Source organism: Tardiphaga sp. 709, assembly GCF_032401055.1.
GTDB lineage: Bacteria > Pseudomonadota > Alphaproteobacteria > Rhizobiales > Xanthobacteraceae > Tardiphaga.
Genome location: NZ_CP135529.1, coordinates 4507540 through 4622882, shown reverse-complemented (window position 1 = coordinate 4622882; position 115343 = coordinate 4507540). Strand labels below are relative to the sequence as shown.

Genomic DNA, 115343 nt, shown 5'->3' with positions numbered 1-115343 from the left:
GCTGCTTGCCACCGAACGGGTACGGAATCGCCGCACCGGGCACGGTGACCAGCGGTGTACGGAGCTGATTGATGCCGATATCGGCGAGGTTCTGTTCTGTGAGACCATCGCCTGACAGAGCAACGTTGATGATCGGAACCGTCGAGGCCGAGTAATTCAGGATCAGCGGCGGCGTGGCGCCAGGCGGCAACTGCTTGATCAGCGTCTGCGAGATCGCGGTGACCTGCGCATTGGCGGTGCGGATGTCGACATTGGGCTGGAAGAAGATCTTGATGATGCCGAAGCCGGCATAGGAATTCGCCGTGATGTGCTCGATGTCATTGACCGTGGTGGTGAGTGCACGCTGGAACGGCGTTGTGATACGGCCGGACATCTGGTCCGGCGGGAGGCCGGTATACTGCCAGACCACGCCGATGACAGGGATGCGAATATCAGGGAAAATATCGGTTGGCGTGCGAAGCGCGGCCAGCGGCCCGACAATCAGCAACAGCAGGGCCAGCACCACAAAGGTGTAAGGCCGGGTGAGGGCGATGCGCACCAACGAGATCATGAACGGGTAGTCCTCGATACATTGACGAGAGGGGCACAGCGGAAGACCCGCCTGCCCACGATCGAATTCACCTGTTTAGAGAGATCGTCCGCATCCGATTAGTGAGCCGGGCCGGCATAAGCCTATCGGCTCGGTTCATGAATGAACGGGCAATCCTCTTGCATGAAGGGCTGCGAACGAGTGGTTTCCGCGCCTGTCCACACCAGCAGATTTACCCGACCTGCGACAAAATAGCTAACGCGCCAAGCCTCACGGCAATTCACTTCAGCGGTATTGTTAATTGTTTCCGGTCCGCCGTGGCGTCCGCACAACAGTTTAGGCTTTAAAAGATGTGGTTGCGGCTCGCGACACCCAAGGTGTCACAGGCCGGTCAAGATGAACTATCTGTAATGCGCGCGGCGCAAGCAACGCCCTGCCTATTCGGGCAGCCTGCCGCCCCGGGATTGGGCGACATCCATCAGGTCATCAGGCCAAGCGCATCTTCAAAAAAAGCCGGCCCACCGAAATTGCCGGACTTCAGCGCCAGCAGCATCTGGCGCTCCGCCGCACCGACCGCGCGCAACACCGGCACACCGGCGGCGATTTCCGCACCGACCAGAAAACCCGGAATGCCCAAACGATCCACGACAGCGCCGGATGTCTCGCCGCCAGCCACGACGAGCCGTTGTACGCCGGCGCGGACGAGACCTTCAGCGAGATCAGCCATCGCCTGCTCGATGGCATGCCCCGCGGCATCGCGGCCATGGCGCTTTTGCAGCGCCGTCACCTGATCCGGCGTCGAACTGCTGGCGATCAGGACCGGGCCCTTACCCAACCGTTCCTTCGCCCAACCGAGCGCGCGCTGCACTTCCGCGCCACCGGCAATCACCTGTTCGGGATCGAGACGCAGCACCGGCATCACCTGTTCGGCGCGCGCGATCTGCTGTAGCGTCGCCTGCGAACAACTGCCGGCCAGACAGGCTGCAGCGCCACCCACGGGCGTATCCTTGATCGAGGTCGCCGCATTCGCCTTGACGCGCCCTGACGCGACCAGTGCACGCGCGAGACCAAGCCCCATGCCGGATGCACCGACAGAGACGCGATGACCGAGGGCGACCGCACCGATGGTTTCCAGATCGCTGGCAAATACGGCGTCGATGATCGCCGCGCCAAAGCCATTCTCCGACAGTCCATCGAGATGCGTCCGCACCACGTCGGCGCCACAGGCGACAACTCCGAGATCGACCAGCCCGATATTTGTCGCGCTCTGCCGCGCCAGCACACGGACGAGATTGGAGTCGTGCATCGGATTGAGCGGGTGATCCTTCAGCGGGCTCTCGTTCAACGGCACGGAGCCAACGAACAGATTGCCCTGATAGACCGTACGGCCGGTCTCGGGGAATGCCGGCGTCACCAGCACGATATTGTCACCGGAATCGATCCGCAACGCGTCCATCACCGGGCCGATATTGCCGGCATCGGTGGAGTCGAATGTCGAGCAGATCTTGAACAGCACATGATCCGCGCCGCGGCTGCGCATCCATTTTTCGGCGGCGCGCGATTTCTCGACCGCCCTGCTGGCCGCGATCGAGCGACTCTTCAACGACACGACAACGGCATCGACGTCCGGCAGGTGCAGATCATCAGCGGGAATGCCGATGGTCTGCACCGTGCGCAGACCGCAGCGGGTCAGCGTGTTGGCCAGGTCGGACGCACCAGTGTAGTCGTCAGCGATGCAGCCCAGCGCCAGCGTCATGCTTTCACTCCGGCATAGGGCTTGAACCAGCCAAGTCCTGCGACCGTGTCGCCAGCCGGGCGATATTCGCAGCCGACATAATTGTCGTAGCCGATCCGATCGAGTTCATCGAACAGGAACGGATAGTTCAGTTCCTCGCCGGACGGCTCGTTGCGCGACGGCACGCTGGCGATCTGGATATGCCCGATCCACGGCAACATCTCGCGCAGCCGCATGGTGACGTCACCGTGCATGATCTGGCAGTGATAGATATCGAACTGCAGCCCAAGATTCGGAATCTTCATGTCAGCGATGATGTCGCGCGCAAACATGAAGTCGTTGAGAAAATAACCGGGCACGTCGCGCGGGTTGATCGGCTCAATGACCACGTCGACGCCATGTTCGCCGAGAAAGTTCGCAGCCCATTCAACGGATTTGCGGAAGGCCGCCACGGCCTTCGGATCCTTGCGATCGGCGAGACCCGCCATCATGTGCAGGCGGCGAACATTGGTGGCCAGAGCATAGGGAAGCGCCGTGTGAATGCTCTGCCGAAGCTCATCGAACTTGTCGGGGCGAGCGGCAAATCCCTTTTCGCCGGCATTCCAGTCGCCCGGCGGCAGATTGAACAGCACCTGCTTGAGTCCGTTGCGCTCCAGCCCCTCGGCAATCGCCTCCGGCGGATGCTCATAGGGAAACAGGAATTCCACCGCCGTGAAGCCGGCCTTCGCCGCCGCATCGAAGCGATCGAGGAATGCGTGTTCGTTGAACATCATGCTGAGATTGGCGGCGAAGCGGGGCATCGATCGTCCTCGTGTTTTTAATTCGACTCGCCCGGCAGCTTGGTACCGGTGACCTTGGCATACATCCGCGCCACCGACGCATCGTCGTCCCGGCCCATGCCTGACGCCGAGGTCATCAGAAACATCTGCAAAGCCGCAGCGGAGACCGGCACCGGGAATTTCGCTGTACGCGCCATGTCCTGGATGATGCCAAGATCCTTGACGAAGATATCGACCGCGCTGCGCGGCGTGTAATCGCCATCGAGCACATGCGGCATGCGGTTCTCGAACATCCAGGAGTTGCCGGCGGAGGCGGTGATGACCTCGTAGACCTTGCGGATATCCAGACCCTGCTTGGCGGCAAACGCGATGGCTTCCGAGGCGGCAGCGATATGTACGCCTGCGAGGAGCTGGTTGATCATCTTGAAAGCGGCGCCCTGCCCGGCGGCATCGCCGAGTTCATAGAGCTTGGCCGCCATCGCATCGAGCGCCGGCCGGGCCTTGGCAAAGGCAGGCTCGCTGCCGGAGGCAAGAATGGTGAGTTCGCCCTGCGCCGCGCGCTGTGCACCGCCGGAGATCGGGGCATCGAGGTAATGCCGGCCGGTGGCTTCGAGATCCCCAGCGAGGCGGCGGGCGACATCTGGATCCATTGTCGCGGACGATACGAATACCGCGCCTTTCGGCAGCGTTTCGGCAACGCCATCCGTCCCGAACAGGATGGTCGCCGTCTGCGCGGCATTGACGACGACGCTGATGACGATATCCGCGCCCTGTGCAGCGCCGGCCGGGGTATCAGCGCCCTGCCCTCCGTCAGCCACGAAGCGCTTCACCGCATCCGCCGAGACGTCGCAGCCGGTCACCGTGAAGCCGGCCTTCTTGAGCGACAGGGCCATGCCATAGCCCATCGACCCCAGACCAATAACGGCGACGCTAGGTTTCTCAGAGCTTGGTTTTTCAGATGCAAGTGACATGCGGCAATTCCCTAGGGGTCCTCGATGGCCAGCTTCAGGCGGCCTTGCCTCTCGGTAACACGGCTTGGCCATCATGCCAAAGCGTGGGAAAAAGCATCACGAGGAAATGCCAAGAAAAGACCGAGGACATCCGGTGACTGACACAAAGCTGCGTGAAGATATCTGCCGACTCGGCCTCTCGCTGTTCGACCGTGGGCTGACGCCGGGCTCATCAGGCAATATCAGTGTGCGCTGCGATGATGGTGGCTGGCTCGTGAGCCCGACCAATGCGTCACTGGGCTCACTCGATCCGGCCCGGCTGTCGCGGCTCGACAGCAACGGCCGCCTCATATCTGGCGATGCGCCGACCAAAGAGGTTCCGCTGCATACGGCACTGTATGAGACCCGCAGCGCCGCCCGCGCCGTGGTGCATCTGCATTCGACCCATTCGGTGGCGGTGTCGATGCTGCCAGAGATCGATCCGCGCGCCGTGCTGCCGCCGATAACGCCCTATTACCTAATGAAATGCGGCGCGACGGCCCTGGTGCCCTATTATCGGCCCGGCGATCCGGCGGTCGCCGATGCCATCAAGGGCCTCGCCGGTAAATATTCATCCGTGCTGCTGGCCAATCACGGCCCGGTCGTGTCCGGCGACACGCTGGAGGCGGCGGTCTACGCCATCGAGGAACTCGAGGAAACCGCGAAACTCTATCTGCTGCTGCGCGGGCTCAACCCGCGTCATCTGTCACCAGAGCAGGTGAAGGATCTGGTGGCAACGTTCGGGCTGGTTCTGCCAGAACATGATGGGCATGGGCACTAGTCGCCCACGTCCTTCAACTTACAGCCCCAGATACGCCTTGCGCACATCCGGATTGGTCGCGATCTCCGACGCCTTGCCCTGCATCTGGACGCGACCGGTCTGCAGGATGTAGGCGCGGTCGGCGATCTCCAGCACTTCGGCCATGCGCTGCTCGACGATCAGCACGGTCATGCCGGTACTGCGGATCTTGACGACAGCCTGGAAGATTTCGTCGACCAGTTTCGGCATGATGCCCTGCGAGGGCTCATCAAGCATCAGCAGCCGCGGCCGGGTCATCAGCGCACGGCCGATGGCCAGCATCTGCTGCTCTCCGCCGGACAACGTTTCGGCGCGTTGCTCGAGCCGCTCCGACAAACGCGGGAACAGTTCGAACACCAGCTTCAACGGCTCGTCGCGGTCGGCCTTGCCACGATACATGTAGCTGCCGAGCCGGAGATTGTCGTGCACCGAAAGCCGTGGAAACAGCCGGCGGTTTTCCGGCACATAAGCAATGCCCCGCGCCGTGATGAGATGCTGCGCGATGCCGTTGATTTGCTCGCCGTCGAAGGTGACGGTGCCCGAACGCGGACGCTCGGCACCGGCGATGGTCTTGATCAGCGTCGACTTGCCGGCACCATTGGAGCCACAGACCGCGACGATCTCGCCCTTGGCGACGTCGATGGTGACATCCGAAATGGCGACCAGCCCCTGATAGGCGGTGGTGGCTTCACGCACCGACAGCATGACGATCCCCGAGATAAGCGCTGATGACTTCCGGATGCCGCACGACATCGGTGGGTTTGCCCTCGACAAGCTTCTTGCCGAGATTGAGCACGATGGCGCGGTCGACCAGCGGCATCACGATTTCCATGACGTGTTCGACCATCAGCACGGTGACGCCGGTCTCGCGGACCTTGCGCACCAATGCCACGCCGGACTGCGCCTCAAGCGGCGTGAGCCCGGTAAGACACTCGTCGAGCATCAGGAGCTTGGGCTCGGTGGCCAGCGCACGGGCGACTTCGAGGCGGCGCTTCTCCGACGGAATGAGATCGCGAGCGAGCTTGTCAGCGCGCGGGGCGAGGCCGCAGAACTCAAGCACCTCATGTGCCTTGCGCCGCGCATCGCGCATCTTGTCGTTGCGGATCAACGCACCGACGATGACGTTGTCAATGACGGTCATCGTCTCGAAACTCTTCACCACCTGGAACGTGCGCGCGATACCGAGCGCGCAGCGTTCTGCGGCGGGCAGCCTCGTGACATCCTTGCCATCGAACCAGATCGTTCCCTGCGTGGGCGGCAGCACGCCGGCGATCAGATTGAACAGCGTCGACTTGCCGGCGCCGTTCGGGCCAATGAGGCCGACGATCTCGCCGGCACCGACGGAAATCGACACGTCGCTATTGGCGATCAGGCCGCCGAAGCGCTGCCAGACGCCGCGGGTTTCAAGTAGAGGCGCGGTCATTGCGGCACTCCCTTCGACGCCGGACGGCGCGAGAACAGGCCAAGCAGGCCATCGGGCCGCGCCAGCGAGATCACGACGATCACTGTGCCATAGAGGATGAGATCGACGCCGCGGCCGGAGCCGCCGATGAAGGAGCGCGTCAGTTCGGTCATCGGGATCAGGATGACCGCGCCGAGCACGGGTCCCCATAGCGTACCGATACCACCCAGCACTGCCGGCAGTGCCATCAGCAGCGAGAACTGGAAGGTCATGACGCTTTCGGGGTCGATATAGGAAACGAACTGCGCGTAGAACGCGCCGCCGATCGCGGTGAGGAAGGCCGAGACCGCCGCTGCGCCCATCTTGGAATTGAACACCACGACGCCGAGGCTTTCGGCCGCATCGGGATTGTCCTTCACCGCGCGCCACCAGAAGCCCCATTTGGAGTCTTCCAGCCACCAGGTGATGAACCAGGCGACGCAGCAGAACACGAGGGCGAAGTAATAGAAGGGCAGCTTGCTGCGCGTGAACTGGAACTTGGCCCAGCTATCGCCGCGCACGGGAATGTCGATGCCGAGCGCCGCACCGGCATAGTCCCAATTGTGGAACAGCAAGAAGCCAATTTCGGCGATGACGATGGTGGCGATGACGAAATAATGGCCGCGCAGGCGGAAGGTCGGATAGCCCAAGGCGAGCGCGATCAGCGCGGAGATGATGCCACCGCCGAGCATGCCGAACCACGGCAGCACGCCGAATTTGGTGAACAGCAGTGCCGTCGTATAGGCGCCGAGGCCGAAATACAGCGCGTGGCCGAGCGAGATCTGGCCGCAATAGCCGCCAAGGATGTTCCAGGCCTGCGACAGCGCCGCATACATCAGGGTCAGCACCATGATGTTCTGGACATAGACGTCCTTGACGAAGAACGGCACGCAGGCGGCGATGGCCGCAAGCACGGCGGCGAGAATGAGGTCGCGGCGGCGACGCTGGGTAAAACTGTCCATCAGATCGATCCGAACAGGCCGCGGGGCCGGACAAAGACTACGAGGAGATAGACGGCGTAGATGCCGACCGATTTGAGCGACGGCGGCAGGATCATCGCCGTGGTCGCCTCGACCAGACCGACGATGATGCCGCCCGCGAACGCGCCGAACACGCTGCCAAAGCCGCCAAGCGCCACGGTGACATAAGCGATCAGCGCGAAGGACGCGCCAACGTCGGGATAGATGTAGAAGAAGATCGCCATCACGCCGCCGGCGAGACCGATCAGCGCGGAACCGAGGCCCCAGCCGAGGGCGAACACCTTGTTCTTGTCGATGCCGACCAGCGCCACGGCACCGGCATCCTCACGGGTCGCTTCAAGCGCGCGACCGAAGTCGGTCTTCTTCATGAAGAAGTAGAGCGCGCCGAAGGCAGCGATCGAGATCAATGCGCCAACGAGCTGCGGCACCGGCAGGAACACGCCGAAGATCGAGATGGTCTTGCCGCCAAGCAGCGACGCGGGGATGCTGCGATAATCCGGGGTGAAGAAGAACTGCGCGAGACCGCGCATCAGAATGGCGAGGCCGAAGGTTGCGAAGATCTGCACCATGCCGATATTGGCCTTGGCCCGCATCGCGAAGCGTATGATCACGAGATAGATCACCGCGCCGAACACGAACATGCCGGCGGCCACCAGCGGGATCGACAGCAGTGGGTCGACCGCCCAGAACATGAACAGGAAGAAGGTGAGATACATCGCCAACATCAGGAATTCGCCATGGGCGAAGTTGGTGACGTCCATCAACCCGAAGATCAGCGCGAGGCCGACCGCGAGCAGGCCGTAGAGCAGCCCCATCAGCAATCCGCTGGCAAGGCTCTGGATGATGGTCGCGGCGGTCACGAAGTAATCCTCTCTGTCCGTCGTCCCCGCCTAGCACGCCGTAGGCGTGCGCGGAGCGGGGACCCATAACCACCGACATCACAACTGGGCGATGCCGGTCAGACCAGGTGCAAACCAATCCTTCGGAGGATATGGATCCCCGCCTTCGCGGGGATGACACCGGAGTGTGGTGACGTCGTCGAGTCCGACGACGCCGCTACATGCGTTTAGAGAACACGCCTTACGGCATCGGCCAGATCGCATCCGCCACGGCGGCCTGCGGCGGGAAGATGGTGACGAACTTGCCACCGTTATACTGCAGCAGCACCGGGTCGGCGTTGTTGTTCTGGCCCATCTCGTCGAACTTGACCTTCGCCCACGGCATGATCGTGCTCTCACCCGGCATGTCGGTGGCGACCAGCGCTTCGCGGATTTTCTCGCCATCGGTGGACTTGGCACGATTGATGGCGTCGGCCATCACGATAAGGCCCATAAACTGGCGCGAGGAGTAGTCGTTGAAGTCCTTACCGGACTTCTCCTTGAACATGTCGTTGATCTTGCCAACCATCGGACGCTTGGCGGCGAGATCGAGCGAGAACGAACCGCGCGAGATGACGCCCGGAATCTTGTCGCCGACAGCGTCATACAGCGCCTTCTCGGAGAAGCCGGCGTCCTGTGCGACGATGTTCTTGGCCTTGTAGCCGAGTTCGCCCATGGTCTTGATGAGCAGGATGCCATCGGTCGTGTAGCTCGACGGCATCAGCACGTCGGCATTGGCAGCCTTGAGCTGCTGCACTTCGGCAGTGAGTGACGGCGAATTGGCGCGATACTTGATGTCCGCGACGATCTTGTAACCACGGTCGGCAGCGAGCTTGAGCTGCGCATTCGCCGAGTCGGTGCCGAAGATAGTGTCTTCATGGAACAGCGCCAGCGTCTCGATCTTCTGGCCTTTTTTCTTCAGCGCATCGAAGAAATCGAACATCGCCGTCGAAAACATTTCGTCATGCGGAGCGGCGCGGAAGTAATATTTCAAACCGCGGCGATGCAGGCTTGGCGACGAGTTGTCGGCCGACAGGAACGGGATCTGGTAGCGTTCACAGATCTGGCTGACGGTGACGGCGACGGCGCTCTGATAGGTGCCGACGATGGCCGAAACCTTCTCCTGGGTAATGAGACGCTCGGCTTCAGCGCGGCCCTTCTGCGGATCAGCCTGATGGTCGGCGAATACGAGACGCACCTTGGCGCCGCCGAGACCGGTGAAGCCTTCACCCTTCGCCATCGGCAATGCGAAATCGTAATCCTTGTTGATGATGTCGGCAGCCGTTTCGAAAGCCTTCTGCGCGTCGACGCCGATCTGCGCGCTGGCGCCGGACAGCGGATAAATCACGCCGATCACAACTTCCTTGACCTGCGCGCGCGCGGGCTTGGCGAGAGGCAGCAGCGCGGCGGAAGCGGCGCCTCCAAGCAATACGTTTCGGCGAGAAATCGTCATGTCTTTGTCCTTTGTGACCGGCGGCTATCGATGAAACTAATCAAGGTTACGGTAAAGCCCGAAAGATCGGCAAGCTGCTTCTTATAAAACAGCCAAATGCTTATTCTTCAGGTCCGTGACGAGCATGACACCCGGCGCATGCGTAATCGCGAACGGCACGCGCGCTGCAGCAATGACGGCTTGCGGCGTCACGCCACAGGCCCAGAACACCGGGATCTCATCATCATTGATGCGTACCGCATCGCCGTAATCGGGCTTGTTGATGTCCTTGATGCCGATCGACTGCGGCAGGCCCAGATGGACCGGCGCGCCGTGCACCGACGGAAAGCGCGAGGTGATCTGCACGGCGCGGATCGCATCGGCGGGCTTCAGCGGCCGCATCGAGACCACCATCGGGCCGGCGAATGGACCCGCGGACTTGCATGGGATGTTGGTGCGATACATCGGCACCAGAACATCCTGCTCGATATGACGGATCGGCAGGTCATCGGCCATCATCGCTTCTTCGAACGAATACGAACATCCGATGACGAAAGACACGAGATCGTCACGCCAGTACTTGGTCACGTCGTAGGGTCGATCGATCGCCTCGCCGTCCTTCCAGACGACATATTGCGGAATGTCAGTCCGGATATCGAGGTCGAGACCGAGAGCGGGAATGCTGGGACTGCCCACATCCGACATGCCGATGATCGGGCACGGCTTCGGATTGAGCTGGCAGAAGCGATGAAAGGCCGCGGCCTGGGCTTCCGGCAAGATGACCAGATTTCCCTGGACGTATCCGGGAGCGACGCCAGCGGTGCTGCCATATTTGCCGGCGCGATATTCGCGGCGGGCGACCGCGCTGGGCAAATTCGAGGATCGATCGTCGCTTTGCTGCGCTGCCGAAGAAATAGCCATCTTGGTGTCCTGCCTAATTCTGCCTCGACACGCACTGAAACTCAGGGCTAGTATAATGTCTAATCGTTGTTTTTAATCAACATACATAAATTCTACTTATCGAAAGCCGGGTCGTATCCATGGCGGACTTCAAGGCGCTGGAGACCTTTCTCTGGGTAGTCAATCTCGGCAGCTTCCGCGGCGCCGCCCAGAAGCTCAACACCACGCAGCCGGCGATCTCCCAACGCATCGCGCAACTTGAGCACGAGATGGGTGTCCGGCTTCTGCAGCGTGACCGCCGTATCGCCTCGCCGACGCCGGCCGGACGGCAGATGCTGGTCTATGCCGAAAAGCTGATCGGTCTGCGCTCGGAGATGATGGCGGCGGTTGGCGATCGCTCGGCAATGCGCGGCGTGCTGCGGCTCGGCGTCGCCGAAACCATCGTCCACACTTTGCTGACGCGGCTGATCAAGCACGTCAACATCTCGTATCCGAACCTGTCGCTCGAAATCGAGGTCGATATCACGCCGAACCTGAACGCGCGGTTGCAGGCACAGGAGATCGATCTCGCTTTCGTGCTCGGACCGCTTTCGACATCCAACGTTCGCAATCGTGTGCTGTGCGACTACCCCGTCGGCTTTCTCGCCAGCCCCTCACTCGGGCTCGGCAACGATCCGCTCTCGATCCATGACCTTGCGAAATTTCCCATCATCACCTTCTCGCGCAAGACCCGGCCCTACGAGATCGCGCGTTCGCTGTTCAACCGGCCCGACCTGCCACCGATCCGGCTGCACGCCAGCGCGTCGCTGTCCACCGTGATGCACATGGCGATTGAGGGGTTGGGCATCGCACTGATCCCGACGGCCATCATCGAGAACGAACTCGCGGACGGACGCCTGCAATTGCTCAATACCAATCTGCAGCTCCAGCCGCTGACGTTTTCGGCAAGCTGGCTCGCGTCACCCGACACGGCCGCGATCGAACTCGTCGCAGGCATTGCTGCGCAACTGGCGCAGAACAGCCCATTGGTTGACGTGCCGGCATCATCGGGTCATTGAAAAGCAGGCCTCTTCAACACAAATTTTCGGGACAGACCGCATGACCAAGCTTGGCGACAACCTCAAAATCGATTCCGCGCGGCTCTGGGACACGATCAACGAGACAGCGAAATTCGGCGGCACACCGAAGGGCGGCGTGCGGCGTCTGACGCTCGGGCCTGAGGACAAGCTCGTCCGCAACTGGTTTCGCAAAGCCTGTGAGGATGCCGGCCTGGAGGTGCATGTCGACGCGCTCGGCTCGATGTTCGCCCTGCGCAAGGGCCGCGACATGTCGAAAGCGCCGATCGGCATCGGCTCGCATCTCGACACCCAGCCGACCGGCGGCAAGTTCGACGGCATTCTCGGCGTGCTCGGCGCACTCGAAGTCGTGCGCACGCTGAACGATGCCGGCATCGAAACCGAGATGCCGATCTGCATCGCCAACTGGACCAACGAGGAAGGCTCGCGCTTTGCGCCGGCGATGATGGCCTCCGCCGCCTATGTCGGCGACTTCACCACCGACGACATTCTATCGCGCAAGGACATCGCGGGCGTCACCGTCGGCGAAGCGCTCGACGAGATTGGCTATCGCGGCGACGTTGCGGTCGGCACGCAGAAATTCTCGGGCTTCGTCGAACTGCATATCGAGCAGGGCCCGATCCTGGAGGCCGAAAGCAAGACCATCGGCGTAGTCGATTCCGGCCAGGGCGTGCTGTGGTTCGACGGCAAGATCACCGGCTTCGAGAGCCATGCCGGCTCGACCCCGATGCCGCTGCGCAAGGATGCGTTGGGCACGCTATCGGAGATCGTGCTGGCCACCGAGCGTGTCGTCAGCAATATCGGCGCGCTCGGCACCATCGGCGAAGCCGTGATCGCAAATCCGTCGCGCAATGTGATCCCCGGCGAGATCGCCTTCACCATGGATCTGCGCAGCGCCGACGCCGGCAAGCTGGACGCCATCGAGAAAGGCGTGCGCGATGCCATCAAGGAGATCGCCGCGCATCGCAAGGTCGACGTCGCTTTCGACAAGGTCTGGCACAAGCCGCCGACGCACTTCAACAAGGACTTCGTCAATGCGGTCGAGACCGCTGCGACGTCGCTTGGCTACTCGCACCGTCGCATCACCTCGGGTGCCGGCCACGACGCCTGCAACCTCAACAACATCATGCCGACCGCGATGGTGTTCATTCCGAGCAAGGATGGCATCAGCCACAACGAGCTCGAAAGTTCGACGCAGGAAGATTGCGCCGCCGGTGCAAATGTATTGATGCATACGGTGCTGGCGCTCGCCGGCGTGGCATCGAAGTAACGAAAACAGACAGGGGATAGTGATGCGGGGTGTATTCGTCGATGCCAGCGAAGAACTGGCAAAGATTCTGGAACGGCTGACGCAGCCGGGCGACATCGCGGTAAAGATCAATCGCGATGAGGACGTCAAGTCGGCCGATTTGCCCAAGGTGCTGGACGGCGCCGAGATCGCGATCGTCGATCACACTTATCTTCCAACCGATGTGGCCAAGCAGTGCGCAGGCCTGAAGCATGTCGTGTTTCTCGGCACCGGCGCGCGCAGCTATATGCATATCGAGGAGCTTGCCGCGCTGGGGATCGAGGTGCATCTGATCCGCGGTTACGGCGACACCGCCGTCGCCGAATGTGCCATCGCGCATATGTGGGCTGCCGCGCGCGGCCTTGCCCAGCAAGACCGTGAAATGCGGGCCGGCAACTGGTTGCGCGATGAAGGCATGGAACTGACCGGCAAGACAATCGGCCTGATCGGCTTCGGCGGCATCGCCGCGGAAGTCGCGCGCATCACGCTCGGCTCGGGTATGAAGGTGATTGCATGGAATCGCTCGCCGAAGTCCCATCCCGGTGTGGAATTCACCGACATGGAGACAGTGCTGGCCAAGAGCGACGTCATCTCGATCCATCTGCTGTTGAACGACGAGACCCGCGGCATGATCACCCGCGAGCGCATCGGCCAGATGAAGAAGGGCGCGATCCTCGTCAACACCGCGCGCGGCGCGGTGGTCGATGAAGCCGCGATGATCGACGCGCTGCGCTCCGGCCATCTGCGCCATGCCGGTCTCGACGTTTTCGACATCGAGCCGTTGCCGGCAGGCCATGTGCTGACGACGATCCCGAATGTGACGCTGTCGGCACATTCGGCGTTCCGCACGCCCGAGGCGAGCGTGAATTTGATCACAGCGGCGTGGAAGCATTGCCGAAGGATTGCAGCTTAAGCGCTGCGAACTCCCAAAATAAAAATGCCCGGCTCAAAGCCGGGCATTTTTGTAGATGCGCAAGAAGCAGAATTACTCCACCATCTCCGCGACAGCCTTGCCGCAAGCGCCTGTATCGGCCTGACCGCCAAGATCGCGCGTCCGCAGAGTACGCTCACCGAGCGTCCGCTCGATCGCCTTGACGATCGAATCCGCCGCAGCCTTCTCGCCGAGATGTTCCAGCATCATCGCGCCGGACCAGATCATGCCGATCGGATTCGCAATGCCCTGCCCGGCAATATCCGGCGCCGAGCCGTGCACCGGCTCGAACACCGACGGGAAATCGCCGGTCGGATTGATGTTGCCGGAAGGTGCGATGCCGATGGTGCCTGTGCAGGCCGGGCCCAGATCCGAAAGGATGTCGCCGAACAGATTGGACGCAACCACGACGTCGAACCAGTCCGGATGCATCACGAAATTCGCGGTGAGAATGTCGATGTGATACTGGTCCCACTTCACGTCGGGATAGTTGGCGCCCATCGCTTTCACGCGCTCGTCCCAATAGGGCATCGTGATCGCGATGCCGTTGGACTTGGTCGCCGAGGTCAGATGCTTCTTCGGCCGCGACTGCGCGAGGTCGAACGCGAACTTCAGGATGCGGTCGACACCAGTGCGGGTCATCACCGTCTGCTGGGTAACGAATTCACGGTCGGTGTCCGGGAACATGCGGCCGCCCACGGATGAATATTCACCCTCGGTATTCTCGCGCACCACCCAGAAGTCGATATCGCCTGGCTTGCGGCCGACCAGCGGACAGGGCACGCCGGGCATCAGGCGCACCGGGCGCAGATTGACGTATTGATCGAATTCGCGGCGGAACTTGATCAGCGAGCCCCACAACGAAATGTGATCCGGAATCTTTGCCGGCAGGCCGACGGCGCCGAAATAGATCGCATCATGCTTGCCGATCTGCGCCTTCCAGTCGTCCGGCATCATCTGGCCGTGCTTCTCGTAATAGTCGTAAGACGAGAAGTCGTAATGATCAAAATGCACCTTCACGCGATGCTTTTTCGCTGCCGCTTCAAGGACGCGCAGGCCTTCCGGCATGACTTCCTTGCCGATGCCGTCGCCGGGGATGACCGCGATCCGATATTCTTTTTGTGCGCTCACGTGGGTTTCCTTCGCCAGTAATTCTGCCTGCAGATGTGGACCAAAGCCGGCCTGCGATCAACGCTGCACTGCAATGTTGACCGGTTTTGCCGCAGGGGCCTAACTCTGTCGCAGACACTCCCTTCTGCAATCCAGAGGCATTCCATGGATCTTCATTTGCGCGGCAAGCGCGTCCTGATCACGGGCGCATCCAAGGGTATCGGCGCGGCGGCCGCGGAAGCGTTTGCCGAAGAAGGCTGCGATCTCCGCCTCGCGGCCCGCAATGTGGAGCAGATGCAAACCTTGGCAGACCGGCTGCGGTCCAGCCATCAGATCGATGTCGCCGTGCATGGCGTCGATCTGCGCAAGCCGGACGATCTGGCCGCGCTGGCGGCCGCAACTGGCGATATCGACATCCTCGTCAACAATGCTGGCGATATCCCCGGCGGATCGCTCGACAAGATCGACGAGCCGACCTGGCGCCATGCCTGGGACCTCAAAGTGTTCGGCTTCATCAATCTCACGCGGCTCGTCTATGCACAGATGAAGGCGCGCGGTCATGGCGTGATCGTCAACGATATCGGCGCGGCCGGCGAGAAATTCGATGCCAATTACATCTGTGGCAGCGCCGGCAACGCCGCACTTATGGCGTTTACGCGGGCGCTGGGCGGCAAGAGCCTGAAGGACAATATCCGCGTCGTTGGCATCAATCCCGGCCCGGTTGAGACCGAGCGCCACATCACGCTGATGAAGACCCGCGCCAAAGCGCAATTCGGGGACGAGAACCGTTTCCGGGAATTGCAACAGGGCCTGCCGCTCGGCCGCGCCGCGAAACCACGCGAGATCGCCGACATGATGACGTTTCTGGCGTCAGATCGCGCGGGCTATACGACCGGCGTGATCTACACGGTGGATGGTGGCTACAGCGCAGGCTGGGGCAGCTAGTCGCTTTTCCTAACCTCTCCCCGCTCGCGGGGAGAGGTCGGAGCACGAGCGGCAGCGAGTGATCCGGGTGAGGGGGAGCCAGTGTTTCACTCGCTGGCTCCCCCTCACCCGTCGCGGACTTCGTCCGCGCCCCCTCTCCCCGCAGGCGGGGAGAGGGAAAAGCGCGCTAGCTCAGCGCGCCGGCATGCACCCACCACAGCGGGTGGGCGAGTTGAATGGCACCGGCCGCGCGCTGCGCGTCGGTGTCGTTGCCAAACAGCGCAAAACAGGTCGCGCCCGAACCCGACATGCGGGCCAACCGAACACCTTCAGCGTCGCGCAAGGCCGACAGCACCGTGTTGATGACAGGCTCGACCTTCAATGCGGGCGCTTCGAGATCGTTGGTTCCGGCATTGAGCGCATCGATCCAGGCATCGAGCGAACCGTCTTCATTCGGCCAGGTGGCCCGTTTCAACACGTCCTTGACGCCGACACGGAGTTCGCCGTTCTTCAGGCCGAGCTCCTTGAACACATCCTTGGTGGCCACCGGCACGCGCGGATTGACCATCACGCAGGGCAAACGCGGAATGCTGAGCGGCAGCAGGTTTTCGCCCACACCCGTCATCACGCAGGCGTGCGACGGCACGCAAACCGGCACATCGGCGCCGGTCAGGCGCGCCACTTCGAGCACGCGGGGATCGTCCATTTCGAGATTGTTGGCGCGCACCAAGAGGCGGAGCGCTGCGGCAGCATCCGCCGACCCGCCGCCAATGCCGGCGGCAACCGGCAAGTGCTTGTCGAGTGCAAAGCGCCCGAATGTAAGACCCTCGACGCGCTCGCCGAGCAGCCGGGCGGCCTTGATCACGAGATTATCGGCGGTGTCGCCGCATTCCTGCGCGCGCGGACCGGTAGCGGTCAGCGACAGATCGCCGCCCGCATCGAGCGTCAATCTATCGGCGCAATCGGCAAAGGCCACGACGCTTTCGAGATCATGATAGCCGTCAACTCGACGGCCGATGACGCGCAGGGTCAGATTGACCTTGGCGCGCGCATCTTCTTCGAGAACCGGGCTCGTTGAACCGGTCGTGCCCCCAACCATGGAATTAGCCGCCTTTGCCGTCTTCTTTTTTCTTGTCGTTGGACGCGGCCGAAGACGAAGGTTCGTCCGACAGACCGTTTTCCATCTTGGCTTCGATCTTCGGAATCTCTTCGGCTTCCGGCTTCAGATCCTTGGCGTGCTGCCACTGGAACTTGGCTTCCAGCTTGCGACCGACGCGCCAATAGGCGTCGCCGAGATGGTCGTTGATGGTCGGATCTTCCGGCTTCAGATCGATGGCGCGTTCGAGCTGCTTCACGGCGTCGTCAAAATTGCCAATGCGATAATAGGCCCAGCCGAGGGAGTCGACGATGTAGCCATCATCCGGACGCTGATCGACGGCACGCTTGATCATTTTCATGGCGTCGTCGAGGTTGATGCCCTGATCAATCCAGGAATAGCCGAGATAGTTCAGCACATGCGGCTGCTCGGGCTGCAATTCCAGCGCCTTGCGCATATCGACTTCAGCCTTGGCCCACTGCTTGGAACGCTCCAGGCAGATGCCGCGGAAGTAGAAATACACCCAGTTCGGCTTGTCCTGGTTGGCGGCGATGACATCGATGCCCTTGGTATAGGTTTCGGAGCAATCGGCGAATTTCTTGCGACCGCGCTCGATATTACCGAGCGCCATAATGGCTTCGAGATCCCGGGGATCGTCGGCGACAACGCCCTTGAGAATCTTGATGCCTTCATCGCTGCGATCAGCCGCATCGAGATCGGTGGCCTGCTGGATCTGCGCATTGCGCTTCAGCGCGGAATTGGCGGGCACGCGCTCATAGACCTTGATGGCCATCTGCGGCTTCTTCACCGACTCATAGAGGTCGGCGAGCGACAGCAGCGCCAGCGAGTGATCCGGCTTGAGGTAAAGCGAGAGCTGCAGATAGACCAGCGCGAGGTCTTCACCGCCGCGACGGGTCAGCGATGCGCCGATGCCATAGAGCGCTTCAGCAGCGCCAGCCTGCGGGCTGTCGACCAGCGGTGCCAGTTTCTTGCCGGCCTTGGTGTCGCGGATACCTTCCAGCACCAGCGGGTGACGGGCGAGCTTCTTGTTGAAGGTCTCGTAGATGCCGAGCGCCGCGGCATCGTCCTTGTTACGCGACGTCCAGCGGCCATAGGCGTCGACCACGCGCAGCGCGGAGTCGTCGAGCTTGTAGGCACGCTCAAACCGGGCACCCGCATCCTTCTGCTTGTTGGCAAGATCGAGGATCAGGCCGGCATGCAGATCCTTGAAGATCGGATACCATTCCGGACCGGCCAGCTTGTCGATATTGGCAATCGCCGTCTTGCTCTCACCGGCGCCGTAGCCGGCCCAGGCCGACAGCAGCGTCGCCACGAGGTCGGTGATCGGGCCGCGCACCGACTGGTTGATATTGGTCTGCGCGGCAGCGTATTTCTTCAGCTTGAGATCCCGCACACCCACAACGAGACGGGCGACGCGGTTCGACTTGTCGATGGTCAGGATGCGATCGGCGAGCTTCACGGCCTCTTCGATATCGCCATCGGCGAGCGAGGAGATGAAAGCGCGATCGAGCAGTTCATTGTTCTTCGGATCGGTGCGTAGCGCAGAGCGGTAAAACGCCGCAGCCGAGGTGGCATCGCGCTCGACGCTGGCGTGGCGGGCGGCGAGATAGCTGCCGGCGGTGGTGAGCGACTTCAGATCGCGGGACGTGGGAAACTGGGCGGCCGAGCTATCGCCGGTATGATCCGGGGTTTGCGCCAGCAGCTGACCGGGCATCGCGAGGACGGCGACCGTGGCGGCAGCGAGCGTCAAACGATTGAAACGGATGGACAACATAGGGTTCGCCTAGCTCCAGGATTTACGGGCAGGATATCGAGCAAAATGCGAGCAGGACTGCAAGACAGGCTCGGATGCGCGGCCGACCCGGCAACGTAGCGCATGCCGACAATGCCGCGTTTGGCGGTCAATCGCAAGGATCGGGGGCGCGATCGCACCAATGGCACCTTGAAGCCTATCAGCAATTGGGCCGCCGAATTGCGCCACTGCCCCTGAAAACGCTCGCACTGTGGCGTTATCGTGACCTCCGGCCGGTGTGGCGGCCCGCCGACAGGCGCCGCCGCTCACACAATCGTAATCAGCGAACCGGTTACATCGCCTCGTAGTTCGGGCCGCCGCCACCTTCCGGCGGAACCCAAGTGATGTTGCCGTTCGGATCCTTGATGTCGCAGGTTTTACAGTGGACGCAATTCTGCGCATTGATCTGGAAACGCGGGCCGGTCGTTTCCTCGACCCATTCATAGACGCCTGCCGGGCAATAGCGATTTGACGGGCCGGCAAAGACGTCATGCTCGGACTTCTTCTGCAGCTCTATATCCGCAACCTTGAGGTGGATCGGCTGGTCTTCCTCGTGATTGGTATTCGACATGAACACCGAGGACAGGCGATCGAAGGTTAGCTTACCGTCCGGCTTCGGATAAGGGATCGGCTTGTATTCTTTCGCCGGCTTCAGCGTCTTGCGATCCGGCTTGGCGTGACTGAGCGTACCGAACAGCGAGAAGCCCAGCGTATTGCACCACATATCGAAACCGGCCAGCAGCATACCGATCCGGTTGCCAAATTTGGAAAGCAACGGCTTGACGTTGCGGACCTTGTGCAGGTCCTGACCAATCGCCGAACCGCGCCAACCAGTCTCGTATTCCGTTAGCTCGTCATTGGCGCGACCGGCGGCCAGCGCGGCTGACACCTGCTCCGCGGCCTGCATGCCGCTGGCCATCGCATTGTGCACGCCCTTGATGCGCGGCACATTGACGAAGCCTGCTGCGCAACCGATCAGCGCGCCGCCCGGGAAGACCAGCTTCGGCACCGACTGATAGCCACCTTCGGTGATCGCGCGCGAGCCATAGGCCAGGCGCTTGGCGCCGGCGAAGGTGTCGCGGATCATCGGATGGGTCTTCATCCGCTGAAATTCCTCGAACGGATACAGATACGGATTGTCGTAGTTCAAATGCACCACGAAGCCGACCGCAACAAGGTTGTCGTCGTAGTGGTACAGGAACGAACCACCGCCGGTGTTGTCGTCGAGCGGCCAGCCAAGCGTATGCTGGACCAGGCCCTTCTTGTGCTTGGCCGGATCGATCTGCCAGATTTCCTTAAGGCCGATGCCGAACTTGCCGGGCTCGCAATCCTTGTCGAGCGCGAACTTGGCGATGACCTGCTTGGTCAGCGAGCCACGCGCGCCTTCGGCGAACAGCGTGTACTTGCCCAGCAGTTCCATGCCGCGGGTGAATGAATCCTTCGGCTTGCCGTCGCGGCCGATGCCCATGTCGCCAGTGGCGATACCGCGCACCGCGCCATTGTCGTCGTACAGCGTCTCGGCGGCCGCAAAGCCCGGATAGATTTCGACCCCGAGCGCCTCAGCCTTGGCGCCGAGCCAGCGGCACACCATGCCGAGTGAGGTGATGTAGCAGTGATGATTGTTCATCAGCGGCGGATTGATGAAATTCGGCAAGCGGATGCCACCGGTCTCGCTGGTCAAGATGAACTGGTCGTCCTTGACCTGGGTCTTCAGCGGGCAGTCGGCGTCCTCGCGCCAGTCGGGAATCAGCTTGTCGAGGGAGACCGGATCGATCACCGCGCCGGATAGGATGTGCGCACCGACTTCGGAACCCTTTTCCACCACAACGATGGACAGGTCCGCATTGAGCTGTTTCAGCCGGATCGCGGCCGACAGACCGGAGGGCCCGGCACCGACGATGACGACGTCGAATTCCATGGACTCGCGCGGCGGAAGTTCTTCAGTGCTCATAATCTCGTCTCGGACCCGTTTCCAACCCGTTCAGAACGCTTCTAAGGGCTGTTGTTTCCGATTTTTGACGGAAGAACAACCACCTAAATGCACAGGGGACGTTTCACTGGGCGGCGATCCGGCCTAGATTGCTGGCATGCCTGTGACCTTCAGCCATGACGCCTGAACCCCACCCCAGCGTTGCGCAACTGCTCGCCTTTTATCTGGAGGCCGGGGTCGATTGCGCATTGATGGATGAGCCGGTGAACCGGCTGTCCGACGACCTCCCGCCGCCTGCCCGGGAGCTGTCCGACAGCGCGCCGAAGCGACCACCTCTGAATGGCATACCACCTCCGCCGCCGCGACCACCCGCCCGTGTCGAGGTCGCCCCGGACGTGGCGATTGCCGCCGCCCGGGACGCCGCGCGCACCGCGCCCTCGCTCGAGGTGCTGCGTGGCATGCTGGATACATTCGACGGCTGCGCCCTGAAATCGACCGCGACCCAACTGGTGTTTGCCGACGGCAATCCGCAGGCACGGATCATGTTCGTCGGCGAGGCGCCGGGCCGCGACGAGGACATCGAAGGCCTGCCCTTCGTTGGCCGCTCCGGCAAATTGCTCGATCTGATGATGGGGGCGATCGGGCTGAAGCGCACCGACGTCTATATCGCCAATGTGATTCCATGGCGCCCGCCGGGCAACCGCACGCCGACGCCGCAGGAGACGCAGATCTGCCTGCCGTTCATCCAGCGCCAGATCGAGCTGGTGAATCCGGACATCCTCGTGACGCTGGGCAATCCCTCGACGCAGACGCTGCTGCAGACCCGCGACGGCATCATGAAGTCCAGGGGACGCTGGGTCGACTACGACACCGGCACCCGCAAGATCAAAGCGCTGGCGACGTTCCACCCCGCCTATTTGCTGCGCTCGCCGTCTTATAAGCGGATGACCTGGATGGATTTGCGATCGATCGCCAAGGCGCTGGAAGCGCCATCGGGCAGGACCAGCTAGCAAAGGCGTTGGTCTAGGGCGCCTTCGGCCGGACGATCGCCCAGCCAATTCGCAGCAAGGGCTGCCGGCCATTCACCAGACGCTCAAATGCGCGCGGCACTTCCGGCACGAGGTTGGGAAAGCGCTGCGCGATCTCCGCGGGCGGCGTGCCGATCGTATCTGCTGCGCGCCACACGACGACGCCGCCGGTCTCGGCGAACTTCGCGGGCGTGACCCATGGCGTGCGCGAAGGCACTGCATCGTTCAGCAGATGCGGCCGTGACGCGCTCATGCCGATCAATGCGGCGAGTTGCGCATCGCCGGCCACCGCCGGCAATAGCTTATTGGTCCGGCGCTCGAAGCTCTCACCGAAGAAGCGTCCGATCTCGCGCGCGGGAAGCGCTGTGACATCCTCGGGACCATCGACCCAAGGCAAAATCACGAGGCTGGCGAAAGCTGCCAGTGCCGGTGCAATGATCGCAAAGGCCCAGACCTTGCGCAGCACGCGCTGGCGCCGCAGCGCGATCAGATCGCCCGACGCCACGACGACGGCCAGACCCGACGTGACCAGCGCAATACCGGCGCCGCCGACCACGCGATCGAGGCCGTAGAGCGCAGCGAACAGGCTGCCGAGAAGCCCCGGTACGAGCGCGAAGAAAAACACATAGCCACGCGCCAGCGGATCGACCGGCGGGCGGAAGATGATAGGAGCTTCCTCGGTCTTCGGAACGATGCGGCCCCAGTTCATCACCGTGAGTACGATCACGCCCGTGATGGCCGCAACCAACCAGGCGATCAGGACACCCCACTGCCGCGCCTTTCCGCCGAGATCATCCAGGTGCGGCAGCGCCGGCAGCACGGGCGCGCCGGCCCGGATCACCCACATCGCCCATGGCAATGTCAGCACAGCGATTACCAGCAGCGCATAGAGCGGATCGAACGAAGCAAGGTTACGCCTGCCGCGCGATGTCGCGAGACCGAAGATGAGTGGCAGCGGCAGCAGCCACATCGCATGGGGCGTGGTCAGCAGCAGCAGGCCGGCCTCGATGGACAGCGCGAACCAGGCATTGCGACGGCCCTGCCCGATTGCCAGCCAGGCATGCAGCAGGAACATCGCCCAGAGCGGACGCGCCAGGATCAGCGGACCGAATTCGATGCCGGGCGTGCTGAAGGCCGTAACCGTCATGGTGAGCAGCACGGCGATGACCGCCTGCGGCCCGCCGACGATGGCGCTGCCCAGCTGATAGACCGCACGGAACGTCAGGACGGCGCAGATCTGCGCTAGCAGATAGACGCCGAAGACGTGATTGCCGGCGGCCCGGAAGGCGATGTCGGCCAGCCAGAACGCCAGCGGCGGTCCCATATGGGTGCCGACCTGATATTCCCGGCCATAGGCCAGCACGGTGGCGAGATCGCCGGGCGGGCCGCGATAGAGCAGCAGGGGGACGACGAGCCAGATTGCGGCCTGACACAGCACGACGATCCAGAACACCAGCCGCGGCCGGGCACGGATCAGTTCGACGATCAGGGAGGTGAAACGCATTGAACGTCTGAACCGGCCAGCAGGGAATGAAGCGTGCTCAGGTGATACGGCGCGGAGCCGGGAGAGGCAACCGCCCGAGGGCTCAGGCGGAAATCTCGATGTCGAGGATAGCCTGGGTCTCGATCGGGGCTGCCGCACGGGCGCTCGCCTGATGGCGCGCACGCGCCGCAGCCACCGGCGCGAACAGGCTGCGATGATGAATGCTAGGCCCCAATTCATTCAGCGCGGCCATATGCTGCGGCACGCCATAACCCTTGTGCACCTCGAAGCCGTAACCCGGGCAATCCTCGGCCAGCCGGCACATCAACCGGTCGCGCGACACCTTGGCGATGATCGAGGCTGCTGCGATGGACAACACCAGCGCGTCGCCGCCAATGACGGCCTCGCAATCGGCCGTCGTGTCGATCCGGTCGCGGCCGTCGACAAACACGTGCTTCGGCGCATCCGGCAGCGCCGCGACCGCGCGCGCCAGCGCCCAGAGCGACGCCCGCAGGATATTGTCGCGGTCGATCCGGCCGGGTGATGCATAGGCGACGCCGAATGACGCCGTAGCGCAGATTTCCTCGAACAGCGCCTCGCGCTTGCTCTCCGTCAGTTTCTTGGAATCGTCGAGCCCCTTGGGAATGTTGTTCGGGTCCAGAACGACCGCCGCAGCCACGACGGGACCGGCCAGCGGACCTCTGCCGGCCTCATCGCAGCCCGCTACCGGCCAAATGCCCTTCTTGAGCAGTGCGCGCTCACGCGTGAAGCTCGGCGCGACCACGATCTTGCGCAGCTTGGCCGGCGCTTTCTTCTTCTCATCCCGAATCATCGGGGGATCGTGCTGAAGCAGCCCCTACAGCGCAACCGGGAACTCGGGATCGTGCCCGCTATTCAGGTCGGGGCTTCAATCGTCAATCGTCCAGATGCACCCGCCGGTCGTCACCAACTTCAATGCCCGGTGCCGTCACCACGTCCCAAGCGTGCCCGTCCGGGTCCGCAAAGTAGCCCGAATAGCCACCGTAATCGGTCTTTCGCGCCGGCTTCAATAGCGATCCACCACAATCGACGGCGAAAGCGAGGACCGCATCGACCTCGCCTTCGGAGCGGCAATTCCACGCCAGCGTGCTGCCGCGAAACGCCTGCGGCCTTGGATGGTCAGGCAATGTCGCGTCCTGCGCCAGTTGATCCCACGGAAACAGCGCGAGGACGCTGGCCCGGTGTCGAAAAAGGCGATGGCATCGCCTGACGCCCTGGCCTTGCGGGCAAAGCCGAGCTCCTCATAGAACGCGATGCTCTTGCGCATATCCTGAACGCCGAGCGTGATGACGGTCATGCGTGGCACCAACGGGGTCTGTTGTTTGGCTGTCATGTCTTCACCTTCATTCACTCAACGCAAAAAGCGGAGAAAGGATCACCGGCTGGCTCTGGTTTCCGGCCGATGACCCTTCCTCCGAGGCGACTCCCCAGTTTGCGAGACCGTAAGGAGTTAGAACAGATTCAATTGCTTACCAGCACCGGCAGGCTTCTCGAAATGATCGAGGGTGAGCTTCGAACGACGTTTGTTGAGACCGAGCTTGCCGCAGGCGATTTCGAAGCGCCGCCCGATCATCCAGGCCATCGGCCCGGTCCCCTTCATGCGCGTGCCCCATTGCGAGTCGTAATCGCGGCCACCGCGCATTTCGCGGATCAGCGTGAAGACGTGGCGATAGCGGTCCGGATAATTCGCGATCAGCCATTCGCGAAACAGATCGCGCACTTCCATCGGCAGCCGCAGCAAAACGTAACTGGCTTCCTTGACGCCGGCATGCGCGGCGGCATCGAGAATGCGCTCGATCTCGCTGTCGTTCAGCGCGGGGATCACCGGCGCCACCATCACCGTGGTCGGAATGCCAGCCTCGGATAGCTGCCGCAAAGCTTCCAGCCGCTTCGACGGCGTCGAAGCGCGCGGCTCCATGGTGCGCGCGAGCTTAGGATCGAGCGACGTCACCGACAGCGCCACTTTGACCAGATTGCGCTTCGCCATCCGCGCCAGGATATCGATGTCGCGCGTCACCAAGGCAGACTTCGTCACGATGCCGACGGGATGACCAGTCTTCTCCAGCACTTCGAGAATGCCACGCATCACCTGACGCTCGCGCTCGATCGGCTGATACGGATCGGTATTGGTACCGATCGCGATCATCTTCGGCTCGTATTCGGCGGCGGCCAGCTCCTTCTCGAGCAGCGCCGGCGCATCGGGCTTCACGAACAGTTTGGATTCGAAATCGAGCCCGGGCGAGAGACCGAGATAGGCGTGGGTCGGCCGCGCGAAACAATAGACGCAGCCATGCTCGCAGCCACGATAGGGATTGATCGAACGGTCGAAGCCGATATCCGGCGACTCGTTGCGCGTGATGACCTTGCGCGCGGTGTCCGTCGCAACGGTCGTCTTGAACGGCGGCAATTCATCGAGGCTCTGCCAGCCGTCATCAAATGCGACCCGGGCCTCGGCCTCGTAGCGCCCGCTGTCGTTGGACTGGGCACCGCGGCCGCGCCGCCGCTGCTTGTCGATCGCCACCGCGATCTCGGGAAAAGGGGAAAGCGCACCCGCCGGCTTATCGGAGGGCGCCGGGACCGGCGGGTGCTTGAGGGCAGCGATCTGGCGACTCATGAAGCCACGATAGCGCACAAATGGAACAAAGCAAGAACATAAATAGGGTGGCACACGGCCGGGGCACTGTGCATTCTCCCGCCGCCTTGCAGGGGCGGCCGAAAGTCGAACCGCCCCGAAATTGCAGCAGCCGCCGGTGCCGCATAGACTATGACGAAACGATAACGCGGCCACCCCGTTGTTGAGAGGTATTATCCGACACCCATGCTGAGCGTGATCATCCCCACCGAAGGCGTCGAACAGCCCGCTGTTGCCACACTGGCAGCGCTGGTGCCGGGCGCTGCTGCCGGAGTGATCCGCGAAGTGCTGCTGGTCGATCGCGCCGGCACAGACGTCATCGAACGCGTCGCGGATGTCGCCGGCTGCGGCTTCCTGACCTCGCAAGGATCGCGCGCCGCGGCGATGGCCGCCGGCGCCAAGCAGGCGCGTTCGCCCTGGCTGATGTTTCTGCATGCCGGTGCCGTGCTCGATGCCGGCTGGATCGAGGAGACCCAGCAATTCATCCAGCGCGTCTCGACCAGCGAGCGCCCCCGCGCGGGCATTTTCCGCTATGCGCGCTCGCCCTATGACGAGACCAATTTTCGCGATGGTCTGAAGCACCTGGTCCGGATGATCACAGGCCCCAAGGCCGATCAGGGCCTGCTGATCGCCCGCGAACACTATGATCGTCTCGGCGGCTACGCACCCGATGCCCGGCGTTCCGAAGCGCGGCTGCTGCGCCAGCTCGGCCGCTCCTCACGCACATTGCTACGCAGCCGGATCATCGTCGCCTGATCATGGCCGTCCAAGCCCCCGATGCCGTTCAGCCTGCAGTGCTACGCGATCTCCAGCCTGGCGATATCGACTGGGTCATCCGCAGTCACGGCGAACTCTATGCGAGTGAATACGGGTTCGATGCATCCTTCAAGGCGCTGGTAGCCGACATCGCCGCAGAATTCGTCGCAACATGCGATGCCACGCGCGAACGCTGCTGGATCGCCGAGATGGATGGCGCGCCCGTCGGCTCGCTGTTTCTCGTGAAGGCATCCGACGACGTCGCCAAGTTTCGGCTCTTGCTGATCGATCCCAAGGCGCGCGGACAAAAGCTCGGCCAGCGCATGGTGACGGAATCCATCGCCTTCGCGCGGCAATGCGGTTATCGCAGGATCACGCTGTGGACCCAGAGCAATCTCGGCGCTGCGCGAAAAATCTATCAGGATGCCGGCTTCGCGCTGGTCGCCACCGAGCCGCATCGCAGTTTCGGGCAGGATTTGATCGGCGAGACCTGGGAGCTCGCGCTCTAGACCGACGCGCCCTTCGCCTTCGGGCGTCGCAGATGCTCATCGAGCCGCGGCATGATCTCCACGAAATTGCAGGGCCGCGTGCGGTAATCCAGTTGCGCGGCAAGGATGCCGTCCCAGCCATCGCGGCAGGCACCGGGCGAACCCGGCAGGCAGAAGATAAACGTCGCGCCGGCCGTGCCTGCCGTGGCGCGGCTCTGGATCGTCGAGGTGCCGATCTTGGCGTGACTCAGCATGTGAAACGCAATCGAGAAACCATCCATCCGCTTCTCGAACAGAGGCTCGATGGCTTCCGGCGTGACGTCGCGGCCGGTGAACCCCGTGCCGCCGGTCGTGATGATCGCGTCGACAGCGGGATCGGCGATCCATCCACGCACGATCGTCCGGATCGCCTCGACATCGTCAGTGACAATATCTCGCTTCGCCAGCGTGTGACCGGCCGATGTCAGCCGATCCGCCAGCGTCGCGCCGGACTTGTCGTCGTCAAGCGAGCGCGTATCGGAGATGGTCAGTACCGCAATGTTGAGCGGCACGAAGGCCTTGGTCGTGTCCGGCTCCATCGCTAAAGCCGATCCGTCGCAAATGTGTTGCAGGCCTGCACGGTGCCTTGCTGATAGCCAGTCATGAACCAGCGCTTGCGCTGTTCGGCAGAACCATGCGTGAAGGAATCCGGCACAACGCGGCCCTGTGCCTGACGTTGCAGCGTATCGTCGCCGATGGCGGACGCGGTCTGCAACGCGGCATCGATGTCACCGGCTTCGAGGAAACCGGGCCGCTTCTTCGATTCGCGATTGACCCAGACGCCCGACAGACAATCGGCCTGCAGTTCGACGCGAACCTGCAGCAGATTGGCCTCCGCCTTGCTGCCCGCCTGCTGCTGCAGCCGTGTCACGCGCGGAATGATCCCGAGCAGGTTCTGAATGTGATGGCCGGCTTCATGCGCAATGATATATGCCGCGGTAAATTTGCAGGCATTGCCGGAGCAGCCGCGAAATTTGGTTTCGACCTGACGGAAGAAGCCAGTGTCGAGATAGATCTTCTTGTCGGGCGGACAGTAGAACGGCCCCATCGCCGACTGCGCATTGCCGCAACGCCCGCCATTGGTGGCATTACGAAACAGCACGATCTGCGGCCCCGTATATTTCTGTCCGCTCTCCTTGAAGATTTCATCCCAGCGATCGTCGATCTCGCCGAGCACGCCCGAAATCATGCTGCCCATTTCATCGGTAGGCGCGCCTGATTTCGTCGGCGTCGAGCGCCGATCGGTCTGATAGGTCGGCGCCTGCTGGCCGCCGGTGAGAATTTCTGCACCGCCGATAAGAATGCGCGGATCGATGCCGAACGCCCAGCCAACGAGGCCAAGCACAATCACCGTGCCGATGCCGAGACCACCGCCACCGCCCGGAATTCCGAAACCACCGCCACCTCCGCCGCCATATCCGCCGCCGCTATCGTCACGACGGTCGTCGATATTGTCGCTGCGACGGAAGTCATCGTAACGCATGAGGTAATTCCTTCATTTCAAGTCGCAGCATTTTAGACCGGTTTGACGCGATCCGAACACCATAACGCAATTGCAGCGCAAAATTTCCATTCCATTAAGCATTAACCTGCCCGGCAAAACTTGCCTAGTTCGAACTCGTTACCAATTAAGTCGATTTTTACTTTGCCCGGTCAATGTCTGCCTGTCGGTTGTTTAGTCCCGCGTCGCCGACAGCGTCGCCTGAGTCAGAGTAATTGAGTCATGGTTGTTTCGCGTCGCGGGGCGTCTGCAAGGGCGCCCCGCTCTCACTTCGAAACCTCTCCGAGCAGCAGCATCGTCATTGGTGATTGCGTCGCAGAGATGTCAAAACTCCCGGCAGGGTCGGTCGATCTGGTGTTCGCAGATCCGCCGTACAATCTGCAGCTGAAGGGCGATCTCAAGCGCCCCGATGAATCCCATGTCGATGCGGTGAATAATGACTGGGACAAGTTCTCGTCATTCGCCGCATATGACGACTTCACGCGCGCGTGGCTCCTGGCCGCACGCCGTATCATGAAGCCGTCGGCGACCCTGTGGGTGATCGGCTCCTATCACAATATTTTCCGCGTCGGCGCGATCATGCAGGACCTCGGCTTCTGGGTCCTCAACGATATCGTGTGGCGCAAGTCCAACCCGATGCCGAATTTCCGCGGCCGTCGTTTCACCAATGCGCATGAGACCATGATCTGGGCCGCGCGCGATGAGAACGCCAAGGGCTATACGTTCAATTACGAAGCTCTCAAGGCCGCCAATGAAGACGTGCAGGCACGTTCCGACTGGCTGATCCCACTCTGCACCGGTGACGAACGCCTGAAGGGCAGCGACGGCAAGAAGGTTCACCCGACCCAGAAGCCGGAAGGCCTGCTGGCCCGCGTGCTGCTGTCATCGTCGAAACCCGGCGATCTCGTCATCGATCCGTTCAACGGCACCGGCACCACCGGCGCTGTCGCCAAGCGCCTCGGCCGCAACTACATCGGTTTCGAGCGTGACCGCGATTATGCCGCCGCTGCCGAAGCTCGCATCGCCGCGATCGAGCCGCTGCCCGAGGCAACACTGGCACCGTTCATGACCGCCCGCAGCGCACCGCGCGTGGCGTTCTCCGAACTGGTCGAGCGCGGCATGATCTCGCCCGGCACCAAGCTGGTCGATCTGAAGAAGCGCCATGGTGCATTGGTGCGCGCCGACGGCGCCATCATGTTCGGCGACAAGGTCGGTTCGATCCATCGCATGGGCGCGATGGCCCAGGGCTCCGCATCCTGCAATGGCTGGACGTTCTGGCACGTCGAGACCAAGAAGGGCCTGCGCCTGATCGACGAACTCCGCGCCGAAATCCGCAGCGAGATGGGCGCGGTCTAAAGTCCCCGCCCATGCCACCCGCCGGACGCATGCGCCCGGCCTTCGTCAAAACATCGCTTGCACTCCCCTTGAATTCCAAGCACGAGACGACGGTCCGCGCCCGCGGTCCTCGCCTCGTGCTTTGACGTACAAAATCCAGGGAGATTTGAAATGCTGAAGTTTTACTTCAATGGGTCGCCAAACCCGACCAAGGTCGCGCTGTTTCTGGAAGAAGCCGGCCTGGCCTATGAGCCGATCGCCATCGACACCCGCACGGGCGCGCAGTTCAATCAGGACTTCCTGAAGGTCAATCCGAACGGCAAGGTGCCGGCGATCGACGACGACGGCGTCAAGGTGTTCGACAGCAACGCCATCCTGCTCTACCTCGCCGAGAAGACCGGCAAATTCCTGCCCGCCAACACCCCGGCCAATCGCGGCGAGATGCTGTCCTGGCTGATGTTCGTCGCCACCGGCGTCGGTCCGTTTTTCGGCCAGGCCGTGCACTTCAAGCATTTCGCGCCCGAGAAGGTCGACTACGCGCATAACCGCTATCAGTTCGAGGCCAAACGCCATCTCGGCGTGCTCAATGACCGCATGGCGGGACGGCAATATATGGTCGGCGACGGCTACACGATCGTGGACATGGATGTTTGGGGCTGGGTGCGGATGACCAACTTCATCCTCGGTGACGAAGGCTTCGCCCAATTCCCCAATGTGAAGCGCCTGCATGATGAGATCTCGGCGCGCCCCGCCGCGGCGAAGGCTGTCGCGTTGAAGGACCAATTCAAGTTCAAGGCCGGGATGGACGACGAAGCCCGCGCCGCCATGTTCAAGCATCTCGCCACCAGCGCAGCCTGATCACGAACCATTCGACGAATGCCGAGCGCAACACTGCGCCCGGCATTTTTGTGTCAGGCAGGCACGCGTACCATCTCTTCGGGGAAAGGACCCAGCACCCGTTCCACCAGTGCCGTATCGCAATATTCCTTGATCATGGTGATCTTGCCGTTCTCGACACGCCACACCATGCAGTAGTCGTTGTCGTAACGATCACCCGTTTTGGTAACGTTGTCGCCCTTGGCCTCGACCACCACCAGATTGCCTTCCGCAATGAAATTGGACGCGACCGTGCGCGGTCGAATATCGAACAGCGACCTGAAATGTCCCATCAGGCCATTGAGGATCGCGTCCTTCCCCTTGAAGGTCCGTCCCCAGGAATACTGACCGACCACGATCCAGCATGCATCATCGGCGAGATGATCGGCGAAGGTGGAGCCGCTGCGGTTGGCTGAATCGCTATAGACCTGCTGAATAAGCTTCTTGTTGTCTGCCGTGCTCATTGTTCTGCTCCATCGCTTGAACCATGACGCAGTATGGGTTGGACAGTCCCCATTCTTCCAATCGATAGTCTGTATGATATATATTCGGCCCATGAATTTAGCCGCGCTCGATCTCAATCTGCTTGTCGCGCTCGATGCATTGCTGCTGGAAGGCAATGTCGGCCGAGCCGCGATGCGGATCGGCCTGTCGCAACCGGCGGCGAGCCACGCGCTGCGCAGGCTGCGTGACGTTCTCGGCGATCCCCTGCTCGTCCGCGTCGGCGCCCGCATGGAGCTGACGCCGCGCGCGCAGGCCCTGCGCGGTCCACTTGCCCAGACACTGGAGCAGGTGCGCGGACTGTTCATTCCGGATGTCTTCGATGCCCGCCAGAGCGACCGGCACTTTCGGCTGATGATGCCGGATCTGGCCGTCGAACTGCTGATGCCACCATTGATGAAGAAGCTCGACAGCATCGCGCCGGGCGTCCGGATCAACGTCGTGCCATGGCGCGGCCCGTCGATCATGACGGCGGAATTCGCCCGCAGCCTCGACATGGTGATCAGCATCGGTAACGCTTTCAACGGCTTCCATCGTCAGTTGCTCTATGTCGATTCCGACGCCCTCGCCGTCCGCAAGGGCCATCCGGCGGCGGCGCGCCTGAAGACCACCGAGGGATTTCTCAAAGCTCGCCATGTTGCCGTGGTGCTCCGAGGCCAGAGCGAAGATCTGATCGACGACTGGCTGCACAGCAAGAAGCTCGAGCGACGGATTGCCCTCGTCGTGCCGAGCTATATCGAGGCGCTGCATGTCGCCGCACGGACCGATCTCGTGGCCTTTGTGCCGCGACGCCTGATTGCCGCATTGGCTCAGCCGCTATCGCTCACGACAATTGCGCCGCCATTCGATCCCGGCAACGACGAGCAGTTCGTGTTCACGCCGACACGCGCGCAATTCGATTCCGGCTCGATCTGGCTCCGCAAGATCATGCTGGAAACCGGCCGCGAGCTCGATCCGCCAAAGCGCCGTACGGGCTGATACTGCGCTTCTCGGTCAAATTTGCCGGCAAAGCTTGCCGACAGGCAACGCCGTGCAGCAACACCAAATACCTAACCGCTTATGATTTCTGAATATTTCTGATGGCCTGATTTTTGCGTAGTGGGTCGCAAATATCTCGCAGCAAGAGAAATTCAGATGTCGAACTCCATCATCTCCACCATGCAGTCCTTCAAGCTCCCGAACAGGCTGCAGCCGTCCGACAAGGCCGAGAGCGGCCTCGGCAATGCAACAACGGCAGCAAAATCGCCGGAAGAGAAATTTCTCGACTACGCGAAAAAGACGCCGGCGGAAAAAATGCGCGACGCGCTGCTGTCGAGCATCGGCGTGACGGAAGAAGAACTGAAGAACATGTCGCCCGAACAACAGCGGGAGATCGAGCAGAAGATTGCCGACAAGATCAAGGAAGCCGTGAACAAGAAGACCGAGAATGGTGGAAGCGCCAGCGGTTTCTTCACCGATATCAGCGCCTGACAGGCACACCTTCACCGCCAAAGAAATTGGCGCCGCAGTGGCGCCAATTCCAGACCAATCGAAATAAGCGGACGCGATCAGCGCGCGGCGGCCTGGCGTACCAGATTCTGCCGGGCCTCGCCGAGATAGCCGCGGATTTCCTTGGTCAGCAATCCCGACTGCGACGACAGATCGCCGGATGCCACCATGGTCGATGTGGCGAGTTGTTCGGTGTCCTTGGCGGTCGTTGCCAGCGACTGAATGTTGGTTGAAATCTCGCGCACCACGGCGAAGGCCTCATCGATGTTGCGCGCGATATCGGCTGTTGCCGCGGACTGCGCTTCCGAGGCACTCGCGACCTTACCGGTGATCTCGTTCACTTCCGCGATCACGGTGCCGATCTCCGTGATCGATGAGGAGACCTTGTCGGTGGCCGACTGAACCTGGCCGATTTCTTTTTCGATCTCGGCGGTGAAGTTGGCGGTCTGTGTCGCCAGCGCCTTTACTTCATGCGCCACCACGGCAAAGCCGCGACCGGCATCGCCTGCACGGGCCGCTTCGATCGTTGCGTTCAGCGCCAGCAGGTTGGTCTGGCTGGCAATCACATTGATCGAAGTCACGACCTCGCTGATGCGCACCGCAACGGCGCGAAGCACGTCCACATTGCTGGCTGCATCGGCGACGCGTTCGACGGCGCGGCCGGCAATTGCGGCCGAGCGATTGACGTCGGCGCCGACTTCGCTGGCACTGGATGACAGCCGCGCGGTGGCCGAAGCCACCGACTGCATGTTGGCGGACGCCTGTTCGGATGCCGCCGCCACCGATGTGACGCGGGTCAATGTCGAGGATGCACCGGTCCGCAGATTCCCTGCGGTGCTGCTCATCTCGACCGCGCCGCTGTCGAGTGCGGATACGATGCCACTCACGGTGGATTCGAGCTGGCTGGTCTGGCGCTCGAAATTCTTGATGCGGTCGGCGATACTGTCGGTCGCCGCGTTCATCGCCTTCGCGCCGTGCAACAGGCCGCCATGCAATCCGCCCGGCAGGATGCGCCGGTAGTATTTGTTGTCGTTGAGCGCCGCCATCGCCGCGGTGGATTCACGCACGAAGGCATCGCAACCATCGATCATGTCATTGACGCTGTGCAGCAACTCGCCGGTGACGCCGCGCACCGGGATTCCAAGGATACGGGCCTCGAAATCTCCCTGCGCGATGCGCTGACAAGCGATACGCGCCTTTTCGATCAGGCGCGCCGTCTTGCCCATCAGGACAAGCGCGACAATTGCCGCCGCGATCGCAACGGCCTGGCAGACCATGGCTGCGACTAGAAGACCGAAGAACTGAAGTACCAGAGCAAGCACAGAGCCGGCAATGACGACGAGCGTGCTAAGCTGCGCTCTTGAGAGAAAACATAAGTTCGTCATAGCTAACCTTCTTGGATGCAACGAAATCGGTAAGGGCCTTGTAGCCGGCGGCGAGGGATTCCTTGCCGTTCACGTGCCGTTTCTCGATGGCCAAGACTTCGGCATAGAGTGGTGCGATGGTCTTCTTGATAAGATCCGGCGCGGGCACGCGGCGATTGGAATGATAGCCGGCGACCTTGCCGTCGAGGCCGTAGGACGGCGTGACATGGGCGAAGACCCAGTAATGATCGCCATTGCTCGCCATGTTCTTCACGAAGGCGAAAATCTCGCGGCGCTCCTCGACCGTGTCCCAGAGCAGCTTGAAGACACTGCGCGGCATGTCGGGATGACGGATGAGACTGTGGGGCTGGCCGAGCAACTCGGCTTCGGTATAGCCGGCCATCTTGCAGAACAGACGATTTACATAGGTCATGCGACCCTTGAGATCCGTCTTGGATACGATGAGCTCCGAAGCCGGAAAGAAAGTCTCGCGGCCGCTCGGCTTAATCTGGTTGGACATCATTGACCTGTCGGTGACCGATTCACCCAAAAAGAAGTGCTACCGGTATTAGGGAACGCGGCTGAATTTTGCGTTAAGGTTCCGTCCACCATGAATTCGCTGCCGGCGGACGATCCGGACGCATTTTTCCGTCGCGATCGTCCCAGTTGCCGCGATTGCCTTTCCCGTGCCATGACCTCGATCAAATCGAGGGGGAGGCAACAAAATGACCGTTCTCATTGCAGGCGGCGGAATTGGCGGACTGACGCTTGCGCTCAGCCTGCACCAGATCGGCGTGCCATGCCGCGTGTTTGAAAGCGTGCCGGCGCTCAGGCCGCTCGGCGTCGGCATCAATGTGCTGCCGCATGCGGTGCGCGAGCTGATCGAACTCGGCCTGCACGACCAGCTCGACGCGTCCGGCGTGCGCACCCGCGAACTCGCCTTCTTCTCCAAACACGGCAAGCCGATCTGGAGCGAACCGCGCGGCATCGAGGCCGGCTACAAATGGCCGCAGTTCTCGATCCACCGCGGCAGGCTGCAGCAGATCCTGCTCGACACCGCCATCGAACGCCTCGGCGCGGAGAACATCCTCACCAGCCGTCATTTGACCGGCTGGACGGAAACGCCGGACGGCATTCGCGCCGACTTCATCGACAAGGCCACCGGCAAATCCGCCGGCAGCCATGACGGCACGCTGTTGATCGCCGCCGATGGCATCCATTCGGCGATCCGGCAGAAGCTATATCCGCAGGAAGGCGCGCCGCTCTGGAATGGCCGCATTCTGTGGCGCGGCATCACCAAGAGCGATGCGTTCCTGACCGGCCGCACCATGATCATGGCCGGCCATGAGATCCTGAAATTCGTCTGCTACCCGATCTCGCAGGCACCCGATGCCGATGGCAAATACGACATCAACTGGGTGGCCGAACGGCACATGCCGCCAACCTATGAGTGGCGCCGCGAAGACTACAACCGCGCCGCGCGGCTCGATGAATTCCTGCCCTGGTTCAAGGACTGGCGCTTCGACTGGCTCGACGTGCCCGGCCTGATCAGCAACTGTCCGCACGCCTATGAATATCCGCTGGTCGATCGCGATCCGGTCGATCGCTGGACCTTCGGCCGCGTGACGCTGATGGGCGACGCTGCGCATCCGATGTATCCGATCGGCTCCAACGGCGCGTCGCAGGCCATTCTCGACGCCCGCGTACTGACGCGTGAAATTCTCGCCAAAGGTGAAGTACCAGCCGCGCTCGAAGCCTATGAGGCTGAACGACGTCCCGCGACCACCGACCTCGTGATGCTGAACCGCCGCAACGGACCGGAACAGGTCATGCAGATCGTCGAGGAGCGCGCGCCTGGGGGCTTCAATGTCGTGACCGACGTGCTGTCGCAGCAGGAACTCGAAGACATCGCCGCCAACTACAAGCGCGTCGCCGGATTTCAGGTTGAAGGCCTCAATGCGAAACCGCCGATTGTGTCGATACCGGAGCCATCGCAACTCTCAAGCGCAGGCTGATGGAACCCGCGCGTTAACGGGCATTCAACCCTGTGGATTCACCCGTGATTCAACATGAACCTAACGGAGATTGCTACCGTTAGGGATTGGCAAGCGCAGCGTGGCAAGAAGGCCGGAGAAATTCAGAGCCTTTTGATGCGCAACCTGTTCCAGAAGCTGGCCGACCGACTGCAGGCGTTCAAGGACCGTCTTTCGGTTCGCGCGCAGATTACCGCTGCTGTTGCGGCGATGGTCATCGCGCTTGTCGGCGCGCTTGCAACCGGTGCAGCCTTCGTCAGCTATCGCAACACCGCTGAGCTGGTAAACACGCGCCTCGCGAGTGTCGCGTCGACCACGGCCGAACGTCTCGATCGTTACATGGCGCTGCGCCAGCAGGAAGTTCATCTGTTCTCGAAGCTCGAACCGATGCGCCCACTCTGGCAGGGCGATCACGCCTCGCTGCGCAAGGCGCTCGAACAGTTGCAGAGCTCGTTCACCGATTTCGCCTGGATCGGCTTCGCGAAGCCTGACGGCACCGTCGTCGCATCGACAGGCGGTATGCTGGAAGGAGCATCCGTCGCACAGCGTCCATGGTTCAGAACCGGCCTTCACGACCCCATCGTCGGCGACGTGCATGAGGCTGCGCTACTATCGTCGCTATTGGCCAAGCGTGCCGATGGCGAGCCGCATCGTTTCGTCGATATCGCTCTTCCCGTACGCGACACCGACGGTAACCTGCTCGGCGTGCTTGGCGCGCATCTCGATTGGCAATGGGCGCGCAACCTGATCGCCAGCGCGGAGGCCAATGATGGCGGCACCGATACGACGTTATCGGTCTTGTCGCGCGCCGGAGCGGTTCTTGTTGGCCCCGGCACGACCACCACGAAATACTCGGGCGATCGCCTCGGCGACATTCTGCGCACGCGCACCGGCGCCTTCACCGAAAAGCCGGCCGACCAGAACCTTCTCACGGCCTATTATGTCAGCCGCGGCCATCGTGACTATCAAGGCCTGAACTGGATCGTCACCGCGAGCCAGCCGAGCGACGTTGCGCTTGCCGCCGCCGTGCACTCGGCCAAGACCATTCTCGTCATCGGCGCGATTGCCGGCCTCGTCGGCGTCATCCTGGCGTTCTTCATCGCGCGGCAGATTGCACGCCCGATCCACGCCATCACGCTGGAAGCTGACCGCATTGGCCGCGCATCGGGCCCGACGATGCTGCCGCGACAGAACGGCTCGCTCGAAGTCGTCCAGCTTACGCGCGCGTTGCGCTCGCTGCTGCGCCGTATCGGGTTTGCCGAGGAGCGCACCAAGGAAGCCGAGCTGCGCGCCACCGAAAACGCCATGCAGTTCAAGGATGACCTCACCAAGCTGCGCCGGCTTGCCGACACCGACTACCTGACCGACCTGATGAACCGCCGCGCGTTCCTCGCAGCGGCCGACGACGCGATGGAATTCGCGCATCGCTACAAGCGCAACATCGCGACGCTGATGATCGACATCGACCACTTCAAGAAAATCAACGACAATCACGGCCATCACGTGGGCGACGTCGCCATCAAGCGCATTGCCGAAATCATCTCCAGCAATATCAAGAGTACCGACCGCGCCGCGCGTTTCGGCGGTGAGGAATTCGTGGTGCTGCTGCGTGAGGCTGACGAACTGACCGCACAGGCGCTCGCCAATCGCATCCGCAATGCCATCGAACTTGCGATCATCGGCGAAGGCGAGACGCGCATTTCAGCAACAGTCTCGATCGGCATTGCACTGATCGCCGACAGCGACCGCGATGTGCAGGACATGATCGAACGCGCCGACCAGGGCCTTTATGTCGCGAAGAATACGGGCCGCAATCGCTGCTTCTTCATGCCGGCGAGCGAAGATCGCAGCATTCGCGCAGCATGATCAATCCAGCCCATGCGCGATGACCTTGCGCATGACGTTCGGCAGCGCTTCGTCGTCCAATATTGCGATCGGGACCCAGCGCATCCCCTCGGGGGGCGGGTGCGGGGCGGCACATGCGCCGTATAGACGGTGAGCTCCAGCGGGAAGTGCGTGAAGATATGGGTGACCGCGCCCGTTTTGCGATGCCACGCCGTCAGATTTTTTAAGCTGGGCGCTTGCTTCAACGCGTCCTTGTCGTCGTGACCGGCCAGCCACTCCGATGACGGCACTTCGGTCATATTGCCGAGCAAGCCCTTTTCCGGCCGCGTGCGCACCAGCAGTTCGTTGCCGCGCGTGACCACGAACGCCGCGCCGCGGCGCAGCGTGCCGGCCTTCTTCGGCAGTTTGCGCGGAAACGTCTCCTGATCACCGCGGGTCTTTGCTGCGCAATCGTCATTGATCGGGCACAGCGCACAGGCGGGTTTTTTGGGCGTGCAGATGGTGGAGCCGAGATCCATCAGCGCCTGGGCGCTATCGCCGGCACGCGAGGGACCGAGCAGCGTGGCGGCGAGCCCCACGATCACCGGCTTGGATTTCGGCAGCGGCTCTTCCACCGCATAGAGACGCGAGGTCACGCGCTCGATATTGCCGTCCACCGGCATGCATTGGCGGCCGAAGGCGATCGCGGCGATGGCCGATGCCGTATAGGGCCCGATGCCGGGCAGCGCGCGCAGACCGTCCTCGGTATCCGGGAAGACGCCGCCGTGATCGCGCAGCACGGTGACGGCGCAGGCGTGGAGATTGCGCGCGCGGGAGTAATAGCCAAGTCCGGCCCACATCCGCAGCACATCGTCCTGCGAGGCGCTGCCGAGATCGCTGACAGTGGGCCAGCGCGCCAGGAACTTGGCGAAATACGGCCCGACAGCTTGCACGGTGGTCTGCTGCAGCATGATTTCGGACAGCCAGACCCGATAGGGATCGATGCCCTCGCCCGGCAACGGCCGCCACGGCAATCTCCGGCGATGCTTGTCATACCAGGCAAGCAATTGGGCCGGGCGCTTGGCGGCGGCGCTTTCCCCGCTATCCCGTGCGGAAGGTTTCTTTCGTCGGGTGGCGGCGGCTGATAGACTCATGCTGACCATGTATCCAAAACGCCCGACCATGAACAAGCCCGGCTATATCTCGGCGAAACCGCTCTCCGTCCTGCTCGGCGGGGTGTTTGCCGATGCCTATGCCAAACAGGGCTTTGCCTCGCGCGAGCTGGTGACACGCTGGGCCGAGATCGCGGGCCAGCAGGTGGCGAACTTCTCGGAGCCGCTGAGGATCCAGTGGCCGCGGCCTGTGGAAGGCCAGCCGCAGGAGCCGGCGACACTCATCCTGCGCGTCGAGGGCCCGATGGCGCTGGAGATCCAGCATTCGTCGGATGCGATCCTGCAGCGGGTGAATCGCTTTTTCGGCTGGAATGCGGTCGGCAAGATCGCGCTGCGCCAGGCGCCGCTGTCGCGGCCGCAGCCTCGCCGCACCGTGAAGCCGCCGGATGCCAAGGCCATCGCCCAGGTTGCGGAAACGCTGCCCGAGGTCGAGGACGACGCCTTGCGCGAGGCACTGGCGCGGCTCGGCGCCTCGATCAAGCGAAGTTGAGGCTTTCCAGCTCGCCCGGAACCGGCGCGTGCTTGCCACATTTGTGGTTTCAAGTTAGCGAAGCGAACCTTTTCCCGGCGTCCGCCGCCGCTTTGGAGCATTCCTTTGATCATCACGCGCCGTGACTTCACCGCCGCCCTTGCCCTCACCGGCGCCGCAGCAGCCATCGGCCTGTCGCCGCTGCAGCTGATCTCCGAGGCTTTCGCGCAGAACGCCGTCGACGTCGCCAAGCCGGTGTCGCTGCCCGACATGGCGCTCGGCCCGAAGGATGCCGCCGTCACCGTCACCGAATATGCCTCGATGACCTGCCCGCATTGCGCGGCCTTCACCGAGCAGGTGTTCCCGAAGATCAAGGAAGCCTTCATCGACACCAACAAGATCCGCTTCGTGTTTCGCGAATTCCCGCTCGACATCAAGGCCGCCGCCGGCTCGATGCTGGCGCGCTGCATCGCCAAGGAGGACTCGGGCAAGTACTTCGCCGTCATCGACATGCTGTTCAAGCAGCAGAACGACTGGGTGATGAAGGACACCGCCGCGACCCTGACCCGCATCGGCAAGCAGGCCGGCCTCAGCCAGCAGGCCGTGGAAGAATGTCTGAAGGACCAGGCGCTGCTCGACAAGATCGCCGCCGACCAGAAATACGCCAATGAAGTGCTGAAGGTGAACTCGACCCCGACCTTCTTCATCAATGGCGAGATGCTGAAGGGCGAGCAATCGTTCGAGGAATTCTCCAAGAAGATCACCCCGCTGCTGAAGAGCTGAGGTCTTCTTGTCCCTCCTCGCCTTTACGCGGGGAGGGATTCCTGAACGCCCGAGCCCTTTCATGACCCCGACCTTCCTCAACTACGCCGCCCTCGGCTGCGCCATCGTGCTGGAGACCGTCGGCACGGCGCTGCTGGCGCAGTCGCAGCAGTTCACGAAGCTCTGGCCGACGTTCGGCATGGCCGTCTGCTACATCCTGTCGCTCTATTTCCTGTCGCACGCGCTGAAGGTGATGCCAGTCGGGATCGCCTATGCGATCTGGAGCGGGCTCGGCATCGTGCTGATTTCGGCGGTGAGCTATTTCGCGTTCCGGCAGGCGCTCGATCTCGCCGCCATTATCGGCATCGGCTTCATCCTGACCGGCGTGGTCATCGTCAATGCGTTCTCGGCCAGCGCATCGCATTAGCGCGCTGCCGCGCCATCGTGTTCCCTGATTCTTCGCTTCAAACAGCCACGCGCTCGCAATCTCGCGGCGCTTGCGCGTCCGAGGTGTGAGCAGTGCCCCTCGAAAATATGAGGGGTGGCGACGCGCCGTGAGGCGCAAAGGGTGGTTTTTATCGCGATCCGCTCCACCGGAACGCCGGCAAGCTGCAACCGCGCAACGCCTCACGGCGCGCCACCGCGGCGATTTCTGTCCCCGGGACCGTTCTTCCGGGCAAAGGCGCAGAGCTCCGCACTCCGCTGATCCCGACGGTTTCCCGCCGTTCACCAATGCCACGTCCAGCCAGCATGAGTGGCAGACCCCCGTAGTGGGGCCGGACGGTGACCCAAGGCCTCCCGAGTGCGCGGGGTACGTCACCCCACGCCCGCAGGCGCCGCATCCCTGTTCCACCTCAAGACGCCTCATGAAGCGCCCCTCGCGAACCGGACAGGATTTGATTATAATCTTATAGGAAAACTGTCAAGTGCCCGCCGGGCATTTTTTCGATGCCGGATGCAACTGAAGCCGCGCTCATGCGTTCACGTAGTTCACCCAAAAGGATAGTTCAGTTCCCCTCGTCCAACTCGATGAGCCTTGCCCCATGTCGACACGCGCCAGCCACCTGCCGCATTATGTCGAGCGCACCGCGCTTCAGAAATTGCGCGATACGCCGGGCCTGCTTGCGCCGCATTTGATGCCTGCCGGGCCGAAGACCCTGTCCAAGATGGTCGAAAAGACTTGGATCGCGCTCCAGGCCGGCTCGCTGGTGCGTTATTGCATCACGCCCGAAGGCGAAGCCGCGCTGAAGGCCAAAATCCCGATGCCGCGCAGCGCACAGACTCACGCCCGCTGACACCCTGCGATAGCAGACCTGCGACAGCAGTCCGACGATAGCCGCCAGCGACAGCCGCGCCACGCGCCCGCCGGATCTTAACGGATGACGCGCCCCCGGATTAACCCTGATTCCAGGTGTAAACGCGCGTTAAGGAACGTTTAAGCGCCATCTCCGCATTCTCGTCCCATTAGCGTGAGGGGCGTATCATGTTTGAAAATTTCATCTGCGAGATCATCGGCCTGGCATTTCTCGGCCTCTGCATCGCCGTACTCGGCGCACCGCAGCAGCGCCGCCCGAATGGGTATGCGCGGGACGTGTGAGTTAAAGCAAAGCCACTTTAGAAGAATAGACAGTCCGAGGGCAGGATCGGTATCCCAACCGAGACCCCTGTGTCCGACATGGTCATATACGACCGACTTGAACGCACCTTAGCAAATAACGACCTACGCCAAGAGCATGAGCATTTTCGTCACTCATGCTTCCGCGACCATTATTGCAAGAGATGCATCAGAATAGCTAAAGGCGGACTTGCCAGGGCAATCAAGAATACAAGCGAGATGGTGAGCAGGTGCCTCCTGAGAAACGCCTCACCATCTTTTAGGTTGGACTTAAAGAACGGGCGCACAATTCGAAAAACCAGTTTAGATACCAAGAGATAGTAAATCATTATCGTTGCCGTAAGAGACGATAATGCGAGTGGCGAAATCGGAATTGCGCTTGGCGCATCCTCGTAAAGACTCAAGCTTCTAATGTTAACGAACGTTACAGGATCGATGGCCACGGCTTCATCGCATCGATCGAGAGCCCTGTCTGGATCGAAAGCAAGCGTTCTGGGCGCCACACTGTATTTGCCGTCACAGTATATGTATTGCTCCTTATCCTCGCGAAGAATTTTTGAATTCATTGAACGCAAATTGTATTGAAATGCCGCATCGTTACCAGAGAGGGCTGGTGAGTTTAGCGTCAAGACTTCGAGTAAATCGGAATCTAAGAAGTTTATTTGCCTGATCAGACCGCCGTAAGTGCGCCAGAAAAAGTTTGGCGTGATCCTGTTATCCACGGTCAACTGTACATATGCATAAGCGCTGTAGAAATTTTGCACAGATTCAATCGTGTTCACTGATTTGGTGTACGGCCTCGCCTTCAAGGTCTGAATGATAACCTCAAAGACCTTCTCATCTGTGATAATGCCCTTTGTCTGAACAAGTATATTTCCAACCGAAGTGGCCCCTTTCACTACGTCCTGCAGTTTTGCGCTCAAAGGCCCCTTAAAGGTGGAAATCTCGTAGTTACGAAAATGCCATTTACGCTCCAAAAGACTTGCAAGTGTTTCCGCCGACAGATCTTCTTTAGACCGCGGATCAAAAATAAGGAAAGATCGGAGGGATGATAAATCTGAGCTCTGCTTTGTAAGAGTCGAAGATAAAAGAATTGGGAATGACTTGGACTTCGGAACATTAATGAAGAAAGCTCCAGTGACGAAGACCGGAAAGATTACGATAAAAAGAAGAATTGATATCGCAACATCAGCAATGCTGAGGAAGATCACCTCCCAGACATTCTGACAGCCTCTCGAAATGCGAAGAAATGTTGTCGTTTGATATATGGAAATCAAATCGATCGTTACGATGCCGACGAATATGAATGCAGCGCGTCCGTCTAGAGCGAGAACTCTACCGAAAAAAGGAGCTGTATCTGTTTCAAAGCCGTACTCATTCACGACTGCCTGAAGAAGACTTAGGCAAGCCAGCATTAAAATAGTTGCGATGATGCTCCGGGGCAAAAACTTAGAAAAGCTGCCAAGACCAAACAGCGAGTGAATAGCAGAATAATAAGTTGGCAGCTCTCCCGTCCACGACTTTGACGGTCTCCCATATACAGAATTCAGAAACTTACCTTTCAGCGAGTCCTTTAATTTCCAATCAAGGAGCGCAGCCACTGAAAATAGAGCTATTGCGAATACCCCGATGGAGAAGGATCGCTCGAGAAGTAATTTTAAAAAATCTATCGCGGTCATCGTACTTACTGTCCACTAAAACGTAGACGCGGCCTTTCAATATGAGGACTGAGCGCCTCGAACGATTCTATGTAAAGTTGTGTTTAGAGACGTAACCGGTAAGCAACAAGAGCCAAGCTAAATAGGCTTGCGGCCTCCCTTTCCGCTATTCTTCGTGATGCCCCCCCAGTCCTCCACCAACATTGCTCACCCGCAGTCTTACGCCTGCGATGAGGTGGGTTTGGAGCGGTTTGACCCATCCATTAAACGCTCTTATTGGCGCACTCCCTTAAAACAAGCCCTTTTTCACACCCTCCCCCACCTATCCCCCGCAAAACCCTTGGGAAAAGCGGGGTTCCGCGGTTGCGCGGCTGCCCTCGTCTCGCCATTGTCCGGGCCAATGAGAGCCGCGACCAGCGAGTCTCCGTCCGCGCGGCAGATGCATTTATGCTATTGTTCGTGCTGGGGGATTCGCGATTCTCGGGGCTTTTTGAATAAAGTGGCCTGTCGGCTAACCAGAGTACCGTATCCATGAAACTCACGCGCCTGCGCCTGCACGGATTCAAGTCGTTCGTCGAACCGACCGACTTCATGATCGAGCCCGGTCTGACCGGCGTTGTCGGCCCGAACGGCTGCGGCAAGTCCAATCTGGTGGAAGCGCTGCGCTGGGCGATGGGCGAAACCTCGCACAAGTCGCTGCGCGCCGCCGATATGGACGCGGTGATCTTCGCCGGCTCCGGCAACCGCGCCTCGCGCAACCACGCCGAAGTGGTGATGACGATCGACAATACCGATCGCACCGCGCCGGCCATGGTCAATGACGCCGAAATTCTGGAAATCTCCCGCCGCATCGAGCGCGAAGCCGGGTCGCAATACCGCATCAACGGCCGCGACGTGCGCGCCCGCGACGTGCAGATCCTGTTTGCCGACGCCGCCACCGGCGCGCGTTCGCCCGCCCTCGTCCACCAGGGCAAGATCGGCGAAATCATCCAGGCGAAGCCCGAGCAGCGCCGCCGCGTGCTGGAAGACGCCGCCGGCGTCGCCGGCCTGCATGCGCGCCGCCATGAGGCCGAGCTGCGCCTGAAGGCCGCCGAAACCAACCTCACCCGCGTCGAGGACGTGATCGGCCAGCTCTCGGGCCAGATGGAAGGGTTGAAGAAGCAGGCCCGCCAGGCGATTCGCTACCGCGAAGTCGCCGGCAAGGTGCGCAAGGCCGAGGCCATGCTGTTCCACCTGCGCTGGCTGCAGGCGCATCAGGACAATGCCGAAGCCGCAACCCTGCACGACCAGTATGTCCGCGATCTCGCCGAACGCACCCGTGAGCAGGGCGAAGCCGCGCGCATCCAGGCGATCCGCGCGTCCGAGCTGCCTGCTTTGCGCGAGGCCGAAGCCGCTGCTGCCGCCGGCCTGCAGCGCCTGACCAATGCCCGCGACATGCTCGACCGCGAGGAAGAGCGCGCCAAGGAGCGCGCGGCCGAGCTCGACCGTCGTCTGACGCAGTTCGAGAGCGACGTCGCGCGCGAGATGAAGCAGTCGGAAGACGCTGAATTCGCGCTGCTCCGTCTCGACGAAGAAGACGCGATGCTCAAGGAAGAGATCATGCAGCGCGTCGAGCTGCGTGGCGGCGTCGATGATCGCGTCTCCGAGGCCGAGGCCGTGCTGGCCGCCGCCGAGCGCACCTTCACCGAACTCACCACCGCGCATGCGGACATGACCGCCAAGCGCAACCAGTTGCAGTCCAACGTGCGCAGCCAGGCCGATCGCCTTGCGCGCCTGGGCCAGGAAATCGCCAGCGTCGAGGCCGAGATCGAGGCGCTGACGGCGCAGACGTCAGGCTTCGGCGACCTGGACGAACTCGCAGCCCTGATGGAGACCTCGCAGGAAATCCTGCTGCAGGCGGAAATGGCCGTCAGCGACAACGAGGCCGCCCATGTCGCGGCACGGCAGACGCTGGAAGCCTCGCGCGCGCCGCTGAACGACGCCGACAGGAAGGTGCAGCGGCTCGAGACCGAAGCCCGCACGATTTCGAAGATCCTCAACGGCGAGACCAAGAACCTGTGGCCGCCGATCATCGACGGCGTCAGCGTCACCAAGGGCTATGAAAAGGCGCTCGGCGCCGTGCTCGGCGACGATCTCGACGCGCCGGTCGATCCCTCCGCGCCGATGCGCTGGACCAATGCCGGCGATCACGCGGGCGATCCCGCACTCCCAGCCGGTGTCGAGTCGCTCGCGTCGCATGTGAATGCGCCGGCTGAACTCGCGCGTCGCCTCAAGCAGATCGGCGTCGTCTCCAAGGATCAGGGCGCAGCTCTGGTGTCGCAGCTACAGACCGGCCAGCGGCTGGTGTCGCTGGAAGGCGACGTCTGGCGCTGGGACGGTTTCGTGGCCGGTGCGCATGCGCCGACCGGCGCCGCCCGCCGTCTCGCCGAGCGCGCCCGCCTGACCGATATCGAAGCCGATCTGGAAAACGCCAAGATCGACGCCATTGCCAAGCGCGAAGCGCTGGAAAGCGCCGAACAGGCACTGAAGTCCGCGGCTTCGGCCGAAGGCGCATCGCGCGACGCGCTGCGCAATGCCCGCCGCGACGTCGACCAGGCCCGCGAGCGCCATGCCAATGCCGAACGCGAGATCAACCGCCATGCGGCGCGCCGCGCGACCCTGACCGAAGCGCAGTCGCGCCTCTCCAACGATCGCATGGAAGCGGAAGCTGCGCATGAGAGCGCGCATGCCGCGCTGGAATATCTGCCGGAGAGCTCCGACGCCGAAGCCCAGCTCGCTACCGTGCGCGCCGAGATCGAAGGCCATCGCCGCGGCGCTGCGCAAGTGCGCGCCGAAGCGCAGGCGCTGGCCCGCGAGGCTGAACTCGCCGACCGCCGCCTGCAGGCGATCATCGCCGAGCGCACCGACTGGGCGAACCGCAAGACCTCCGCCGCGTCGCAGATCGAGACGGTTGCCGCGCGCGTCGCCGAAGTGACTCGTGAGCGCGCCGAACTCGAAGACGCCCCGGCGCTCTATCTGCAGAAGCGCCGCGCGCTGATCTCGGAAGTCGAGAGCGCCGAACAGGCGCGCCAGCTCGCCGCCAACGCACTCGCCTCGGCCGAGAACGCCATGCGCGAGACCGACCGCGATGCCCGCGGCTCGCTGGAAGCTTTGTCGGCCGCGCGCGAAGCCTGCGCCCGCACCGAGGAGCGCATGGAAAGCGGCAAGCGCCGCCTGGAGGACATCGAGCGCGAAATCCGCGACATGCTCGAAGTCGAGCCGGAAGGCGTCGCGGCCCTCGCCGAAGTCCGTCAGGACGATACCCTCCCGCCGCTGGCCGATATCGAAGCCGACCTGGAGAAGCTGCGTCGCGACCGCGAGCGTCTCGGCGCCGTCAACCTGCGCGCCGAGGAAGAGCTCAACGAAGTCGAAGGCACGCACAATGGTCTGGCCACCGAGCGCGACGATCTCGTCGAAGCCATCAAGAAGCTGCGCACCGGCATCCAGAGCCTGAACAAGGAAGCCCGCGAACGGCTGATGACCTCGTTCGACATCGTCAACGGCCACTTCAAGCGCATGTTCGTCGAACTGTTCGGCGGCGGCGAAGCCGAGCTGAAGCTGATCGAGAGCGACGATCCCTTGGAAGCAGGTCTCGAAATCGTCGCCAAGCCGCCCGGCAAGAAGCCGCAGACCCTGTCGCTGCTGTCCGGTGGTGAACAGGCCCTGACCGCGCTGGCGCTGATCTTCGCGGTGTTCTTGACCAACCCGTCGCCGATCTGCGTGCTGGACGAAGTCGACGCGCCGCTCGACGACCACAACGTGGAGCGCTTCTGCAGCCTGCTGCATGAAATGTGCGCCTCGACCGAAACGCGCTTCATCACCATCACGCATAACCCGATCACCATGGCGCGCATGCACCGCCTGTACGGCGTGACGATGGCGGAACGCGGCGTGTCGCAGCTGGTGTCGGTGGATCTCGAAAACGCGGTGAAGATCCTCGATCAGGAAGTGGCGTAAGTTTCTTCTCTTCCCCTCTCCCCTTGCGGGAGAGGGTGGATCAATCGAGCGAAGCGAGATTGAGACGGGAGAGGGGTTGCAGCGACCTGAGAGCCTGTCCCCTCTCCCGCCTTCGCTTCGCGAAGGCACCCTCGCCCGCAAGGGGAGAGGGGAAGAAAGCAAGCGCGTCCGGCATGACCGCCCCCGATCTCCCCGCCGAACTCACCGCAGCCCTCAACGCCCGCCTGCACGGCTTCTCGCGCAGCGACGCGGCTACGCGCTCCGACGCCATTTCGAAGACCTATCGCTCGGGCGGCGGCTCGACGACGATCCGCAACGAGACCGACGCGCTGGCCTATGCGCTGGCGCGGATGCCGGCGACCTATGCCGCCGTGATCGCCAGCCTCAATGCGCTGCAGGAAATCCGGCCGGATTTCGCGCCAGCCTCGCTGCTCGATTGCGGCGCCGGGCCGGGCACCGCAACATGGGCCTGCGCTGAAGCATTTCCATCGCTCGCTTCGTTCACACTGCTCGATGCCAATACCGCGCTGCGTTCGCTAGCGCTCAACCTTGCGCAGGATAGCCACCGCATCCCCGCGATGCGTTACGAGCTCGGCGACGCAGCCGCGAAGATTGCGGATGCGCCATCCGCCGATCTTGTGATCGCGAGCTACGTCATCAACGAGCTCAACGATGCCGCGCGGACAAAACTCGTCGTGGCGATGTGGGCAAAGACCAACGATACGCTTGTTATCGTCGAGCCGGGCACGCCGGCGGGCTATCAGCGCATTCTCGACGCGCGTACGCAGCTCATCGATGCAGGTGCGCATGTGATCGCGCCCTGCCCGCATGACGATGCATGTCCGCTGGTAAAACCGGACTGGTGCCACTTCAGCCAGCGGCTGCAGCGCTCCCGTGTGCATAAACAACTCAAGTCTGCAGAACTTCCCTATGAGGACGAAAAATTTATCTACGTCGCGCTATCGCGTGCGCCTGTCGCGCAGCGGCCTTCGCGCGTGCTCGCGCAACCGGTAACGACAAAGATCGAAATCACGGCAAAACTCTGCACGACTGAAGGCGTTATCGCCGCAAGCGCACCGCGCCGCGACAAGGCGAAGTATGCAAAGTTCCGCAAGCTCGACTGGGGCGATGCGGTTACCTGACCCATCGATCGTCATTGCGAGCGCAGCGAAGCAATCCAGTCCTGCCTCGCTTGTGCTTACTGGATTGCTTCGTCGCTGCGCTAAGGGGAAAGCTGAAAGCTTTCCCTGACCTCGCAATGACGTGGAGGGAGTCGGGAATAATTCGAACCTGCGAGCGTTTGTTCTCCTGACGCGACTGCGTCGCCAATCATCAGGAGTAACGCTGCAATGACCAGATCATTCGCCGCCCTCGCGGCTCTGACTCTCGTATTCGCTTCAAGCGCCGCATCGGCGCAGATGCTGAAGACCGCCGACACCGCCAAGGGCAAGACCTTCGTCGATGCCAAGGGCATGACGCTCTACACATTCGACAAGGACGCCGGCGGAAAGTCGATGTGCAACGGCCCGTGTGCCGAAAATTGGCCGCCGCTGTTCGCGGTGGACGATGCCAAGCCGAGTGCCGACATGACCATCGTCGTGCGCGACGACGGCAAGAAGATGTGGGCCTATAAAGGCAAGCCGCTCTACACTTTCAAGAAGGACACCGCCGCCGGCGACACCAATGGCGACGGCTTCCTGAACGGTGCGTGGCATATGGCGAAGCCGTAAGCGGCTTCTGCGCTGGAACGACCCGCTAGTCGCGAGATTGCGGCTAGCTCACTGCAAGGCCCCTCACCCGACCGGCTTCGCCGGTCGACCTCTCCCCGCACAGAGCGGGGCGAGGTCAAGGAAGGTGGCGCCGTGCTTACCTCTCCCCGCTCTGCGCGGGGAGAGGTCGACATGCGCGCATAGCGCGGATGTCGGGTGAGGGGCATGGCACCGCCCTCACCTACATTCAGTATTTGCGAATCTCGTTTTTCCTGCGGATAGACCGCTCTCAGAACGAATGCCGGATGCGTCCCATCACCTGATGCGCGACGGCATCGTTGCTGCCGACGATCGCATCATAGTTCACCGACAGCACCGTGAGCGGCGCAAGCTTACCGGACAGACCGGCGCCGATCACGCCGCGATCACGCAGCGCGCTGCCCGTCGCGGTGATGAACGAACCGGGCAGTGTCGTATCGGCGAAGCTCGCATTGATGCCGCGCACGCCGTCGCTGAATTCATGCAGCCAGGCCAGCCGCAATTCCGGCGTCAGCACGCCGCCATTCAGCGCATAGTCATAGGCGAAGCGCGCGCCGACGCTGGAGCGCAGCGATTCCGAACTGTCCGAGCCGACCACCAGTGCCGCAGCGCCACCGCGCTCGGCAAAGCCATCGGTCATCACGCGCGTATATTGCAGGCCGATCTCCGGGGTGACGACCCAGCCGCTGACGCGCAGATCGGTGCCCACCGTGCCGCGGATCGCATAGTGATCGCCGCTGAACGCCGCGGTGTTCGTCGTGCCGACCGCCACGCGCGTGGTGTCGTAGTCGCTGAAGCCATAGAGACCCATGGCGGTCGCGAACCAGCCTGGCGCCTGATAGGTGCCATAGCCGCCGATGGTGCCGGTCGAGATCTTGGTGTGGCTGCCGACATTATCGATATCGCCGCGGGTCAGCGCGTAGCCGCCAAACACGCCGGCGACGAGGCTGTCGGTGATGCGCCGGTCGTAGCCGGCGAGCACGTTGACCGTGTTGGACTTGAAGCCCGGTGCGTCAGTTCGTGCGCCTTCACGGGCGAAGCTGGCGCCCGACGTGATGAAAAGGCCCTGTTCGGCAGCGACGGCGACCGGACGCAGACCCGGCAACGCCTTGGTCACCGGCGCATAGGCCATCGCATCGGCGGCACTACTGCCCCAGCCCGCATCGGCCAGCGCTGAACTGGCGCTGCCAGGGAATCCCGTCACCGCGGCCAGCGCACGATCGGCACTGAAATTCTTGTCGAACATGCCGCCGTCGAACATCGCCAGCGCATTGCCCACACCGGACATGTCGGTGCCGAGGCCACCGAGGCGGTTCTGCGTCAGGTGTTGGCCGACCAGCGAGGTCGTCTGGAACGCATCATTCATGGTCATGCGGCCGAGGCCCTGATAGGCCGCGGGCGTGAGCTGCGCCAGCGCCGCGCCGACATCGGCTGAGCTGGCAACGCTGTCGAGCAGATTGACCACCGCACTGCTGGTGGCGGTGGCCGGCAGATTATCGAGCAGCGAGGCGACGCCCAGCGAGCCCGCACTGGCAAAGGACGCGAACGAAGACGACGCTCCGGTGATCACCTCGAACGAGGTATAGAGCGTACCGCCGATATTCACGGTCTGACCGGCCTGCAGCGCAGCGCGCTTGGCGTCGGTGAGGCCCGCCTTGTTGTAGTTCAGCGTATCCGTACCAACGCCGCCATCCACCAAACCGACGATGCGCGAGCCCTTCATGACGTTGACGGTGTCGTTGCCGCCTTCCATGTTCACGGCCCTGCCGTTGTTGCCGATGATGGTGCCGTAATTGGTCAGCCTGTCATCGCCTTCGCCCATCTGGATGGCGGAGCCATCACCGCGAATGAAGCGGGCCGAGCCCGCTGCATAGGTCACACCGTTCAACGTGCCATTGGCGGGATCAACACTGCCGTTCTGCAATAGAACAATGCCGTTTGGATCCGGGATGGCGCCGTTTCCGATGATGGTGCCGTAATTGACGATGGTGTCGTTGTTAATTGCCGGCGTCGCCGTGCTCTTGTTCTCGAGCCGAATGGCAAAGCCGTTCTGGCCGATAATGGTAGCGCCTGCATAATTGGTGATCGTGGTGTCCGCAACGCCGCTGCGGCTGTTATCCGCATTGGAGTCGTTGTTGACGACGATGCCGTAAGACGCGCCGCTGATCATCCCAAAATTGTCGATCGTGCCGCCACCGATCGAGATGCCTTCACTGTTGTTGGCACGACCTCCGCTATCGAAGCCGCCTGCGCCGGTACCTTCAATAATACCGTAATTGGTGATGGTTGCCTTGAAATCGATATCGACGCCGTCGCCATCCCCATCGATCGATGCAACGCCGGCATTCGTGAAGATGTTTCCAGCGCCGGCGTATGTGCCAGTGATGCGACCGTAGTTGGTCACCTTACCAGTGCCATCAGTGCCAACACCCGAGCCATTGCGACCGGTGATCGTCCCGTAATTGTTCACGGTGATGTCCGTATCGGCGGTGATGCCATGCCGCGCGCCAGAGATCAGGCCGCCGGCCCGGTTGTTGATGACAGCCCCGGTATTGCCGCCCGCATCGATGCCGTCGGCAGAGCCGCTGGAAGTGTTGGTCCCGAAGCTGCGGATGATACCGTAGTTCTCGACGACGGTGGTCTGCCCGGTGCGAATCGCGTCGTCGGTGAGCGCCTCGATAACACCGGTGGCGCGGTTGAAGATGGTCATGCTCGCAGCGCCGGTCATGCCGCGCACGTCGATAGCTTGGCCAAGTCCGGTGAAGCCGGTGCCGCCGGCCTGGATCAGGCCGGCATTGTCGATCACGATATTGCCCGACGTCAGCGCCAGATTGAAGCGGAACACGTCGTTCTGCGCCGAGCGCACTATGGCGCCCACATTGTTGAGGAAGGTGAAGGTGCGTGGCCCAAAGGTGGGCGCCCCGCCGGTGGCGTCGATGACCCGGCCGCTGCCGGTGTTCTCGATGGTGCCGGAATTGGTGATGACCACGCCGGTGGAGGCACCGTTCCAGGTGATCGGCACCGTGCCGCTGGTGGAGCGCAGCGTGCCACCGGCGGCCACCGTGCCGGTGTCGGTGCCGGCCACTGTCTTGGCCGTGGTGTCGGTGGTCCCGGCCGGGACGTCGAAGGATGCCGCCTCCGCCGCCATCGGCGCGACCAGCGCCGCCACAACCACGCCCATCGCAAGCCGGCTCGCGCCGTTACGCCATTCCAACATCAGAAGTCCCCAGCCTCAAAAGTTAGGGGTTCATTAGGTTTTGGGGATGACGGCTGGATGACGAATAACGCACAGGCGCTAACCCGCAGGCGATCTGCTGATGTCTCCTATCGACTGGTGCAACATCGCAACGGTGCAGACCGCCAATATCTCCTTTCAGAGTTGTAGCAGAGGGGCACAAATGACAGGGCGCGATGGAGGAGCGTCTTTGAACGTATTCCACGCCAGCCGCGACCAATCCGTGCCGCGACATGCCTGCGGCCCCTGCTCTGTGGCCGCATGATCGGCTAGGCTTTGGGTTTGATGGTTTCTTTTGGGGGTTCTTACATGTCGACCGGCTGGATCGTTCTTGGCGTCATCGTTGTCCTCGTCTTCCTGGTATTTGCTGCCTACAACCGGCTGGTCGCGCTGAGCCAGCGGGTCAACCAGTCCTTTGCCGATATCGACGTGCAGCTCAAGCAGCGCCACGACCTGATCCCGAACCTGATCGAGACCGTGAAGGGCTATGCGGCGCATGAGCGCGGCACGCTGGACGACGTCATCAAGGCGCGCAATTCGGCGATGAATGCACAGGGCCCGGCACAGGTCGGCGCTGCGGAAAACCAGCTCTCCGGCGCGCTCGGCCGGCTGATTGCACTCAGCGAGGCCTATCCGGACCTCAAGGCCAATGCGAACTTCCAGCAGCTGCAGAGCGAACTCTCGGATATCGAGAACAAGATCGCCGCCTCGCGCCGGTTCTTCAACAATGCCGTGTCCGAATACAACACCGGCATCCAGCAGATGCCCGCGGCTCTGTTCGCCAGTACCTTCGGCTTCCATTCGAAGGAGTTCTTCGATCTCGGCGAGACCCGCAAGGAGGTCGAAGCCGTGCCGCAGGTCAAGTTCTGATCCTCAGACCCAGAACACATGCCCCTCCCCGTCATTGCGAGCGCAGCGAAGCAATCCAGAAAGCCACAAGCGAAGACTGGATTGCTTCGTCGCAAGAGCTCCTCGCAATGACGGCTGATAGTGAATCCTAGGACTGCATCATGACCGCCTATGGTCTCTATACGCATATTGCCTCGAACAAGACGCGTTCGATGCTGCTGCTCGCAGGGCTGTTCCTGCTGATCTACGTCATGGTGTTCGCCGGCGCCCTGATCGGCGAGGTGGTGGTCAACAGCAACGGCTCAGTCGCCTATTACATCAATGCTGCAACACGCGACCTGATCAACGCGCTTCCCTTCGCCACTATCGGCGCAGTGTTGTGGATCGTTATCGCCTATTTCGGTCATCAAAAGATGATCGACAGCATCACCGGCAGCGAAAGCGTGACGCGGCAGGAGCAGCCGCGACTCTATAATCTCCTTGAGAACCTGTGCATCTCGCGCGGCATTCCGATGCCGAAGCTGAAGGTGATGGACTCTGATGCGCTGAACGCCTTCGCCACCGGACTGAACCCCAGGCAATATTCTGTCACGGTCACGACGGGCCTCCTGCGCGCGCTCACCGATGACGAGATGGAAGCGGTGCTCGGCCACGAGCTGACGCATATCCGCAACGGCGACGTACAGTTGATGGTGGTCGCCGTCATCATCGCCGGCGTGGTCGGCTTTGCCGCCGAACTGTTCTTCCGGATATTCATCAATTCCGGCTTCAACTTCGGCAGCAGCCGTTCGTCGCGATCGTCTTCCTCGTCTGACAGCAACAGCAAGGGCTCCGGCGGCGGCGCGGTCATTGTGATCATCATTGCCGTGGCGCTGATCGCGCTGGCCTGGGCGCTGTCGCTGGTGGTGCGCTTCGCGCTGTCGCGCTCGCGCGAACTACTGGCCGATGCGGGCTCGGTGGAGCTGACCAAGAATCCCGACGCCATGATCTCGGCGCTCCGCAAGATCGAGAATCGCGGCGAACTGCCCGGCGCGACATCGGCCGTGATGGAGATGTGCATCGACAATCCCCGCGAGGGTTTTGCCGACCTGTTCGCGACACATCCGTCAGTGGATTCGCGGGTGGCTGCATTGGTGAAATTCGCCGGCGGTCACGATCCCGGCCGGATGGCACTGCCGTCCGATACGGACGCGCCCGAAGAGGCCGACGACACACCGCCGCTACCGCCGCGCTCCGGCCCATGGAGCGACGGCAAATCGCCTACCGGCAGCGCACAGGAGCCGTTACAGGGCCCGCTCAAAGGACCTTGGGGTCGCCACGCCTAGCTTGCTTAGTTGGTGGATTTGCGCAGTTCGAGCGCTTCAGTCTTTTCCGGCTCCGGCGTCTTGGCAACTTCCTTGGCCGGCTCGGACTTGATCGATCCGACGGCGTCGATCTTGCTGCTCTCGACGCGCGGGGTCGAGACGCGGGTCACCGTGTTGTCGGCGCCGGCGGAAGCATCGGCCGAACGGGTGGTTGAGGGCGCGCGCAGCGAGCGCGGGGCCGATAGCGAGCGGGCCATCAGCATCTGGCCGCGGCCGCCCTGGTGGCGGAAATCGCAATAGGCGAAGCCCATGCCGGAGACCGAGCCACGGAAGCTGCGCTCGTCATTCTTGTTGAGATTGAAACACGGCTCGAACGGGATGCCCTTGATCGAGGCGCAAATGGCCTCGCCGCGGACCTGCAGCGTATTGCCCGGCAGGCGCATATTGCGCGCCGGACCCGAGCCCGAGAACTGCACCGCACCCGCCGCGCCACCATCGTCGAACACGCGGCCTGCGCCGCGTGTGCCGTCGAAACAGGTGAAGGCAAAGACCTTGCCGGCGACGAACTTGCGGGCCTCTTCGGCCGTCATCGACCCAGCCAGCGCGGGGGTCGCCACCGTTGCGGCAAGCACCGCTCCCAACACATAACGCGCAACCATAGGATACTCCGAACAACCGAGCGCGGATGACCGCCAGATGTCTTTACCCGCTGCTTACCATACCAACCGTGGCAACAATGGAGCAGGTTGGTTGGTAAAGTCTGAACGTCGTTAGCCGATCTTTACCACGATTCGCCCGCGGACCTGCCCGGCCAGAACCTTGGCGCCGGCGTCGATCACCTGGTCCAGCGTGATTTCCTGAGTGATTTCAGCGAGCTTAGCGGTGTCCAGGTCAGTGGCCAGGCGTGCCCAGGCAGCCTTTCGCAGCTCGATCGGACACATGACAGAATCGATACCGAGAAGACACACGCCGCGTAAAATGAACGGCGCAACCGAAGATGGCAGGTCCATGCCGGCCGCGAGACCGCAGGCGGCGATAGCGCCGCGATACTTGGTCATGGACAGGAGATTCGCCAGGGTGGTCGAACCGACGCTGTCGATGCCGCCGGCCCAGCGTTCCTTGGCCAGTGGCTTGGCCGGCCCGGACAGCTCGTTGCGGTCGATGATCTCGCTGGCGCCGAGGCCCTTGAGATAGCCCTCCTCCGAGGTCCGGCCGGTCGAGGCGATGACCTGGTAACCGAGCTTCGACAGCACGGCGATCGCCACCGAACCAACGCCGCCGGCCGCACCCGTCACGACGATCGGCCCATCGGCCGGCTTCAGCCCGTGCTTCTCCAGCGCCAGCACGCTCAGCATTGCCGTGTAGCCGGCGGTGCCGACCGCCATGGCGTCGCGGGTGGTCATGCCGTCCGGCAGCCGCACCAGCCAGTCGCCCTTCACGCGGGTCTTTTCGGCATAGGCGCCGAGATGGGTTTCGCCCATGCCCCAGCCATTGCCGATCACCTTGTCGCCGGGCTTCCAGCTCGGATTGGATGAGGCTTCCACCGTGCCGGCGAAATCGATGCCGGCAATCATCGGGAAGCGGCGCACCACCGGTGCCTTGCCGGTGACGGCGAGGCCGTCCTTGTAATTCACCGTCGACCACTCGACCCGCACGGTGACATCGCCGTCCATGAGTTCGGTTTCGTCGAACTGCGTCAATGCAACCGTGGTGCCTTTGTCAGCCTTGTCGATGCGGACAGCCTTGAACGTTCCCAACACGCGTCTCCCGAATTTTGCTTGTGATTTCTGCTGCCTAATTATGCCGTGCCGTGGCGGGAAACGCCACCCGCTACGGCCACTGCAGAGCTTTGCAGCCCTGCCCGGCCGTAGCGGCATAACGCGGCGATGGTGGCGATCAGGCGGCGAGTTGCCGGGTCGCAGCGATATTGGCGACCGTGGCCGCACAGGCTGTTGCCGCCTCGGTGCCCTTCACGACGAAATGCTCGCGGAAGAAGCGCAGGTGCTCGGCGTGCTCGTGAAAATGCTGCGGCGTCAGCACGGCCGAAATCACCGGCACCTCGCTGTCGAGCTGCACCCGCATCAAGCCGTTGATCACGGCCTCGCAGACGAATTCATGGCGATAGATGCCACCATCGACGATGAGACCGGTCGCGACGATCGCGACATAGCGCCCGGTGCGCGCCAGCAATTTGGCCTGCAACGGAATTTCGAAGGCGCCGGGCACCTCGAAGAAATCGATCTGACTGTCAGGCACACCATGCCGTGCAAGTTCGGCAACAAAACCGACACGGCACTGATCGACGATATCCTTGTGCCAGCACGACTGGATGAAGGCGATTCGCCCGGTCGCTGGTGCAGAGTTGAGGGAAGAGGAGGCTTTGAAGTTCATCACAGGCTGATTCATGGATGCTCTCGCGGTTTGAGACCAGAATCAGGACGTACGGTCACACGCCGAGCATCCGCCGAGGCGGAGTCCCTGCGCATACCCGTTCTCTTTCATCCGGACTATGACCGTCGGCTCCGGCATCGCACCGGATCTGCTGACCCTGACGGTGTAACCCGTCAGGCGCTCGCGGGCTCCCGGGCTTGCGCCCGATTACCGCCGGTGGGGATTTTCACCCCGCCCTGAGAACGAAGGCCGCCCCGATCAGGGCGGCCGATGTCAATTTTCATCGCTGGAGGCCAGCGAGTCAACGCCGTGGAATACGGATCACGCCGGCTGTGCAATCGGACGCTTCACCGGCTCTTCCACGATCGGCAGGTTGATCAGCGCCGACAACACGCCGAACAGCACCGACAGCCACCACACCGGCGTGTAGGAGCCGAACTTGTCGAACACCACGCCGCCCAGCCAGGCGCCGAGGAAGCCGCCGACCTGATGGCTGAAGAAGGCAAAGCCATAAAGCGTTGCCAGCCAGCGGGTGCCGAACATCAGCGACACCAGGCTTGATGTCGGCGGCACGGTAGAGAGCCAGGCAAGTCCGCTGATGGCGCCGAAGACGAGCGCCGAGGTCGTCGTCAGAGGCAGCATGATGAAGGCCACCGTGGCCAGCGCACGCGTGAAATAGATGAAAGAGAGAATGTAGCGCTTCGGCAGCTTGCCCTGCACATAGCCGACCGTCAGCGAGCCGATGATGTTGAACAGGCCGATGATGGCGATCACCCAGCCGCCCACGGCAGCCGGCAAGCCGCGATCGACCAGATAGGCCGGCAGATGCATGGTGATGAAAGCGAGCTGGAAGCCACAGGTGAAGAAGCCCAGCACCAGCAGCACATAGGAGCGATGGCCAAAGGCTTCCGTGAGTGCGCTCTTGAACGACTGCTTCTGCGCCACCGGCGCGTCGGCGGGCGCGGCACTCGCGGTCGGAGTCGCCAAGGCGAGCGACAACGGGATCACCAGCAACATCAGCACCGCGAATACGGTGAGCGTCGCCTGCCAGCCGGTGTTGTCGATCATCGCCACCGTGAAAGGCGCGAAAATGAACTGGCCGAACGAGCCCGCGGCGGTGCCGGCGCCGAGCGCGATACCGCGCCATTCCGGCGGCATCAGCTTGCCGAAGGCGGACAGAACGAGATTGAACGAGCAACCGGACAGGCCAAAACCGACCAGCAGTCCAGCGCTGATATTCAGCTCGAGCGGTGTCGAGGAATAGCGCATCATCAGCAAACCAGCTGCATAGAGGAAGGCGCCGAGGCAGATCACGCGTACGCTGCCGAACTTGTCGGCGACGGCGCCGGCGAAAGGCTGGCCGATGCCCCAGAGCAGGTTTTGCACGGCGAAGGCGAGCGCGAAAACGTCACGGCCCCAGCCGAACTCCTGGCTAAAGGGCTGCATGAAGAAACCAACGCTCGAGCGCGGCCCGAAGGTGAGCATGCCGATCAGCGATCCGCAGATGATGATCACCAGCGGCGTACGCCAGCCAAAACCAGATGCCGGGCGCGTCGCGCCGTCGATTGCCGCCATGTCGTTTCCCCGGATCGAATTCGGATTGAAAATTCAGCCGGCCCAAGAGCGCAGGCCCGGTCCGGATTGGACGAGAGATTAATGCATTCGCATGGAAATCCCAATGGCGATGATGGGGATTTCGGGGAATGCATTGCTGGGATGCAGGGCCACGCAGACGTCATCACAGCCCAGGGCCGGGATGACATTTTGCGGAATCCAAAATGGAAAGAGCGATGCCGGGCATGGCATCGCTCTTGGCAGGCTCGGAGGTAAAGTCGTGGCCGTTACGGCTTGATTTCGGAGAGCTTGGCGGAGATTTCTGCCGTCTGCGCCGCCGTGCCCCAGCTTGGCGCATCGCTGCCGTCGCCCCAATTGCGCGGACGATAGAAGGAATGCACGCCGGTCTTGTACATCTTCTTCATCTCGCGGACCCAGGACGGGTGCACCCAATAGGCATGGTAATGTGTGGACTTCGCGACTTCCGGCAGCCAGATCCGGCCGTCCAGCGTCGCCTTCGCGATCTTGCGGGCACGTTCCCACATATCCGGCTCTTTCACGACATCCGGAATGCCGTCGCAGGCGAAGGTGAACTGGCAGGCCAGGCGGCGATGCTTGTTCTGATAGACGACGCCGCAGACGGTTGTCGGATAGAAGCCGGAGAACACGCGGTTCATCACCACCTGCGCCACCGCCATCTGGCCGCGCACCGCCTCGCCGCGCGCCTCGAAGTAGATGGCTTCCGTCAGACACTTTTCCTGCTTGCCGCGGGTCTGCTCGGTGAGACCCATACGTTCGGCCGGCGTCTTCGCACGCTGATTGGCGCTGTTGACCTCGCCTTTGCCGGCAACGCTTTCGCCGCCGTCGGTCGGGTTGATCGCCGCATTCGGTACCACCGCCGTAGCCTTCATGTCCGGGTCGAGGCTTGAGCCCGGCATGGCGATGCCTGGCACGGCTGTGCCTGGCATTACGATGGTCGGCTCTTCGCCGGGCTGCCAGCGTTCCATGGTCTCGACCGATGCCCCAAGCGACGAGCTACCGAAAAACAAGCTCGCGGTCTTCACAGAGAAGCCGTCCTTGGCCGGCGCCGGCTCGACGGGGATCACCGCTGCATCGGTCTTGGCGTCCTCGGTGGGCTGCACGGACTGCGATGCGTCGTATTGAGCGAGCGGCGGGGCACGCAGCGCTTCATCGAGTTCGGGATCGAGCGGGGCATGCTGCACGGCCGGCAGTGCATCGACGGTCTTCGCGCCCATCACCGATCTGTTGTCGTCGAATGAATCCTGCTTTGCCGGCTCATCCGGCGCCACGGTCTCCGGCGCGCGGGTGGCCAGGCGATCGCCCTTCAGCGAGCGATCCACCTTGGGGAAATCGGAGGCCTCATAGCGGCGCGGCGGTTGCGCCAGCGGATTACGCGTCAGTGCACCGGTAATGTCGCTGCCGGAATTGTCGAGGCTGGCGAGTTGCAAGGTCGGATTGCGCGAGCCCGTGCCCATCGGGCGACCGAACGAGAATGTCGCAACCTGGATGGAGGAGACGGCGGGCGCGAACACGCGCTTCTGCCAGCGTTCGGTCACGCCCGGCTGGCGAGCCAGCAGCGAGGCGATGTCCTGATAGCCAGACTCTGTCGGGGCCAATGCGAAAACGCAGAGACCGAAGCCGAAGAACGCGCCACGCGCGCCCTTCGGCCGGTTACGCAGTACTAACATCGATACGCTCACGCAACGCTTACACCAGCATCGCCCTGCACGGCACTAATCTGCACATCCGTACATTTCGATCTATTTCGTTAGTACGGAATCAAAGTTGCCGCGGAGTTAATCGGCGATGCAACCACGTCACACGCAAGCTGTACGAGCGCAGCGCAAAATCATTCGAAAGCCTTGGTAAACCGCGGCTCCACAAAAGTAGTAAACATCGCGTTGACAAAGATGATGAAGAGAAATTTGCGCGCGCGTGAAAATGTTTGCGAGTTCCATTCCGACGCACGAACAAACACGGCATGAGGCACGCAATAAAAATGGCCGGGGAAATCCCCGGCCATTTTGCAAAATCGTTGATCGTGGAACCGAAGCACTTATGCCTGGCTGGAGATTTCCTTGCCGAGCGCAGCCTGTGCGGCAGCGAGACGCGCGATCGGCACGCGATACGGCGAGCAGGACACGTAGTCGAGACCGATCTCATGGCAGAAGGCTACCGATGCCGGATCGCCGCCATGCTCACCGCAGATACCAACCTTGATATCGGGGCGAGTCTTGCGGCCACGCGCAACGCCGATCTTCACCAGCTCGCCGACGCCGCTGCGATCGACCGTGATGAACGGGTCGACGGGCAGAATGCCCTTGGCGATATAAGTACCGAGGAAGCTCGCAGCGTCGTCGCGGCTGATGCCGAAGGTGGTCTGCGTCAGATCGTTGGTACCGAACGAGAAGAACTCGGCGGTCTCGGCGATCTCGCCGGCCAGCAGACAGGCACGCGGCAGTTCGATCATGGTACCGACCGAATAGTTCAGCTTGCCGCCGGTCTCCTTCATCACCGACACCGCAGTGGCATCGATACGCGCCTTGATGAGATCGAACTCCATCTTGGTGACGATCAGCGGCACCATGACTTCGAGGCCGACCTGTTCGCCAGTGCGCTTGCCCGCTTCGATCGCGGCTTCGAACAGCGCGCGCGCCTGCATCTCGGCGATTTCCGGATAGGCGATCGCAATGCGTACGCCGCGGAAGCCGAGCATCGGATTGAACTCGGCGAGATCACGCGCACGGTCCGCAAGCTTGCGCGGATCGGTGTTCATGACACGAGCCACTTCCTCGACTTCACCCTGGGTGTGCGGCAGGAATTCGTGCAGCGGCGGATCGAGCAGACGGATCGTGACGGGCAGGCCCTTCATGATTTCGAACAATTCGACGAAGTCGGCACGCTGCATCGGCAACAGCTTGGCGAGCGCGGCACGGCGGGCCTGCTCGTCTTCGGCGAGGATCATCTCGCGCACGGTGCGGATACGGGTCTCTTCGAAGAACATGTGCTCGGTGCGGCACAGGCCGATGCCTTCGGCGCCATACTTGATCGCGGTGCGCGCATCTTCCGGCGTATCGCCGTTGACGCGGACCTTGAGCTTGCGGACCTTGTCGGCCCAGCCCATCAGGGTTGCGAATTCGCCCGACAATTCCGGCTCGATCATCGGCATGCGGCCGGACAGCACATGGCCAACCGAACCGTCGATGGTGATGACATCGCCCGCCTTGAACACGCGGCCACCGATGCTCATGGTGCCGCGGCCGTAATCGACGCGGACAGTGCCGCAGCCGGAAACGCAGGGCTTGCCCATGCCGCGCGCGACCACCGCCGCATGCGAGGTCATGCCGCCGCGGGTGGTGAGAATGCCTTCGGCGGCGTGCATGCCGTGAATGTCTTCCGGCGAGGTTTCGACGCGAACAAGAATAACCTTCTTGCCGTCGGCCTGCAGCTTCGCGGCTTCATCCGACGAGAACACGATCTCGCCCGAGGCGGCGCCCGGCGAAGCCGGAAGGCCCGTGGCGATGACGTCGCGATTGGCTGATGGATCGATGGTTGGATGCAGCAACTGATCCAGCGACGCCGGATCGATGCGCGACACCGCGTCCTTCTGCGAGATCACGCCTTCATTGGCGAGTTCGACCGCGATGCGGATCGACGCCTTGGCGGTGCGCTTGCCGTTGCGGGTCTGCAGCATCCAGAGCCGGCCCTGCTCGACCGTGAACTCCATGTCCTGCATGTCGCGATAGTGCTTCTCGAGCTGGGTATAGATGCGCGTCAATTCCTTGAACGCTTCCGGCATCGCCGCTTCCATGGACGCCTTGTCCGAACCGCTCTCGATCCGCGCGTCTTCGGTGATGTCCTGCGGCGTGCGGATGCCCGCCACAACGTCTTCACCCTGTGCGTTGATCAGAAATTCGCCATACAGCTTGCTCTCGCCGGTCGAGGGATTGCGCGTGAACGCAACGCCGGTGGCCGAGGTCTCGCCCATATTGCCGAACACCATGGCCTGCACGCTGACGGCGGTGCCCCACGACTCCGGGATATCGTGCAGGCGGCGATAGGTCACCGCGCGGGTATTCATCCAGGATGAAAACACGGCGCCGACGGCGCCCCAGAGCTGCTCGTGCGGATCCTGCGGGAAGTCCTTCCCCGTTTCGCGCGCGACAGCTTCCTTGTACTGGCCGACGAGCTTGACCCAGTCGTCACCATCGAGATCGGTGTCGAGCGTGTAGCCCTTGTTGTCCTTGTAGGTGTCGAGAATGTCTTCGAAGTGATGATGCTCGAAGCCGAGCACCACGTCGGAATACATCGTGATGAAGCGACGATAGCTGTCATAGGCGAAACGCTTATCGCCCGAGAGTGCGACGAGTGCTTCCACCGTGGTGTCGTTGAGACCGAGATTGAGGACGGTGTCCATCATGCCCGGCATCGATGCGCGGGCGCCGGAGCGCACCGAGACCAGCAGCGGATTTTTCTCGTCGCCAAAGCCCTTGCCGGTGATCTTGCCGACGGCCTCGAGCGCCTTCTCCACCTGCGACTGCAATTCCTTCGGATAGGATTTTCCGTTCGCGTAGAAATAGGTGCAGACCGAGGTCGGAATGGTGAAGCCAGGAGGGACCGGCAGGCCCAGATTGGCCATTTCGGCGAGGTTCGCGCCCTTGCCACCGAGCAGGTCGCGCAGGCCGGCCTTGCCCTCGGCCTTGCCGCCGCCGAACGAATAAACCCACTTGCCGGCCTTGATGACGTCAGTCACCGGCTTGCTGGTGGCCTTCTTGACGGCCTTGGTCGCCGAAGTCTTGGCTGTAGAAGATTTGGCCACAACCGCCTTCTTGGATGCGGGAGCCTTTGCAACAGGCTTCGGAGCAACCTTTGCTTTCACAGCCGTTTTGGCCTTCGCCGCGGATTTAGCTGCAGGCTTGGCAGCTGGCTTCTTGAGCGCCTTGCGGGCCACCGATGCTGTTTTCGGCGCAGCCTTGGAGGGCTTTGACTTCACAGGGGCTTTTTTGGACTTCGAGGCGGTTTTGGCCATGGTTCTCAATCAATCCGCGAGAGGAAACGACAGGGAAATGTGCCGCGTTACACCACGTTTCAGGGACGTGGCGCAAGCAGCCCGGAGGTACCGCTGTAGGTAACGGCCGTGTCAGAATTTAGCCGATTTTGAGCAGCTTGAAGACGCCAAGCCCGGCCAGTCCGATGAAGATCAGATAGATCGCCACTACGAGATTCAGAAACCGCGGCATGATCAGAATCAGAACGCCAGCGATAAGCGCGACAATCGGCTGGATGTGAGCTGCCGTGATGACCATGGAAGATCTCCGTGAGGGGAATCGATTCGACGCAATGCGCCGCGGGGATTTAGCAGCATAAAGACGCCATGCCCATCAATGGGTTCCCGCATACCTGCATGCAATGCATCAAAAACCAGCATTTGCGCGTGGAAAATTCCGGAACGATCGCTGGTGGCATGCATTGGCCGACGGTGAATAAACCAGACCAGGCTGGATGGCACAGACCGGCGCGCAAGCCGGACATCGTTCACGAAGGAGACGATCATGCGAAACAGACTTATTGCAGCACGGCCCTTGTCGGCGCGCTCGGCACTCCGCTGGCCGTGCAGGCTCAGGGCGTCACCGTCGGTGTATCGGGCGGCGATCGCGTCATCGTCGATAACAGCGATCCGGATGGCATCACCGTGCAGGAGCGTCCGGCATTTCGTGAATATGTAGTCCGCGAACGTGTACCGACATTCACCGTGCCAGATCGCATCGTGGTTGGCACCACGCTGCCGGATGCCGGCGTGACCTATTACGACGTGCCGCAGACGGTGGCCACGACGCCCTATCGCTACACGGTGGTGAATGGTCAGACGGTGCTGGTGGAGCCGCGCTCGCGCCGTATCGTGCAGGTCATCGACTAGCGCATCACCGCTGACAGAGAATTCGTTCGGGCGCCGCGAATGGCGACCGGGCGAAGAAGCCCCGCCCCGGTCATCCCCCACCGGGCGGGGCTTTTTCTTTGCGCGCGACTACGAACTCTTCAGTAGCGACAGAATGTGGTTGGTCGACTTGTAGCTCGCCACCGCATTGTCGCGGAAGCTCGGCGTCCAGTTGGAGGCGGTCCGCTCCTCGTCGCTCATGGCCGAATAGGTGTTGAGAATACCGAGGCTGAACTGGCTGGGGTCACCGCTTTTCTGGCTTGCCTGCAACGCCTCGAGAATGCTGGTGCGATTACGCGAATCCAGCACCTGCTTGGCGGCGAAGCTCTCTTCCTTCGAGAACAGACCATCCTGATTGAGCGAGATCGCCGAGAGCGAACGATTGTCGACGGCGGAGAAATCCGCAAGCTGGCCGGTCTTGCGCCGGCTGTCGTAAACCAGTTCGCCCTTGCCCGCCTCTTTCGCCGCCTTGGCTTGCGCATCCAGCGCCCCGCGCACGCTCTTGGCAACGGTGGCGATGTCCTTGACGGGCACGCTCGTGTCCGGCTGCGCGAGATAGGCTGCGACGGGATCGTTGGCGATGCCCGATGGCGCCTTGGTCGGTGTCTGCTCGGTCGCCTGAATGCCCTTCAGCACGGCCTCGCGCTGCGCGGACCAGGTCGCTGAGGCTTTCTCTTCGCTGCCTGCGCTATCGAGATAATCCAGCGCGGCCTTATAGATGCCGCTGAAATCGCCGGTGAGCTTGGCTGTACCCGCGGCAGGCGCGAGCGCCGCATTGAAGCGATTGCCCAGCTCGGTCTTGGCGACCGTCTGCTCGTCGGCGGTGAAAGTGCCGCCATTATTAGTGGCCATGGTGTAGAGCGAGCGGCGATCCAGTGTGGAGAGATCGATCGTCAGTTTGCCGTTCTTGTCCAGCGGCCCGGTTGCTTTCGCAGCGACATAGAGGCCGGCGAGCTTGCCCCTGAGGTCTGTGATGACGGTCGCGATATCCTTGTCAGAGCCGGAGCTCGCAAGCTTCGCTCGCGCTGCCTCCGATAGCGTCAGATTGGTCGCCGCATCGGAGGAAGACGACGAGGCGCTCTCATTGCTGTTGAGCGCATTGGCCAGCGAGGGCTGGGCGGTAGCGGCGGCCCGCGCATAGGCGGAGCCGTAATTGGCATAGGGATTGAGGCCGGTATTGACCGAAGTCATGGGGCAGTCCTGTCCGCGCTAGGAATGCGACGGTTAAGAAACCGTTACGGAACCGGACCATTTCAAGTTGTGGTTAATGGAAGGTAAATGTTTCGGGGTGTTTCCGGAAATATCGTGCGGCTGCTTCACGGCGGAGCAACCGCCCCCAAGCGCGTCATTCCGGGGCGCGGGCGCATCTTCGCGCACGCGAACCCGCAATCTCGGCATGGTGAAAACACTTCGGGATCCCGGGTTCGGACCTCCGCGGCTTCGCCGCTGCGGCCGCCCCGGGATGATGAGTGGGCGCCGGCAGGCGCCCACTCATCAATCCTGGATCTTCGAGAAATCCGCCACTGCACGCGTTGCCGCGCGGATCTCGTTCAAAAGCTTCAGACGATTTTCGCGGACCGCCGCGTCATCGTCATTGACTTTCACCTTGTCGAAGAACGCATCGACCGCGGGGCGCAGCTTGGCCATCGCCGTCATGGCGCCGGCGAAGTCTTCCTTCGCCACGGCGGCACTCGCTTCCGGACCGACCTCGGCAATCGCCTTGGCCAGCGCCTTTTCTTCATCGAGCTTGAACAGCGCGGCATCAGGCGCGCCGTCGAACTTGCGTTTATCCTTCTTCTCCTCGATGGCGAGAATGTTGTTGGCGCGCTTGGTGCCGGCCAGCAGGTTCTTGCCGTCATCGCTGTCGAGGAATTTGCCGAGCGCCTCGACGCGGCGAACGACCATCAGCAGATCGTCCTGAACAACCTCATCTGCATTTGGGGATTGCCCGCCCCAAGCCCCAAAGAGTGGATTTTCAGCGTATTGCTTTGGAAGGGCTAGAGCTTGAATACGCGAAGCTGCGCTAGCGAATACAGCGTCCACCAGATCATGGCGCGCGCCTTGATCACGAAGCTGAATCTTGAGACGATCGGCGAAGAAAGCCAAAAGGGGCGCAGTAACTAATTTCTCCAAATGCTGGACGTAATCGTAGCGCCCTTCGGTAGTCCAACCCTGATCGGCGAGTTCATCAACCAGATCTTCACGCCCCAATATTTCTTGAGCATCTTCCAGTTTCTCGGTGGCTTCTTTGTCCATGAGCGCGAAATCGCGTTCCGCATATGGCCGCGAGGCACCGACAATTACTGATCTAAGGCGAATACGCAGAGAATTCTCTAGAATTATTCGGATCACACCCAACGCCGCACGACGCAATGCGAACGGGTCCTTCGATCCCGTCGGCTTTTCGTCGATCGCCCAGAAACCCACGAGCGTATCGAGTTTGTCGGCCAGCGCCACGGCGACACTGACGAGATCACTCGGCACGCGATCGGTCGGCCCCTGCGGCTTGTAGTGATCCTCGGATGCAGCAGCGACGGCAGCGTCTTCGCCTTGCGCCAGCGCGTAATACTTGCCCATCAGGCCCTGCAACTCTGGAAACTCGCCGACCACTTCGGTGAGCAGATCGGTCTTCGCGAGCTGCGCCGCACGCTTGGTCTTTGCCGGATCGGCGCCGACCAATGGCGCGATCTCGCCAGCCAGCTTTTCGATACGGGCGATACGCGCAGCCTGCGTCCCAAGCTTCTCGTGAAACACGATCTGATCGAATTTCGGCAGCCGCGATTCGAGCTTCGTCTTGAGATCCGTCTCGTAGAAGAACTTCGCATCCGAGAGGCGCGCGCGGATGACGCGCTCGTTGCCGGCGATGATCGCCGTTCCACCGTCACTCGCCTCGATATTGGCGGTGATGATGAACTTGTTGGTCAGCTTCTGGCTCTTGGGATCGCGGACCACGAAGCACTTCTGGTTAGCGCGGATCGTCGCCCGGATCACTTCATCCGGGATCGACAGGAAGTCCTTGTCGAACGAGCCCATCAGCACCACCGGCCATTCGACCAGACCCGCCACTTCGTCGAGCAGCGCGGGGTCTTCGACCAGCTCAAACCCTTGCGCGAACGTCAGCTGCCGCGCATCGGCCAGAATGATCTCCTTCCGGCGCTCGGGATCGAGCACGACCTTCGCCGCCTGCAGTTTCGCCACGTAGTCGTCGAAGCGGCGCACCTCGATGGCATCGGGCGCGAGGAAGCGATGACCGTAAGTGGTCTGGCCTACACTGACGCCGCTGAGGTCGAACTGCACGACTTCCGGTTCTTCGGTGTCGATGCCGAAGGTCGCGACGATGGAGTGTAACGGACGCACCCAGGTCAGCGCGCTGGATTTTGCGGAAGCCGCGCCCCAGCGCATCTGCTTCGGCCACGGAAAGGTGCGGATGATGATGGGCAGGATCTCGGCCAGCACGTCGACTGTCGGCTTGCCCGGCTTTTCCGTCAACGCGATGTAGAAATCGCCCTTCGGATCGCGCTGGATCTTGGCTTCATCCAGCGAAGCGAGGCCGGTCGCCTTGAGAAAACCCTGGATCGCAGCCTCGGCGCCGCCGACGCGCGGTCCCTTGCGCTCCTGCTTGAGGTCCGACTGCCGTGCGGGAATGCCGTGCACCGTCAGCGTCAGACGACGCGGCGTCGCGAATGCCTTGGCGCCTTCATAGACGAGACCTTCGGCAACCAGACGATCGGTCACGATGCGGCGCAGATCTTCTGCCGCCTTGGCCTGCATGCGGGCGGGGATTTCTTCGGAGAACAGTTCGAGGAGAAAATCGGGCATCAGGCAGCACTTCCGGCTTCGGTATGCACCCACGCTTCGCCGCAGGCCTTGGCGAGTTCGCGGACGCGCATGATGTAGCTCTGGCGCTCAGTGACCGAAATCACGCCGCGCGCATCGAGCAGATTGAAAACATGGCTGGCCTTGATGCACTGGTCATAGGCCGGCAGCGCCATCAGATGTTCTTCGCGCTTGCCGCCCTTCCAGCCCGCATCGAGATACTTCTTGCAGGCGGCCTCGGCCATCTTGAACTGGTCGAACAGCATCGCGGTATCGGCATGTTCGAAATTGTGCCGGGAATATTCCTGCTCCGCCTGCAGGAAGACGTCGCCATAGGTCACCTTGTCGGCGCCGTCGCGGCCATTGAAGTTGAGATCGTACACACGGTCGACACCCTGCACATACATTGCGAGGCGTTCGAGACCGTAAGTGAGTTCGCCGGCGACCGGCGCGCATTCGACGCCCGCGACCTGCTGGAAATAGGTGAACTGGCTGACTTCCATGCCGTCGCACCAGCATTCCCAGCCGAGGCCCCAGGCGCCCAGTGTCGGGCTCTCCCAGTCGTCCTCGACGAAGCGCACGTCATGCAGCGCGGTATCGATGCCAATGGCTTTCAGCGACTGCAGATAGAGATCCTGCAGGTTCGCCGGCGACGGCTTCATGATCACCTGGAACTGGTAATAATGCTGCAGCCGGTTCGGGTTCTCGCCGTAACGGCCATCCTTCGGCCGGCGCGACGGCTGCACATAGGCGGCCTTCCAGGGCTTCGGCCCCAGCGCGCGCAAGGTCGTCGCGGGATGGAAGGTGCCGGCGCCCATTTCCATGTCGTAAGGCTGCAGGATCACGCAGCCCTGCTCGGCCCAAAACCGCTGCAGAGCGAGAATGAAGCCCTGGAACGAACGTTCCGGGCGCATGTGCGGAGGCAGGGAGTCCATGGTGGTTTCTGGGCCGTTTTTTCGGGGATTCGCCAAGGGGATCAAGGCGGATCAAAGCGCGCGGACCGTATCGGCGCGGCCTCCGGGAATCAAGGCAATGCAGCCGGATTCGGCGGTAACCGGCTGGTAACCGCACCGGCACATCGCCAGATCAGGAGGGCTAGTCGTTAAGTCCCGCGCACTATCCTGAATGGCATCGGTGGGAACGAACCCGGTCATCGGGACTTACCCCAGCGAAAGGCTCGAACGATCCAAGTCGCGCGGGCCGAAGACCTCCAAGTCTTGAGTTGTCAAAATCTCCAGGGCCAAGGGACCTCCAAGCCTGAAAGCCCAACTTTGTCGCCGGCCTCGAGGACGTGCCCCGTCCTCAGGCCGGCGCAAATGTTTTGGGGCCCGGTTTGCGGCGGCTAACCCGGCCGATACGCGCCCGTGACGGGATCACGGCGCAGGGTCGGGACTTCCGTGCTCCCGCTGCGTTCGGCTACCCGCGCCTGGCGGGCTTCTTCCAGTTCATGATTGATCCGCTTGGCGGTTCTGTAGGCCCAGCGGACAACGGCTGCGCTCCCGAGCGCGCCTGCAAGTGCGACCAGCGGCGGCATGTGTCGATTCCTGTCGTTCATCTCAAGCCCCCTGCCGATAGTCTCGCGCAACCGCCGGTTTCCCGCAATTGGCTTTTAAGCCACCAAATGCCGCGCAATACCGTCCTGCTAAAAGCCGTATTTGGACCACAGCGCGCGAGTCTCCAGCGCCGAGATCAGCTGCTCCGGCAGTCCCGAAAATCCGTCGAGCGAGAGCTGCGAGCCCGCGCCCGATTTGCGGCCGAGCAGACCCGACAACATGCCGGATGGCTGCGCGATCACCGGCATCTGCACCTTGTCGCCATAGCGCGCGCGCAGCACCGAACGCAGATCGCCGATGGCATCGCTGAGTCCAAGCGCGATGGATTTTTCACCAGCCCAGTATTCGCCGGAGAACAACACATGCTCGGCGCCCTTCAGCCGGGCACCGCGGCTCTCTTTCACGAGATTGATGAAGATGGCGTGGATCTCGCGCTGAAGCGATTTCAGCCGCGCCACATCATCAGCATCTTCCGGCAGGAACGGATCGAGCATCGCCTTGTGCTCACCCGCCGTATAGAGACGCCGCTCGACACCGATCTTCTTGATCAATTCCTGAAAACCGAAGGTGCCTCCAACGACGCCGATCGAGCCAACGATCGACGACGGATCGACGAAGATTTCATCGCCGGCGCAGGCGATCATGTAGCCGCCGGACGCGGCGACGTCCTCGACGAACACATACACCGGTAGTTTCTTCTCCGCCGCGAGCTGGCGGATGCGCAGATAGATCTGTCGCGACTGCACCGGCGAGCCGCCCGGCGAATTGATCACCAGCGCAACAGCCTTCGCATTCTTGATCGCAAATGCCTTGTCCAGCAGCTTTGCGACGCCTGCGAGCGACAATCCCGGGCGCAGCGGCGTGACGGCGCCGATCGTGCCGGACAGACGCACCACCGGAACGACTGCAGAGGCGCGACGGAAACGCGCAGGCAGCAGCCTTGTGATCGCCGCTTTTAAATTGGATTCGCTCATTCAAATTTCCTCGACATTAACTAACTTTTATCACGCTGCTGTCATTGAACCGAGAGACGCTTTCAGCGTTTGAAAACCATAACAGGCCTTTACGCCGCAGCGGGAGAAGACATGAAAATCTATCTGCTCATGCTGATCATCGGTACGCTGCTCACGGCGATCCACTTCACGTCGACGCCGCAGAAACGTTCCGAAACAGCTCCTCAATAAACAACACGCTGACTGCGACATCGCCTAGAGCGATGCCTGAAGCGACGACCAGGGCAGAACCGCCTGCCCGGCCAGCACGCGCTGGATATGGAGATCAGGCGCGCCATCCGCATCCCGCAGCGAGATGCCGAGTTCAATTGCCGCAGGCGCGCGGCCACCCTTCACAGCACGCACCAACACCCTGATCGCCGGCGCCATCGCCTCGCCATGCACGGGCATGATTGCGACGCTGCCGAAGCCGCGACCCAGCGCCGCCAGCACATCGGCCAATCCGTCCGCGCGCCAGATCAGCGTCAGCACGCCGCCGGATTTGAGCACCCGGCGCGCGGCGTGAATCCATGTCTGCAACGTATCCTCCGTCGCGACATGGGCGGTCTCGCGCGATTTGTTCGGCGAGGCGCGATGGCGCGCGGGATCGTTGAAGGGCGGATTCATCAGCACCGCGTCGGCGCTGTCTTGCGGCAGGCCTGTGGCAGCGAAAACATCGGCACTCGCGGCGATATCGAGCGTAACGACATCCGCCGCAATACCGTTCGCTGCAGCATTTTCTCTCGCTAGTTCAGCGAGTTGCGGGTCGATCTCAACCAGCGTCAGGGAGAGGCCGGGCACCCGCTTGGCGAGCGCCAGACCCGCCGTCCCTACGCCCGATCCAAAATCGACGACCTTGTGACCGGCTTGCGCCGAGGTTGCAGCCGCCAGCAGGATCGCGTCATGGCCGGCCCGATGGCCGGATTTCGGCTGCCGCAGCCGCAATTGGCCACCCAGGAAGCCGTCCTCCGTGGTCACGATCGCGTCAGCCATCACATCAATCCTGCGGCCGCAGCTCGTGGGCCAGTCCGGCATCCGTCAGCACGCGGCGCGCCTGCAGGTCATCGTCTTCATGCACCAGGATCCGGCGCGGAATGATGCCCAGCGATCCTTCGATCACGCTCATATTCTGGTCCAGCACCAGATGGTGGATATTCGCGCCGTCGAGCAGCGCGCCCACCGCCGATACCAGCACCACGTCGTTCGTCCGCATGATTTCGCGCAATTGGAGGTCGCTCCCTGCCAGTAACCGGGTGTGTATCTATGGGGAAGTCAAGGTTCCGATGCCCTTGCCGCGCCGCTGCGCAGTTTCTATTGTGCGGCCTGATATCGGTCGACGGCAATTCAGCAGATGGGGACACCTGTTTTCAACGTGAATTCGCCCTATTTGAATATAAGCGCTGCCAGTGCCTGCCTTTTTCATGGCCCGACGAAGCGCCCTTGTAATTCGGAGAGCCCAGCGTGGCGGTGATTGTTCCCTTCGAGAGTCACGCAACAGCGTCGATCGACCAGTTGGTCAGCCTTGTCGCCTCTGACATGGAGCGCGTCAATGCGACGATCCTGTCGCGGACCGGCTCGGAAGTCACCATGATCCCCGAGGTCGCCAACCACCTGATCTCATCGGGCGGCAAGCGGCTGCGACCGATGCTGACGCTCGCGATGGCCAATCTCACCGGCTACACCGGCGACGGCCATATCAAACTCGCGGCCTCCGTCGAATTCATGCATACCGCGACGCTGTTGCATGACGACGTGGTCGACCAGAGCGAACTGCGCCGTGGCAAGCTCTCCGCGCGCATGCTGTGGGGTAATGAGGCCAGCGTACTTGTTGGCGACTTCCTGCTCGGCCAGGCGTTCCGCATGATGGTCGAGGTCGGCTCGCTGCGCGCGCTCGATATTCTGTCCTCGGCAGCCGCCACCATTGCGGAGGGCGAAGTGATGCAGCTCGCCGCCGCCAAGAACACCGCCACCACTGAAGACGAATATCTTGCCGTCATTCGCGGCAAGACCGCCGAACTGTTCGCCGCGGCCTGCGAAGTCGGCCCGGTGATCGCGAACCGTCCGAAGGCCGAGCAGACCGCCTGCCGTTCGGTCGGCATGAATCTCGGCATTGCCTTCCAGCTGATCGACGACGTGCTCGACTACGGCGGCAAGGCCGCCAAGCTCGGCAAGAATGTCGGCGACGATTTCCGCGAGGGCAAGATCACCCTGCCCGTGGTGCTCGCCTTCCGCCGCGGCAACGATGCCGAGCGCGAATTCTGGATCAAGGCGCTGGAGCGCGGCGAGATCGGCGAAGGCGACCTCGATCACGCCATCGGCCTGATGACCAAGCACCGCGCACTGGAAGACACGATCAACCGCGCCCAGCACTACGGCGCCATGGCCGTCGATGCGCTGGCACTGTTTCCGTCGTCACCGATGAAGACTGCACTGGAGCAGGTCGTGGCGTTCTGCCTGGCCCGCACGCACTAAGGGCCAGACGTCACTGCACCACTATGACAACCTTCCCCTTCGCACGGCCGGTCTCGACATAGGCCAGTGCATCCCCGGTGCTCTCGAACGGGAACACCTTATCGACGACCGGGCGGATCACGCCGGCTTCGATCAGGGACGTAATCTCACTCAACTGCTGCCCCTGCGCGCGCATGAACAGGAATGAATAGCGTATGCCGAGGCGCTTGGCCTTTTTCCTCACGCCACGGCTCAGCAGGCCTATGACCAGTTTCAGGAACAGGTTCAGACCAGCTTCCGCGGCGAAGGCCGGATCTGGCGGACCGGAAATAGAGATAAGCTGGCCACCCGGCTTGAGTACACCCAGAGATTTATCGAGCGTCTTTGAATCCTGACTGTTCAGCACAAGATCGTAGCCAGACAGGACCTTCTCGATATCCTGTGTGTTGTAGTCAATGACCACATCCGCCCCGAGACTTTTGACCAGTTCGGCATTCTTTGCGCTGGTCGTCGTCGCAACTGTCGCGCCGAGATGCTTGGCGAGCTGGACGGCAAAAGTCCCGACACCGCCGGAGCCGGCTTGAATGAAGACCTTCTGGCCGGGCTTCACCTTGCCCACTTCGACCAGCGCCTGCCACGCCGTCAGCCCCACCAGCGGGATGGATGCCGCTTCCGTCATGCTGAGGTTTTTCGGCTTCAGCGCCACGTCGGCCTCATTGATGGCGATGAACTCGGCGAAAGTACCGATTCGATGATCGCGCGGCCGCGCGTAGACCTCGTCGCCCACCTTGAACCGACGGGCCTTCGGTCCTGTCCTGACAACCGTTCCGGCGACGTCGTGACCCAGGATAAAAGGTGGACGATAGGGAAGAATGAGCTTGAACTCTCCATCCCGAAGCTTGGAATCCAGCAGGTTCACAGCTGTGGCGTGAACCCGGACCAGGACATCAGTGTCCTGCACCTCCGGTTCCGGCACGTTGGCCAGACGCAGAGCGCCGCCTTTCTTATAGCGATCGATCAAGAATGATTTCATCGGACTAACTTTCGTTTCTGTGGCAGCCGGCAGCGCGAGCCATGCGGCGATACAAGCTTATGCGGGAAGCCCGTTGAATTTCCGAAGAGCGTTGTCGACGAAGGACTCGGGCAGGAAGCGGCGCAGAAAGCGGACTTGTCCTGCAGCTTTTCCAGCGGTGTAGCGTCTCTTGGGCGATCCCGCATTGGCCGCCCTGACGACAGTTTTGGCGACGACTTCGGGTGCATCGCCCTTCGCAACGATCTCGCGCATCAGCTTCTCCGCGTCGGTGCGAACCGTATCGTAAACCGCAAGCGGCCGGTCCGGTCGCGTGATGTTCTCTTCGAAGGACGTGCGGGTCACACCGGGCTCGACAAGCACGATGCGGATGCCCTGCGTTCGCACTTCGTGGTCAAGCGATTCGGAATAGCCTTCGATGGCGTGCTTGGTCGATGCGTAGAGTGCGTTATAGGGCGCGGGAATCAGTCCGAGTATGGAGCTGAGGTTTATGATCCGGCCTCTGCCCTGCCGTCTCATCACGGGCAGAACCGCATTTGTCACGCGTATGGTGCCGAACACGTTCACGTCGAACACGGCTTTCGCCTGTGCCGTCGTGGATTCCTCAGCACCGCCCAACAGTCCGATCCCGGCATTGTTGACGAGAAGATCAATCCGCCCGGCGCGGCTTTGAACCTCGTCAACGACGCTCTGCACGGAGGCATCGTCGATCACGTCGCAGATCAGCATGGTGATCCCGTCCGAGGTATCGGGCATCGGCTTTCGGCTGGTGCCGAAGACACGGTAGCCATCGCGCTGCAGCGCTCGGGCGGTCACTAGCCCGATACCGGAGGAAGCTCCCGTTACCAGGGCAATGCCGCGTTCTGTCTTGCTCATCGGCTTCCGCTTTCATTTTCGCATGGAACATCGATGAACAGTCAGTTACTATCGAATTAATAGTAAGTCACTACTAAAAAGATATCGACATGAAGAATTTTTCGGACCAGCCATGCCTGATCGCCCGCAGCCTCGCGATTGTGGGGGACGCATGGAGCATGCTGATCATGCGCGACGCCCATGCGGGGCTGACCCGTTTCGATGATTTCCGCAAAAGTCTCGGGATCGCGCCGACGATGCTGACGGGGCGGTTGTCAGCCCTGACCGACGAAGGAATGCTGGAGAAACGCCGCTATTCCGACCGTCCGCCACGGGACGAATATGTGCTGACGGAAGCGGGCCGCGACTTTCTGCCGGTGTTGTTTGCGATCGGCGCATGGGGACGCAAGCATCGCGGCGGGGGCGACGTCACCCGGTTCTTCGACGCAGAGCGCGGCACCGAGATCGATCCCGTTACCATCGACCGCGTGACAGGCGCACCGGTCGGAACACGGCCCATTCGCGTCGCCGCAATCGAATGAGCCGCACGCAGCATCGCGGCGCCATGGCCGTTGACGCGTTGGCGCTGTTCCCGTCATCGCCGATGAAGACTGCACTGGAGCAGGTCGTGGCGTTCTGCCTGGCACGGACGCACTAAGGCGCCTTCACGCTCACGATCACGCCACAGCGCGCGCTTTCTCCCGCGCTGCCTCGATATCGCGTGCCGGCGGTGCGCCGAACATGCGGCCATATTCCCGGGTGAACTGCGGCACGCTCTCATAACCGACGGCGAAGGCTGCGCTGCTCGCGGCCGCGCCTTCCCACAACATCAGCCGCCGCGCCTCGATCAGGCGCAACCGTTTCTGAAACTGCAGCGGCGTGAGCGACGTCACTGTGCGAAAATGCTGGTGGAATGACGACGGGCTCATGCCCGCAACATCTGCGAGACGCTCGACCAGCACCGGCCGCGCAAACTCGGTGCGCAATACCGCGACCGCGCGCGCGACACGCTGCGCGTGGCTGTCCGGCCAGCCAAGCCGTCGGATCGCCGGCCCATGGCGACCAGCCAGCAGCCAGTAATGCATCTCCCGCACCAGCTGCGCGCGCAGCACCGGCAATGACGCCGGACGATCAAGCAAGCGCATCAGCCGCAACGCCGCGTCCGCAACTTCGGCATCGGTGGGCTCGACCCGGACACGCGCGAGATCGGCGCTTGGCTCCGCTTTCATCTCGACAACCAGTTCGGCGATCACGGCCGGATCAAGTTCGAACACCAGCGAGAGATAGGGCGCGGCAATGCTCGCCCGTGTGATCTGACTGACGATCGGAACATCGGCCGTGATGATCAGCGAATCCCCGGCAGCGAAGACAAAACTCTCCGTCCCCATGGTCACATGCTTGGTGCCCTGCACGACGAGGCAGATCAGCGGCTGGAAGATCGCGTGGACAATGTCGCTGGGTGTGGTTGCGCGCACGGCTGCAAGGCCCAGGATCGGCGTGATCGCGATGCCGGCACTGTCGGCATGGGTCTCTGTGTAACGGCGAACGGCATTGAGAAGCGTGGTCATGAGGCTCAGCCTACATCATCGTAAATGCGCCAGCACATGATTTTGGAGGATTAGGCAAGGAACGTCGAGCTTCGGGCAACTAGCCCCGGTTCGTCGGGGCGATATCGGAATGGTCACACCACAGGAGCTGACCATGACCAAGATTACCCTCGTTACCGGCGCCAGCCGCGGTCTCGGCCGCAATACCGCTCTCAACATCGCCCGTCACGGCGGCGATGTTGTCCTCACCTATCAAAGCCGCAGCGAAGACGCACAGGCTGTCGTCTCTGAAATCCAGCGCATGGGCCGCAAGGCGGTGGCGCTGCAACTCGACACCGGCAAGATTGCCGGCCTCGCCAACTTTGCTGGTCGTCTGCGAACAGCGCTGCGCGAAACCTGGTCGCGCGAGACGTTCGACCATCTCGTGAACAATGCCGGACACGGCGATTATGCACTGATCTCCGACACCACCGAGGCGCAGTTCGACGGGCTGGTGAACGTCCATTTCAAGGGCGTGTTCTTTCTCACGCAGGCACTGCTGCCACTGATCGCAGACGGCGGCCGCATCGTGAACCTGTCGTCCGGGCTGACCCGCATGTGTTTCCCCGGCTATGCTGCTTATGCCGCGATGAAGGGCGCCATTGAGGTCATGACGATGTATATGGCCAAGGAATTGGGCAGCCGCCGGATCACCGTGAATACGGTCGCGCCCGGCGCAATCGAAACCGATTTCGGCGGCGGTGCCGTGCGTGACAATCCGGACATCAACAAGACGATAGCCGGCATGACCGCCCTTGGCCGCGTCGGCCTGCCCGACGATATCGGACCGATGATCGCGAGCCTGCTATCGGAGGACAATCGCTGGGTGAACGCGCAGCGGATCGAGGTGTCGGGCGGACAGGGGCTGTAGACAAAACAATCCCGGCGCTGACGAGCGGCGCCGGGAGACGTCTCGCATATTCAGGTTGCTGGTCTGATTTTAAATCCGCGCGACCAATTCCTTGATCAGCGTCGTGATCCGCCCGGTCGGCGATTCCAGTTCTTTCATGATCGAGAAGTGATCCGCGCCCGGGATCTCCTCATAAGTCACCGGCAGACCGTACTTTGCCCGATGCACGGCAAGGTCCGCCGTCTGCTGGCGCAGAATCGGCAACTCGGCGCCGCCGACCACCAGTGCCAGCGGCTTGTTCGGGCCGCCATCCTGCAGCAGCGGCGACTGCCGCTTCGACATCGCCTCGTCGAGCTTGAGCTTCTCGTTCAGATAGGACGCGCGGATCGGCTCGAGATCGTAGATGCCCGAGATGGCGACACCGCCCTTCACCTTCGGATGCGACAGCGTCGTCGAGGTGAGATGACCGCCGGCGGACCAACCGGACACCACGATGCGGTTCGGATCGCCGCCCAGTGACGGAAGCTTGTCGACGAGCGCATCGACGCCGGCATGCATCTCGGCCACGATCTCCTCCAGCGTCGCATCCGGCGCCAGCGTGTAACCAATCGCAGCGACGTTGATGCCGTGGGCGATGGGACCTGCAGCGAAGCAGGTGAAGAAATCCTTCGAGCGCATCTGCCAGTAGCCGCCATGAATCAGCAGCAGTGTCGGCCCGCCGTCGGCGGCCTTGATGAAATCGAACTTGTTGCGCTCGCGCGGACCATAGGCGACGTCGAGATGCGCGGGATACTTCGCCTTCATCGCGTCGGAGCGCTGGCCCCATCCGGCAGTGATATCGGCGCTGCCTGCAACGGCGGTCGAGTTGTTCAGACCGGCATCGAGCTGCTCGCGCGTCATCGCGCGCCAGTTGGAATCGCCGAAAGGCTTACTCATGGTTGCATCCCTGCATTGTGTGAGGCGACTTGGGTGAAAGAGATCTGGCCTGCGAGTCCCATTTATCCAGAAAATGGTCTACACGGCTACGTCGGGATCGACATCCCAAGCATACGAATTGCTCTGCATCCGAAATTGGAGACGTGCGTGGCCTCTCAGCAAGACCTCATCAAAGCAACGGCCTGCGCCGTGGTCGATCAACTCAATGCCGGGACGGTAACGCCGCTCGACCTGCTGGACGCGCTGGAAGCCCGCATCAAGGAAGTCGATGGCCAAGTCAACGCGCTGCCGATCCTGTGTTTCGATCGCGCCCGCGATCACGCGAAGGAATTGATGAAGAAGCCGCTCGGCGAACGCGGCATCCTTGCCGGCCTGCCGGTGCCGATCAAGGATCTCACCGCTGTCGCCGGCGTGCGCACCACGCAGGGCTCGCCGATCTACAAGGACGTGGTGCCGACCAAGTCCAACGTGCTGGTCGAACGCCTCGAAGAAAACGGCGGCGTGATCTATGCGAAATCCAACACGCCTGAATTCGGCGCCGGTGCCAATACGTTCAACGAAGTGTTCGGCGCGACGCTGAATCCGTGGGACCTGTCGAAGTCGGCCGCCGGCTCATCCGGCGGCGCCGCGGCAGCACTTGCCAGCGGCACGGCGTGGATTGCCCATGGCTCCGACATGGGCGGCTCGCTGCGCAACCCCGCCAGCTTCTGCGGCATCGTCGGCCTGCGTCCGAGCGTCGGCCGCGTAGCGTCGACGCCCTCCGTGGCCCTCGCCCGGATGGTGAGCGTGCAGGGCCCGATGGCCCGCAATGTGGAAGACCTCGCGCTGATGCTCGACGCCATGAGTGGCGAACATCCTGCCGATCTGATCTCGCTGCCGAAACTGCCGACCTCATTCCGCTCCGCCGTGCGCGCCGGCACCAAGCCGAAGCGGATCGCCTATTCGCCGGATCTCGGCATCACTCCGGTCGATCCCGAAGTGGTCGCCATCACCCGCAAGGCAGCGATGGCATTCGCCGACGCCGGCGTCACCGTCGAGGAAGCGCATCCCGACCTGCGTGAAGCCCACGAATGCTTCCATGTGCTGCGCGCCTACGACTTCGCGATTTCGAAGCTCCAACTGCTCCGCGACAAGCGCGATCAGCTGAAGCCGGAAGTAATCTGGAACATCGAGCAGGGCCTGAAGCTCACGGTCGATGACCTGGCGAAGGCGGAAGCGCAGCGTGTCACGCTGGCGGCGCGGGCCTACGAGTTCTTCCAGACATACGACCTGCTGCTGTGCCCGGCGACCATCACGCCGCCCTTCCCGATCGAGCAGCGTTATCTCGCCGAATGCAACGGCACCAAATTCGACAACTACGTGCAGTGGCTGGGCATCGTCTATGCGATCACGCTGACCTGCTGCCCGGCGCTGTCGATGCCCTGCGGCTTCACCTCGACCGGCCTGCCGGTCGGATTGCAGGTGGTCGGCCCGCCGCGCGGCGAAGCCTCACTGCTCGCCGGCGCACGCGTGCTGGAGGACATCCTGGGTCTGCGCGACTCCACGCCGATCGATCCGCGCCTGGCGAAGTAACGGAACTCCGCCCTCATACTCGCTCGTCCTGGCTGACCTTGTGCCAGCCAGGACGATGCCTTTGGGCAGGACCGCCCGGAGTACCACTGCCCTATAGACTTTTGTCTAAGCCACATTGTCGCACATCGCGGCTAGTCATGCGTGGCCGCGACCGGGATGCGGGCATCGCCTGACTGAACGATCCTGCCAGCAGCAATGCATTCCGCGGCATTGGCTTTTCGTGCCGAGCGTGGCAACGGGGCATTTCATTTCACGGAATACGAGGGTTCTACGTGGCAGATTCATTCGCACCGCCGGCGGACGGCAAACTCCATTTCGACGACGCCAAGAAACGCATCAAGGCGATCTTCATCGGCTCGATGGGCAATCTCGTCGAATGGTATGACTTCTACGCCTACACCGCCTTCGCCCTGTATTTCGCGCCGGCCTTCTTCCCGAACTCCGACCCCGTCGTTCAGCAGCTCAATGCGGCCGTGCTGTTTGCCGCCACCTTCCTGATGCGGCCACTCGGCGGATGGCTGTTCGGCTATCTCGCCGACACCTATGGCCGTCGGATATCGCTGACGATCTCGGTCCTGTGCATGTGTTTCGGCTCACTGATCATCGCCTGCACGCCGACCTATGCCACCATCGGCATCGCGGCACCGATCCTGCTCGCGCTCGCACGCATCATCGAAGGCCTCAGCCTCGGCGGCGAATACGGCGCTAGCGCCACCTATCTCTCGGAAGTTGCCGATCCCAAGCATCGCGGTTTCTATTCGAGCTTCCAGTATGTCACGCTGATCGGCGGCCAGCTGACCGCGATCATCGTTCTCCTGCTGCTGCAGAAGGTGTTCCTCACCGAGCAGGAGCTGAAGGACTGGGGCTGGCGCATTCCGTTCGTGATCGGCGCTGGTCTTGCGGTCTTCACCGCCGTGATGCGTCGCGACATGCACGAGACTGACCAGTTCGTTGAAGCGAAGAAGCAGGCCAAGCCAATGGGTTCGCTGCGCGCGCTGATGGCCTATCCGCGCGAATTGCTGCTGGTTGTCGGCCTCACCGCCGGCGGCACCGCAGCGTTCTATACTTTCACCACCTACATGCAGACCTTCGTCAAGCTCTCGGTCGGCCTCACCGCGGACCAGACCACCACGGTGATCTTCGGCACGTTGATATTCGCCTGCCTGCTGCAGCCGATCTATGGCGCGATCTCCGACCGCATCGGCCGCAAGCCGCTGCTGATCTTCTTCGGCGTTGCCGGCACGCTGGCGACTGTTCCGATCCTCACCACGCTGCAGACCACCAAGTCGCCATTCATGGCGTTCCTGCTGATCTGCGGCGCCTGGATCTTCGTGGCCGGCTATACCTCGATCAATGCGGTGGTGAAGGCCGAACTGTTCCCGACCAATATCCGCGCCCTCGGCGTCGGCGTGCCCTATGCGCTGACGGTGTCAATCTTCGGCGGAACGGCGCCGGCGATCGCGCTGTACTTCAAGCAGATCGGTCATGAACAGTGGTTCTACTATTATCTGTCGGGCATGATCTTCCTGTCGCTGCTGATTTACGCCACCATGCGCGACACCAAGCACAAGTCGGCGATGCACCGTCACGAGTGACGGCCGCAGTCTAGACAAGGAGCGTCAGCCATGACCGAGGATCACACCCCGCCGGAATCCAAGCTGACGCAGACCAAACAGCGCTGGGCGCGCGAAGGCCGGTTTCTCACCGGCAAGATTGCGCGCCCGGACGACCAGCGGCTCCCGCCCGGCCAGCACCTGACCCAGGACTGGCCGGTACTGGATCTGGGCATCACACCCGACGTGCCCCGCGAGCGCTGGCGCCTCGATGTCTACGGCGCCGTCGAGACGCCGCTGTTCTGGGATTTCGGCCAGTTCAGCGCGCAGCCGCAATCGACCTTCATCTCAGACATCCATTGCGTCACCACCTGGTCGCGTTACGACAACCAGTGGGAGGGGCTTTCGACCCGCGCGCTGCTGGATGCCTGCCAGCCCAAGCCGGACGCGCGCTTCGTGGTGCTGGAATCCTACGACGGATACACCACCAACCTGTCGCTGGAAGATTTCGCTGCCGAAGACGCACTGCTGGCGCATTCGTGGCAGGGCTCCCCGATCGAGCGCGACCATGGCGGCCCCGTGCGCGTGATCGTGCCGCACCTGTATTTCTGGAAGAGCGCGAAGTGGCTGCAGCGCATCCAGTTCGTTAGCGACGACAAGCCCGGGTACTGGGAAGTTCGCGGTTATCACAACCGCGGCGATCCCTGGCAAGAGCAGCGATATTCGGACGATTGATAGCGACGCATTGATGGAAACGTGATTGCGCTCGATGCACTCGCAGTGATGCCCGCGATGGTTCGCTTACTACGGCTATGAAGAGAAACTCTATTTCAGCACTTCGCAAACGGTGCGATGGTCCTGACGTATCAGTCCCTCGGTGCGGCAGGAGACTTTCGCCCACCAGCCGTCGAGCGACTCGCGATCGCAACGAAGTTTGACGCTCATGCCATCGGCAAATTCGATCCATTCGGCAAAGCGATGCGACGGCACAGCGATCACCACGGGGATCTCGCTAGAGAGCGCACGCTCAATCAGATAAGCGAGCCCCTTGCCCTCGCGCTCCTGCTTGCCGAACCGGTTGATGATGACCAGATCGGCGCCCTCGTCGATAGCGTCGGCGACCTGCATGCCCGCATTGAGCAATTGCCCGACATCCAGCTTGCAGCCTTTTGCGCCGGGGCCGAGATCCTGAAACAAGCGCACCTGCGCGCCCGTATGCAACATCACCGCTGTGAGCTTCGGCACGTCCACTTCGCGATGTCCGAGCTGCACCAGCCCGACCGGGCGAACGCCCCGCTTGCTCAGATCAGCCGCAAAAACCTGCAATACGGCATCGGGGTCCTGGTCTTTCTCATAGACCAGCGCAGCGAGATCGCATTGGGCATCGAACATTGCGGGATTCCGGTTGAGACCCAGCACGCCGGGAGCGGCCGGGGACAGCGCAATGCTAGTCCAGAATAGAGGCATTCGAAAGCGCGACAGGGTGGCGGTCGCGATATATTTATCCGGATACAACGAGGATACCGCCGGGTGGCAGGCTAGAATCTGCGCTTCTTGCCGATATCGCCCTTCAGCGCCAACAGCTCCTTGCGCGAGGCGGTGGCTGCGGCATTTTCGATGCCGCGATAGCGCTTGATGAGCGTCAGGCCGAATGGCGTGAGGAGAGCTCCGCCCCCATTCTTGCCGCCGGTCTGGCGCTCGACGGCTGGTTGACCGCAGATCCGGTTGAGTTCATCCACCAGATCCCAGGCGCGCTTGTAGGACATGGCCATGGCGCGGCCGGCGGCGGAAATCGAACCGGTGGCATGAATATGTTCGAGAAGTTGAATCTTGCCCGGTCCGATCCGCCCCTCGGAATCGAGGTCGATACGGATACTGAGGGCTGGCACCGGTGGGCTGGTTGATTTGGACATAGCCCAAGTTTACTTCCGTAGACGCAACCTTGCCAGTCCAACAATCAAGGAACGTTTCAGCGTTGGCGGCATTCGGAGCAAACCACTTCGCCCTTGGTCACATGGGCGATGCCGCGGCAAACCCATTTTCGCGCCATCGCGTGTAGCGGCCGCCGTGCCAGCTGATAAATGAAATACACATCGAGCATTGTGAAATCGAATCCGTTTGTTCCGTCATAGATAGGGCGGCGCTCTGCAATCAGAACGCCGCCTTTCTCGCATCTGCTATCCGTTTTAGTTAGCCGTGAATTTTCTTCGCGGTCTCGGCGATCACCTTGCCCTGATAACGAGCACCGGCCAATTCGTTGGCCGAAGGCTGGCGGCTGCCGTCACCACCGGTGATCGTGGTCGCGCCATAGGGCGAACCGCCCGTGACCTCATCGAGCTTCATCTGGCCCTGGAAGCCGTAATTGAGGCCGACAACGGTCATGCCGAAATGCAGCAGGTTGGTGATGATCGAGAACAACGTGGTTTCCTGGCCGCCATGCTGGGTCGCGGTCGCAGTGAAGGCACCGCCAACCTTGCCATGCAGCGCGCCCTTGGCCCACAGACCGCCGGCCTGATCGAGGAAGTTCGCCATCTGCGAGGCCATGCGGCCGAAGCGGGTGCCGGTGCCGACGATGATCGCATCGTAATTGGCGAGATCGTCGATGGTCGCGATCGGGGCAGCCTGGTCCATCTTGTAGTAGGACGCCTTGGCGACCTCGGCAGGCACCAGTTCAGGCACGCGCTTGATGTCGACGGTGGCGCCGGCTTCGCGTGCGCCTTCGGCGACGGCATTGGCCATCGCTTCGATATGGCCGTAAGCGGAATAATACAGAACGAGTACTTTGGTCATGGTCAGTCTCCGTTGGATTGGGATGAATAGGTCGGGTTGATGGTTGGTGGGCGCCGTCAGGCCGCGTCCACCAAGACGAGTTCGGAATCTTCCAGCGCCTTGATCGTGACGTTTGCTTCATCACGGATGGCGACACCGTCGCGGGCGTTGACGCGAATGCCGTTGATCTCAATCGCGCCGGCCGCCGGCACGAGGTAGCCGTTGCGCGAGCTACCCAGCGGATATTGCGCGGTCTCACCGGCCTTCAGCGTGGTGGCCAGCACCCGGGCGTCAGCCCGGATAGGCAGTGCCCCGGCGTCGTTCTTGAAGCCGCTGGCAATGGTGACAAACTGGCCGGAGCGATCGGCCTTCGGGAACGGCTTGGCGCCCCAGCAAGGCTGGCCGCCCGTTTGTGTGGGCTCGATCCAGATCTGGAAGATCCGCGTGGTCGATGCCTCCAGATTGTATTCGGAGTGCCGGATGCCCGAGCCCGCACTCATCACCTGGACGTCGCCGGCCTCGGTGCGGCCCGTGTTGCCCAGACTGTCCTGATGCGTGATCGCGCCTTCGCGGACATAGGTGATGATTTCCATGTTGGAATGCGGATGAGCCGGGAAACCGGTGTTCGGCGCGATCTCGTCGTCGTTCCAGACGCGCAAGCTGCCGTGGCCCATATTCTCGGGGTCATAGTGGCTGCCGAACGAGAAATGGTGCTTGGCCTTGAGCCAGCCGTGGTCGGCGCCGCCGAGTTTGTCGAAAGGTCTGAGGTCGATCATGACGAAATCTCCGTCGTTTGATGCATTTGCATCCTGGGCATCTGGATATGCCCTCGCAGATGGCGCATAAATAGAAATGATGGAAACTCATCGTTTCGGATTTTGAGATGCCTAAACTTCCCGATTTCGAAGCGCTGGCGATTTTCGCCAAGGTGGTCGAACTGCGGTCCTTTGCGGCGGCGGCGACCGAGTTGACCCTGTCCAAGGCCACCGTCTCCAAGGCGGTCGGCCGGCTCGAGGATCGATTGGGCGCACGGCTGTTCAACCGGACCTCACGGCGGCTGGCGCTGACCGACTCCGGCAAGACGCTGGCGGTGAAGGCCGCGCAATTGCTGGCGGACGGCGAAGCGCTCGAGAACGAGGCGCTGGCGCAGTCGGCGACACCGCGCGGGCTAGTCCGGCTGGCTGTGCCGATGACCTACGGCACCAATACGGTGGCGCCGCTGCTGCCGGAATTTCTGGCACAGTATCCGGAGGTCTCCATCGACCTCAGCCTCAGCGACGCGACCGTCGACCTGATCGGCGAAGGCTTCGATGCCGCGATCCGTATCGCATCGCTGCCGGACTCATCCCTGATCGCGCGGCGGCTGCGTCCGGTGAAGCGTTACATCGTGGCCGCGCCGTCCTACTTCGCGAAATACGGCCGGCCGACGCATCCCATGCACCTCGCCGACCACAAGTGCTTTGGCTACACCTATCTCTCGACCCCCGGCGTCTGGCACTTCACCAATGCGGCCGGCGAACAGGCCAGCGTTCGGCCGGCTGGGCCGCTCCGCGTCAACAATGGCGAGGCGCTGCTGCCTGCGCTGATCGCCGGATTGGGGATCAGCGATCTGCCGGATTTCATCGTCGGCGATGCATTGGCGAGCGGCGCGCTGGAGGCCGTGTTGCAGGACTGGTCGCAATCGTCGAGCGGTGTCTACCTCGTCACGCCGCCGGGCGGTCCCCGCCCTGCCCGTGTCGAAGTGCTGCTGGAATTTCTTGCTGACAAACTCGCTGCCGCCGGCAAGCGCGCACGCAATACATCAGGCTAGCTCGCCTTCATCATCTGCCCGTAGATGCCGAAATACTGGTCGCGCATATTGGCGATATCGAATTCGGTGACGAAATCCTTCGCCGTCCTTGCGATCTTCGCGGCAAGCTCAGGCTGCGCCGCAAGCGCCGCGATCTTGTCGGCGAGATCCTCGGCGGATCCGACCTTAAATTTAATACCGTTCGAGCCATCCACCAGCAGTTCGGCCGGGCCATCGACATCCGCGGCGATGACGGGCAGGCCGACTGCCATGGCTTCGAGCAGCACCAACCCGAAACCTTCGAAACGCGATGGCAGGACGAAGATATCGGCCTCGTCCAGCGGACGGCACACATCGGTGCGCCCACACAGAAAACGAATACGATCGGCGACATTCTCGGCGATCGCCTGCGCCTTCAAACTCAGGAGGGTCGACTCGTCGCCCGCCGGCGGGCTGCCGACGAAATCGCAGCGAATGTCGAGCCCGCGCGCGACGCAGAGGCTGACCGCCTTGATCAGGATGTCCTGGCCCTTCTGTTTCGGATAGATGCGGGCCACGTTGATCAGCCGTAACGGCGAGCCGAAACGGCGTTGCCGCGCCACTCTATCGAATGTCGCGAGCGGGATGCCGTTATGCACCTTGAACAGGCGCTTCAGTTTGACAGATTCACATTCACGCTCTACCGCGGCAGAGATCGCGATGTTCCAATCGACGAACCGCTGATGCAGCCGAAGCTTTACGCGGTCCCACGCGTTGACGAGGCCGGTATTGTGAATCGTGTAGCCGACGCTCATCGGACGATACAGTTTACTCAACATGGCGAAGTGCTTGGCGCCGCTGTCATGCGCATGGATGATACGAATGTCGTGACGGCGGATGATGTTGAGTAAACTTAGAATGACACGTGGATTGCGGTTCCCGGGTGGACGCCTGAGGAAGTAGACCGGATGGCCTGTCGCGGAGAGTTCGGCAGCAAGGTCGGGATGGAAAAAGTCGTTGATGACCACGAAAACCTGGGGAATGTCCTCTCCCGGCGTGCAACTGGCAGCGAAATTGATCAGCAGTCGCTCGGACCCGCCCACGGTCAGCGACGAAATCAATTGAAGCACACAACCCACTTTGAAATGCTCCCGGCCCGAATGCCGGGCGACTTCCAAATCCGTCGCGCTCCAAACGGCCCGATTGCGAAATAACGCCAGGGTTTTTGTCTGTTCGGAGTAATCCATTCCCTATTTCGGCTGACGCTCGTGGCTATTCTGCGGCGCACCAAATGCGCCACGGAAGCGAATTCTGGCGGAAAGACGGCAGAGTTGCGCTGGAATGCGCACGCAGGTTGACGGTGGGCCAAAACACATCAGATTTTCCGAAAGCGCAAAACTTCCACGCCATTTCCCGCAACGCTACATTCGTTGCTTTCGCTCGGCGATATTCAGTCAGCCATTTCATTGACTGAATCCGTGTCGGACGTAGCTTTGATGCTCGCCATTGCATCAGAGAAAGTGACCATGACCACCGCCTCCCCTACGCGACGTTTGCTATCAACGTTCATTGCCACAGCCTTCAGCGCAGCACTCGCCACCTCCGCTTTCGCTGCCGATCAGGCCACGCTGCGCGTCGGCGACCAGAAGGGCGGCAACCGTTCGCTGCTGGAGGCAGCGGGACTCACCAGGGACCTGCCCTACAAGATCCAGTGGTCGGAATTCCCTGCGGCCGCGCCGATCCTCGAAGCCATCAATGCCGGTGCGCTCGATGTTGGTTACACCGGCGACCTCTCTTTCCTCACGGTCTACGCGGCGGGTGCGCCGATCAGGGCGATAGGCGGCACACGCTCCAATGCGGACACACAGGCGATTCTTGTGCGCAACGATTCACCGATCAAGACCGCTGCCGACCTCAAGGGCAAGCGCCTCGCAGGCACACGCGGCGGCTGGGGCCAGTTCCTGATTGAGGCGACGCTGGAGAAAGCCGGTTACAAGACCAGCGACGCAACTTTCGCGCCGCTCGGTCCCGTCGATGCCAAGATTGCCCTTCTCGCCGGTTCGATCGACGGCTGGGCCGTATGGGAACCCTACATCTCCTACGCCGTGCTGAAAGACAATGCACGGGTGGTTGCCGATGGCACGGGCCTGACCCCGACCCTGACCTTTATCGTCGCTTCCGAACAGGCGATTACCACCAAGCGCGAGGCCGTCGCCGACCTGTTGCAGCGGCTTAACAAGGCCCGCACCTGGTCGCGCGAGCATGTCAATGAATACGCCAAAAACACCGCCGAATTGACAAAGCTGCCGGAAGACGTGCTTGCGCGCGCCTACAAGGCGCAGGACACACGGCCGATCGCCATCGACGATGGCGTGGTGAAGGAATTCCAGGAAGCCTCCGACCGCGCCACGCGCTACGGGATCCTGTCCAAGCAGGTCGATGTCAGCAAGGCCGTCGACCGCAGCTTCACGCAGGCTGCGCCGGCGTCGAACTAGCGGGCGGCTGCGCGGCGAGAATGCGCATCGTCGCAATTGCCGCGATCAGCGACAACACTGTGGCGACGCTGAACAGCGTCCCATAGCCGAGCAGATCGGCAATGCGGCCCGACAGCATCGAGCCGATGAAATAGATGATCAGCTGGGCACAGGCCAGAATCGTGAAGTCGGTGCCCGGCTGATCCTTCGATGCCGCCGCCATAAACAGGCTGTAGAGCGCAACGATCTCCATGTAGCGGATCAGGGTCTGGAATCCGGCCGCGCCGAAAATCGGCCAGATGCCGGTCACGACACCCAGCGCATGCGCCGTGAACAGCGCAAAGCAGATGGTGCGGAGAATGCCGAGCAGGCCCAGCGTCCAGCCGGTGCCGCAGCGTTGCAACAGCCAGGCCGCGCCAGCCGCGCCCGCGAGGCCCGCCGTCGTCGCGGCGCCACCCGAGAGATAACCGATCTGTTTGAGCGACACGCCGGCATCGACGAGGTAGCTGCCCTCCATTGCCTTCACGAGGCCCTCGCTCATCCGATAGATCAGCGCGATCCAGAGAATGTTGCGCACCTCCCGGCGGCGCAGGAAGGCCATCACCGAAGGCCGCGGCTTCGACGGATCGATCTGTTCGGCTTCATCCTCGCGCATGGCGAAGGCGGCAAAGAGCGGGATCAGCGAGAAGCCCGCGATAGTCAGCAGCATGCCGATCCAGCCGATCTGCGCATACAGCACCAGCCCGAGCGTGCCTCCGATCACAACACCGAATGCGACCGAGCCGCCCTGGATCGCATTGCCGATGGCGCGATCCTCCGGCGCGAGATATTTCGCGGCATAGCCGTCGGTGGCAATGTCCTGTGTCGAGATCAGCAATGAGCCGAACAGGCCCACCGTGATGATGCCCCAGACATTGGTTGCGCCAAGCGGGATCAGGCACAGCAGGCTGATAATCACGCCGGTCTGCGTCACGATCACCCAGCCGGCGCGATGCGCGCGCGCGAACGGACGGATGCGATCGACGACGGGAGCCCAGAAAAACTTCAGCAGCAACGGCAGGAACCAGAGACTGAGATAGCCGATCTCGCTGCGCGTCACACCGGCTTCGCGCATGATCGGCGGCAGGGCGGCGACAAACAGATAGGACGGGATCGCCTGTGCCAGATACAGCCCGCCAAGCACGACGAACAGGCGCTTGCGCTCCATGATGACAATCGGCGCGGATGCGTGAAGCTCTGCGGTGCTCATGCGCCTCCGCGATGTTCGGCGAGAAAGGCGCGCGCGGCGATTTCGTCCTCGAGCGCCACCAGCGGCATCGGCCAGAGCTTCCGAAACGTCTCTTCCATCTTCTTGTTGGCGCCGGGGCGTACAATCGCCACGGCACGGCAGCGCGCGGAGATATGGCCGCGCGTCGCCTTGAACCACAGCGCCTGCTCCCGCTCGCCGGCGACGGACAGTTTCCCGCCGCCCCCGAACACGGTCAGAAGTTCGAATGGCGCATCATGCTCGCCAACCCGGGCCAGCGCGGCCAGATAATCGCGCTCGTCCGTCTCCGCGTAAGGCGGCAGGAACCGTAGCGTCAGCAGGCTCTCATCAATCTCCAGATCCACCATGATGGCAATTAGAACTCCCTGGGAAGTGGCCTTGGAAGGTTTGGTCTTAGAATGTCTTGCGATAGCCAACCGTCACGGTCCGGCCCCAGGAATAGACCGGCAGGTTGCGCACCGAGGTGGCGGTCGGATTCTGCAGCTCCGTATCGAACAGGTTGTTGACGGCTGCATAGGCTTCGCCGCCATAGACCGGCCCGCTCAGCGCGGCATTCATCGTAAAGCCGCCCTCGATGGGATAGACCGTATTGGTCAGGTTGATGCCGCGATTGCGAGCGGCATAGCCCTCGCCCTCGATGCGCAGCTTGATGCCATTGTCGAAGCGATAGTCGCCGAAGATCAGACCACGCACCGGACTGCCGATCCTGTTGTTAGGAAGCCAGCTATCGAGCACGCCATCCTTGTTGGTGTCGTAGCGGCCTTCCTTGTAGCCAATCGTGGTACCCAGCGTGAAATTCCGGTTGATCGCCATCTCGCCGATATACTCGACGCCGTAGATCATTTCCTTCTGCTGCGAGATCAGGTTGGTGACGGGATCGAATGTCACGCCCTTCTCGGAGGTGCTGACGAAACCGGTGATGCTTCCCTTGTAGGGGCCGTCGCCGCCGCGGATGCCGATTTCGTAATTGTTGACGATCTGGGCTTCTGGCGCGATCGAGGTGAAGGAGATGGTCTGGCGTGCCAGCGGCAGGCAGTTCGGCGTCGCTACCGGACAGGCAAAGGCCGTGGATGACAGGCCGGCGCGGCGCGTATAGGCACCGACATCAGGCAGCGCATAGCCCTGCGAGAAACCGCCGAACAGATCGATCTTGTTGTTGAGCTTGAAGGTCGCGCCGAGATTATAGGTCGGCGAGGCATATTCGTACTGGCCGCCGATAACATTGAGCGCCGGCAGAACGAAGCGCGTCACGGGCGAGATCGCGGCATAGGCGGCCGGACGCAGGAAGTCGTCGACGCTGAGATCGAAATGCTCGTAGCGAACGCCGCCGCGCGCGGTCAGCCGATCGGTGATCGGGACTTGCACCAACGCGAATCCCGCGGTCGTCACCTGGGTCAGCGGCGTGAACACGTCGCGTCCATCGGTCAGTGTCTGCCATGTCTTGTCATGGACGACGTCCGTACCCCAGGTCACCTTGGCACCGTTCCAGATGCGGTCGAGCGGCGTATCGATCGTCAGATTGACCCCGCCGCGCTCGGAATACAGCGTGGTCTGGTTGGCGGGGCTGGTCGGGCTCAGCGGGTTGCCGGAATAATAGACCAGCGAGTTATAGGGATAGGAGAACTCCGAATAGTTGAAGCGCTTCTTGATGTCGTTATAGAAGCCGACCACGCTGAGATTGCCGAGCACGAAGTCGGTATCGCTGTAGCGCAATTGGAACGAGCGCGAATCTTCCAGCACGCTCTGCCCGGTATAGGGCTTGGTGAAATCCGGCTTCGCATAAGCGCCGGAATAGTCGGTGAGGTATTTCGGCGTCTGGTCGAGATAGAACTGGCTGATCGAGGCTTCGATGCGCTTGCCGCCATCGAAATCGTAACCGATCTTGCCCAGGAAATTGCCGCTGGCGAGACGATCACCACCTCCCTGCCCGAGCATGGCGTCCGATGGCAGCTCGCGGCCCGCGCCATCATAAGTCTTCTGCGCGCCGCGACCGCTGCCAACGAACACGTAGTCGATGCCATTGGTGTGCTTGCCGCTGACGCTGGCCGACAGCTCCGGTGCCAGCGAACCGCCGGGATCGGCAGTGAAGGTGCGCAGCGCCGTGTTGACGCTGACGCGCGGACCGCCCGGCTGCGCTTTCTTGGTGACGAAATTCACCGTGCCGCCTGTCGCGCCGGCACCATAGAGGCTCGATGCACCGGCGACGAGTTCGATGCGCTCGACGGAATTCAGATCGATCAGCGACAGCACACGCGAGACGTCGCGGAGCGGCGTCGTCAGCGGCACGCCGTCCATCAGCACCAGGAGGTCGCGTCCGCGATAGCTTTCGGAAGCGCCGGAGATGGTCTGGTTTGAGACCGAGAAGCCCGGCAGCAATTTTGCCAGCAGCGCCGATGCGCTGCCGCTCTGCTTGAGCTGCTCTTCGATCTCCTTCTGATCGACCACCTGCACGGTCTGCGGAATATCCGAAATCGAGCGCTGGGCACGCGCGGCCGTTACCGTGATCTCGTCGAGCGTGACGCCCGCGCTCTGCTGCGCCACGACCTGCGACGACATGAGCCCGACGGCGGAGATGAGAAGGAACTGGCTATAACGCATGAGCTCGGAGTCTTCCGTATGTTCGTGGCGACGAAGCACAGGAGAGGTCGAGCCGGTCAATTCAACCGAGGCCGCAGCAGTTTGGAATCAATGTAAATTCCAACCGCGGCTTTACTCTTCTTACGCCTGTGCATTCCGTCTATCGTCACAGCGATACGGCACAGCCCATGGCATGACTTGGACTCGGTGAATTGATAGTCGGACTGGAGCGAACGAAGCGGTTTGGATTCGATGCTGTGGCAAACGCGCATCAGTCGCGGTCTCCATCCTGCGTCGATGCCGCTCCCGATTGCCCTCTCGTCCCGCTCTGGCTGGTTGCCGACGATATCGATGACACCCTGCGCAAGCCGCTTGAGAGCCGCCTGCCGTGGAAGACCGTGCAGCGCAATTCGCTGGGATCGTTTCGCGCAGCGCCGTTCCAGTCAAAGGCGATCCTGCGGATGCAGCCGCACCTCGGACTGATGTCGTGTTTCGATCCCGCGCCGCTCTGGACCATGCCCGACGACGATAGCGCCACGACCGGCAACGACTCGCCGCAGGACATCCTGGTGCTGCGGCCGTCCGACGGCGTGGTGATCGTCCAGCAGGACGGCCAGCGCCAGACATGCATGCCGCGCGAGGCGATCATTCTCGATCCCGGCCGCGCCACCACCTTTATCATGAATGATGTGAGCCGCGTCGACTGCCTGCTACTCCCCAGCAATGGCCATGCCGGCATGCGCCACATCGCCCATGACAATGGCGGGCTGATTGCGCTCGGCCACTACGCTGCGGCGGTGATGCGCGGCCTGCTGCCGATGAATTCGGCCGCGCTGACCGGCCTCGCCATCGACTACATGAACGGCCTTGTCGCTACGATGATCGATGAGGCCGATGCGCCGGAGCGGCGCGCGGCGCTGCGACAGGACCGGCCGACCATCAGCCTGCTGTCGCTCAAGGCCGATATCGAAGCCAGCCTCAGCCAGCCGACGCTGTCACTGGAGCGGCTGGCGACGACCCATGGCGTCACCGCACGTTACTTCCAGAAATTGTTCGAAGCCGAGGGCCGGACGTTTTCGGATTATCTGCTGGAGCGACGTCTCGAACGTGCGTTTCACATGCTGCGCCATGGCAACCGCGCCGACCGTGCCGTCAGCACCATCGCCTTCGAGGTCGGCTTCGGCGATCTCTCTTATTTCAACCGCACCTTCAAGAAACGTTTTGGCGCCACGCCTCGGGAAATACGGGCGCGGTTTGAAGTGATGCTGGTGGGTGCACAGTCACCGATAGTCGACAATTAGCGAGTTAAGCACGAACAACCCTACCCGCGAAGGCGGGGACCCATAACCTCCATCCTCTCCGCTGAAGTGAAGGCTTCTCCCAACGGTGATCATCGAAACGGGAGTGTTTATGGATCCCCGCCTTCGCGGGGATGACAACAGGGTGTATGGAGGGCCCGCCGCTTAGTCTACCTTCGCTTTCGCCAACGTTGTTTCGTTGCCCGGCAGGATCTCCACCGTCGCCGTACGCCCCGCTACCAGCGTCGCGCTAGCCGGGACCGGATCGAGCGCGATGCGCACCGGCACGCGCTGGGCGAGACGAACCCAGCTAAAGGTCGGGGTCACATTGGCCAGCAGATTACTGCCTTCGGCGCGGTCGCGGTCCTCGATGCCGGCGGCGACACTCTCCACATGGCCGGTGAGCTTGGCGGCATCGCCCATCAGGTGAATGTGCACGGGATCGCCGACATGGATGCGCGACAGCTTGGTCTCCTCGAAATAACCGTCCACGTGCAGGCTCGACGTATCGACCAGCGCCATCACGCCCTTGCCGGCGGTGACATAGGTGCCCGGACGCAGATCCATGTTGGAGATGATGCCGGATACCGGCGCATGGACCTCGCTGCGATCGAGATTGAGCTGCGCCACCGCCCGATCGGCAATGGCCTGATCCAGCGATGCCTTGGCGAGCAGTTGCGTGGCCAGCACCTGCTCCTGCTTCTGCTGCGAGACCGCCGCCGTCGTCAGGTCCTTATAGCGTTTCAGATCGAGATCGGCCTGCTCCAGGCTGGCCGTACGGCCGGCGACAACGGCTTCGGCCTGCTGTAGCGCCAGTGCGAAACGCGCGCGGTCGATCCGCATGATGACATCGCCGCGCGTCACCTTCTGATTGTCCTTCACCAGGATCTCGGTGACGAAGCCGGACACATCCGGGGCCACGGTGACCACGTCGGCGCGGACGCGGCCGTCACGGGTCCAGGGCGCGTCCATATAGTAGACCCAGAGATAACGTCCCACAGCCAGCGCGGCGACGACGGCCAGCGCGGTGACGGCGAAACGGCGAATGAAACTCACAGTGTTTTTCATGACAGCAATCCGGAGGATAGATAGACAACGCCGCCCAGCAGGCAGACGTAGAGAGCAAGATCGAACAGTGCGCGGTGCCAGACATAGCGATAGAGGCCGGAGCGTTCGATCAAGGGGCGCAGCAGTGCGCCGATGGCGTAAGTGATGACCAGCCACAGCATCAGCGATGGCAACAGCACCCCGAACAGATCGATTTCATATCTCATGCGGCCACACTCCCGGCGAGAAGGCCCGGTTCGGGCAGATAGGCCGGTGCCGTCGGAAACAGACCGCGGCGAATGCCAACGAGGCCGATCAACGCGTCCGCGCGCCCTACCCCGCGCTCGCCCATGGCCTCAGATAGCGCGTGATCGACTTTCGCGAGCAGCGGCTCCGGCATCGCGCCGCCTTTGTAGTTGCGGAAGCTCACAGCCAGTTCGTCCAGCATCGTGTCCATGGCATTGAGCGTCGGTGACGACAGATGATGACGTGCCCGGCGTAGATCGACGATGTTCAGCCCGACGCGCAATTCGCGCAGGTTGTCGACAGCACGCAGCGGCGAATCCTTCAGCGCCGTCAGCCGCGGTGCGAGGAGACCGATGCGGTTCAGCATCAGCCCGGCAAAGGCCGCGCGGTCACGATTGCCGCGCTGTTCGGCAGCCTGCGCGATGGCGATCCAGCCGCGCCGCATCAGCCGCTTCACACTCCATTCGGAGCCGACTGAGCGGATCAACTGGATCGAGATGACCGACAGTTCAGTACCGACGAAGAAAGCCACGCTGGAATTGGCAAAAGTCGCGAAGTCGGCATTGTAGGTCGTCTGGAGCGCCATCAGCGTCGCGGTATTCGCGGCCAGCAGCATGCCGATGAAGAAAGTGGCAGGGCGTGCGATCAGATAACCGAACAGCAGGAACGGCGGCGCCAGCACGGCCACAAGCAACTCGACATCGGTGATGGCCGGCAGGATCGCGAACAGATAGAGCGCGATGATCACCATCGCGGCCAGCGTCCATTTGGCAAAGCCGCGCAACCCCACCGCGGGATCGTCCATGCTGGCGAAGAACGAGCAGCCGACAGCCGCCATGGTCGGTGCTGTCGCGCCATCGGTCCAGCCGGTGGCTATCCAGAACGCGCAGCAGACGAGGATGGTGACGAACACGCCTGCTGCAGACCACAGCGCCATGCCGTGATCGACATGCCGCACCGGCGCCACGCCGGCTTCGGCCTGAAAGGCGAGTTTCGCGCCTGGCGGGCGACCGCCCTCGGCAATCGCCTGATTGAGGACCCGGCAATCCGCCGAAATATCGACCAGCTCGCGCATCCGCGTCAGCAGACTCGCGATCATGATCTCGGTCCACGACGACGACGCGCTCAGTTTCGGCTGCTGCGCGGCGATCATGCTGCGCAGCCGTTCGGCGGGTTCGCGGTCGGTGCCGTTGTCGGCAATCCAGGCCGAGACATCGTCGATCAGCGCCATCAATTGCGGATGGGCCGTCCGGGCATCTTCGCCGAGCGCATCGATGCGATCGCCCATGGATGACAGCAGCGGCAGGAATGTCAGCATGCGCGTGCGCAAGGCGCGCATCCAGCGTGAGGTTTCGCGTCCGCCGAGCCGGTCATAGGCCAGATGATCCGCCAGCGTATCGATATCCACGGCGTCGGCCGCGAGCTTGAGACGCAGGTCGCGCGTGGCCGGATCGGCGCTGCGACCAGCCAGCACTTCCTGCGTCAGTCTGCGCGCGCCGGCGAGCCAGCTATCGACCCGTGCTGCAACCGCCGGACCGACACTGCGCGGCAGCAGAATCGTTGAGACCAGCGTCGCGCAGAGAATGCCGACAATGATCTCCTCGCTGCGCGCCACGGCCGTATCGAAGATGGCTGCGGGTTCGTTGACCGAGGGAAAGCTGATCAGGGCGCAGGTATAGCCGGCCAGCATGAACATGTAGCCGCGCGGCGTCCTGTCCAGCAGTGACACATAGAGACAGAGACCGACCCACAGCGCGATGGCGAGGCTGAGCAGTTCCGGCGAATTGACGAGGTTCGGGACCAGTACCACGCTGGCCGAAGCCCCAACCAGTGTGCCGATGACGCGAAATAGCGCTTTCGAACGCGTCGCGCCGGCCAGCGGCTGCGAGGCGATATAGACCGTGGCCAGTGCCCAGTAGGGCCGCGGCAGATCCATGGCGAAGCCGATCAGCAGCGCCATCATGCCGGCGATGAAGGTTTTCACGGAGAAGATGATGTCGGCGTGGCGGACGAGAAACGGCGGTTGGGCAGCAGCGGAGGTCATGGCAGCGCGTCCGCCTCCTCGGCGGCCTTATACAGACGATTGGCCGATTGCTCGATCCGTCCGAGCACATCGAAGGCAATAGCAAGTTCATCGGGCGCGATCCCTTTCATCAGGTCACCGCGCAGCCGCCGCATCACGCGCCTGATCTCTTCGGCCTTGGCTTCGCCCAGCGGCGTCAGATGCAGCACCTTGGCGCGGCGGTCGGTCGGGTCCTCGCGGCGCTCGACGAGCCCTTCGGCGGCCAGCAGATCGATCAGCCGGACCACCGACGGGCCCTCAAGCCCCATTTCGTCGGCGAGCACGCCCTGACGCACATTCTCGCGTCCGGCGCGGGACAGGATCAGCAGTGGATGTGCCGTGGCTTCGGACAGGCCATGCGCCGACAGGGTCTGGTCAGCCTTGCGGCGCCAGACCCGTGCCAGTCGCGCAACCAAGAGGCCCAGTTCGGCCTGGATATGCGCTTGGGAGTGGGGCATGGAAATTAGATAGGATGCTATCGATTAGGCTGCAATCGATTTTGTGCGCCGCGTCAATCACGGTGTGGTGAGGATCGGCGGCAGGCCGAAGAACCGGCTAGCCGGTCCGGCGATCCGAATGCGGAAAACAATGCCCGCGACCAAATATGGAGAATTTCCCAATGATTTCCGTGGGCCACATCTTTCAGCGATTGAAATCCCCCTTGTTTCTGCCATGTTCGCGCCCAAAGCAGGCATCGGGTAGTGTTCTCCGGCGCGCGAATCTCCATCGCGCGGATGCTCCAGTTGAAAGCGGCAAAGGAATTCCATGGCGAAGCCAGCAGTGATTGTCGTCGGCGCGGACAAGGGTGGGGTCGGCAAGACCACGGTTTCGCGGACGGTTCTGGACTATTTCAGCGCCAATAACGTCCCGACCCGCGCTTTCGACACCGAGTCGCCGCGCGGCACGCTGAAGCGGTTCCATTCGGACATCACCGAGATCGTCGACATGACGACCACGGCCGATCAGATGAAGATTTTCGATACGCTCAACAGCGCGTCGCCCTCGGTGACCGTGATCGACGTCCGCGCAGGCCTGCTGTCCCGGGCGCTGGCCGATCTGCGTGACATCGGCTTCCTCGATGCCGCCAAGTCCGGCCAGATCACCTTTGCCGTTTTCCATATACTCGGCCCGTCGATCGCCTCCTGGACGAGATCGCCGAGACCGCCGGCTTCATGGACGGCGCCAAGTATTTCCTGGTGAAGAACTTCATTAACAACACCAGCTTCTTCGAATGGGACCAGGCGACCTACAATTCCTATTTCCACCGCATCAAGGGCGCCACCGAGATCACCATCCCGAAGCTGAACGAAATGGCCTATGAGCAGGTCGAAGTCTCCAGCGTGCCGTTCCTGAAATTCGTCGCCAACAAGGGACCGCATGACGAGACCGCGAATTATTCATTCGTGCTGCGCGGCTATGTCCGGCACTGGCTGGCCAATGTCTGGAGCGAATTCGACCGCATCAAGCTGACCGATATCGTCCACGACAAGCCCGGCGCCCGCAGCCCGGGCGAGAAGTAAGTCCATTTAACGATTGGAGCGGCGTCGGATTCGCCTGATATTGCGCCGATGCGACGCACGCCCGTTTATATCATCTGCTCGACGCGGCCGATGGTCGGCAAGACCCTCGTCGCGCGCCTGTTATGCGAATTCCTGAAGCTGCAGCGCGGCGACGTCATCGGTTTCGATGTCAGCCTGAAAGAACCGTCGCTGCTGGATTTCCTGCCGAAGCTGACCGAGACCGCCGACGTCAATGACACATTTGGCAAGATGTCGCTGATGGACCGGCTCATCATCAACGACGACATGGCCAAGGTGATTGACCTCGGCTATTTCGCCTTCGACGAATTCTTCAAAATGACCGGCGAGATCGGTTTCGCCAAGGAAGCGGCACGCCGCGGCGTGGCGCCCATCGTGTTCTTCATGGGCGACAGCGACCGTGCCTCATTGCGCGGCTACGAGATGCTGCAGCAGCAATTCACCCGCAATTCGCTCTATGTGATCGACAACGAACACGTGCTGCGCGGCGAAATCCCGGTGGCGCTGGCGCAGGGCCGCATGCTGCGTATCGCGGCGCTGCCGGTGTTCCTCAAGACCTATATCGACCGGCTGAATTTCTCCTTCACCAGCTATTTGCGCTCGGAGCAGGATTCATCCACCGAGCTGCATCAGTGGATCCGGAAGAATTATTTCAGCTTTCGGGAAATCGAGCTGGGACTTTTGCTGCAGGGCTCGTGACGGGCAATCAATGCCCGTCGAACGTCATCAACGTCCGCACCGGCACATTCATCGCCCGCAGCTTCGCCGCGCCGCCGAGATCCGGCAGGTCGATGATGAAACAGGCGGCCATCACCTCAGCACCGATCTGGCGCATCAGTTTGACCGCACCTTCAGCCGTGCCGCCGGTGGCAATCAGATCATCCACCAGGATCACGCGCTCGCCGGGCTTGATGGCGTCGGCATGCACTTCCATCTCGTCGATACCGTATTCAAGGGAGTAAGCGATCCGCACGGTCGTGTGCGGGAGCTTGCCCTTCTTGCGGATCGGCACGAAGCCGGCCGAGAGCTGATGCGCCACCGCGCCGCCGATGATGAAGCCGCGCGCTTCCATACCGGCGACCTTGTCGATCTTCAGCCCCGCCCAGGGCTGCACCAGCTCATCCACCGCGCGGCGGAACGAGCGCGCATCACCCAGCAGTGTGGTGATGTCGCGAAACAGGATGCCCGGCTTCGGATAATCCACAATGGTACGGACGGAGGCTTTGAGATCGTGCGCGAGTTCGGGTGTCATCAGGGTCTTTCGGTTCTTCAGATGGAGATCAGTTGGGGCGCTGCCCCAACCGAAATGCGTTTTCGACGATACGTAAGCCGACCTCGCCGCCAAGCGACATCAGCGATTCCGGGTGGAACTGCACGCCGCCGACCGGCAGCGTCTTGTGTTCGATGGCCATGGCGACACCGTCCTCGGTCGAGGCCGTCACGGTGAGCACATCGGGCATGCTGTCCTGCTCGACAAACAGCGAGTGATAGCGGCCGATGACGATTTCATTGGGCAGACCGTTCATCAACCGCCCGCCCCGCACCTGCACCCGCGACGGCCGGCCATGCGCCGGCTGCGCGAGCTGGCCCAGCACGCCGCCAAAATATTCGCCGATTGCCTGCACGCCCAGGCACACGCCAAACACCGGCAGTTTCTTGGCCAGCGCGGTATCGAGTGTCTTGCCGATGCCGAAATCGGCAGGACGTCCCGGCCCCGGCGACAGCACGAGGAGATCGAAACTCTCGCGGTTCAGGACGGTCTGTGCATGGACATGACGAACCACGCTGACGGTCGCGCCGACCTGACGGAAGTAATCTGCCAGCATATGCACGAAACTGTCATCATGATCGATCAACAAGACCTTCTTGCCCGAACCGGTTGCATCCGGCGCGAAGGCCGACAGACGCTTCGGCGGATCGCCGCGCAGCGCCTGGAACAGGGCCGCGGCCTTGGTCTGGCATTCCTTCTCTTCAGCGACGGGATCTGAATCGAACAGCAGCGTTGCGCCAACTCGCACTTCGGCGAGGCCATCCTTCATGCGGATGGTACGGATGGTGATGCCGGTATTGATGCCGCCATCGAATGACACGGCGCCGATGGCGCCGGCATACCAACGCCGCGACGAGCGCTCGTTATCTTCGACGAACTGCATCGCCCACAATTTCGGCGCACCGGTCACCGTCACCGCCCAGGCATGGGTCAGGAACGCATCAAGCGCATCGAAGCCGGGACGCAGCATGCCTTCGACATGATCAACAGTGTGGAACAGCTTCGAATAGGTCTCGATCTGCCGCCGCGCCAGCACCTTGATCGTGCCGGGCACGCAGACGCGCGCCTTGTCGTTGCGATCGACGTCGGTGCACATGTTGAGTTCGAATTCGTCTTTCTCCGAATTCAGGAGCTGCCGGATCTGCTCGGCATCGCCGATGGCATCGACGCCCCTGGCGATGGTGCCGGAGATCGGGCACGTCTCGACGCGGCGGCCGTCGGAGCGCACAAACATCTCGGGCGATGCCGCAACAAGAAACTCGCCATCGCCGAGATTCATCAGCGCGCCATAGGGCGACGGATTGATAACACATAGCCGCTGGAACACTTCCGCCGGCGAACGTTCGCAGGGCTCGGCGAACAACTGACCGGGCACCGCCTCGAACAGGTCGCCGCGTGCAAACGCCGCGCGGGCATTCTCCACCGTGCGCTGATATTCGCCGGGCGCGTGATCGGCAAAGCCCTGGCGCGGCGCCTTGTTATAGCCGCTGTCCGGCGTATCGCGTGGCAGGCCCTCGGTGGAGCGATCCTTCCAGGTGAAGTCATAGGACATCAGCACGCCGCGGCCGGTGGCGCGGTCATAGGCCAGCAGCGTGTCGGGCAGATACAGCACGATATCGCGCTGGTCGGCCTCGCGCGTGCGCTTCTGCTTCAGGTCTTCCATCTGGAACACGAGGTCATAGGCGAAGGCGCCATAGAGCCCGAGCATGGAATCGTCGGACGAGAACAGTTGCGCGACCATGTCGCGCACCAGCGACATCACGCTGGCGCGGCGGGTGCGCTGGTCTTCCTCGACCGGCGCCTCGCCGCGGATGATGTGGCCCTTGAGCTTCGACATCGTCCGCCCGTCGAGGGCGATACAGGGATCCTGCAGCGTGTCGGCGAGGAAGGCGATCAACACCTGGCCACGCTTGTTCAGCGCGGTCAGCGTGAAATCCGTCCCGGTGGTTTCCAGCAGCAGCGGCGGATCGGCGAAACCGAGATCGAAGCTCTCATAGCGGCCGGGCACCGTGGTGCCCGACGACAGCACCACGCCGCGGCGCTGGTCGAGCCGGACGATCAGATCGTCCAGCGCGGTGCCGCCGGTGAAATAATCGACATGGCGCGCCACGGAGAGACCCGCGCGGGTCTTGTAGGCGCTGTCAGCGGGGAGCGAAAACACAGTCCTGTTCATGGTGTCCTCTTAGGAAACATGCCGGAGGGGGCGCCACACAGAACAAACAAGCCAAAAAACGAACAAAGGCCGTCGCACTGCGATGGCGGCCTTCGACGATTGAAAATAAGCAAATCGCACCGACCACCTCTTCAGGAGGTGCGCCACCAACGACGGCTGTTGCGGACAGGGGTGCTCATGGCCGGCAAATCACCATGGCCGGGCCCGAAGGTCAAGGGACTAGACGGCCTCCGGCCGCTCCCGGACGAATACCGTCAGCTTGAGCGCCCCGACGCCGTCCTCGATCGGGGTCCAGCCGATGCTCTCGTACCAGGCCCGACGGGGCGGGGCAGCGCAGAGATAGACCCGGGCATGACCGCGGGAGAAGGCCTCCAGACAGGCCCGCTCGATGAGCGACGGGGCGACGCCCTGCTTGCGGGCATCGGGCTCGGTCCAGACCGCCGCCACCCAGGGCGTATATTGCGGGCGCTCGTCGAGATCGGACACCAGCAGCGACGCCGTTCCGAGAAAGTCCGGCCCACGATGGGCCACCAACGCAATCGGCAGGTCGGTCCCCTGCATGTTCTCGCGCAGCCGCTCGACGATATAGGCCTCAGGCACGCCATGACGCTTCCACCACGCCTGCCAGATACGATCGGCGACGGCGTCGAAGAAGTCGGCCTGCTGGCGCAAATCGGAAATGGTGTAGTCGGATGCCATTGGCATCCGACTACATGCTCACCGATCATGCATCAAGCCGGCGAACGGAAGCGCCGAGGGCACGGCCGCCGCCAATCGTTTATCCCAGATGCTTCTTGAAGAACGCCGTGGCCCGGCCCCAGGCGAGTTCGGCGGCTTCGCGATCATGTACGCTGACGCGCTGTTCGTTGACGAACGCGTGGTCGGCATCATAGCGGAAGAATTCGGCGGACTTGCCGGCAGCCTTCAGGCCGTTCTCGAACGCATCGACCACCGCAGGTGTGCACCAGTCATCACGATTGGCGAAATGGCCCTGCAGCGGCACCTGCACATCGGCGGGCTTGGCGGCCTGCTCCGGCGGAATGCCGTAGAACGCCACGGCGGCCTTGAGTTCGGGAATCTTGCACGAACCGATGATGGTCACGGCGCCGCCAAGGCAGAAACCGGTGAGACCAACTTTGGCGCCATTACGCGACAGATATTGCGCGGCTCCGCGCACGGTCTGCGTCGTGGCATCCATGAAATCCAGCGAGTTCATCTCTTTGCCGGCAGCGTCCGTGTCGTGATAGGGCACGACCACGCCGTTATAGAGATCCGGCGCCAGCGCATCGAAGCCGGCCAGCGCGAGACGATCGGCCAGGCCCTTGATCTGCTCTTGAAGACCCCACCATTCCTGGATCACGACAACACCCGGCGCGTTGCCGGCCTGGGCATTGGCGAGATAGCCTTTGGCTTCCTTGCCGTCGGGGCGCTTGAAGCTGATCGATGTTCCCATGGTGTCCTCCGCTGGAATGGTTCGGGCCAACTTATAGACCCCTCACGTGTCAACTCAACCGGGCCAGCGCACGCTGCAGGTCGCGCTTGTAGGTGAGGAAATCGACAAACAGTCCGTGTTCGCCGCCGTCGCTACCCGGCGGTCGCGCGAACCACTGCGCGATCTCGCGCCGCCATGCTACCGCCGCGTCCGGCCGCTCAGCCTTGGCCGCGAGATAGGCTGCGATCACACGGGCCTGCAATGCACGCCCTTCCCAGCCCACGCCGGCGCCTTCCAGCAGCCCGGCCACATACAGGCCGTTATCCTCGGACGGAAACATGTTCATGAACAGCCTGGGCGCACCGATCGCGTCCTGCCAATCGAGTGCACGGAGATCGCCGAGGAACGGAAACGTGATCCGGTAACCGGTCGCAAGCAACACCAGATCGACCTCGTCGCAGCGGCCATCGGCAAACACGACCAACTTGCCGTTGAATTCGCGGACCGGCTTGCGCAAGCCGACATCGCCCTGGCCAAGATGCTGCAACACCAACGAATTGACGATCGGCGTGCGGTCATAGAGGCGGTGCTGTGGCTTCGGCAGACCGAAGCGCTCCGGCGCGCCGACAATGAAGCGCAGGATCGGCTCGTGCAGCCTTGAGCGCAGGTTCTTCGGAATGATGAAGCGCTTCGGCTTGTGGTTACCTTCATCCGCCGGCTTGCCGGCAAGGAATTTCGGCACGAAATGATTGCCGCCGCGCACGCTCCACAACACCTTCTCCGCGCGATGGACCGCATCGACGACAATGTCGCAGCCGGTATTGCCCATGCCCACCACCAGCACGCGCTGGCCGGCGAAAATATCGGCGGTCTTGTAGTCCTTGGCGTGCATTAGTCGGCCATCAAAGGTGCCTGACGTTTTGGTGATCAGGGGATCGGTGAGATGACCGTTCGCGATAATGACGCCGGCATAGTCTGCCGACTTGCCGTCGCTGAAAGCAGCGTGCCATCCACTTCCCTGCCGTGTCAGGCTGCGAACGCCGGTGTTGAAGCGGATCAGCGGATAGAGATCGAAATGCCGGGCAAAGCTCTGCAGATAATCCAGCACCTGGCGATGGCCCGGATAAGCCGGCCAGTCCTCCGGCATCGGGAAATCCGCGAAGGCCGTGGTGCGCTTCGACGAGATCAGGTGCGTCGAGGCGTAGACTGCGCTCGGCGCCGCGCCATACAGCCACTGCCCGCCGACATCGGCGTTCTGCTCGACGGCTTCCACAGCATGGCCAGCGGCCTTCAGGCTCTGCATTGCGGCAAGACCTGCGGGACCGGCGCCGATGACAAGGAAAGTCATGACATCGGCTCCGGGCGCTCGTCGCGATAGCGTTCGAACACGGCGCGCGCATCAAGCGCGGGCGAATATCCGAACTCGGATTTGAGGCGCGTATTATCGAGCACCGGGCGATACTGGATGAATTTCACGTTCTGCGGCGTCAACTTCGTGAGGCCGAGCGCATGCAGCAACCACAGCACGCCCTTCATCACCGCGGGCGGAATCGGAACGAACGGCTTGCCGTTCAGCCGGGCGATCTCGCGCAGGCTGAGTGTGCCATCGCCGGCGAGATTATAGATGCCGCCCTTGCCGGTGCGCACAGCCTGCGCCAGCGCCGCGACCACATCGGAATCGGCGATCAGCGAGAACGGCGTTGCGGTGCCGCTCAGGCCAGTCACGACGGGGCGCTCGAACAGGGCGGTGATCTGGTTGTTCGTGGTCGGCCCCAGCACCGTGCAGGGGCGGAACACGGTCTGCCGCAATTGCGGATGATCGCTACGCCAACGCGCCAGCATCTCCTCGACCTCGCGCTTGTTGCGCGCATAAGGGAAATCCTCGTTGCCGCGCAGCGGATCGGTCTCGCGCAGCGGCACGGGATTGTCGGCGTGATAGCCATAGACCGCGCCGCTCGAGGTGACGATGAGGTGGCCAACACCAGCCGCGAGACAGGCTTCCAGCACATTGCGGGTGCCCAACACATCGATCTCGTAGTCGCGCCGGTCGTCGCCTCCGACGGCAACGACCGAGGCGAGATGCACCACGGTGCGCGGCTTCACGCGGGCGATGACCTCCTTCAACGCGGGATCGCGAATGTCGCCGTGCTCATAGGCAACGCCGTCGAGGCGCTCTTGCAACGGCACCTCGCGCAGATCGAGCGCCGTCACCGACCCGTCACCGCGCGCCAGTTCGAGCAACAGCGCACCGCCGATGAAGCCTGCCGCGCCGGTGATCAGCACGCCGCTATTCGCCATCGCGTCGCTCATGCCGCACCTTCAATGCGTGCCGGATGCGGGTCGCGCCGTTTCCACCAGGCCGCCAGCGCCCAGCCGGAGACGAGGTGCCAGACTCCCCAGCCAGCGGCGACCAGCGCAGCCCCGCCAAGGCCGTCGAATTGCGTGAGGATCAGCGCCAGCCCCAGGCCGGAATTATGCATGCTGACTTCGATGGTGAGCGCGCGGGTGTCGTAGTCGCTGAGCCCAAGGATCTTCGCGACGCCCCAGCCGAGCGCGACGGCGATCGCGTTATGCAGCACGACGAATGGCAGCACCGAGGTCGAGAACACCGAGATGTAGCGCCAGTTGGTGACGGTTGCGGCCAAAATAAATCCGATCAGGAACACGAAAGACAGGATCTGCAGCGGCCGGCGCAGACGGTCGGCCAGCCCCGGCAGATGACGCACCGTGAGCAGACCGGCAACCATCGGCACGCCGAGCAGCAGCACGGTCGATCCGATAAACGAGACGGGATCAACGCTCACCTGGCGCAGCAGTGCGGCGGTTTGCGGATTGAGCCCGGCCCAAAACAGGATATTCAGCGGCGTCGTGACGGAGGCGAGCAGGCTGGAGATGCCGGTCATCGACACCGACAGCGCGGTGTTGCCGCGCGCCATATGGGTGATGAGATTGGAGATGTTGCCGCCGGGACAGGCCGCCACCACCATCATGCCAAGCGCAATGGAAGGCTGCGGCTTTAACACCATGGTGATCGCCCATGTGACCGCCGGCAGGAGGATCAGTTGCGCGGCGAGCCCCGCGAGCGGCGCCGCCGGACGCCGAAACACGTCGACGAAATCGGCGACACGAAGATCGAGCGCGACGCCATACATGATCAGCGCCAGCACGATGCCGAGCGCCATCTGGCCACCCGGACTGATGTTCAACAGAATATCGTCGATCGCCGCGCCCGCCATCCATCCCCCCGATGAGCGTGGATATCCGTGACGCTCACCGAGCCCGCGTCTCCCGCCTTTGCGCGAAGCTTAGTCAACGGTTCCCCGAGAATCCATGGTCCGGGCGCGCACAGGCTGAAAACGAAAAAGGGCCCCATCAGGGGCCCTTTGAAAGAATGTTTGCGACGCTCAGTGAGCGTTCGCCCAGACCTTCTTCTTCGTGAAATACATCAGGAACGCGAAGATGATCAGGAACACCATCACCTGCAAACCGATACGCTTGCGGGCCTCGAGATGCGGTTCTGCGGTCCACATCAGGAAGGTCGAAACGTCCTTGGCGTAGTTCTCAACCTTCTGCGGGGTGCCGTCATCATAGGTCACCTGATCGTCGGAGATCGGCTTCGGCATCTTGATAGCGTGGCCGGGGAAGTACTTGTTGTAATACGCGCCCGGCGGCAGCTGAAAATCCTTCGGAGCTGGATCGACGTAACCCTGCAGCAGCGCGTCGATGTAGTTCGGGCCCTTCTCTTGGAACTGGGTGAAGAAGTCGAACACGAATTGCGGGAAGCCGCGGTCGTAGTTGCGGGCCTTGGCCATCAGCGACAGGTCCGGCGGATAGGCGCCGCCATTGGCCGCGCGCGCCGCGTTCTCGTTCGGGAATGGCTTGGGGAATGGATCCGCGAGACGACCAGGACGTTCGAACATGTCGCCGGCGTCGTTCGGACCGTCCTGCACCTTGATCTCGGATGCCACTGCCAGCGCCTGAGCCGCAGAGAAGCCCGGGCCGCCCACCTCCGCGAGGTTGCGGAAGTGGATCAGGCTCATCGAGTGACAGGTCGAACAGACTTCCTTGTAGACCTTGTAGCCGCGCTGCAGGGCACCGCGGTCAAACTTGCCGAAAGGGCCGGCAAATGACCAGTTCAGAGACGGCGGCGTCGGGCCGCCATGCTCGTCAGCAGCCTTGGCGCTCTGCGTGCCGCCGGCCATCAGACCACCGGTGAAAACCAGCGCGACGATCGCGGAGGCGACCTTCTTGCCGTATTTGGCCAGCACATCGTCAGCGATCGAGTTCGGCACTGCGCGCGGCGTTTCGATACGGCTGAGGATCGGCAGCACGATCAGGAAGTAGGCGAAGTAGCAGAAGGTCAGGACACGGCCGGCAATGATGTAGATGCCTTCCGCGGGCTTGCCGCCGAGCCAGCCGAGCAGGACCGCCACCACGACAAACATCCAGAAGAACTGCTTGGCCAGCGGACGATACTTCGACGACTTGGTCTTGGCGGTATCGAGCCAAGGCAGGAAGGCCAGCACGATGATCGCCGAGAACATCGCGATGACGCCGCCGAGCTTGCTCGGGATCGAACGCAGGATGGCGTAGAACGGCAGGTAGTACCATTCCGGCACGATGTGTGCGGGCGTCACGCCCGGGTTGGCCATGATGTAGTTATCGGGATCGCCGAGATAGTTCGGGATGTAGAACACGAACCAGGCGTAGAAGATCATGAAGCAGACCATGCCGAAACCATCCTTGATGGTCGCGTAGGGCGTGAACGGCACGGTGTCCTTCTCGGTCTTCGGCTCGACGCCGGCCGGATTGTTCTGACCGGCGACATGCAGCGCCCAGACGTGCAGCACGACGACGCCGGCGATCACGAAGGGCAGAAGGTAATGCAGCGAGAAGAAGCGGTTCAGCGTCGGATTGCCGACCGAATAGCCACCCCACAGCAGGGTCACGATGCTCTCGCCCACATAGGGAATCGCGGAGAACAGGTTGGTGATGACGGTGGCGCCCCAGAAGCTCATCTGGCCCCACGGCAGCACGTAGCCCATGAAACCGGTCGCCATCATCAGAAGGTAGATGATCACACCGAGGATCCAGAGGATTTCGCGCGGTGCCTTGTACGACCCGTAATACAGGCCGCGCAGCATGTGGATGTAGACGGCGATGAAGAACATCGATGCGCCGTTGGAGTGCAGATAACGCAACAGCCAGCCGTAGTTCACATCGCGAACGATGCTCTCGACCGAGTTGAAGGCCATGTCCACATGCGGCGTATAGTGCATCGCCAGGATCACGCCGGTGACGATCTGCACGCCGAGCATGAAGGACAGGATGCCGCCGAACGTCCACCAGTAATTCAGGTTACGCGGTGTCGGATAGGCAATGAACGAGGAATGGACGAGGCCGATGATTGGCAGACGCTTTTCAATCCACTGCAAAGCGGGATTGGTCGGCTGGTAGGTCGATGGTCCGCTCATGATGCGATCCTGAGAAGAGAAAAACACTATCGGCGCGAGATCGGATGGGATCCGACAGCTCAGCCGATCTTGATCTTGGTGTCAGAGACGAAGGCGTAAGGCGGGATCGGCAGGTTGAGCGGCGCCGGACCCTGACGGATGCGGCCCGAAGTGTCGTAGACCGAGCCGTGGCAGGGGCAGAAAAAGCCGTCGTAAGCGCCTTCGTGAGCAATCGGGATGCAGCCCAGATGGGTGCAGATGCCGATGACGACCAACCACTGGTCGTGGCCTTCCTTGACGCGGGCCTGATCGGTCTGCGGATCGGGCAGGCTCGACACCGGAACGGCGCGCGCCTCTTCGACCTGCTTCTTGGTCCGGTTCATGATGTAGATCGGCTTGCCGCGCCAGAACACCTTAATGTCCTGCCCCTCGGCGATGGGGGCCAGATCGACCTCGATCGGCGCACCCGCCGCGATGGTCGAAGCATCTGGATTCATTTGAGAAATCAGCGGCCAGACGGCGGCTGCGGCGCCCACTGCAGCCACTGCCCCAGTGGCCACGAACAAGAAATCACGGCGCGTGTGTTCCGCCGAAGACGTTGTCGTCACGATCCCAACCCTTTCTTATCTGCAGCCGGCTTAGACACCCCCGGTCACGCCTTTGCGTTGACCTGAAGCAAAAAACCGACGCCCGCGATTCTCCCCACGGCGGCAGAGGCCTACTAGTCCTTGCCTAACAGGCAGAACACGCAGTCCAGAATCGTTCTATTGGCACCCTTGGTGCGGCAGTGCAAGCCTACGATCGGCGAAGCAAGATGCGATGCACCACAGAATCAACGCCTTTCCGCGCGGCGGATAATTCGGCATGTCGTGACTATCAGAAACGGCCATCAGGCCTTGGCTGACAAAGGATCGCGATTCGCAGTCGGTAGCGCTCCGCCGATTTTCCGGACACCTCTCGCGCGCCACGATTCGCGCGACGGCCAGGCAAAAACGGCAATAATTCATGATCGTGAATAATTCTGCGTCGTTTCAGCAACAAATCGCGCTCAAGTAGCGCGTTTGAAGACGTTCTAAATCCCTAATTCTGTTCTCATTCTTCGCCTGCGCTAAAGCGAAAGCATCCAAATTTTACCGGTAGAGCCGGCCTAACTGGGGCATCGCAGCGTCATGACAACACCACACCTCGTCGAATCGGCAACTCGGTTGCATGCGCTTCGGGCTCTATATCTTTGCGCCGTCGGCAGTCTCGCTTTGTCGATTCCGACCGGTACTGCCGACGCTCAGTCTGCCCTGCCGCCAGTGACGGTGGATGCGCCGCAGCAGCGTACGCGTCCAGCGGCGGCCCGGCCGGCCCAACGCGCATCGACCAGCCGCGCCGCCCGCGCCAATCGCACAGCCCGTGCGCCGCAGGCGGCACCGGTGGCACCAGCCAATCCCAACGCCGGTGAGCGCGCCGGCGGCCCGGTGATCGGCTTCGTCGCCAATCGCAGCGGCTCCGCTACCAAGACCGACACCCCGATCATGGAAACTCCGCAATCGATCTCGGTGATCACCTCCGACCAGATCAAGACCCAGGACGCACAGACCCTCACTCAGGCGCTGCGCTACACCGCGGGCGCTAATGGCGACGTCAATGGCGGTTCCGACACCCGCAATGGCGGTATTCAGATCCGCGGCTTCGACATGACGCAGCAGGGGCTGTATCTCGATGGCCTGCGGCTACCCAGCACGCCCTATATCCATTTCGACAGCCTCGATCCCTTCGGCGCGTCTCGTCTCGAAGTGCTGAAAGGGCCGTCCTCGGTGATGTATGGCGGCAGCGGGCCGGGCGGCATCCTCAACTATGTCAGCAAGCTGCCGACCGCCCGGCAGTTCGGTGAAATCTCGGTATCGGGCGGCAGCTTCGATCGCTATCAGGGCGAGTTCGATTTTGGCGGTCCCGCCAACAAGGACGGCACGGTGCTCTATCGCCTGACCGGCCTGGTCCGTGACGGCGGCACGCAGGTCGATGACGCCAGGGACAGCCGCGTCTTCATCGCGCCGGCCGTCACCTTCAAGCCGAACGAAGACACCACACTCACAGTGCTGGCGAATTATCAGAAGGAAAAGAACGGCTGGGGTCTGCAGTTCCTGCCGGCATCCGGCACGATCTATCCGAATGCAGGCCGTATCATTCCGGTGAACCGCAACACCGGCGAACCCGGCTTCAACAGATACGACAACGAGATCGCCAATGTCGGCTATCTCTTCTCACATAACATCAACGACAACCTGACCTTCCGGCAGAACCTGCGCTATTCGTGGATGCATAACGAATCCGACAGCATCAACGCCGGCGGTTATCTCGATGAAGCTGCCGGGCTGCTCTTCCGCTACGGCGGATCATCGGTCTCGACGATCAACTCCATCGCGGTCGACAACCAGCTGGAGGGTCACTTCACCACCGGCATCCTGAGCCACACCACGCTGTTCGGCATCGACTATCGAAACACAACATCGACCGACGTCAACACGAGCTACAGCGCCGATCCCCTCAACGTCTTCAACCCCGTCTACACCAACACCTGGACCAAGGGCGCGCTCTACGAAGACTATCGTGTGAAGCAATCGCAGGTGGGCATCTATGCGCAGGACCAGATCAAGCTCGGTCGTCTTTCGGTCCAGTTCGGTGGCCGGCAGGATTTTGCCAAGACGGCCTACGACAACCACATGGACGGTTCATCGACCTCCACCGACGCCTCGGCCTTCACCGGTCGTGCGGGCGTGATCTACAATTTCGACAGCGGCGTGGCGCCCTACTACAGCTACTCGGAATCTTTCCTGCCGGTGCTTAACATCGCCAATGGCAGCCTGCTGGCGCCGGAAACAGCGCATCAGCATGAGGTCGGCATCAAGTATCAGCCGGTCGGCGTCAATGCGATGATCACGCTCGCCGCCTTCGACCTGACCCGGCAAAATGTCGTTCGCTTCCTGCCTGTTGCGCCGTTCACGGCGATTCAAACGGGCGAGGTCAATTCCCGCGGCATCGAACTGGAAGCCACCGCCACCCTCGCCGCCGGCTTCAACGTCCGCGCCGCCTATTCCTACATCGACATCGAAGTCACCAAGGATCCGGTGAATGTTGGCAAGGCTCTGACCACCGTGCCGATGAATCGCTTGGGCATCTGGAGCGACTACACGATGCAAGGCGGCCTGTTCGAGGGCGTTCAGGTCGGCGGCGGCATTCGCTACATCGGCGATAGCTGGGCCGACGATGCCAACACAAGCAAGGTGCCGGGAGCCACCTTGGTCGACGCGCTGCTGGCCTATAACCAGAATAACTACCGGCTCGCGCTCAACGTCACCAATATTGCGGACACCCGCTATGTTTCATCCTGCTACAGCCCCGTCTATGGCTGCTTCTACGGTGACTCGCGCAAGGTCGTCGCCAAGCTGACCTATCGCTGGTGAGTTTAGAACTGCCCTAAAACGCGACAATACGCCACCGCCCGTCCCTCGACCGGCGGTGTGCATCCGCGGTAGTAAACGCGACGACAACAACACGGGCGGAACGCCATGAGATCGATCTTCGGGCGCCTGCATCGCTGGGCTGGACTCCTCACCGCAGCATTTCTGTTCTTCTCGGGCGTCACCGGCGCGGTTATCTCGTGGGATCACGAGCTTGACGATCTCCTCAACAGCAAGCTGAAGGACGTCACCACCGCGGGCCCCGCCAAACCGTCGATCGAACTCGCGGGCCTGATCGAGCAGCGCGATCCGCGCGCGCGTGTAATCCATATGTACATGACGCCGGAAAAGAATGAGTCGCTCTCGTTCTTTGTTCTGCCGCGGATCGATCCCACCACCAGCAAGCGTTACACGCTCGATTACAATCAGATATTCCTCGATCCCAACACCGGCGAAGAACTCGGCCGGCGCTATTGGGGCGCGGTGTGGCCGGTCACGCGCGAGAACTTCGTTTCGTTTCTCTACAAGCTGCACTACACGATGCACATCCCGGAATTCTGGGGCAGCGACCGCTGGGGCATGCGCATCCTCGGCGTCATCGCCATCATCTGGACCATCGATTGCTTCATCGGATTCTACCTGACGCTCCCCTCGCGCAAACGCGTCAAGGCGGGAGCCGCTCCCGCCGTCGCGCGCGAACTCGGCAAGGGGTTCTGGGCGCGCTGGAAGCCGGCCTGGATGATCAAGACCTCGGGCAGCGCCTACCGGATCAATTTCGACATCCACCGCGCCTTCAGCCTGTGGACCTGGGGCTTGCTGTTCATCATCGCCTTCACGGCATTCTCGCTAAACCTCTATTTCGAGGTGTTCTCGCCGCTGATGAAGAAGTTCTCGGACTACACGCCGACGCCTTACGAGCAGCGTGAGTATCGTCACCTCGATAGTCCGATCGAACCCAAGATGACCTGGGCCCAGATTCTCGAGCGCGCCACCGCCGACGGCAAGGCACGCGGCTGGGCCACACCGATCGGCTCGCTGTTCTACGGCCCGGCACACGGCGTGTATCAGGTGTTCTTCTTCGAGCCTGGCGACGATCACGGCGCCGCAGGCGTTGGCCCGCCGTCGCTGTTTTACGACAGCGAAGACGGCCGTCCGCTCGGCGCCAAGCTGCCCTGGGTCGGCACTGCCGCGGACATCTTCGTGCAGATGCAGTTCCCGATGCATTCGGGACGAATACTGGGTTTGCCCGGCCGCATCCTGATTTCTGCGATGGGTCTCGTGGTGGCGGTGCTCTCAGTGACCGGTGTCGTGATCTGGTGGCGCAAGCGTCGCGCCCGCGTGAAGGTACGCGAGACAACGGAAGCACGTTCGAATACGCGACTCGCGCCGGCGGAATAGAGCCGCCGGCCTTGTCCGACTGCATATCAGGCGCTATCGCCTGACTCGGGCTGCGTCGATCACGGCGTGGCCGGAGAACGTCCAACGTGCGTATCGCCCTTTACCAGCCCGACATCCCGCAGAACACCGGCACCATCCTGCGGCTTTGCGCCTGCCTCGACGTCGAGGCGCATATCATCGAGCCGGCGGGCTTTCCGACATCCGACCGGCATTTCCGCCGCGCCGGCATGGATTATCTCGATCAGGTGTCGATCGTCCGGCACGATTCATGGCGACATTTCGAGGACTGGCGCCGCGAGGCCGGTCATCGCCTCGCCCTGTTCACGACCAAGGGCGCTGAGCCCTATCTCGATCATCGCTATTCTGACGATGAGATTCTGCTGTTCGGCCGCGAGAGCGCCGGTGTGCCGGAGGATGTCGCGGCTGCTGCAGACAGCCGCGTTGTTATTCCCATGCGTGAGAGCCTGCGGTCGATCAATCTGGCGATGACGGTGGCCATGGCATTGGGAGAGGCCCTGCGGCAGACGCGCGGCTGACTACCGCCCGCTCGGCACACGCGTAGCGATGTAGTCCTTGCCCTTGGCCGTAAACGTCTCGCGAATTATGAAGCCGTCCGCCGGCGACATCGGGCCGATCGGCACCGGCCCCGTGGGCATGATCAGCGTGGCATTGCCGCCGACGAAGATCAGCAGGTGGCGACGCTCTGCCAGCAGCTTCTCCGACCAGGCGATCAGGCCGGAATGGATCGGCTCCTTCTGCCACGCGAATGGCGTGCCGGGATCGACCTGCCCATAGATGAACCCGGTGGTCGGATAGACCGAGAACACGATCTTGGAATTCTCCGGTTTCCAGGACTCCGGCATCTCGTCGTCCTGGATCCAGACGCAATCGAAGGCGCGGCATTGCTGTGGCCGGGTGTCATAGATCTTGCAGCCCTGCGCGATCGCGCAGTGCTTGCACCACTTGCCCGCCGGCTTGGCGAGGTCGTCGATGCGATAGACCTTGCAGCACATGGTGCAGGTCCCGCACGTCCGTGTGGCGGCGGCAGAACTGCCAGATGTGACGAGCGACGGCTGCATGGTATCCAGGTGCGACAATTTGACGTGATGTCATCGACCTTTGGCGGCCCGCGCCGGACATCGCAATTGACATGTCGGTGATCGGCCGGGACATCCACCGGCCAGCCGTGCTAAGAGCCGCGG

The 115343-nt window shown here is 62.2% G+C and carries 99 protein-coding genes, 6 pseudogenes and 1 riboswitch (1 of these 106 running past the window's edge); of the genes and pseudogenes, 39 read left to right on the top strand and 66 right to left on the bottom strand.

Going from position 1 to position 115343, the window contains the following annotated elements; genetic code table 11:
- The 4 genes from RSO67_RS22425 to ltnD form a co-directional block, all read right to left on the bottom strand.
- Window positions 1-550 carry the 5' end (the start) of an efflux RND transporter permease subunit gene (locus RSO67_RS22425; protein ID WP_315840637.1) on the bottom strand. Its footprint begins 2648 nt before the window's first position, so 550 of the gene's 3198 nt are visible here — the first part of the coding sequence; its start codon is at window positions 548-550; the stop codon falls past the left edge of the window.
- A gap of 457 nt (window positions 551-1007) precedes the next feature.
- A complete protein-coding gene (otnK, locus tag RSO67_RS22420; protein WP_315840636.1) occupies window positions 1008-2285 on the bottom strand; it encodes a 3-oxo-tetronate kinase in 1278 nt (425 codons plus the stop codon).
- Window positions 2282-3064, bottom strand: a complete 783-nt coding sequence (gene otnI / locus RSO67_RS22415; protein WP_315840635.1) for a 2-oxo-tetronate isomerase — start codon at window positions 3062-3064, stop codon at window positions 2282-2284. Before otnI ends, otnK begins: the two co-directional genes overlap by 4 nt.
- Window positions 3065-3081: 17 nt before the next feature.
- On the bottom strand, window positions 3082-4014 hold the full coding sequence (ltnD, locus tag RSO67_RS22410) for an L-threonate dehydrogenase (RefSeq protein ID WP_315840634.1): 933 nt from the start codon (window positions 4012-4014) through the stop codon (window positions 3082-3084).
- A 133-nt stretch (window positions 4015-4147) separates the two neighbouring features.
- Here ltnD and RSO67_RS22405 point away from each other — a divergent pair, with 133 nt between their 5' ends.
- Window positions 4148-4813, top strand: coding sequence for an aldolase (locus tag RSO67_RS22405; protein WP_315840633.1), 666 nt, complete (start codon window positions 4148-4150; stop codon window positions 4811-4813).
- A gap of 18 nt (window positions 4814-4831) precedes the next feature.
- Here the strand turns inward: RSO67_RS22405 and RSO67_RS22400 are convergent, their stop codons facing one another.
- From RSO67_RS22400 to RSO67_RS22375, 6 genes are all read right to left on the bottom strand, one after another.
- Window positions 4832-5536 (bottom strand): ABC transporter ATP-binding protein, encoded by a 705-nt coding sequence (locus RSO67_RS22400; RefSeq protein ID WP_315840632.1) that lies wholly within the window; start codon window positions 5534-5536, stop codon window positions 4832-4834.
- Window positions 5520-6254: an ABC transporter ATP-binding protein gene (locus tag RSO67_RS22395; RefSeq protein ID WP_315840631.1), complete on the bottom strand. Its 735-nt coding sequence runs from the start codon at window positions 6252-6254 to the stop codon at window positions 5520-5522. Before RSO67_RS22395 ends, RSO67_RS22400 begins: the two co-directional genes overlap by 17 nt.
- On the bottom strand, window positions 6251-7234 hold the full coding sequence (locus RSO67_RS22390; protein WP_315840630.1) for a branched-chain amino acid ABC transporter permease: 984 nt from the start codon (window positions 7232-7234) through the stop codon (window positions 6251-6253). Before RSO67_RS22390 ends, RSO67_RS22395 begins: the two co-directional genes overlap by 4 nt.
- Window positions 7234-8067 (bottom strand): branched-chain amino acid ABC transporter permease, encoded by an 834-nt coding sequence (locus tag RSO67_RS22385; protein WP_315844332.1) that lies wholly within the window; start codon window positions 8065-8067, stop codon window positions 7234-7236. The genes RSO67_RS22390 and RSO67_RS22385 overlap by 1 nt, the downstream gene beginning before the upstream one ends.
- Before the next feature lie 265 nt (window positions 8068-8332).
- Window positions 8333-9583 carry an ABC transporter substrate-binding protein gene (locus RSO67_RS22380; protein WP_315840629.1) on the bottom strand — a complete coding sequence of 417 codons (1251 nt, stop codon included), beginning with the start codon at window positions 9581-9583 and terminating at the stop codon, window positions 8333-8335.
- A gap of 81 nt (window positions 9584-9664) precedes the next feature.
- A complete protein-coding gene (locus tag RSO67_RS22375) occupies window positions 9665-10483 on the bottom strand; it encodes a putative hydro-lyase (RefSeq protein ID WP_315840628.1) in 819 nt (272 codons plus the stop codon).
- Window positions 10484-10602: 119 nt separating this feature from the next.
- Here RSO67_RS22375 and RSO67_RS22370 point away from each other — a divergent pair, with 119 nt between their 5' ends.
- From RSO67_RS22370 to RSO67_RS22360, 3 genes are read left to right on the top strand one after another with little or no spacing between them, the layout of a single operon-like run.
- Entirely contained in the window at window positions 10603-11520 is a 918-nt protein-coding gene (locus RSO67_RS22370) for a LysR family transcriptional regulator (protein ID WP_315840627.1), read from the top strand.
- A 40-nt stretch (window positions 11521-11560) separates the two neighbouring features.
- Window positions 11561-12808 carry a Zn-dependent hydrolase gene (locus tag RSO67_RS22365; RefSeq protein ID WP_315840626.1) on the top strand — a complete coding sequence of 416 codons (1248 nt, stop codon included), beginning with the start codon at window positions 11561-11563 and terminating at the stop codon, window positions 12806-12808.
- A gap of 22 nt (window positions 12809-12830) precedes the next feature.
- On the top strand, window positions 12831-13739 hold the full coding sequence (locus tag RSO67_RS22360) for an NAD(P)-dependent oxidoreductase (RefSeq protein WP_315840625.1): 909 nt from the start codon (window positions 12831-12833) through the stop codon (window positions 13737-13739).
- 72 nt (window positions 13740-13811) lie between these two features.
- On the opposite strand, the gene RSO67_RS22355 is transcribed toward RSO67_RS22360, so the two are convergent.
- Entirely contained in the window at window positions 13812-14825 is a 1014-nt protein-coding gene (locus RSO67_RS22355) for a tartrate dehydrogenase (protein WP_244528412.1), read from the bottom strand.
- A 207-nt stretch (window positions 14826-15032) separates the two neighbouring features.
- Between RSO67_RS22355 and RSO67_RS22350 the strand changes: the two genes are divergently transcribed.
- Window positions 15033-15812, top strand: coding sequence for an SDR family oxidoreductase (locus tag RSO67_RS22350; RefSeq protein ID WP_315840624.1), 780 nt, complete (start codon window positions 15033-15035; stop codon window positions 15810-15812).
- Window positions 15813-15978: 166 nt separating this feature from the next.
- On the opposite strand, the gene RSO67_RS22345 is transcribed toward RSO67_RS22350, so the two are convergent.
- The 3 genes from RSO67_RS22345 to RSO67_RS22335 form a co-directional block, all read right to left on the bottom strand.
- Complete coding sequence (locus RSO67_RS22345; RefSeq protein ID WP_315840623.1) at window positions 15979-16890, bottom strand: 4-(cytidine 5'-diphospho)-2-C-methyl-D-erythritol kinase; 912 nt, start codon at window positions 16888-16890, stop codon at window positions 15979-15981.
- A 4-nt stretch (window positions 16891-16894) separates the two neighbouring features.
- Window positions 16895-18682, bottom strand: a complete 1788-nt coding sequence (locus RSO67_RS22340; RefSeq protein WP_315840622.1) for a tetratricopeptide repeat protein — start codon at window positions 18680-18682, stop codon at window positions 16895-16897.
- Between the two features lie 310 nt (window positions 18683-18992).
- Complete coding sequence (locus tag RSO67_RS22335) at window positions 18993-20651, bottom strand: electron transfer flavoprotein-ubiquinone oxidoreductase (RefSeq protein WP_315840621.1); 1659 nt, start codon at window positions 20649-20651, stop codon at window positions 18993-18995.
- A gap of 155 nt (window positions 20652-20806) precedes the next feature.
- Between RSO67_RS22335 and RSO67_RS22330 the strand changes: the two genes are divergently transcribed.
- Window positions 20807-21640: a uracil-DNA glycosylase gene (locus tag RSO67_RS22330; RefSeq protein ID WP_315840620.1), complete on the top strand. Its 834-nt coding sequence runs from the start codon at window positions 20807-20809 to the stop codon at window positions 21638-21640.
- Window positions 21641-21653: 13 nt separating this feature from the next.
- Here RSO67_RS22330 and RSO67_RS22325 read toward each other — a convergent pair whose 3' ends face one another.
- The 4 genes and pseudogenes from RSO67_RS22325 to RSO67_RS22310 all read right to left on the bottom strand — a co-directional run bounded on the left by RSO67_RS22325 (window position 21654) and on the right by RSO67_RS22310 (window position 25794).
- Entirely contained in the window at window positions 21654-23162 is a 1509-nt protein-coding gene (locus RSO67_RS22325; protein WP_315840619.1) for a glycosyltransferase family 39 protein, read from the bottom strand.
- Window positions 23163-23244: 82 nt separating this feature from the next.
- The gene (locus RSO67_RS22320; protein WP_315840618.1) at window positions 23245-23973 is read right to left on the bottom strand and encodes a ribonuclease HII; all 729 of its coding nucleotides are present in this window, start codon (window positions 23971-23973) and stop codon (window positions 23245-23247) included.
- A gap of 82 nt (window positions 23974-24055) precedes the next feature.
- Window positions 24056-24513 (bottom strand): annotated as a pseudogene (locus RSO67_RS22315) (VOC family protein).
- 117 nt (window positions 24514-24630) lie between these two features.
- On the bottom strand, window positions 24631-25794 hold the full coding sequence (locus RSO67_RS22310) for a PA0069 family radical SAM protein (RefSeq protein WP_315840617.1): 1164 nt from the start codon (window positions 25792-25794) through the stop codon (window positions 24631-24633).
- Window positions 25795-25998: 204 nt separating this feature from the next.
- On the opposite strand from RSO67_RS22310, the gene RSO67_RS22305 reads away from it, so the two are divergent.
- Entirely contained in the window at window positions 25999-26568 is a 570-nt protein-coding gene (locus tag RSO67_RS22305) for a glycosyl transferase (RefSeq protein WP_315840616.1), read from the top strand.
- A pseudogene (locus RSO67_RS22300) lies at window positions 26565-27077 on the top strand (GNAT family N-acetyltransferase); the annotation flags it as partial. The gene RSO67_RS22305 and the pseudogene RSO67_RS22300, both read left to right, overlap by 4 nt.
- Here RSO67_RS22300 and moaB read toward each other — a convergent pair.
- Window positions 27074-27634 carry a molybdenum cofactor biosynthesis protein B gene (gene moaB / locus RSO67_RS22295; RefSeq protein ID WP_315840615.1) on the bottom strand — a complete coding sequence of 187 codons (561 nt, stop codon included), beginning with the start codon at window positions 27632-27634 and terminating at the stop codon, window positions 27074-27076. The pseudogene RSO67_RS22300 and the gene moaB overlap by 4 nt on opposite strands.
- Window positions 27635-27636: 2 nt before the next feature.
- Window positions 27637-28578 (bottom strand): neutral zinc metallopeptidase, encoded by a 942-nt coding sequence (locus RSO67_RS22290; protein WP_089262405.1) that lies wholly within the window; start codon window positions 28576-28578, stop codon window positions 27637-27639.
- Between the two features lie 240 nt (window positions 28579-28818).
- Between RSO67_RS22290 and RSO67_RS22285 the strand changes: the two genes are divergently transcribed.
- Together RSO67_RS22285 and RSO67_RS22280 are read left to right on the top strand one after the other, a co-directional pair.
- Entirely contained in the window at window positions 28819-29952 is a 1134-nt protein-coding gene (locus tag RSO67_RS22285) for a site-specific DNA-methyltransferase (protein ID WP_093759553.1), read from the top strand.
- A gap of 150 nt (window positions 29953-30102) precedes the next feature.
- The gene (locus RSO67_RS22280; protein WP_315840614.1) at window positions 30103-30789 is read left to right on the top strand and encodes a glutathione S-transferase family protein; all 687 of its coding nucleotides are present in this window, start codon (window positions 30103-30105) and stop codon (window positions 30787-30789) included.
- A gap of 53 nt (window positions 30790-30842) precedes the next feature.
- Here RSO67_RS22280 and RSO67_RS22275 read toward each other — a convergent pair whose 3' ends face one another.
- Complete coding sequence (locus RSO67_RS22275; protein WP_315840613.1) at window positions 30843-31271, bottom strand: nuclear transport factor 2 family protein; 429 nt, start codon at window positions 31269-31271, stop codon at window positions 30843-30845.
- Between the two features lie 91 nt (window positions 31272-31362).
- On the opposite strand from RSO67_RS22275, the gene RSO67_RS22270 reads away from it, so the two are divergent.
- Together RSO67_RS22270 and RSO67_RS22265 are read left to right on the top strand one after the other, a co-directional pair.
- A complete protein-coding gene (locus tag RSO67_RS22270) occupies window positions 31363-32286 on the top strand; it encodes a LysR family transcriptional regulator (RefSeq protein WP_315840612.1) in 924 nt (307 codons plus the stop codon).
- A gap of 156 nt (window positions 32287-32442) precedes the next feature.
- A complete protein-coding gene (locus RSO67_RS22265) occupies window positions 32443-32778 on the top strand; it encodes a hypothetical protein (RefSeq protein WP_315840611.1) in 336 nt (111 codons plus the stop codon).
- Window positions 32779-32855: 77 nt separating this feature from the next.
- On the opposite strand, the gene RSO67_RS22260 is transcribed toward RSO67_RS22265, so the two are convergent.
- A complete protein-coding gene (locus tag RSO67_RS22260) occupies window positions 32856-34181 on the bottom strand; it encodes a methyl-accepting chemotaxis protein (protein WP_315840610.1) in 1326 nt (441 codons plus the stop codon).
- Window positions 34144-34680, bottom strand: coding sequence for a PAS domain-containing protein (locus RSO67_RS22255; protein ID WP_315840609.1), 537 nt, complete (start codon window positions 34678-34680; stop codon window positions 34144-34146). The genes RSO67_RS22260 and RSO67_RS22255 overlap by 38 nt, the downstream gene beginning before the upstream one ends.
- Before the next feature lie 205 nt (window positions 34681-34885).
- Between RSO67_RS22255 and RSO67_RS22250 the strand changes: the two genes are divergently transcribed.
- Entirely contained in the window at window positions 34886-36175 is a 1290-nt protein-coding gene (locus RSO67_RS22250) for a flavin-dependent oxidoreductase (RefSeq protein ID WP_315840608.1), read from the top strand.
- Window positions 36176-36310: 135 nt separating this feature from the next.
- Window positions 36311-38059 (top strand): sensor domain-containing diguanylate cyclase, encoded by a 1749-nt coding sequence (locus tag RSO67_RS22245; RefSeq protein WP_315840607.1) that lies wholly within the window; start codon window positions 36311-36313, stop codon window positions 38057-38059.
- On the opposite strand, the pseudogene mutY reads toward RSO67_RS22245, so the two are convergent.
- Window positions 38060-39171: pseudogene (gene mutY / locus RSO67_RS22240) on the bottom strand (A/G-specific adenine glycosylase).
- Between the two features lie 28 nt (window positions 39172-39199).
- Between mutY and RSO67_RS22235 the strand changes: the two are divergent.
- The 4 genes from RSO67_RS22235 to RSO67_RS22220 all read left to right on the top strand — a co-directional run bounded on the left by RSO67_RS22235 (window position 39200) and on the right by RSO67_RS22220 (window position 41715).
- A complete protein-coding gene (locus RSO67_RS22235; RefSeq protein WP_315844331.1) occupies window positions 39200-39679 on the top strand; it encodes a DUF721 domain-containing protein in 480 nt (159 codons plus the stop codon).
- Between the two features lie 105 nt (window positions 39680-39784).
- Window positions 39785-40441 (top strand): DsbA family protein, encoded by a 657-nt coding sequence (locus RSO67_RS22230; RefSeq protein ID WP_089262423.1) that lies wholly within the window; start codon window positions 39785-39787, stop codon window positions 40439-40441.
- Between the two features lie 61 nt (window positions 40442-40502).
- Window positions 40503-40847, top strand: coding sequence for a DMT family transporter (locus tag RSO67_RS22225; RefSeq protein ID WP_175368737.1), 345 nt, complete (start codon window positions 40503-40505; stop codon window positions 40845-40847).
- Between the two features lie 616 nt (window positions 40848-41463).
- Complete coding sequence (locus tag RSO67_RS22220; protein WP_315840606.1) at window positions 41464-41715, top strand: hypothetical protein; 252 nt, start codon at window positions 41464-41466, stop codon at window positions 41713-41715.
- A 472-nt stretch (window positions 41716-42187) separates the two neighbouring features.
- On the opposite strand, the gene RSO67_RS22215 is transcribed toward RSO67_RS22220, so the two are convergent.
- Entirely contained in the window at window positions 42188-43714 is a 1527-nt protein-coding gene (locus RSO67_RS22215) for a hypothetical protein (protein WP_315840605.1), read from the bottom strand.
- A gap of 510 nt (window positions 43715-44224) precedes the next feature.
- Here RSO67_RS22215 and smc point away from each other — a divergent pair.
- From smc to RSO67_RS22200, 3 genes are all read left to right on the top strand, one after another.
- Window positions 44225-47689, top strand: coding sequence for a chromosome segregation protein SMC (smc, locus tag RSO67_RS22210; RefSeq protein WP_315840604.1), 3465 nt, complete (start codon window positions 44225-44227; stop codon window positions 47687-47689).
- Between the two features lie 173 nt (window positions 47690-47862).
- The gene (locus RSO67_RS22205) at window positions 47863-48831 is read left to right on the top strand and encodes a small ribosomal subunit Rsm22 family protein (RefSeq protein ID WP_315840603.1); all 969 of its coding nucleotides are present in this window, start codon (window positions 47863-47865) and stop codon (window positions 48829-48831) included.
- Between the two features lie 207 nt (window positions 48832-49038).
- Window positions 49039-49419, top strand: coding sequence for a hypothetical protein (locus RSO67_RS22200; RefSeq protein ID WP_315840602.1), 381 nt, complete (start codon window positions 49039-49041; stop codon window positions 49417-49419).
- 268 nt (window positions 49420-49687) lie between these two features.
- Here the strand turns inward: RSO67_RS22200 and RSO67_RS22195 are convergent, their stop codons facing one another.
- Window positions 49688-52654: an autotransporter outer membrane beta-barrel domain-containing protein gene (locus tag RSO67_RS22195; RefSeq protein ID WP_315840601.1), complete on the bottom strand. Its 2967-nt coding sequence runs from the start codon at window positions 52652-52654 to the stop codon at window positions 49688-49690.
- Between the two features lie 327 nt (window positions 52655-52981).
- Between RSO67_RS22195 and RSO67_RS22190 the strand changes: the two genes are divergently transcribed.
- Entirely contained in the window at window positions 52982-53542 is a 561-nt protein-coding gene (locus RSO67_RS22190; protein WP_315840600.1) for a LemA family protein, read from the top strand.
- A gap of 140 nt (window positions 53543-53682) precedes the next feature.
- Window positions 53683-54846, top strand: coding sequence for a M48 family metallopeptidase (locus RSO67_RS22185; protein ID WP_315840599.1), 1164 nt, complete (start codon window positions 53683-53685; stop codon window positions 54844-54846).
- 5 nt (window positions 54847-54851) lie between these two features.
- Here RSO67_RS22185 and RSO67_RS22180 read toward each other — a convergent pair whose 3' ends face one another.
- The 7 genes from RSO67_RS22180 to RSO67_RS22150 all read right to left on the bottom strand — a co-directional run bounded on the left by RSO67_RS22180 (window position 54852) and on the right by RSO67_RS22150 (window position 64097).
- Window positions 54852-55484, bottom strand: a complete 633-nt coding sequence (locus RSO67_RS22180; protein ID WP_315840598.1) for a hypothetical protein — start codon at window positions 55482-55484, stop codon at window positions 54852-54854.
- A 111-nt stretch (window positions 55485-55595) separates the two neighbouring features.
- Window positions 55596-56582: an MDR family oxidoreductase gene (locus RSO67_RS22175; protein WP_315840597.1), complete on the bottom strand. Its 987-nt coding sequence runs from the start codon at window positions 56580-56582 to the stop codon at window positions 55596-55598.
- A 139-nt stretch (window positions 56583-56721) separates the two neighbouring features.
- Window positions 56722-57216, bottom strand: coding sequence for a 6,7-dimethyl-8-ribityllumazine synthase (locus RSO67_RS22170; RefSeq protein ID WP_410001908.1), 495 nt, complete (start codon window positions 57214-57216; stop codon window positions 56722-56724).
- A gap of 95 nt (window positions 57217-57311) precedes the next feature.
- Window positions 57312-57464, bottom strand: a riboswitch (FMN riboswitch).
- 73 nt (window positions 57465-57537) lie between these two features.
- Window positions 57538-58791 carry an MFS transporter gene (locus tag RSO67_RS22165; RefSeq protein ID WP_315840595.1) on the bottom strand — a complete coding sequence of 418 codons (1254 nt, stop codon included), beginning with the start codon at window positions 58789-58791 and terminating at the stop codon, window positions 57538-57540.
- A gap of 266 nt (window positions 58792-59057) precedes the next feature.
- Window positions 59058-60479 (bottom strand): cell wall hydrolase, encoded by a 1422-nt coding sequence (locus RSO67_RS22160; protein ID WP_315840594.1) that lies wholly within the window; start codon window positions 60477-60479, stop codon window positions 59058-59060.
- Window positions 60480-60847: 368 nt separating this feature from the next.
- On the bottom strand, window positions 60848-63820 hold the full coding sequence (gene ppdK, locus RSO67_RS22155) for a pyruvate, phosphate dikinase (RefSeq protein WP_315840593.1): 2973 nt from the start codon (window positions 63818-63820) through the stop codon (window positions 60848-60850).
- Between the two features lie 118 nt (window positions 63821-63938).
- Window positions 63939-64097 (bottom strand): DUF3096 domain-containing protein, encoded by a 159-nt coding sequence (locus RSO67_RS22150; protein WP_081421867.1) that lies wholly within the window; start codon window positions 64095-64097, stop codon window positions 63939-63941.
- A 246-nt stretch (window positions 64098-64343) separates the two neighbouring features.
- Here RSO67_RS22150 and RSO67_RS22145 point away from each other — a divergent pair.
- Window positions 64344-64708, top strand: a pseudogene (locus RSO67_RS22145) (DUF1236 domain-containing protein).
- A 108-nt stretch (window positions 64709-64816) separates the two neighbouring features.
- Here RSO67_RS22145 and RSO67_RS22140 read toward each other — a convergent pair.
- The 7 genes from RSO67_RS22140 to RSO67_RS22110 form a co-directional block, all read right to left on the bottom strand.
- On the bottom strand, window positions 64817-65917 hold the full coding sequence (locus RSO67_RS22140) for a hypothetical protein (RefSeq protein WP_315840591.1): 1101 nt from the start codon (window positions 65915-65917) through the stop codon (window positions 64817-64819).
- 303 nt (window positions 65918-66220) lie between these two features.
- On the bottom strand, window positions 66221-68545 hold the full coding sequence (glyS, locus tag RSO67_RS22135; protein WP_315840590.1) for a glycine--tRNA ligase subunit beta: 2325 nt from the start codon (window positions 68543-68545) through the stop codon (window positions 66221-66223).
- Entirely contained in the window at window positions 68545-69477 is a 933-nt protein-coding gene (locus tag RSO67_RS22130) for a glycine--tRNA ligase subunit alpha (protein WP_315840589.1), read from the bottom strand. Before RSO67_RS22130 ends, glyS begins: the two co-directional genes overlap by 1 nt.
- 407 nt (window positions 69478-69884) lie before the next feature.
- Window positions 69885-70076 carry a hypothetical protein gene (locus RSO67_RS22125; RefSeq protein ID WP_315844330.1) on the bottom strand — a complete coding sequence of 64 codons (192 nt, stop codon included), beginning with the start codon at window positions 70074-70076 and terminating at the stop codon, window positions 69885-69887.
- A 108-nt stretch (window positions 70077-70184) separates the two neighbouring features.
- Window positions 70185-71069 (bottom strand): S49 family peptidase, encoded by an 885-nt coding sequence (locus RSO67_RS22120; RefSeq protein WP_315840588.1) that lies wholly within the window; start codon window positions 71067-71069, stop codon window positions 70185-70187.
- 234 nt (window positions 71070-71303) lie between these two features.
- The gene (locus RSO67_RS22115; RefSeq protein ID WP_315840587.1) at window positions 71304-72080 is read right to left on the bottom strand and encodes a tRNA1(Val) (adenine(37)-N6)-methyltransferase; all 777 of its coding nucleotides are present in this window, start codon (window positions 72078-72080) and stop codon (window positions 71304-71306) included.
- 4 nt (window positions 72081-72084) lie between these two features.
- Entirely contained in the window at window positions 72085-72312 is a 228-nt protein-coding gene (locus RSO67_RS22110) for a DUF2007 domain-containing protein (RefSeq protein WP_068733164.1), read from the bottom strand.
- A gap of 236 nt (window positions 72313-72548) precedes the next feature.
- On the opposite strand from RSO67_RS22110, the gene RSO67_RS22105 reads away from it, so the two are divergent.
- Entirely contained in the window at window positions 72549-73559 is a 1011-nt protein-coding gene (locus RSO67_RS22105) for a polyprenyl synthetase family protein (RefSeq protein ID WP_068733162.1), read from the top strand.
- Between the two features lie 10 nt (window positions 73560-73569).
- On the opposite strand, the gene RSO67_RS22100 is transcribed toward RSO67_RS22105, so the two are convergent.
- Together RSO67_RS22100 and RSO67_RS22095 are read right to left on the bottom strand one after the other, a co-directional pair.
- Entirely contained in the window at window positions 73570-74571 is a 1002-nt protein-coding gene (locus RSO67_RS22100) for an NADP-dependent oxidoreductase (protein ID WP_315840586.1), read from the bottom strand.
- 57 nt (window positions 74572-74628) lie between these two features.
- Entirely contained in the window at window positions 74629-75444 is an 816-nt protein-coding gene (locus RSO67_RS22095; RefSeq protein ID WP_315840585.1) for an oxidoreductase, read from the bottom strand.
- Window positions 75445-75533: 89 nt separating this feature from the next.
- Between RSO67_RS22095 and RSO67_RS22090 the strand changes: the two genes are divergently transcribed.
- Both RSO67_RS22090 and RSO67_RS22085 read left to right on the top strand, forming a co-directional pair.
- Window positions 75534-75965, top strand: coding sequence for a helix-turn-helix domain-containing protein (locus RSO67_RS22090; protein WP_315840584.1), 432 nt, complete (start codon window positions 75534-75536; stop codon window positions 75963-75965).
- Window positions 75959-76081 (top strand): annotated as a pseudogene (locus tag RSO67_RS22085) (polyprenyl synthetase family protein); the annotation flags it as partial. The gene RSO67_RS22090 and the pseudogene RSO67_RS22085, both read left to right, overlap by 7 nt.
- Window positions 76082-76100: 19 nt before the next feature.
- Here the strand turns inward: RSO67_RS22085 and RSO67_RS22080 are convergent.
- Complete coding sequence (locus RSO67_RS22080; RefSeq protein WP_315840583.1) at window positions 76101-76991, bottom strand: AraC family transcriptional regulator; 891 nt, start codon at window positions 76989-76991, stop codon at window positions 76101-76103.
- A gap of 133 nt (window positions 76992-77124) precedes the next feature.
- Here RSO67_RS22080 and RSO67_RS22075 point away from each other — a divergent pair, with 133 nt between their 5' ends.
- Complete coding sequence (locus tag RSO67_RS22075) at window positions 77125-77880, top strand: SDR family oxidoreductase (protein ID WP_315840582.1); 756 nt, start codon at window positions 77125-77127, stop codon at window positions 77878-77880.
- A gap of 69 nt (window positions 77881-77949) precedes the next feature.
- On the opposite strand, the gene RSO67_RS22070 is transcribed toward RSO67_RS22075, so the two are convergent.
- The gene (locus tag RSO67_RS22070) at window positions 77950-78795 is read right to left on the bottom strand and encodes an alpha/beta hydrolase (RefSeq protein ID WP_315840581.1); all 846 of its coding nucleotides are present in this window, start codon (window positions 78793-78795) and stop codon (window positions 77950-77952) included.
- A gap of 147 nt (window positions 78796-78942) precedes the next feature.
- On the opposite strand from RSO67_RS22070, the gene RSO67_RS22065 reads away from it, so the two are divergent.
- The 3 genes from RSO67_RS22065 to RSO67_RS22055 all read left to right on the top strand — a co-directional run bounded on the left by RSO67_RS22065 (window position 78943) and on the right by RSO67_RS22055 (window position 82655).
- Complete coding sequence (locus tag RSO67_RS22065; RefSeq protein ID WP_315840580.1) at window positions 78943-80367, top strand: amidase; 1425 nt, start codon at window positions 78943-78945, stop codon at window positions 80365-80367.
- A 359-nt stretch (window positions 80368-80726) separates the two neighbouring features.
- The gene (locus RSO67_RS22060; protein ID WP_315844329.1) at window positions 80727-81962 is read left to right on the top strand and encodes an MFS transporter; all 1236 of its coding nucleotides are present in this window, start codon (window positions 80727-80729) and stop codon (window positions 81960-81962) included.
- A 30-nt stretch (window positions 81963-81992) separates the two neighbouring features.
- Complete coding sequence (locus RSO67_RS22055; RefSeq protein WP_315840579.1) at window positions 81993-82655, top strand: sulfite oxidase-like oxidoreductase; 663 nt, start codon at window positions 81993-81995, stop codon at window positions 82653-82655.
- A gap of 90 nt (window positions 82656-82745) precedes the next feature.
- On the opposite strand, the gene RSO67_RS22050 is transcribed toward RSO67_RS22055, so the two are convergent.
- From RSO67_RS22050 to RSO67_RS22035, 4 genes are all read right to left on the bottom strand, one after another.
- Entirely contained in the window at window positions 82746-83312 is a 567-nt protein-coding gene (locus RSO67_RS22050; protein WP_315840578.1) for a DUF2478 domain-containing protein, read from the bottom strand.
- A 146-nt stretch (window positions 83313-83458) separates the two neighbouring features.
- The gene (locus RSO67_RS22045) at window positions 83459-83833 is read right to left on the bottom strand and encodes a winged helix-turn-helix domain-containing protein (protein WP_315840577.1); all 375 of its coding nucleotides are present in this window, start codon (window positions 83831-83833) and stop codon (window positions 83459-83461) included.
- A gap of 277 nt (window positions 83834-84110) precedes the next feature.
- Complete coding sequence (gene wrbA / locus RSO67_RS22040; RefSeq protein WP_315840576.1) at window positions 84111-84710, bottom strand: NAD(P)H:quinone oxidoreductase; 600 nt, start codon at window positions 84708-84710, stop codon at window positions 84111-84113.
- Window positions 84711-84766: 56 nt separating this feature from the next.
- Window positions 84767-85465 (bottom strand): pirin family protein, encoded by a 699-nt coding sequence (locus RSO67_RS22035; RefSeq protein ID WP_315840575.1) that lies wholly within the window; start codon window positions 85463-85465, stop codon window positions 84767-84769.
- 107 nt (window positions 85466-85572) lie between these two features.
- On the opposite strand from RSO67_RS22035, the gene RSO67_RS22030 reads away from it, so the two are divergent.
- Window positions 85573-86499, top strand: a complete 927-nt coding sequence (locus tag RSO67_RS22030) for a LysR family transcriptional regulator (protein ID WP_315840574.1) — start codon at window positions 85573-85575, stop codon at window positions 86497-86499.
- On the opposite strand, the gene RSO67_RS22025 is transcribed toward RSO67_RS22030, so the two are convergent.
- The gene (locus RSO67_RS22025; protein WP_315840573.1) at window positions 86496-87704 is read right to left on the bottom strand and encodes a glycosyltransferase family 4 protein; all 1209 of its coding nucleotides are present in this window, start codon (window positions 87702-87704) and stop codon (window positions 86496-86498) included. The genes RSO67_RS22030 and RSO67_RS22025 overlap by 4 nt on opposite strands.
- 279 nt (window positions 87705-87983) lie before the next feature.
- Here RSO67_RS22025 and RSO67_RS22020 point away from each other — a divergent pair, with 279 nt between their 5' ends.
- Complete coding sequence (locus tag RSO67_RS22020; protein ID WP_315840572.1) at window positions 87984-88952, top strand: ABC transporter substrate-binding protein; 969 nt, start codon at window positions 87984-87986, stop codon at window positions 88950-88952.
- Here the strand turns inward: RSO67_RS22020 and RSO67_RS22015 are convergent.
- The 3 genes from RSO67_RS22015 to RSO67_RS22005 are packed head-to-tail and all read right to left on the bottom strand — an operon-like array spanning window position 88924 to window position 92796.
- A complete protein-coding gene (locus RSO67_RS22015) occupies window positions 88924-90180 on the bottom strand; it encodes an MFS transporter (RefSeq protein ID WP_315840571.1) in 1257 nt (418 codons plus the stop codon). The two genes, RSO67_RS22020 and RSO67_RS22015, sit on opposite strands and share 29 nt — an antisense overlap.
- The gene (locus tag RSO67_RS22010) at window positions 90177-90545 is read right to left on the bottom strand and encodes a hypothetical protein (RefSeq protein ID WP_315840570.1); all 369 of its coding nucleotides are present in this window, start codon (window positions 90543-90545) and stop codon (window positions 90177-90179) included. Before RSO67_RS22010 ends, RSO67_RS22015 begins: the two co-directional genes overlap by 4 nt.
- Window positions 90546-90591: 46 nt before the next feature.
- Window positions 90592-92796 (bottom strand): TonB-dependent receptor, encoded by a 2205-nt coding sequence (locus RSO67_RS22005; RefSeq protein WP_315840569.1) that lies wholly within the window; start codon window positions 92794-92796, stop codon window positions 90592-90594.
- A 236-nt stretch (window positions 92797-93032) separates the two neighbouring features.
- On the opposite strand from RSO67_RS22005, the gene RSO67_RS22000 reads away from it, so the two are divergent.
- Window positions 93033-94076 (top strand): helix-turn-helix transcriptional regulator, encoded by a 1044-nt coding sequence (locus tag RSO67_RS22000; protein WP_315840568.1) that lies wholly within the window; start codon window positions 93033-93035, stop codon window positions 94074-94076.
- A 162-nt stretch (window positions 94077-94238) separates the two neighbouring features.
- On the opposite strand, the gene RSO67_RS21995 is transcribed toward RSO67_RS22000, so the two are convergent.
- The 4 genes from RSO67_RS21995 to RSO67_RS21980 are packed head-to-tail and all read right to left on the bottom strand — an operon-like array spanning window position 94239 to window position 97886.
- Window positions 94239-95141: an HlyD family secretion protein gene (locus RSO67_RS21995; RefSeq protein WP_315840567.1), complete on the bottom strand. Its 903-nt coding sequence runs from the start codon at window positions 95139-95141 to the stop codon at window positions 94239-94241.
- On the bottom strand, window positions 95138-95347 hold the full coding sequence (locus tag RSO67_RS21990; RefSeq protein WP_068733131.1) for a DUF1656 domain-containing protein: 210 nt from the start codon (window positions 95345-95347) through the stop codon (window positions 95138-95140). The genes RSO67_RS21995 and RSO67_RS21990 overlap by 4 nt, the downstream gene beginning before the upstream one ends.
- A complete protein-coding gene (locus RSO67_RS21985) occupies window positions 95344-97410 on the bottom strand; it encodes an FUSC family protein (RefSeq protein WP_315840566.1) in 2067 nt (688 codons plus the stop codon). The genes RSO67_RS21990 and RSO67_RS21985 overlap by 4 nt, the downstream gene beginning before the upstream one ends.
- Entirely contained in the window at window positions 97407-97886 is a 480-nt protein-coding gene (locus tag RSO67_RS21980; RefSeq protein WP_315840565.1) for a MarR family transcriptional regulator, read from the bottom strand. Before RSO67_RS21980 ends, RSO67_RS21985 begins: the two co-directional genes overlap by 4 nt.
- A gap of 307 nt (window positions 97887-98193) precedes the next feature.
- Here RSO67_RS21980 and RSO67_RS21975 point away from each other — a divergent pair.
- Both RSO67_RS21975 and RSO67_RS21970 read left to right on the top strand, forming a co-directional pair.
- Window positions 98194-98948: pseudogene (locus RSO67_RS21975) on the top strand (hypothetical protein).
- A gap of 48 nt (window positions 98949-98996) precedes the next feature.
- Window positions 98997-99665: a hypothetical protein gene (locus tag RSO67_RS21970; RefSeq protein WP_315840564.1), complete on the top strand. Its 669-nt coding sequence runs from the start codon at window positions 98997-98999 to the stop codon at window positions 99663-99665.
- A gap of 7 nt (window positions 99666-99672) precedes the next feature.
- Here RSO67_RS21970 and RSO67_RS21965 read toward each other — a convergent pair whose 3' ends face one another.
- From RSO67_RS21965 to petA, 9 genes are all read right to left on the bottom strand, one after another.
- Window positions 99673-100218 (bottom strand): adenine phosphoribosyltransferase, encoded by a 546-nt coding sequence (locus RSO67_RS21965; RefSeq protein WP_068733118.1) that lies wholly within the window; start codon window positions 100216-100218, stop codon window positions 99673-99675.
- Between the two features lie 28 nt (window positions 100219-100246).
- Window positions 100247-102409, bottom strand: coding sequence for an anthranilate synthase component I (locus RSO67_RS21960; protein ID WP_315840563.1), 2163 nt, complete (start codon window positions 102407-102409; stop codon window positions 100247-100249).
- Window positions 102410-102628: 219 nt separating this feature from the next.
- A complete protein-coding gene (locus RSO67_RS21955; RefSeq protein WP_315840562.1) occupies window positions 102629-103114 on the bottom strand; it encodes a GNAT family N-acetyltransferase in 486 nt (161 codons plus the stop codon).
- Between the two features lie 73 nt (window positions 103115-103187).
- Window positions 103188-103862 carry a dienelactone hydrolase family protein gene (locus RSO67_RS21950; protein WP_093759598.1) on the bottom strand — a complete coding sequence of 225 codons (675 nt, stop codon included), beginning with the start codon at window positions 103860-103862 and terminating at the stop codon, window positions 103188-103190.
- Window positions 103863-103911: 49 nt separating this feature from the next.
- Window positions 103912-105189: a flavin-containing monooxygenase gene (locus RSO67_RS21945; protein ID WP_315840561.1), complete on the bottom strand. Its 1278-nt coding sequence runs from the start codon at window positions 105187-105189 to the stop codon at window positions 103912-103914.
- Window positions 105186-106151, bottom strand: a complete 966-nt coding sequence (locus RSO67_RS21940) for an SDR family oxidoreductase (RefSeq protein WP_315840560.1) — start codon at window positions 106149-106151, stop codon at window positions 105186-105188. The genes RSO67_RS21945 and RSO67_RS21940 overlap by 4 nt, the downstream gene beginning before the upstream one ends.
- Window positions 106148-107077 (bottom strand): bile acid:sodium symporter family protein, encoded by a 930-nt coding sequence (locus tag RSO67_RS21935; RefSeq protein ID WP_315840559.1) that lies wholly within the window; start codon window positions 107075-107077, stop codon window positions 106148-106150. Before RSO67_RS21935 ends, RSO67_RS21940 begins: the two co-directional genes overlap by 4 nt.
- A 168-nt stretch (window positions 107078-107245) precedes the next feature.
- A complete protein-coding gene (locus RSO67_RS21930; protein ID WP_315840558.1) occupies window positions 107246-109315 on the bottom strand; it encodes a cytochrome c1 in 2070 nt (689 codons plus the stop codon).
- 59 nt (window positions 109316-109374) lie between these two features.
- The gene (gene petA, locus RSO67_RS21925; RefSeq protein WP_068733107.1) at window positions 109375-109902 is read right to left on the bottom strand and encodes a ubiquinol-cytochrome c reductase iron-sulfur subunit; all 528 of its coding nucleotides are present in this window, start codon (window positions 109900-109902) and stop codon (window positions 109375-109377) included.
- A gap of 858 nt (window positions 109903-110760) precedes the next feature.
- On the opposite strand from petA, the gene RSO67_RS21920 reads away from it, so the two are divergent.
- From RSO67_RS21920 to RSO67_RS21910, 3 genes are all read left to right on the top strand, one after another.
- The gene (locus tag RSO67_RS21920; protein ID WP_410001907.1) at window positions 110761-112746 is read left to right on the top strand and encodes a TonB-dependent siderophore receptor; all 1986 of its coding nucleotides are present in this window, start codon (window positions 110761-110763) and stop codon (window positions 112744-112746) included.
- Between the two features lie 105 nt (window positions 112747-112851).
- Window positions 112852-114141 carry a PepSY-associated TM helix domain-containing protein gene (locus RSO67_RS21915; protein ID WP_315840556.1) on the top strand — a complete coding sequence of 430 codons (1290 nt, stop codon included), beginning with the start codon at window positions 112852-112854 and terminating at the stop codon, window positions 114139-114141.
- 86 nt (window positions 114142-114227) lie between these two features.
- Entirely contained in the window at window positions 114228-114677 is a 450-nt protein-coding gene (locus RSO67_RS21910) for a tRNA (cytidine(34)-2'-O)-methyltransferase (protein ID WP_315840555.1), read from the top strand.
- Here RSO67_RS21910 and RSO67_RS21905 read toward each other — a convergent pair whose 3' ends face one another.
- The gene (locus RSO67_RS21905) at window positions 114678-115220 is read right to left on the bottom strand and encodes a hypothetical protein (RefSeq protein ID WP_231078149.1); all 543 of its coding nucleotides are present in this window, start codon (window positions 115218-115220) and stop codon (window positions 114678-114680) included. It abuts the gene before it with no gap.
- Window positions 115221-115343: the final 123 nt, after the last annotated feature.

Bases quoted from the DNA above. Each gene is read 5' to 3' on its own strand.
- otnK (WP_315840636.1), bottom strand. From the start codon at position 2,285: ATGACGCTGGCGCTGGGCTGCATCGCTGACGACTACACTGGTGCGTCC.
- otnI (WP_315840635.1), bottom strand. From the start codon at position 3,064: ATGCCCCGCTTCGCCGCCAATCTCAGCATGATGTTCAACGAACACGCA.
- ltnD (WP_315840634.1), bottom strand. From the start codon at position 4,014: ATGTCACTTGCATCTGAAAAACCAAGCTCTGAGAAACCTAGCGTCGCC.
- RSO67_RS22400 (WP_315840632.1), bottom strand. From the start codon at position 5,536: ATGCTGTCGGTGCGTGAAGCCACCACCGCCTATCAGGGGCTGGTCGCC.
- RSO67_RS22395 (WP_315840631.1), bottom strand. From the start codon at position 6,254: ATGACCGCGCCTCTACTTGAAACCCGCGGCGTCTGGCAGCGCTTCGGC.
- RSO67_RS22390 (WP_315840630.1), bottom strand. From the start codon at position 7,234: ATGGACAGTTTTACCCAGCGTCGCCGCCGCGACCTCATTCTCGCCGCC.
- RSO67_RS22385 (WP_315844332.1), bottom strand. From the start codon at position 8,067: ATGGGGCTGCTCTACGGCCTGCTCGCGGTCGGCCTCGCGCTGATCTTC.
- RSO67_RS22380 (WP_315840629.1), bottom strand. From the start codon at position 9,583: ATGACGATTTCTCGCCGAAACGTATTGCTTGGAGGCGCCGCTTCCGCC.
- RSO67_RS22375 (WP_315840628.1), bottom strand. From the start codon at position 10,483: ATGGCTATTTCTTCGGCAGCGCAGCAAAGCGACGATCGATCCTCGAAT.
- RSO67_RS22370 (WP_315840627.1), top strand. From the start codon at position 10,603: ATGGCGGACTTCAAGGCGCTGGAGACCTTTCTCTGGGTAGTCAATCTC.
- RSO67_RS22365 (WP_315840626.1), top strand. From the start codon at position 11,561: ATGACCAAGCTTGGCGACAACCTCAAAATCGATTCCGCGCGGCTCTGG.
- RSO67_RS22360 (WP_315840625.1), top strand. From the start codon at position 12,831: ATGCGGGGTGTATTCGTCGATGCCAGCGAAGAACTGGCAAAGATTCTG.
- RSO67_RS22355 (WP_244528412.1), bottom strand. From the start codon at position 14,825: ATGCCGGAAGGCCTGCGCGTCCTTGAAGCGGCAGCGAAAAAGCATCGC.
- RSO67_RS22350 (WP_315840624.1), top strand. From the start codon at position 15,033: ATGGATCTTCATTTGCGCGGCAAGCGCGTCCTGATCACGGGCGCATCC.
- RSO67_RS22345 (WP_315840623.1), bottom strand. From the start codon at position 16,890: ATGGTTGGGGGCACGACCGGTTCAACGAGCCCGGTTCTCGAAGAAGAT.
- RSO67_RS22340 (WP_315840622.1), bottom strand. From the start codon at position 18,682: ATGTTGTCCATCCGTTTCAATCGTTTGACGCTCGCTGCCGCCACGGTC.
- RSO67_RS22335 (WP_315840621.1), bottom strand. From the start codon at position 20,651: ATGAGCACTGAAGAACTTCCGCCGCGCGAGTCCATGGAATTCGACGTC.
- RSO67_RS22330 (WP_315840620.1), top strand. From the start codon at position 20,807: ATGACGCCTGAACCCCACCCCAGCGTTGCGCAACTGCTCGCCTTTTAT.
- RSO67_RS22325 (WP_315840619.1), bottom strand. From the start codon at position 23,162: ATGCGTTTCACCTCCCTGATCGTCGAACTGATCCGTGCCCGGCCGCGG.
- RSO67_RS22320 (WP_315840618.1), bottom strand. From the start codon at position 23,973: ATGATTCGGGATGAGAAGAAGAAAGCGCCGGCCAAGCTGCGCAAGATC.
- RSO67_RS22310 (WP_315840617.1), bottom strand. From the start codon at position 25,794: ATGAGTCGCCAGATCGCTGCCCTCAAGCACCCGCCGGTCCCGGCGCCC.
- RSO67_RS22305 (WP_315840616.1), top strand. From the start codon at position 25,999: ATGCTGAGCGTGATCATCCCCACCGAAGGCGTCGAACAGCCCGCTGTT.
- moaB (WP_315840615.1), bottom strand. From the start codon at position 27,634: ATGGAGCCGGACACGACCAAGGCCTTCGTGCCGCTCAACATTGCGGTA.
- RSO67_RS22290 (WP_089262405.1), bottom strand. From the start codon at position 28,578: ATGCGTTACGATGACTTCCGTCGCAGCGACAATATCGACGACCGTCGT.
- RSO67_RS22285 (WP_093759553.1), top strand. From the start codon at position 28,819: ATGGTTGTTTCGCGTCGCGGGGCGTCTGCAAGGGCGCCCCGCTCTCAC.
- RSO67_RS22280 (WP_315840614.1), top strand. From the start codon at position 30,103: ATGCTGAAGTTTTACTTCAATGGGTCGCCAAACCCGACCAAGGTCGCG.
- RSO67_RS22275 (WP_315840613.1), bottom strand. From the start codon at position 31,271: ATGAGCACGGCAGACAACAAGAAGCTTATTCAGCAGGTCTATAGCGAT.
- RSO67_RS22270 (WP_315840612.1), top strand. From the start codon at position 31,363: ATGAATTTAGCCGCGCTCGATCTCAATCTGCTTGTCGCGCTCGATGCA.
- RSO67_RS22265 (WP_315840611.1), top strand. From the start codon at position 32,443: ATGTCGAACTCCATCATCTCCACCATGCAGTCCTTCAAGCTCCCGAAC.
- RSO67_RS22260 (WP_315840610.1), bottom strand. From the start codon at position 34,181: ATGACGAACTTATGTTTTCTCTCAAGAGCGCAGCTTAGCACGCTCGTC.
- RSO67_RS22255 (WP_315840609.1), bottom strand. From the start codon at position 34,680: ATGTCCAACCAGATTAAGCCGAGCGGCCGCGAGACTTTCTTTCCGGCT.
- RSO67_RS22250 (WP_315840608.1), top strand. From the start codon at position 34,886: ATGACCGTTCTCATTGCAGGCGGCGGAATTGGCGGACTGACGCTTGCG.
- RSO67_RS22245 (WP_315840607.1), top strand. From the start codon at position 36,311: ATGCGCAACCTGTTCCAGAAGCTGGCCGACCGACTGCAGGCGTTCAAG.
- RSO67_RS22235 (WP_315844331.1), top strand. From the start codon at position 39,200: ATGAACAAGCCCGGCTATATCTCGGCGAAACCGCTCTCCGTCCTGCTC.
- RSO67_RS22225 (WP_175368737.1), top strand. From the start codon at position 40,503: ATGACCCCGACCTTCCTCAACTACGCCGCCCTCGGCTGCGCCATCGTG.
- RSO67_RS22220 (WP_315840606.1), top strand. From the start codon at position 41,464: ATGTCGACACGCGCCAGCCACCTGCCGCATTATGTCGAGCGCACCGCG.
- RSO67_RS22215 (WP_315840605.1), bottom strand. From the start codon at position 43,714: ATGACCGCGATAGATTTTTTAAAATTACTTCTCGAGCGATCCTTCTCC.
- smc (WP_315840604.1), top strand. From the start codon at position 44,225: ATGAAACTCACGCGCCTGCGCCTGCACGGATTCAAGTCGTTCGTCGAA.
- RSO67_RS22205 (WP_315840603.1), top strand. From the start codon at position 47,863: ATGACCGCCCCCGATCTCCCCGCCGAACTCACCGCAGCCCTCAACGCC.
- RSO67_RS22200 (WP_315840602.1), top strand. From the start codon at position 49,039: ATGACCAGATCATTCGCCGCCCTCGCGGCTCTGACTCTCGTATTCGCT.
- RSO67_RS22195 (WP_315840601.1), bottom strand. From the start codon at position 52,654: ATGTTGGAATGGCGTAACGGCGCGAGCCGGCTTGCGATGGGCGTGGTT.
- RSO67_RS22190 (WP_315840600.1), top strand. From the start codon at position 52,982: ATGTCGACCGGCTGGATCGTTCTTGGCGTCATCGTTGTCCTCGTCTTC.
- RSO67_RS22185 (WP_315840599.1), top strand. From the start codon at position 53,683: ATGACCGCCTATGGTCTCTATACGCATATTGCCTCGAACAAGACGCGT.
- RSO67_RS22180 (WP_315840598.1), bottom strand. From the start codon at position 55,484: ATGGTTGCGCGTTATGTGTTGGGAGCGGTGCTTGCCGCAACGGTGGCG.
- RSO67_RS22170 (WP_410001908.1), bottom strand. From the start codon at position 57,216: ATGAACTTCAAAGCCTCCTCTTCCCTCAACTCTGCACCAGCGACCGGG.
- RSO67_RS22165 (WP_315840595.1), bottom strand. From the start codon at position 58,791: ATGGCGGCAATCGACGGCGCGACGCGCCCGGCATCTGGTTTTGGCTGG.
- RSO67_RS22160 (WP_315840594.1), bottom strand. From the start codon at position 60,479: ATGTTAGTACTGCGTAACCGGCCGAAGGGCGCGCGTGGCGCGTTCTTC.
- ppdK (WP_315840593.1), bottom strand. From the start codon at position 63,820: ATGGCCAAAACCGCCTCGAAGTCCAAAAAAGCCCCTGTGAAGTCAAAG.
- RSO67_RS22150 (WP_081421867.1), bottom strand. From the start codon at position 64,097: ATGGTCATCACGGCAGCTCACATCCAGCCGATTGTCGCGCTTATCGCT.
- RSO67_RS22140 (WP_315840591.1), bottom strand. From the start codon at position 65,917: ATGACTTCGGTCAATACCGGCCTCAATCCCTATGCCAATTACGGCTCC.
- glyS (WP_315840590.1), bottom strand. From the start codon at position 68,545: ATGCCCGATTTTCTCCTCGAACTGTTCTCCGAAGAAATCCCCGCCCGC.
- RSO67_RS22130 (WP_315840589.1), bottom strand. From the start codon at position 69,477: ATGGACTCCCTGCCTCCGCACATGCGCCCGGAACGTTCGTTCCAGGGC.
- RSO67_RS22125 (WP_315844330.1), bottom strand. From the start codon at position 70,076: ATGCCGCCGCTGGTCGCACTTGCAGGCGCGCTCGGGAGCGCAGCCGTT.
- RSO67_RS22120 (WP_315840588.1), bottom strand. From the start codon at position 71,069: ATGAGCGAATCCAATTTAAAAGCGGCGATCACAAGGCTGCTGCCTGCG.
- RSO67_RS22115 (WP_315840587.1), bottom strand. From the start codon at position 72,080: ATGGCTGACGCGATCGTGACCACGGAGGACGGCTTCCTGGGTGGCCAA.
- RSO67_RS22100 (WP_315840586.1), bottom strand. From the start codon at position 74,571: ATGAAATCATTCTTGATCGATCGCTATAAGAAAGGCGGCGCTCTGCGT.
- RSO67_RS22095 (WP_315840585.1), bottom strand. From the start codon at position 75,444: ATGAGCAAGACAGAACGCGGCATTGCCCTGGTAACGGGAGCTTCCTCC.
- RSO67_RS22090 (WP_315840584.1), top strand. From the start codon at position 75,534: ATGAAGAATTTTTCGGACCAGCCATGCCTGATCGCCCGCAGCCTCGCG.
- RSO67_RS22080 (WP_315840583.1), bottom strand. From the start codon at position 76,991: ATGACCACGCTTCTCAATGCCGTTCGCCGTTACACAGAGACCCATGCC.
- RSO67_RS22075 (WP_315840582.1), top strand. From the start codon at position 77,125: ATGACCAAGATTACCCTCGTTACCGGCGCCAGCCGCGGTCTCGGCCGC.
- RSO67_RS22070 (WP_315840581.1), bottom strand. From the start codon at position 78,795: ATGAGTAAGCCTTTCGGCGATTCCAACTGGCGCGCGATGACGCGCGAG.
- RSO67_RS22060 (WP_315844329.1), top strand. From the start codon at position 80,727: ATGGGCAATCTCGTCGAATGGTATGACTTCTACGCCTACACCGCCTTC.
- RSO67_RS22055 (WP_315840579.1), top strand. From the start codon at position 81,993: ATGACCGAGGATCACACCCCGCCGGAATCCAAGCTGACGCAGACCAAA.
- RSO67_RS22050 (WP_315840578.1), bottom strand. From the start codon at position 83,312: ATGTTCGATGCCCAATGCGATCTCGCTGCGCTGGTCTATGAGAAAGAC.
- RSO67_RS22045 (WP_315840577.1), bottom strand. From the start codon at position 83,833: ATGTCCAAATCAACCAGCCCACCGGTGCCAGCCCTCAGTATCCGTATC.
- wrbA (WP_315840576.1), bottom strand. From the start codon at position 84,710: ATGACCAAAGTACTCGTTCTGTATTATTCCGCTTACGGCCATATCGAA.
- RSO67_RS22035 (WP_315840575.1), bottom strand. From the start codon at position 85,465: ATGATCGACCTCAGACCTTTCGACAAACTCGGCGGCGCCGACCACGGC.
- RSO67_RS22030 (WP_315840574.1), top strand. From the start codon at position 85,573: ATGCCTAAACTTCCCGATTTCGAAGCGCTGGCGATTTTCGCCAAGGTG.
- RSO67_RS22025 (WP_315840573.1), bottom strand. From the start codon at position 87,704: ATGGATTACTCCGAACAGACAAAAACCCTGGCGTTATTTCGCAATCGG.
- RSO67_RS22020 (WP_315840572.1), top strand. From the start codon at position 87,984: ATGACCACCGCCTCCCCTACGCGACGTTTGCTATCAACGTTCATTGCC.
- RSO67_RS22015 (WP_315840571.1), bottom strand. From the start codon at position 90,180: ATGAGCACCGCAGAGCTTCACGCATCCGCGCCGATTGTCATCATGGAG.
- RSO67_RS22010 (WP_315840570.1), bottom strand. From the start codon at position 90,545: ATGGTGGATCTGGAGATTGATGAGAGCCTGCTGACGCTACGGTTCCTG.
- RSO67_RS22005 (WP_315840569.1), bottom strand. From the start codon at position 92,796: ATGCGTTATAGCCAGTTCCTTCTCATCTCCGCCGTCGGGCTCATGTCG.
- RSO67_RS21995 (WP_315840567.1), bottom strand. From the start codon at position 95,141: ATGAAAAACACTGTGAGTTTCATTCGCCGTTTCGCCGTCACCGCGCTG.
- RSO67_RS21990 (WP_068733131.1), bottom strand. From the start codon at position 95,347: ATGAGATATGAAATCGATCTGTTCGGGGTGCTGTTGCCATCGCTGATG.
- RSO67_RS21985 (WP_315840566.1), bottom strand. From the start codon at position 97,410: ATGACCTCCGCTGCTGCCCAACCGCCGTTTCTCGTCCGCCACGCCGAC.
- RSO67_RS21980 (WP_315840565.1), bottom strand. From the start codon at position 97,886: ATGCCCCACTCCCAAGCGCATATCCAGGCCGAACTGGGCCTCTTGGTT.
- RSO67_RS21970 (WP_315840564.1), top strand. From the start codon at position 98,997: ATGCGACGCACGCCCGTTTATATCATCTGCTCGACGCGGCCGATGGTC.
- RSO67_RS21965 (WP_068733118.1), bottom strand. From the start codon at position 100,218: ATGACACCCGAACTCGCGCACGATCTCAAAGCCTCCGTCCGTACCATT.
- RSO67_RS21960 (WP_315840563.1), bottom strand. From the start codon at position 102,409: ATGAACAGGACTGTGTTTTCGCTCCCCGCTGACAGCGCCTACAAGACC.
- RSO67_RS21955 (WP_315840562.1), bottom strand. From the start codon at position 103,114: ATGCCAATGGCATCCGACTACACCATTTCCGATTTGCGCCAGCAGGCC.
- RSO67_RS21950 (WP_093759598.1), bottom strand. From the start codon at position 103,862: ATGGGAACATCGATCAGCTTCAAGCGCCCCGACGGCAAGGAAGCCAAA.
- RSO67_RS21945 (WP_315840561.1), bottom strand. From the start codon at position 105,189: ATGACTTTCCTTGTCATCGGCGCCGGTCCCGCAGGTCTTGCCGCAATG.
- RSO67_RS21940 (WP_315840560.1), bottom strand. From the start codon at position 106,151: ATGAGCGACGCGATGGCGAATAGCGGCGTGCTGATCACCGGCGCGGCA.
- RSO67_RS21935 (WP_315840559.1), bottom strand. From the start codon at position 107,077: ATGGCGGGCGCGGCGATCGACGATATTCTGTTGAACATCAGTCCGGGT.
- RSO67_RS21930 (WP_315840558.1), bottom strand. From the start codon at position 109,315: ATGAGCGGACCATCGACCTACCAGCCGACCAATCCCGCTTTGCAGTGG.
- RSO67_RS21915 (WP_315840556.1), top strand. From the start codon at position 112,852: ATGAGATCGATCTTCGGGCGCCTGCATCGCTGGGCTGGACTCCTCACC.
- RSO67_RS21905 (WP_231078149.1), bottom strand. From the start codon at position 115,220: ATGCAGCCGTCGCTCGTCACATCTGGCAGTTCTGCCGCCGCCACACGG.